The sequence below is a fragment of the Polymorphobacter megasporae genome, assembly GCF_018982885.2.
In the GTDB taxonomy this organism is placed as follows: domain Bacteria; phylum Pseudomonadota; class Alphaproteobacteria; order Sphingomonadales; family Sphingomonadaceae; genus Polymorphobacter_B; species Polymorphobacter_B megasporae.
The window spans coordinates 571,674-683,120 of sequence record NZ_CP081848.1 but is presented as its reverse complement, the minus strand read 5'-3'; the positions used below and the strand labels follow the sequence as shown (position 1 = coordinate 683,120).

Here is a 111,447-nt window from a genome sequence, read left to right as displayed (position 1 = left end):
AGATGCCGGCATATCACCTGACCGCTCCCGGACGCGCAGGCATCACCCTCGTCAACATCGGCGTCGGCCCGGCGAATGCCAAGACGATCACCGACCATCTCGCGGTGCTGCGTCCCGAGGCGTGGCTGATGATCGGGCATTGCGGCGGGTTGCGCCCAAGCCAGGCGATCGGCGACTATGTGCTGGCGCACGCCTATCTTCGCGACGACCATGTCCTCGACGACGTTTTGCCTCCCGAAATTCCCATCCCGCCGATCGCCGAGGTCCAGCAGGCGCTTCAGCAGGCGACCGAGGCGATCACTGGCTTGCATGGGGAGGCGGTCAAGCCGCGGCTGCGGACCGGAACGGTCGTGACGACCGACGACCGTAACTGGGAACTGCGCTTCAGCCGCACCGCGCTGCGCTTCAACCAGTCGCGCGCGGTCGCTGTCGACATGGAATCGGCGACGATCGCGGCGCAGGGCTATCGCTTCCGCGTGCCGTACGGGACGCTGCTGTGCGTGTCGGACAAACCGCTCCACGGCGAGATCAAGCTGCCGGGACAGGCGAACCGCTTCTACGAGGGCGCGATTTCCGAACACCTGCAGATCGGGATCGCGGCGATCGACCGGCTGCGCGCGGCGGGGGACCGGTTGCACTCGCGGAAGCTAAGAGCGTTCGACGAGCCGCCTTTCCGCTGAAGCGCGGCAAGCGATAAGCGGAAAACGCCCTTCGCGTTTGCCGCTTATCGCGCGACTCGCGCGAAGCCGGCCGGCGGGTCGGCGAACCTTCATCGCCGAACCCGACCGACGGCGCGGCTTTGCCGCGACGCCCTCCAAGCTTAAGTTCAAAATAAGTTCACACAAACGCATGTGGTTTTTCGCGCTGCACCGGCTGTTTGATAATTGGAGCCAGCGCTCTCGACGGGACCAACAATGAGAAAGAACGCGGAGTTGCCCGGTGGCGACTCGAGTGTTTGACGGTACGCCCGGTACGGGGGTGTAGGACAGAAGATATCGCGGGCGGGCGCGGGCAAAGCCCGCGCCTTCGTCGGACAGGTTCGGCGGCTTTAGGCCGCCGCCCCGCCGGCCGGGCGCTTTCGCGAGTCCGCGCGCTGCTAACAAACGCGAAGGGCGTCCGCTTCGCTGCGCATGGCCGCTAAAGCTTGACCACCATCTTCCCCGTATTCCCCCCGGTGAATAGCCCCATGAATGCCGCTGGGGCTTGGTCGATGCCCTCCATCACCGTCTCTTCGGACTTGATCCGGCCTTCGGCGATCCACCCGCCCATCTCGGTCATGAACTGGTCGCGCAAGCTGGCAAAGTCGCTGACGATGAAGCCCTGGATCTTGAGCCGCTTGCCGACCACCAGGATCATGTTACGCGGCCCCGGCACGACTTCGGTGGCATTATATTGCGCGATCATCCCGCATTCGGCGAAGCGCGCGAACGGGTTGGCCAATTCGATCGCGACCTCGAGGTGCTCGCCGCCGACGTTGTCGAAATAGACATCGATGCCCTTCGGAGCTGCCGATCGGACGGCGTCGAGCAAATTGCCGGTCTTGTAATTGATCGCGTGGTCGACGCCGACCGACCGCAGCCAGTCGCACTTCTCCGCGCTGCCCGCAGTGGCGATCACCGTGCAGCCCTTGAGCTTGGCGATCTGCGCGACGACCGAGCCGACCGCGCCCGCACCCCCGCTGACGAACACTGTCTCACCCGGCTTCGGCGCACCGATCTGAAGCAGCCCGGCGTACGCTGTCATCCCCGGCATACCGAGGACGCCGAGGAACGCGCTGGGGCTGATCCCGGCCAACGTCGGTAATTTATCGAACATTCCCGGCATGGCGGCAAAGACCGTCGGGTCGACGACGAATTCCTCGCGCCAGCCGAGCATCGACGTTACCATATCGCCGACCGCGTAGCCGTCGGCGTGGCTCTCGACGATTTCGCCGATCGCGTGGCCCTGGAGCGGCTGGCCGATCTGGAACGGCGGGACATAGCTCGGGCGGTCGTACATCCGTCCGCGCATATACGGATCGACCGACATGAAGCGGTTGCGAACGCGGATCTGCCCGGCGGTCGGTGCGGCGAGATCGACGGTGGCGACCTCGAAATTATCGGCGACAGGCATCCCCTCGGGACGGCTCATCAAGCGAATTTCACGGCTCGTCGTCATGCTCGAACTCCCCACGGTGCATTTGGTTGACGTATCGGGCAACCGGGCGGCGCTGTCGAGGCGTCGTCGGTCCGCCCGTCAGATTTGGAAGGGAATTTCGCCCAGTGCGTCGGGGACGAACACCGATCCGGGGCGGAACAGCTTGTCGAGCCCGGACATCTGATCGCCGCTGCACAATTGCTCCTCGAGCCGCTCGGCGTCGCGGCGGCGGAACTCGGCTTCGATCGCGACGATCGTCTCGGGATCGGTGTCGAGCAGCGCCAGCGCTTCGCGGCCGAGCGCGATCGACCCATCGAAGACCTCGCGCACCGTCGCATCGACATTCGCCCGGGTCAGCGCGAGCAGGTGGATCCGGTCGAAGGCGCGCGCGAGGATCTTCAAGTGCGGGAACGCCGCGCGGATCGGTTCGAGCGTGGCTTCGGGCGGCCACGCGCCGTCATTCGCCAACACGAGCAGTTGCGCTCCCTCTGCCCCCGCGGCGCGAAGGACGTCGACCCGCCGACCGTCGCCGAAATAGACGCGATTACCGAACAGGTTGCTGACGTCGATCAATTCGGGGTCGAGGTCGATCGCGATGACCTCGACGCCGCGCGCGAGCAGCATCTGGGCGACGCCCTGCCCGAACCGCCCCGCGCCGACGAGCATGACCCGCGCGTCGGCGTCGCGGTGGACGACCTTGTCGGGGCCGTCGAGATCGGTACGCTTCGGCGCGGCGCGGTTGAACACCGCGGCGAACTTCGCGGCGAACGGGGTCAGCACCATCGACACCGTCACCACCGCGCCGAACAGGTTCGCCGCCGAGGCATCGATCAGCAGCCCGCGCTGCGCCTGCGCAAAGAGGACGAAGCCGAACTCGCCGCCCTGCGCGAGCAGCAGGCCCATCTGCAGCGCACGGATCCAGCCGGTGCCGAACAGCCGCGCGAGCCCGCCGATGACGACGGTCTTGGTCGCCATCAGCGCCGCGACGAGGAGCACGACCATGACCGGATTGTCGCGCAGCACCGTCAGGTCGAGCGTCATCCCGACCGAGACGAAGAACAGCCCGAGGAGCAGCCCGCGGAACGGCTCGATGTCGGCCTCGAGCGCGTGGCGGTACGGCGATTCGCTGAGCATCACCCCGGCGACGAACGCGCCGAGCGCCATCGACAGGCCAAGGCTTTGCATCAGCAGCGCCGCGCCGAGGACGGTGAACAAAGCGGCGGCGGCGAATGCCTCGCGCGCGCCGAGCCGCCCGATCAGCTTGAACAGCGGGTTCATCAAATAGCGCCCGGCGAGCACCAGCCCGGCGAGCGCGGCGACGGTCAGCGCGGCTGTCTGCCAGCCGGGCCGAGCGGTCGGGTCAGGCAGCCGCGACAGCGCGCCGACGACGGTCAGGAGCGGGACGATGGCGATGTCCTGGAACAGCAGGATGGCGAAGATGCGCTCGCCGAACGGGGTGTCGGTCAGCTGGCGTTCGGCGAGGAGCTGCATGACGAGCGCGGTCGACGACAGACCGAGCGGCAGCCCGACGACGAGCGCCGCCTGCCACGACAGGCCGGTGACCCCGAGCAGGACGCCGGTCAGCGCCAGCCCGCACAGCGTCACCTGCAGGAAACCAAGTCCGAAGATGTCGCGCCGTAACGCCCACAGCCGCGACGGCTTGAGTTCGAGGCCGATGACGAACAGCAGCAGGACGATGCCGTATTCAGCGATCTGGCCGATACCATTGGTGTCGGTGACGAGGCCGAGGAGTCCGGGGCCGATCAGGATGCCGGCGGCGAGATAACCGAGGACCGCGCCGAGCTTGAGCTTGGCGAACAGCGGCACGAGGATGACGACCGCAGCGAGATAGACGACCGCGTCGCGGAGCGCGGACGTATCGTGCATCACGCGGGGGTCAGCGCGATGGTGCCGACTGCGGCCTGATCCGCCGCCTGTGCCGCCGCCTGAAAGGCCAGCAGGATCGATCCGTGACGCGCCTTGTGCGGCCGCGCCGGGGCGAACAGCTCGAGACCGGGCCATTCGCCCGGCGCCTCCGCGTCACCTTTGAGATATGCAGCGAGCGCATCGCGCGCGGTGGCGATCTCGGCGCGGGTTCGCCCGGTGATGTGCGTCCCGAGCAGCGACGCCGAGGCCTGCCCCAGCGCGCACGCCCGGACCTCCTGCCCGAAGCGCACGACGCGGCCGGCATCGTCGAGGTCGAGGTCGACGGTCACCCGGCTGCCGCAGATCGGCGACACCCGGACGACGCTCGCCTGCGGTGCGTCGAGGCGCACGGCATGCGGGATCGATGCGGCGAGGCGCAGAATTTGCGTGTTGTACAGGGTCTCGCTCATGCCAGCCGATATAGGCGATGGCATCGCCGCCGCCAAACCCGCGGCCGCGCGATTGCTGTGTTTTACAGTGCCGCCTTCCAGCGCAGGCGGCGAGTGCCCGGCCCAAATTGCGACCGCTTGATCCTGCCCCGACCGGCAGTGGCGTTTGTACGGTTTCGCCTTTAGCTTGCATTGACATACCCACCCGTCTTCGCTTAAGGTGTGTCGGTAGACTGATGACAAGGAGCGCGATTAGCGCTTCGCCAGGTTCGACGCGGGGGGAGAAGCAAATGCGGTTACTTTATACGGTCTCGATGCTCGCTATCGGTGCAGCGGCGCTTGCCTCGTCACCGTTGGCCGCGCAGGTAGCGACCGCAGGTCCAGCCGTCGTACCCGAAAGTGAAGCGCTCGAAACGATCGTTGTGACCGCACAAAAGCGCGAAGAGAATGTCCAGAAGGCTGCATTGTCGATTACCGCGCTTTCAGGCGCAAATATCGACAAGCAAAAAATCTTGTCACTGGCCGATCTTGCCAGTAGCATTACAGGCATTTCATTTACATCGAATTCACCGCAGTCGAACGAAATCAATATTCGCGGTGTCGTCAATACGCGCCTGAGCTCGCCGACTGCCGATCAATCGGTTTCAACCTTCGTCGACGATGTCTATGTCAGCCGTTCGGGCAACCTCAACACGTCGTTCTATGACCTCGCGCGGATCGAAGTCTTGCGCGGGCCGCAGGGCGTGCTGCTCGGCAAGAATGTCGCCGGCGGCGCGATCAATATTCTGTCGGCGCCTGCATCGTTCGATACATCGGCGCGGATTTCGCTGACCTACGGCAATTACGATTTGAAGCAGACCAGCGGTTATGCAACCGGCGCGATCACCGACGCGCTCGCCGCGCGCTTCTCGTTTCAGACGATCAACCATTCGGGCTATGCCCGCGACGTCATCCATAATGTCGACCTCGAAAACCTCGATTCGGTCCAGTTCCGCGGTCAGCTGTTGTATAAGCCGAAGGACTCCGACTTCACCGCGTCGCTCATCGTCGACTATTCGAAAGACACCAGCGACGGCATCAACCGCGTCGGCGTCCCCGACCCGGTCCTGACGGGTGTCCGGCCGTGGTCGACCGGGCGTGCGCTGATCGCCGCGCTGCGCCCGGGCGGACTATCGGTCCGCCAGAGCCTGCCCGACTGGCCGACCTTCGCCGGCGATGCCTCGCCGAGCCCGCAATATGTCCGGCACAAGAATGCGAGCTATATCCTCCGCCTCGAAAAGGATGTCGCCGAAGACATCCGCCTGACGAGCATCAGCGGCTTTCGCGATGGCCGCGCGTATACGCTCTACGATCAGACCGGCCTCGGGCCGACGAATCCGTACAACGTCATCACCACGTTGCTGTTCGCCGAACCGGTCAACTTCATCGAGGACGACCATCAGTTTTCGCAGGAATTCCGCCTGACGTCGAACTATGCCGATAGCCGCTTCGACTGGATCGTCGGGGCCTATTACCTCCACAACAAGGTTCACGTCTTCGCGCGCTTCTGGGGCGAGACGCCGTTCCAGCCGGGTGGACGCCCGCCGTTCGCGCTCGCCTCGCTGTCGGGTGAATCGCATTGGGACGACGCCGCGCTCAACCAGGACATCGCCGGTTTCGCGCAGGTCGGGTTCAAGATCACGCCGCGGCTCAAGCTCGAGGCGGGGGTTCGCTACACGTACGACAAGAAGGACGGTACCCAGACCGGTACCGTCATCGCGACCGGCGACCGCTTCGTGCCGACCGACCCGACGCCGCTGACCCCGCTGACCGCAAACCCGGGCTTCACCACGCCGTACGGCAAGCATTGGCAGCGGACGACGCCGCAGGCGACGCTGACGTGGACCCCGGCCGACGGCATCCTCGCGTATGCGACGATCTCGACCGGCTTCAAGGGCGGTGGCTTCCAGAACGACGCGCCGAATGCCTTCGCCGCGCGGACGCCGTACGACCCCGAGACGGTGACCAACTACGAGGCCGGGTTCAAGACCGAATTCTGGCAGCATCGCGTCCGCGTCAACGCCGCGTTCTTCTATGAAAAGTACAAGAACCTGCAGGTCCAGCAGACCAGCGCAGCGTGCCTGTGCAACATCATAAACAATGCATCGTCGGCGACGATCAAGGGCATCGAAGGTGAAATCCAGGTTGCGCCGGTGTCGTGGTTCCGCATCTTCGGCACCGGCGACGTGCTCGACTCGCGCTACGACCAGTTCGTCGACACCAACGGCGTCAACAACACCGGGCACTTCCTCCAGCGGACGCCGACGTGGCAGGCTTCGCTCGGCGTCGAGGCGACGACCTCGCTCGGCAGCTGGGACCGGGCGCTGTCGGGGCGGGTGACGTACCGCTATCAGGGCAAGATGTACTGGGCTCCCGACAATTTTAACTGGGAAAATCCGTACGGCCTGATCGATGCGCGGGTGTCGCTCAAGCTGCCCCATCGCGACTGGACGGTCTCGGTCTATGGCCGGAACATCGCCGACAAGCTGTATCGGACGAACATCATCGCGTTCTTCGGTGACCAGGTCTCGACCTACGCCCCGCCGCGGACCTACGGAATCGAGCTGAGCGCAGGCTTCTAGGGGGGCAGCGCGCTACGGCTTGGCCTGCGCCACCCACGGTGATCCGGGGGTGGCGTAGTCGCTGCGGAACCAGCGCGGGTAGCCGTGGATCGTCTGGCCGCCGTCGACGAGGATCTCGGCCCCGGTGATATATCCGGCGGCATCGCTCAGCAGGAACGCGGCGAGCGCGGCGACGTCACCGGGCGCGCCGAGCCGCCCCGCTGGGGTTTCCGCCAGGACATCGGCGCGGGTCGCCGCATCGTCGAGCAGCGATCGCGTCATCGACGTCTCGATCACCCCCGGCAACACCGTGTTGACCCGGATGCGGTGGACGCCAAGTTCGGACGCAAGCGATCGCGCGAGCATCGCCAGCCCCGCCTTCGACGCGGCATAGGCACCGAGCAAGTCGCAGACATAGTTCGCCGCGGTCGAGGCGTTGATGACGATCGCGCCGCCGCTGCAGCCTGCGATCATCGCCCGCGCCGCACCCGTCGCGATCAGGAATCCGCCATTGAGGTTGACGTCGACGTGCCGCCGCCACTGGGCGTAGTCCATCTCGACGAGCGCGCCGTAGCGGCCAAACCCGGCGTTGACGAAGGCGCCGTCGAGGCGGCCCCAATCGGCGATCGCCGCGAAAAGCGCCGCGACCGCGTCGGGATCGGTCTGGTCACACGCGTGCGCGAGGACGTCGCTGCCGATCGTCGCCGCGACCGCGTCGAGTTCATCGGCGCGGCGGTCGGTGACGACGACGCGCGCTCCCTCGGCGGCGAAGTGGCGCGCAGCGGCGGCGCCGATATCACCCGCGGCGCCGGTGACGAGGATCGTCCGGCCGTGGAGGATCGCGGTCATCGCGCGGCCGGATTGAGCGACTTGGCCATCGCCTTGGCAAGCCCCGACGGATCGCGCGCGAGGTGGGCGCGGACCGAGACCGCATGGACGTCGGTATCGTGCTCGGGGATATTGTGGCGCGCGGCGAGCAGCCCGGCCTTGCCGATGTCGCGCGGACTGGTCTTTTCGACCCAGGTGACGTGCGCCGCCATGCGGGTGTCGACCGAGCCGACGATCAGCGCCGCGACATGCGTGCCCTGCGGCGCGAGTTCGGCGCGCAGGCAGTCCGATGCGGCCCGCGCGGCAAACTTCGACGGGCTGTAGCCGCCCATATTCGGCACCGCGACGATGCCGCCCGCCGACAGCACGTTGATCACCGCGCCGCCGCCGTTCACCTTGAGGATCGGCGCAAACGCGCGGACCATCGCGACCATGCCGAGATAGTTGGTCGCGATCTCGGCGCGCATCGCGGTCATGTCGGGGGCGCTGAGCAGGGTGGTCATGCCGAACGCGCCGGCGTTGTTGATTAGCAGGTCGACGTCGGGGCACGCCGCCGCCGCCGCTGCGACCGCGGCATCGTCGGTGACGTCGAGCTCGATCGCGACCAGCCGCGGGTCGCGCGCCGCCGCCGCCTGTGCGTCAGCGAGCGAGCGCGCGGCGACATAGACGCGGCGCGCGTTCTGCGCGAGCAGCTCGTCGACGAAGCCCTCGCCGATACCGCGGTTGCCGCCGGTGACGATCGCAGTACAGCCGTCGATGTTCATGGGATCAGGCTTCCTTGGTCAGGTGGGAGTAGAAATCGGTGAAGGCCGCCTCGCCGCCGTCGAAGCCCGGGGCGGGCGGGGGTGGCGGTGCGGCGGCGAGGGCTTCGGGGGTCGCGGCGTCGGCCATCGCGCCCTCGATGGCCAGGGCACGGCGAACGAGATTGCCGCCGGTCACCCAGATTTCGCCGGTCGCTGTGCAGGCGCTGCTCGTGAGCCAGACGGCTGCGGCGGCGGCTTTATCAGGGGCGAGGCGCGGATCGACGGTGACCCCGGGTGCCGCGGTCATCGCCGTTGCGGCGTACGGGCACAGGACATTGACTCCGATCCCGGCGCGACGCTGCTCGTGCGCGAGACTGAGCGCATAGGCGGTGATCGCGCCCTTCGATGCGGCATACGCCGACCGCCCGCGGACCCCATACAGGCCGCCGGTCGACGAGACGAACAGGATGCGCCCCGATGGCGACGCCGCGATATGCGGGAGCGCGGCGTCGATTAGCGCGGTATTGGCGAAAAAGTTGATCGCCATGACCTCCGCCAGCGCGTCGGCTGGCAGGGCAGGGATCTTTGCGGCCGGGCCGGTGATTCCCGCATTGAGGATTAGCGCGTCGATCCGCCCGAACGCCGCGAGCGCGGCCGCGACGATCACCGCCGCCGCCCCCGGTGCATCGACAGCGTGGAGATCGGCGACCGCGTCGCCGCCATCGGCACGCAACGCCGCTGCAAGCGTCTTGGCAGATGATGCGCGATTGCCGTGATGACGGTTGTTGACGACAACCCGCGCGCCGCGTGCCGCCCACCCTCGCGCGAAGGCCGCACCGAGGCCCTTCCCAGCACCGGTGACGACGACCACCCGTCCGGTATCGCCGTTGAAATCGGTGCTGGAAGATGCCGCCATGCCGCGACACTAAACCTGTCGGTATGGTAGTGAAAGTCTAAACCGTCGCCTCGACCGCGATGTCGGCGGCCCGACGCGTCACGGTAAAGGTCACGTCGTGCGCGACGACCGGCTCGTGGCACGCGGAGCAAGTGACGACGGTGCCGAGTTCATGGCCGCACGGCTTATGGGTCAGCCGCACCGGCGGACCCTCGGGCGAGCAATAATATTTGTCGCCCCACTGGAGGAGCAGCAGCAGCGCCGGGTAATAATCGACGCCCTTGCGGGTAACGCGATATTCCGACCGCGCCGGACCGGCGGCATATTGGTGCTGGCGGATGATCCCCGCGCTGGTCAGCCATGCGAGTCGTTCGGCGAGGATGTTGGTGGCGATCGCGGTGTCGCGGCGGATCTCGTCGAAGCGGTGGATGCCGGTGAAGATCGACCGCATGATCAGGCTCGCCCAACGGTCGCCCATCAGCTGCGCGGCGTCCTCGAGGAGCGAGGTCGCGACGCCGCTGCTCGCGCGCTGCTGACGGCGGCGGCTGTAGATCGGGGCCATCCAGCCGACACCGGGGCCTTTGATCCAGTCGACATCGGGGGCGGCGACCTCGGCATGACAATGCTTGCAGCTCGGCACCGGCTGGAACACCGCGCCGCATTTGCTGTGGGTCAGCTCGACGCGGATCTTGTCGGTATCGGACCGCCACAGGCTTTCCCAGCGCAGCAGCATCAGCGCGGTCGGATACAGGTCGTGACCCTTGGCGGTCAGGGTGTAGTCGAAGCGCGGCGGGCTCGTCGAATACGGCGTCTTGGTGAAGATGCCCGCCTCGATCAGCCGCTTGAGCCGATCGCTGAGCAGCGCCTTGAGCAGCCCGGTCATCCGCCAGAAATCGTCGAAGCGCCGCGCCCCGAGCCAGCTCGCCTCGATGATCAGCAGCGACGGTGTGTCGCCGACGGTCTCGAGCGCGCGCCAGATCGAGCAGGTGCGGATAAGGTTGGTCGCTTGCATTGTCGCAGCGACCATAGCCTATGGCAGGGCGGTGCGTCGAGACGCGTAACCCTCAGTGCGTCGTCGGCGCCGGGTGGAAATCTTTATCGAGACCCATCGCCGCGACGAGTTCGGCGCGGTCGTAATATTCGCGCCACGCCTTGATCTTGTCGCCCTCGACTTCGAGGACGCCGACAACCGGAACCTTGCCGGCATTGCCATTGAAGACGAACTCGTCGGTCCGCTCGATGAAGACCGTGTTGCCGGTGACCGCGATGTTATGAATGTTGAGGGTAATCGACTCGGTCCCGGCACCGAGCAGGTCGATCCGCTTGCCGATCGCTTCCTTGCCGACGATAGGTTCGAGCATCATCGAATGGAGGACGCCGTCGTCGGTGAACAGGTCGGTCACCTTCTTCCAGTCGCGGTGATCCCACGCATCGATCATCGTCTGGACGACAGTCTTCGGGTCGCTGTGCATCATGGGCTCCTTCGCGGCGAGAGAGGCGGCGGGGAGCACGAGCGCAAGCGCGATCAGCAACGAACGTAACATCGATCGATCCCCCCAAAGGTATGTTTATGAAAGAACCTATGAGCGACTCGGTGACGCGCCGTCAAGACTAACTTGCACAATCGAACCGGTTGAATTACGCCTGTTCACATGCAGATCGAACGCCTCCCGCCCGTCGTGGCGTCGCTCCGGCCGAGCAATCATCCGTATTTGAACGGCGCGTGGACGCCGCAGCACGAGGAGGTCACCGCAGTCGACCTTGACGTCATTTCGGGCGCGATCCCGACCGACATCGACGGCATCTATCTGCGCAATACGGAGAACCAGCTCCACCAACCGCTCGGCCGCTACCATCCGTTCGACGGCGACGGGATGATCCACGCGATCGACTTCAGCAACGGTTCGGCAACGTACCGCAATCGTTGGGTGCGGACGCGGTGTTTCGCCGCCGAGCAGGACGCGGGCGGGTCGCTGTGGGGAGGGCTGATGGACGGGACCGGCGTCTCGCTCCGCCCGGGCTTCGGCGCGCACGGCCGCCTCAAGGATTCGTCGAGCACCGACATCATCGTCCACGCCGGCAAGGCGATCTCGACCTTCTACCAGTGCGGCGAGGGCTATGTCCTCGATCCCGAGACGCTCGACCAGTCGGGCCTTGCACCGTGGGTACCGCTCGACGGCATCTCGGCGCATCCCAAGGTCGACGACCGCACCGGCGAGCTGATGTTCTTCAACTACTCGAAGCATGCGCCGTACATGCATTACGGTGTCGTCGACGCGCAGGGCCAGCTGACGACGTACCAGCCGGTGCCGTTGCCCGGGCCGCGCTTGCCGCACGACATGATCTTTTCCGAACACTGGTCGATCCTCAACGACCTGCCGGTGTTCTGGGATGCCGAATTGCTCAAGCGCGATGTCCATGCGGTCCGCTTCCACCGCGATATTCCGGCACGCTTTGCGCTAGTCCCGCGCCATGGCGGCGAGGTCCGCTGGTTCGAAGCCGCGCCGACCTACGTCCTCCATTTCCTCAACGCCTACGAGGAGGGGGACGATGTCATCGTCGACGGCTATTTCCAGGAGAATCCGACCCCCGGACCGGTCGCCAACGACGACGGCTATGGTCACCTGATGGCGCACGTCGACGAGCATAGCTTCAAGCCGACGCTCCATCGCTGGCGCTTCAACCTCGCCGATGGCTCGACCCGCGAGGAGCGCCTCGACGAGCGCCTGCTCGAATTCGGCACGATCAACCAGGCGTACGCCGGGCATAAGTACCGCTATGCGTACAGCACGACGACCAAGCCCGGCTGGTTCCTGTTCAACGGCTTCGTCAAGCACGACATGCTGACGGGCGAGTCGACGGTGTTGCAGCTCGACGAGGGTCGCTACGCGAGCGAGGCACCGTTCGCCCCGCGCGTCGGCGCGATCGACGAGGACGACGGTTATCTCGTCAGCTTCATCATCGACGAGAATCGCGGCACGTCGGAGTGCATCTTGATCGATTGCAAGGACTTCGCTGCCGGTCCGGTCTGCCGGATCGCGCTGCCGCACAAGATTTCAAGCGGCACCCACGCGCATTGGGCCGACCGCCGGGTCCTCCGCCAAGCCTAGAGCCAGGCGAGGACGAGCGAGCGCAAGTCGCTCCGGACGACCTTGTTCATCGCGTTGCGCGGCAGCCGGTCGACGACAACGATGCGCTCAGGGCGCTTAAACACCGCGACATCGTGCGCGCGCGCCATCCACGCGACGACGTCGGCGAGGGTCGGGGTTTCGCTGCCCTTCGGCACGACCGCCACCGCGACGCGCTCGCCGAGCCGGTCGTCGGGGATGCCGACCGTCGCGGCTTCGGCGAGCAACGGCATGCCGACGAGCAGGTCGTCGAGTTCGGCGGGCGATATATTGACGCCGCCACGGACGATGATCTCCTTCGACCGCCCGACGAAGCGGTAGAACCGCGCAAGCGCTCCGTCGCCGGCGATCTCGAACAGGTCGCCGGTGCGGAAGTCACCGTGTTCGTCGAACGCCGCTGCGGTCAGCTCGGGCGCGCGCCAATAGCCGCCGAAGACATTGCCGCCGCCGATCCTTAGCTCCCCGGGCAGCCCGGGCGTCGTGATCGTTGCGCCCGTCGCCGGATCGGCGAGCCGTGTCCGCATCACGCTCGGCGTCAGCCCCGGCCACTCGACGTCTTCGGCGCCGTAACGCGGAAAATAGCGCGCGCGTTCGGTCGTGTCGGGCACGTCGACGTGGCTCGAAAACAGCGACGCGCCCTCGTTCGAACCGAAGATGTTGCAGATCTGGATATTGTGCCGGGTCAGCCAGCCGTCGATCAGCCATGGCGACAGCGGCGCCGACCCCGACCCGATCGCGCGCAGCGAGGCGATCGCCCCGCCGGTTATCAGCCCCGGCTGATTCAGCAGCGCGGTCAGCACCGCTGGCGGCGCGATCGTGTAGGTCACGCCCTCGCTCGCGATCTGGCCGAGGAAAATACCGAGGTCGAACGGGTGGTGGAGCACCAGACGCCCGCCGAGCAGCAGCCACGGCAGCACCAGCCCGCCGATCGAGCCGATGTTGACCAGCGGGAATGGGTTGAGGAGGACGTCGCCCGCGACCATTCCGGTCGCCTCGGCGACGACGCGTGCGTTGAGCAGCCAGTGATTATGGTCGCGCGGGACGCCCTTCGGCCGCGACTCGGTTCCCGAGGTCCAGCAGATCGTCAGGACTTCGGCGGCGTCGGTCGGGTGATCCTCGACGTATGACGCGACCGTTGCATGATCGGCGGCCGCCGCGAGTGCGCCGATGTCGGTGACGACGCGCATGTCCAGAACGTCGGCCGCCAGCCGCGCCGCCAGCCCCGCATGATCGTATCCGGCGAAGGTCGTTACGGTAATGAAAGCGCGCGGGGTGGTCTGGGCGAGGATGTAGGCAAGCTCGTGTTCGCGATATTGCATCACGACGGGCGTGACGATCAGCCCGAGCCGCGCGCTGGCGAGCAGGACGACGACCGCGTCGACCGTGTTCGGCAACTGGACCGCGATGATGTCGTCCTTGACGAGTTCGAGCGCGAGAAACGCCGCCGCCGTCCGCTCGACGCGCTCGACAACCGCGCTCCACGTCAGCCGCTCGGGCATTTTGCCGTCGAGCGCGGTCCGGTTCGGCGGGTCGATCAGTGCCACCGCATCGCCGTCCAAGGCTGCGGTGCGCTGGAACAAGGCATCCACCGTCGTCCCCTGCCACCAGCCACGGGCAACGTGATCGGCGACCCGTTCAGGCGGTGTCAGGAACATTTTTCTCTCCCCAAGGTCACTTGCATAAAGTAACTGACATGCCCGGACAAGTCGGTTAGACCCGGAGAATGGGGTGGCAGCAAGCATGATCGGCGTCGTTCAATGGGCGACCGGAGCGATGGGGCGGACGTCGCTGCGCCGCATCCTCGACCATCCCGGGCTCGATCTGCGCGGGGTCTACGTCTACAATCCCGCGAAGGCCGGGGTCGATGCAGGAACGCTGGTGAAGCGCCCGCCGACCGGGGTCTTCGCAACCGCCGACCGCGCCGCGATCCTCGCGACCGACGCGACCGTCGTCGTCCACACCCCGCGGATCACCTTGCCGTACGATGCGCTCGTCGACGACGTCGTCGCGTTGCTCGAAAGCGGCAAGAACGTTGTTTCGACCGCTGGCTTCCACTGGCCCGACGCACACGGCACGGCGTATGCCGACCGGCTGCGCGACGCGGCGATCCGGGGCGGCGTGACGCTTGCCGGGGTCGGGGTCAATCCGGGAATGATCGTCGAGCGGATCGCGCTCGCGGCGACGGCGATGTGCGTCGACCTCGACCGGATCATCGTCCGCGAGACCGTCGAGGCGAGCGCGATGGCGTCGCCCGCGTTCGTCTTCGACCTGATGGGGCTCGGCTCCGACCCGGCGGCGGGAGACATCCGCGACGGACCGCTCGGCGACCTGTATTCGACCTTGTTCGGCGAGGTGCTCCATTTTGCGGCGGCGGCGATGGCAACGACGGTCGCGCGGATCGTCCCCGACCATAGGCTAACCCTCGCACCGCACGACATCGTCATCGCCGCCGGGACGATCGCGCAGGGCCGGGTCGCGGCGACCGAGTGGCGCTGGACCGCGGTGATGGCGAACGGGGTCGAATTCGTCCTCGCCATCCTGTGGACTGCCGATCGCGCGCTCCACGACGGGCTCGTTCCCGGGCACTGGACGATCGACATCGCCGGGCGGCCGAACATCGCGATGACGCTTGATATCACCGAGGCCGATCCGACGCGGCCGCCGTCGCGCGCGCTGACCGACGCGACGATGGCAGTGGCGATCCGCGCGATTCCCGACGTCGTCGCGGCGCCCCCCGGGCTGTTCGCGTATCAGCCGACAGCGTGGCGGGCATGACCGTATTTATTCACGACGCCGTCCGTACTCCGCGCGGCCGGGCGCGGCCCGACGGTGGACTCGCGGCGCAAACCCCGCACGGTCTTGTCGCCCACCTCGTCGATGCGCTCGAAGTGCGCGGCCGCGATCCGCGGGCGGCGCGGCTGCTCGTGCTCGGCTGCGTCGGCCAGGTCGCGGCGCAGGGCGGGCATATCGCGATGGTCGCCAAGCTCGCCGCCGGCCTCGATCCGGCGACGGCGGCGCACAGCCTCAACAATTTCTGCGCCTCGGGCCTGTCGGCGATCGGCCATGCTGCCGCCGCGGTGGACGCCGGGACGACCGAATTCGCCCTCGCCGGCGGGGTCGAGATGCTGTCGCGCGTCGCCTTCATGGCCGACGCCGCCGACTATTACAGCGCGACCGACTTCGCCCCGCCGCTCCGCTACATCCCCGTCGCGCTCGCAGCCGATTTACTCGCCGAGGTCGAGGGCATCGATCGCGCGGGGATGGACGCGGTCACGCTCGAGTCGCAGACGCGCGCCGCTGCCGCCGAGGATCGCCCGGCGCTGCTCGCTTCGCGGATCGCGATTGGCGGGCTCGACCGCGATGAAGCAGTTCGCGCGACGACCGCAGCCAAGCTCGCAGGCATGCCGGCGGCGTTCGCCGGGATCGCCGCCGACTATCGCGGCGTCATCGGTAACGCGCCGGTCGACCATCGGCACACGCTGGCGCACGCCCCGCCGATGACCGACGGCGCGGGGCTCGCGCTGATCGGCCCCGCGAGCGGCAACCCGCGCGCGCGCATCGTCGCCTTCGCCGAGGCGGGCGGGGAGGCGCGGGCATCGCTGCTCGCCGGTTTCGCTGCGATGGACCTCGCGCTGGCCCGCGCCGGGCTCGACCTCGCCGACATCGACCGCATCGAATTCATGGAGGCGTTCGCCGTCACCATCGCCAAATTCCACCGCGATCGCCGTCCCGACCCGGCGAAGGTCAACGTCGGCGGCGGCCACATTGCCAAGGGCCACCCGATGGGGGCAACCGGCGCAATCCTGTTGTCGACGCTGCTCGATGCGCTCGACGAATGTGGCGGGCGCTTCGGCCTCGTCGTCGCGACCGGTGCGCAGGGCGTCGGTGTCGCGATGATCGTCGAGCGCCTCGCATGACGCGCTGGCCCGGCCTGCGGCTCCCGGTCGTCGTTGCACCGATGTTCCTCATCTCGGGGCCAGAGATAGTCGTCGCCGCCTGCCGCGCAGGGGTCATCGGTGCGTTCCCGACCCCCAATTGCCGGACGACCGCCGAGGTCGGCGACTGGATGGCACGAATCACCGCGCAACTCGGCCCGGGCGATGCGCCGTGGGCGGTCAACCTCGTCACGCATTCGACCAACGCGCGCCTCGCGGACGACCTCGCGATGGTCGCGAAATTCCAGCCGCCGATCGTCATCACCGCGCTCGGCAGCCCGCGACCTGCGGTCGAGACGGTCCATGCCTATGGCGGTATCGTCCTCGCCGACGTCGTCACCGTCGCGCTCGGGCGCAAGGCGGCTGCGGCGGGAGCCGACGGGCTCGTCTGCGTTTCGGCAGGGGCGGGAGGGCATACCGGCATGCTATCGCCGTTCGCCTTCATCTCCGCGCTCCGCGCCTTCTTCGACGGGTCGATCTGTGTCGGCGGCGGGATTGCCGATGGCGCGGGCATCGCCGGCGCGGTCGCCGCCGGGGCCGACCTCGTTTACATGGGCACGCGCTTCCTCGCCGCCGCCGAAAGCATGGCGGTCCCGGGATATAAGGCGATGGTCGTCGCGTCGGAGCTCGACGACCTCGTCGTCAGCAGCGCGATTACCGGGACGGCGGCGTCGTGGCTGCGGCCGTCGCTCGCGGCAGCGGGCTACGACCCCGACGCGCTCGGCGGGCCGGCACAGCGCGATTATGGCGGCGACCCGGCGAAGAAATGGCGCGACCTGTGGGCTGCGGGGCAAGGCATCGGCGCCGTCGGCGCGGTCGAGCCGATCGCCGCGATCGTCGACCAGCTTGAGGATGAATTCCGCGTCGCTGCCACTCGGCTCGCCGCGTGGCCCGACTCACCAGTTCGATAAACAACCTTGGGAGACGCACCGTGACCGAACAGGAAATCCTCGACTTCGCCGAAAAATTCGTCGGCGCGATCCAGAGCGGCGACGTCGCCACCGTCCGCGCCTGCTACGCGCCCGGCGCCAAGCTGTGGCACAATACCGACCGCGTCGAGCAGACCGTCGACGAGAACATGGCGGTGCTCGACTGGTTCGTCCGGACGCTGCCCGATCGCAACTACCGCGTCGTTCGCCGCGTTGCGCTCGCCGACGGTTTCCTCCAGCAGCACGTCCTCGAGGCGACGCTGCCCGACGGCACCGCGTGGTCGATGGACGCGTGTTGCGTCATCAAGATCGAGGACGGCCTGATCACCCGGCTCGACGAGTATCTCGATTCGGCGCAGGGCAAGGCACTGCGCTCGTTCGGGCGGTAGCGCGGCCGCCGATGCGGGGGCCGCGGTCCCCGCATCACGCCGCCTTGGGAAACCACGGCACGAACGCCGGGGTGCGGCGGACATAATCGTCGTAGCCTGGCTTCTTGCGCTTCATCCGCCCCTCGATCGTCGGGGCGCCCGACCATTTCATCAGCGTCCACGTCAGCAGCACCGGGCCCGGCAGCGCCCAGAGTCCGGTGCCGGTCTCGGCGGCGATCGCGAACAGCCCCCACCACGTCAGCGCATCGCCGAAGTAGTTGGGGTGGCGGGTATAGCGCCACAGGCCGCGGTCCATGACCTGTCCCGCGTTTGCTAGGTTCTTGCGGAAGCGCGTCAGCTGCCAGTCGCCGATGCTCTCGAAGACGATCCCGCACAATGCCATCCCCGCGCCGATCATCCCGAGCGTTCCGACCGGCGGGCCGCCGTCGACCTGCCCGAGCTGGACCGGCAGGCAGACGATGAACAGCATCGGCGCCTGCGTCGCAAAGACGAGGACGAGCGTCGCGCGCGCAAAGCCCCAGCCCTTCGCCTCCTGCGCGCGACCGAGCATGACCTGATAACGGCGGTCGGGGCCGTGATCGCGCCACCGCCACAACATGTACCCGCCGAGCCGCAGCCCCCACAAAGCGCACAGGCCGAACAGCAGCGCCTTGCGCGTCGGATCGCCGTCCGCCTGGATGAACGTCGTCCCCGCCATCGCCACCATGCCGAGCGCCCAGACGCTGTCGACCGGTGTCACGTCGCGCGTCTGGAGGCAGATCGCCCAGAGCAGGAGGAACAACAGGATCAGTATCGCGGCGTTCGTCGCCACCAAGGTCAGCGCGGTCATCATAGTCCCCCTTAGATGACGCCGACGCCGGGTCCCGGCGGCTCGGCGTACAGCGCGGCAACCGCGGGCTGCCGATTGTCGAGTACGGCGCGGCGGTTGATCGTGCCCTTGTCCGAAATCTCGTTGGCGTCGACCGACGGCGGGGTAGCGAGCAGCAGCACCCGGCGCACCGTCGCCGATCCGCCATGCTGCCCGGCATTGTAGCCGCGCAGCCGCTCGACGACCGCGTCGAGGGTCGCCGCCGGAGTCCCCCACGCCAGCACGGTCAAATAATCGCGGCCATCGTCGGCGAGTACGACCTCGCCCACCAGCCCGGCGAGCGCCTTGAGCAGGCCGTCGCGGAGCTGTCCGCCATAGACCCATGTCCCGTTCGACAGTTTGAACTCCTCCGCCAGCCGTCCGGCGAAGGCGAGGCCCGCCTCGGGCACTGCGGAATCGTGGAACACCGCGAGATCGCCGGTGCGGTAGAAGCCCTCGTCGTCGAACGCCGCTGCGGTCTTGGCCGGGTCATCGAGATAGCCGCGCATCACATTCGGCCCGCGTAGCCGCACCTCGAAGCGCTCGTCGTACGGAACCAGCTTGACCTCGAGCCCTGCCGCCGGGAGGCCGATGCCGACCTTGTCGGTCGGGAAATGGATGACCATGCAGCCGGTGACGGTCTCGGTCATGCCGTAGCCGGTGGTCATGTGGATGCGATGCCCGGTCTCGGCGACCGCCATCGCCTGGAGCCGGTCGAGGACGTGCTGAGCAAGCCCCGCGCCGCCATAGAGCATCAGTCGCAGCTTGCTGAAGAACTGGCGGCGGAGGACTGCGTCGGTCTCCATCGCGTCGACGAGCATCGCATAGCCGAGGGGCACGTTATTGAAATACGCGACCGGGAATTCGCGCAGGTTGCGGATCGTCGCGTCGAACAGCCCCGGCGCGGGCTTGCCGGCATCGACGTACAATGTGCCGCCCTCGAGCAAGGTCGCGCGCAGGACCGACGACCCCGCCGCGTGATGCCACGGCAGCCAGTCGAGCATCGTCCCGCCCCAGCCCGCCGCCTTGCCGATCGCAAGCAGACCCTGCTGCGTGCACGCGGCGATATTGTCCTGCGTCGTCGGCACGACCTTCGGCAGGCCGGTCGACCCTGAAGTCAGCATATACGAAGCGAAGGCTTGCGGATCGACCGCGGCAATTGCGGCTTCGACCGCCGGGGTTATGGGGGTGGCGACGACGTCGGCCCACGCCGTCGCACGCCCGCCGAACAGTGCTGGGTCGGGTGTCACCACCGGGATGTCGCCGCCGGCCGCGACGACCGACGCGGCAAGCGCGGGACTGGCGTCGGTATAGATCAGCGCCGGATTTGTCTTGGCGATGACGTGGCGCAGCCGCGCACGGTCGCCGCCCGCCATGCCGTAGGCGAGGCCGACCGGGCAGTGGATCACCCCGGCGGCGTAGGCGGCAAAGGTCAGGACTGCGGCGGGGAGGGTGTTGCCTGCAATGACGATGATCGCCCGGCCGCGCGGGACATGGTCGAGCAGCCATTGTGTCGCCGCGTCGATGTCGTGCTTGAGCGTGGCATAGCTCGTATGCGCCCATTCCCCGTCGGCCCCGCGAAACGCGAGCGCAGTCTTGTCCCCGGCGCGGGCGGCGCTCGCGGCGAAGGCGGCGGGAATGTTCGCCTCATACGCGCCGAGCTCGATCCTTGAGCGGATGACGATGCTGCCGTCGTCGCGGCGATCGACCGCGAGGTCGACCGGCATGAACTCGGCCTCGCGGAACGGGGCCGCGAGCGCTCCCGTCGCGCTCATCGGGCGACGGGGCGGCTTACCAGTTCGGTGACCTGGACCGGGACCGGCTTCCCCGCCTTCTGGTCGTCGATCACGCTGCGGTCGACGTAGTCGCGCCAGCCGCTGATCTTGTCGCCGCGAAATTCGATGACGCCGCAATACGGCGCGATGATCGTCTTGCCCTCGGGCGTGTCGTATTCGTCGACGCCTTCGACGAACAGGCGGTCGGCGGTTTCGGCGTGGGTGAAGATCCGCCACCGCACCGCGCCGACTCCCGGCCCGAACGCCGCGAGGAACTTGCGCGCTTCGTCCTTGCCGTGCGCCGCCGGGGCGACCGCGGCAGCGTAATGCCAGACGATGTCGTCGGTCATCGCGGCGAAGATGAAGTCGGTGTCCTTGCGCTTCCACGCGTCGATGACCGCGCTGAATTGCTTAAAACGAGTGTCCATCTTTTTCTCCCCTGCTGACGCCGCCGCGGGTCCGAGCAGCAGCCCGGCCGCGGTCGCCGCGACAAATTCACGTCGATCGATCATGCCGCCGCGCGGTCGACGATGAAGCTCACCGTCGTCGTCGTCGAACCGCCGATATTGAGCGTCTGGACGGTCTTCGCGCCCTCGACCTGATAATCCCCGGCGGTCCCCGTCACTTGCTTGAACGCGTCGAGCGCCATGCGAATGCCGGTCGCGCCGACCGGGTGGCCGGTGCCGATTAGTCCGCCCGACGGGTTGATCGGCAGCGCGCCGCCGCGCTCGATCGTGCCGTCCTCGATCGCCTTCCAGCTTTCGCCGGGGGCAGTGATGCCGAGATGATCGATCGCCATATATTCGGTCGCGGTGAAGCAGTCGTGGGTCTCGATCAGGTCGATCGCGTCGAGGTCGATCCCGGCGCGGGCGCGCGCATCGACGATCGCGCGGCGGACCTGCGGGAAGACATAGGCATCATCGCGGCTGTTGCGGATCTTCTGCGAATAGCTGATCGGCGCCGAGCGGTGCCCCCAGCCGGCAATCCGCGGCAGGCTGTCGAGGGCGATGCCGCGCTTGGCGGCGTATTCGGCGGCACGCTTCGGCGAGGCGAGGAAGACGACCGCGGTGCCGTCGGTGACCTGCCCGCAATCCATCTTGCGCGTCCGCCCTTCGACCACCGGGTTCGCGGCGTCGTCGGCGGTGAAGCTTTCGGGCGTGAATTTCCACGCGCGCGTCTGCGAATTCGGGTTGTGCTTGGCGTTGCCGAAATTGATCTCGGCGATCCGCATCAGGTGCGCGTAGTCGAGGCCGTAGCGCCTTTCATATTCGTCGGCGAGATCGGAAAAGGCGCGCGGCCAGACGAACTTGGCGTCACCGAATTCGTGGCCGTTCCACGCCGCCGCGCCGAGGTTTTCGGCTGCGGTCTGGCCCGGCACGTTGCGCATCTGCTCGAGCCCGACGACGCAGGCGAGGTCGTAGCGCCCGGCTTCGATCTCGGCGGTGGCGGCGAGCATGGCGACGCTGCCCGACGCGCATGCCGCCTCGTGACGCGCCGTCGGCAGGCCGTCGAACACTGGGTCGACGAGGCCGAAGAAGCCGCCGAGCAGCCCCTGGCCGGCGAACAGGTCGCCGACGAAATTACCGACGTGGCCGGTGTCGATCTCGGCCGGATCGAGCTTCGCCGACGCCATGCCCTCGTTGATCACCTCGGCGAACGCCCCCGCCATGTCGATCCCGCGTCGATCCCAGTTATGCGAGAAATCGCTCTGCCACCCGCCGAGGATATATGTCATCTAGCGCGTCCTGTCCCAAGTGGGTTCGGTTATACAAGTGTCGCGGCGAGGCGCAAACGCTTTGTTGCGGCGGAAGGATGGGCGGATTGCTCGATCGCGGGTGCAAACGGTCATCCCCGAAAAAGCAGGGCCCATCTCCTAGGGTCGGTTGATGAAACCCCGCGCTCACGAGGATCAGCGTCATTGTATCAGCGAAATATCATCCGCCGGAGAAACTGCCGTGAGACGTAGCGTCAGGCGCGCCGCCACGTCGTGCCGCCGGGGCCGTCTTCGAGAATGATGCCCTGCGCCACGAGATCGTCGCGGATGCGATCGGATTCGGCGAAATTCTTGCCGGTGCGCGCAGCGGTGCGGGCGGCAACGAGGTCGTCGATAGTCGTGGCGACCGGCGTCGCATCCGAGGTCGCCAGAACAAGTTGCTCGGCATGCTCGGGGATCGGCTCGAGCAATCCCATCAGCCCCATCGCCGCGCGCATCCCGCCGACGTCGTCGAGGCGCGACAGGCGCGCGATCGCCGCCACCACGGCGGGTGTGTTGAGGTCGTCGGCCAGCGCGGCAATCACGCGCTCGGGCACCTCGGTCGCGGCGACGTCCGAGCGTCGAACGAAACCCTGCCAGCGGTCGAGCGTCGCCTTGCTCTGCGTGAGCAAGTCCTCCGTCCACGCCAGCGGCTGCCGGTAATGCGCGCTCAGCAGCGCCAGCCGCAGGACTTCGCCGCTCCACCCCTGCTCTAACAGTGCATCGACCGTGACCACATTCCCCAGCGACTTCGACATCTTCGTGTCGCCCATGCTGAGAAAGCCGTTGTGCATCCATACCCGCGCCAGCGGCGCACCGTCGTGGGCGCAGCTCGACTGGGCGAGTTCGTTCTCGTGGTGGGGGAAGATCAGGTCGAGCCCGCCGCCGTGGATGTCGATCGTGTGTCCAAGATGCGCGGCGATCATCGCCGAGCATTCGATGTGCCACCCCGGACGCCCGCGGCCCCACGGCGATTCCCAGCCGGGCTGTTCGTCCGCCGAAGGCTTCCACAGGACGAAGTCGGCGGGGTTGCGCTTGTACGGCGCGACCTCGACGCGAGCCCCGGCGATCATCTCGTCCAATGGGCGGCGCGACAGCCTGCCGTAATCGCCCGGCGCGGCAACGTCGAACAGGACGTGGCCCTCGGCTTCATACGCGGCCCCCTTGGCGATCAGGTCGCCGATCATCGCGACCATCTGCGGGACATGATCGGTCGCGTGCGGCGCGAGGTCGGGCGGCTGGACGCCGAGTGCGCCCATGTCGGCGAGGTAGTGCGCCTCGTAGCGGTCGGTAATGACCTTCGGGTCGACGCCTTCCGCGACCGCCGCCGCCATGATCTTGTCGTCGATGTCGGTGATGTTGCGCGCGTAGATGACGTTTTTCGCGCCGTAGGTGTGGCGCAGCAGGCGCTGGAGCACGTCGAACACCACCGCGGGCCGGGCGTTGCCGATGTGCGCGCGCCCGTAGACCGTCGGGCCGCAGACGTACATCGTGACGCGCTTCGGATCTGCAGGTTCGAAGTCGACCTTCGCCCGGCGCATCGTGTCGTAGAGGCGGATCGGGCTCACAGAGGGGTCTTGCTGCCGCTGTCGAGCAACCGGTCGAGTGCGCCGCGATCGTCCTTGTCATAGCCCTTGGCGGCAGGGTGCCCGCGGCTTGGCCGGTCGTGCCCGGCGCGGTCGCTGCTCACCGGCTCGTCGACCGTTGCCGCCGGGGCCGGGTGGCGGCGCTTCTCGACGAAATCGACCATCGCCTTTGACGTCACTTCGAGCAGCGGCGCGGTCCGCGATGCGGTCAGCCACAACGGGCGCGGCGCGCCGTCCTCCATCGTGTCGTAGCCGAACTGGACGATCAGGAACAGGATCGATGCCCCGATCAGCCCCTTGAACGCGCCAAAGCCGAGGCCGAGGACGCGGTCGACCGGGCCGACAACCGATGACTTTGTGCGGTCGCCGAGCTCGCCCGCGATCATCCGGAAAACGATGAACGTCGTCAGGAAGATCGACGCGAAGGCGAGGATGGCCGCGCCAGAATCGGTGCCGGTGATGTGGAGCGCGACGGTCTTGCCGACCGGATACAGGAACCGCACCGCCATGATCGCCGCGACCCACGCGAGCAGCGACAGCACCTCGGTCACGAACCCGCGCGCGAGGCCGGCGAGGCCCCCCAGGAGGATGAGCAGGAGGACGACGATGTCGAGGGCGGTGAGACTGGCCATGTTGCGGGGGTGTTAGCGGGTCCCGCCCATGCCGTCATCCCCGCCTTCGCGAGGATGACGGCCAACATTTTGGTCAGGTCTTCACACCCAAATGATCGACCAGCCCGGCGAGCGTGCGGAACTTCGCCGTGCGCATGCCGCCGCTCGCGTCGGTGCTCCCCGGCACCAGCGCCGCGGCGAAGCCGAGCTTCGCCGCCTCCTTGAGGCGCAGCCCGGCGTGGCCCACCCCGCGGACCTCGCCCGACAGCGCGATTTCGCCGAACGCGACGGTGTCGTGCCCGACCGGGGTCTCGGTCAGCGCCGAGACGAGCGCGGCGGCGACCGCGAGGTCGGCGGCGGGATCGTTGATCCGCAGCCCGCCGGCGACGTTCAAATAGACCTCGCAATTCGAGAAGCTCAGGCCGCAGCGCGCTTCGAGGACCGCGAGGATCATCGCCAGCCGCGCGGTGTCCCAGCCGACGACGGCGCGGCGCGGGGTCGCCCCCGACGGCAGGCGGACGACGAGCGCCTGGATTTCGACGAGGACCGGGCGGGTGCCCTCCAAGGCCGGGAACACCACCGCGCCGCTGACCGCGTGCTCGCGGTCGGTGAGGAACAGGCTCGACGGGTTGGCGACCTCCTCGAGCCCGTCGGCCCCCATCGCGAAGACGCCGATCTCGTCGGTGCCGCCGAAGCGGTTCTTGACCGCGCGGAGGATGCGGTACTGGTGGCTGCGCTCGCCTTCGAAATACAGCACGGTGTCGACCATGTGTTCGAGCACGCGCGGCCCGGCGATCTGCCCGTCCTTGGTGACGTGGCCGACGAGGACGAGCGCGGCTCCCGATGTCTTGGCATAGCGGATCAGCTCGTGCGCGGCGGCGCGGACCTGGCTGACGGTGCCCGGGGCGCCTTCGAGCGTGTCGCTGTGCATCGTCTGGATCGAATCGATGACGACGAGCCCCGGCGTCGTTCCCTGCCCGAGCGTCGTCAGGATATCGCGGACCGAGGTCGCCGCGGCGAGCGCGACCGGAGCCTTGGCGAGTCCCAGCCGCCGCGCGCGCAGGCGGACCTGATCGGCGGCCTCCTCCCCCGAGATATACGCAACGCGGGTGCCGTCGAGCGCCATCCGCCCGGCGGCCTGCAACAATAGCGTAGACTTGCCGATCCCAGGGTCGCCACCGATCAGCACCGCCGACCCCGCAACCAGCCCGCCGCCGAGCGCGCGGTCGAGTTCGGCGATCCCGGTCGAGGTGCGCGGCGGGATGGCGACGTCGTCGTCGAGCCCGGTCAGCCCGATGCCGCGACCGCCGCTGCTCAGCGAGTGCTTGGCGCTGAAGGCGGTAACGACCGGGGCCGCCTCCTGCTGGATCGTGTTCCACTCGTTGCAGTCGCCGCATTGCCCCGCCCAGCGCGGACTCGTTGTCCCGCACGATTGGCAGACGTAGCGAACGGCGGCACGGGCCATGCGATCTCCGGTGAACGAAACAGGAACATAAGCGCGCGGGCGACGGCACGCAACCGGATTACTTGCGGGTGTGCCGTCGGTAATCAAGCCAATCTTAATGGATTATGGTTATTGAACCGTAACGACTTGGGTGCCGGGGATTCGGGCGCGCACAAGATTGGCGATGGGGATGGGTATGACACGACTTTTCAAGCGCTTGGCGATTGCCGCGATTTTGGTGCTCCCGGCCGCCGCTGACGCCAGCGTGTGGAAGATCAATGGCGTGTTCAGCGATGGCACCGCGCTGGCCGGACGCTTCTCGTTCAACGTCTACGGCTTCCTCGACACCGCGCACCTGACGACGCAGGCGCAGGGCGTGTTTACCGGCGCGACCTATGCGGTCCCCAGCGACTCGGCGTCGAACACCGCGTTCGGGCTCGACGTGAACCAGCACGATTACACCGCCGACCTTCATCTCGGCTTCGCGTCGGACATCACGACGGCGACCGGCAGCGTCGCGCTGCTGACGTCATCGTATGAATGCCGCGGGTCGGGAAACTGCTACAACGCGAGCGGCGGCGACGTCCGCTATCTGGTCTCAGGGATCGCGACGGTCCCCGAGACGGCGACGTGGGTGATGCTCGTCGCCGGGCTGGGCTTTGCCGGTGCCGCACTCCGCTACCGCCGCTTAACGCGCGCCTGATCCGCCTTCGCCTTGCGGCTGACCGGTGGCGACGGTCAGGCTGGCATCGCGGTCAATAGAGCTGCCAGAGGAGCGCGACCGCCACGGTCAGCAGGCCGATGCCGGCAAAGAAGGTCGCTTCGGCAATCCGCTCGATCCACTGCCTCGGCCTCTCGCTGCGGATCACGACGTACGACAGGAACGTGCTGCAGAGCAGGCACAGCGCCGCCACCCACGCCACCTCGTCGGCATAAGTGATCGCCGTCGAATGCGTCAGCCGCAGTCCGGTGAGGATGAAAAAGCACACGCCGAGCAGGTTGGTCGCGGCATTGAGGATATTGGGGTGGCGATCCATCCCCCTGCTTGGCACTTCGCCGCGTGGCTGTCACCGCTCGCGCCGCGCGCCTAGACCGCTTTCGGTTTGCGGTTGACCAGCGCGGTGATGATCGGGCTGCTCAGCAGCGGGATCAGCGCAAGGTGCGGCGAGACCATCGCAAAGCCGAACGCGAGGACGCCGACGATGATGGGGGCCCAGCCCGCACGCGCCCAGCGACGCAGGTCGTCGAGCCCGCCCGGCGCGGCGAGCGGCCCCTTCATCGCATAGCGTTCGAGAAGCAGGTTGAGGACGCCCGCGAGCGTCAGCCATCCAGCATAGACGCCGACCGCAACCCGCGTGCTGACATAATGGCTGACGAGCGCGGTCGGGAACGGCATGAACGCGATCGTCATCAGGAACAACATATTGCGCCAGATCAGCCCGTCGTCGACGCTCTGCAGCCGCCCGAAGACACGGTGATGGCCGATCCAGAAGCGCCCGATGACGAAGAAGCTGACGAAGAAGCCGATATATTGCGGGATGAGATCGGCGAGACCCTGGGCGATGCCCTGCTCGGTCTCAGGCGTCGTCACCGGCAGATGGACCTCGATAATCAGCAGCGTGATCGCGATCGCGAACACCGCGTCGCTGAAGAACGCCAGCCGCTCGAGCTGGAAACGGTCGTGGCTCTTGTCGGTCATGTCGCCCCCTGAGCGGTGAAACTATTCGGGGTTCCGGCCGAATGATAGCGTAGATGGACGGCAGGGAGGCGTGACGATGCGCGAGAAGGAATTGCGGCTCGCGCTCGTCTGCTACGGCGGGGTCAGCCTCGCGATCTACATGCACGGCATCACCAAGGAGGTGTGGAAGCTGCTCCGCGCGTCGGCGGCGCGGACGCACGGCGAGGCACCGTCGGGCGATACCGAGATCGTCTACGCGGCGCTGCTTGATGAACTCGAGCCGCATCTCAACCTCCGCGTCCTCGTCGACATCGTTGCAGGGGCGTCGGCGGGAGGCATCAATGGCATATTGCTGTCGCACGCGATCGCCGGCGGGCACGACATGGAGCCGCTCCGCGACCTGTGGCTGGCGGGGGCCGACGTCGACCGGCTGCTCGATCCGCAGGCGGTCGCGCACGGGCGGATGAGCAAGTGGTGGGCGACGCCGCTCGTCTGGTATGCGCGGTCGAAGGGCTATGGCATGGCCGACGACGTCGTCGATCCGGCGGCGCGGGTCGAGGTTCGCGCCAAGCTGTCGCGCTTCATGCGCTCGCGCTGGTTCCGCCCGCCGTTTTCCGGCGTCGGCTTCACTGCGATGCTGTACGACGCGCTCAAGGCGATGGAGACCCATGCGCCTGCGCCGCCGCTGATCCCGGAAGGGCTGCCGCTCGACCTCTTCGTCACGGTGACCGATTTTCACGGGCGCCCCGAGGCGCTCGCGCTGCACTCGCCGCCGCAGATCATCGAGACCGAGCATCGGCTGGTGATCGACTTCCATAGCAGTGGTGAACACGCCGGGCCGCGCAGCATTGGCGACCCCGCCGAACTCGCCTTCGCCGCGCGCGCAACGGCGTCGTTTCCGGGGGCCTTCCCGCCGGCGCAGGTCGGCGAGATCGACGCGGTGCTGGCGGAGCGCAACGCCGCGTGGCTGGGGCGGACGGCGTTCCTCAAGCGGATCTTCCCGCGCCGCGCGGCGATGGGGCAGGTCTATGAGCAGGCCTCGCTGATCGATGGCAGCGTGCTCAACAACCGTCCGTTCGGCCCGGCGATCGAGGCGCTGCGTCACCGCCCGGCGCACCGTGAGGTCGACCGCCGCTTCGTCTATATCGACCCCAAGCCCGGCGCGCACGGCGGCAAGAGCACGCCCGGGGAGCCGCCGGGGTTCTTCACGACGATCCTCCGCGCGCTCGCCGACATTCCGCGCGAGCAGCCGATCCGCGACAATCTCGAGGCGATCGCGGCGCTGTCGGTGCGGGTCCGGCGGCTGCGGCAGGTCGTCGACGGCATGGCGGGGCAGGTCGACACGGCGATCGAGGGGGCAATCGGCGCGCGCTTCTTCTTCCTGCCGCTGTCGGCGGCGCGGCTGTCGGACTGGCGGTCGCGGGCGCAGACGGTCGCGGCGCAGCGTGCGGGCTTTGCCTATTCGGCATACGGCCAGCTCAAGCTCGCGCAGGTCGTCGACGGCATTGCTGCGCGGATCGCCGCACTCGGCGGGTCGGGCCCGGGCGTCACTGCTTATGTTGCCAGCCAGGCGCTCGTCGTCGAGGATGCCGCCGAGCGCGGCGGGGCGGGGTCGGCGTATGTCGGCTTTCTGCGGCGTTTCGATCTCGACTTCCGCATCCGGCGGCTTCGCTTCCTGCTGCGGCGGTTGAACCGGCTCGCAGTGGCGCAGATCGACTTGGCCGACCGCCATGCGATCGAGGCGCTCAAGGCATCGATGTACGCGTTGCTCGCCCCGTATCTCGACCGGCGGCGCGACGAGTTCTACGGCGATGACGTCCGCGCCGGCGTGGCGGGCGAACCGGCGGCGGCGATGGCGGCGTTCGAGGCGGCGCTCGACCTGCGCGCGCTCGACACCGCGACCGACGCGCGGCTGGTCGAGCTGTTCGCGATGGACCTGACCAAGGATGTCCGCCGTGCGCTGCTCCGCGCCTATCTCGGCTTTCCGTTCTACGACATCGCGATGCTGCCGCTGCTCCAGGGCGACGGGCTCGACGAATTCGATGAGATCAAGGTCGACCGGATCGCGCCGGAGGACGCGACGACGATTCGCGGCGGCGGCTATATGGCGACGCTCAAAGGGACGCAGTTCAACTCGTTCGGCGCGTTCTTCAGCCGCGCCTACCGCGAGAACGATTATCTGTGGGGCCGCCTCCACGCCGCCGACCGGCTGATCGACATCGTCGTGTCGACGGTCGACGATGCGATCGACCCGGTACGGATCGCCGCGCTCAAGAAAAAGGCGTTCGACGCGATACTCGACGCCGAACGCCCGTTCCTGACGGCAATTCCCGACCTGTTCGCGACACTGCGCCGCGAGATCGACGCGGCTTAGGCGGCCGCTGCGACTGCCCGGCGTGACCGCATTCCGGCACCGACAAAGCCGAAGCCGCTGATCATCAACGCCCATGCCGCCGGCTCGGGAACCGAACCGATTGCGACGCTGGCGCCCGGGGTGGTCTCGACGCGATACCCGTGGAGGTTCGACCCGGTGAAGTCGGCATAACCATATTGGGTGCCACTGCCGCTATCGAAGCGGAAGCCGAGAATGCTTTCCGAGCCCGAATACTGGATTGTCGTCGGGGTCGCGAACGACGAGAAGCCGGTGAACGTCGTCGGCCCGATGTCACCGCCGCGATTGGCGAAGAATACCGATGGCTGCGGGCTCGAGTAGAAGGGGAAGCCGAGGCTCGTGACCTCGAGCCCGCCGCCGGTCGAGACCGCCTCGGGGCTGAACGAATACGCGCTCTTGTCGATCGTGCTCAGCGTCAGGCTGTTCCCGCCGCCGGTTTCGATCGTGTACGGCGTATTGTAGGTGCTTGCGTTGACGATCGTCGTCACGACCTTGGCATTCGCCATCGCGGCGACACCGATCGCCATTATCCCGATGCTGCCCGTTATCCAGAATCGCATGCTCGTCTCCATCGCCATCTCAAAGTCCCCCGCGGCACTACGGGGCTGGAGGACGGGCGGACGCGCGTTTGATTAACTATGAGCCTGTATTTGCGATGAACCGAAGCGGTACGGATCGCTCGATCAAGATGGTTAATAACCCTTCGACATTCATCCACCGAAACGAGGTGTCGCCGACGTGAAAACGGCGCAGCGGGATTCCCGCCGCGCCGTTTCGAAGTTCGGTGCTTGCTGGCTTACTGTGCCTTGATCGCCCCCGACGACATGCCCTTGATCATGTCGAGGTGCTTCTCGACGACCGGGACGATCATGCCGGCAGTGGCCTTGAGCTGCGGCTTGTCGCCCGACATCGCGAACTGCTTTTGGAACATCAACGTGTCGCGGTGCGCCTGGATCTGCTGCTTCTTATACAGCGTGTCGCGCGCTGTGCCCGACGTCCGCTTCAGGCTGTCGATCATCGATTCCTGCTTGGGGGTCATCTTGGGGGTCATCGCGGGCAGGCCATCGGCGGCAGCCGCCGCCATGACATCGCTCGTCGACTTGCTGTGGTCGGCGATCATCATCTGGGCGAAGCTGGCAACCTGCGGATCGGCGCTGCCGGTTTCGAGCTTGGCCGATTCGATTTCGAACATGTCGGACGCGCCCGCCTTCATCACATAGGTCTTGGCGGGGAGCGCAATTGCCGATGCAGCAACCGGAACAAGCGCGACGGCAGCAGCAGCGAGCAAGGTAAATCTCTTCATGGGAAACTCCTGTTTTCGATCGTGCCGGTCAATGCCGCTCCCGTGGCGAGGTTCCCGCCGGGTTGCACCCGCCGGGACCCCATGCTAACGCCCCGCTCGCCTAACGCCGGGGGTCCGCCCTGCGGTTCCGCGTGGGGCATCCGGGGCAAATCTGCTCATTGGCTTCCTGTTTTGGGCGAGTTTCGTGGAAACATCGGGCGGCATCGTTGCTGGACTATCGGGGCGTTATGCCACAGCCCTGTTCGACCTCGCGCGTGACGCGAAGGCGGTCGACGCGGTTGCGGCGAGCCTATCGTCGGTCACCGCCGGCCTCGCCGAATCGGCTGACCTGCGGATGCTGACGACGAGCCCGATGATCGACCGCGCGACCGCGACCCGGACGATCGAGGCGGTTGCGACCGCGATGCAGCTCGACCCGCTGACCGCGAAATTCCTCGGTGTCCTCGCACATAACCGGCGGCTGTCGGCGCTGCCGGCGATTATCCGCGACTTTTCCAAGCTGACTGCGAGCCAGCGCGGCGAGATCACTGCCGAGGTCACGAGCGCGCACCCGCTCGACGCCGACCAGCAGGTCCAGCTCAAGGCCAAGCTTCGCGCCGGGCTCGGCGCCGATGCCGCCCTTATTCTCAACGTCGATCCCGAAATCCTCGGCGGGCTGATCGTCCGCGTCGGATCGCGGATGGTCGATAGCTCGATCCGCACGAAATTGAACACGCTCGCCACGGCGATGAAAGGCTGACGATGGACATCCGCGCCGCAGAAATCTCGAAAGTCATCCGCGACCAGATCGCGTCGTTCGGCACCGAAGCGCAGGTCAGCGAAGTCGGCCAAGTCCTATCGGTCGGCGACGGTATCGCCCGCGTCTTCGGCCTCGACAACGTCCAGGCGGGCGAGATGGTCGAATTCCCCGGCGGCGTCCAGGGCATGGCCTTGAACCTCGAAGCCGATAACGTCGGCATCGTCATCTTCGGCTCGGATTCGGGCATCAAGGAAGGCGACACCGTCAAGCGCACCGGCACGATCGTCGACGTGCCGATCGGCAAGGGCCTGCTCGGGCGTGTCGTCGACGGCCTCGGCAATCCGATCGACGGCAAGGGTCCGATCGAAAACGTCACGCGCAGCCGCGTCGAGGTCAAGGCCCCCGGCATCATCCCGCGTAAGTCGGTCAACGAGCCGATGCAGACCGGCCTCAAGGCATTGGACGCGCTCGTTCCCGTCGGCCGCGGCCAGCGCGAGCTGATCATCGGCGACCGCCAGACCGGCAAGACCGCCGTCGCGATCGACACCTTCATCAACCAGAAGGCGCCGAACGCCGCCGCCGGTGACGACGACAGCAAGAAGCTGTTCTGCATCTATGTCGCGATCGGCCAGAAGCGTTCGACCGTCGCCCAGATCGTCCGCGCGCTCGAAGAAAACGGCGCGATGGAATACACCATCGTCGTGGCTGCTACAGCAAGTGAACCAGCCCCGCTCCAGTTCCTCGCCCCGTACACCGGCTGCACGATGGGCGAATATTTCCGTGATAACGGCATGCACGCGGTCATCGTCTACGACGACCTGTCGAAGCAGGCGGTCGCGTATCGCCAGATGTCGCTGCTGCTCCGCCGCCCGCCGGGCCGCGAAGCCTATCCCGGCGACGTCTTCTATCTCCACTCACGCCTGCTCGAGCGCGCCGCGAAGATGTCCGACGCGCACGGCAACGGCTCGCTGACCGCGCTGCCGATCATCGAGACGCAGGCGGGCGACGTGTCGGCGTACATCCCGACCAACGTCATCTCGATCACCGACGGCCAGATCTTCCTCGAGACTGAGTTGTTCTTCCAGGGCATCCGCCCCGCGATCAACGTCGGGCTTTCGGTCAGCCGCGTCGGTTCGGCGGCGCAGACCAAGGCGATGAAGAAGGTCGCCGGGACGATCAAGCTCGAGCTCGCCCAGTATCGCGAGATGGCGGCGTTCTCGCAGTTCGGCTCCGACCTCGACGCCTCGACGCAGAAGCTGCTCAACCGCGGCGCCCGCCTGACCGAGCTGCTCAAGCAGGGCCAGTACAAGCCGATGCCGTTCGAGGAGCAGGTCGTCAGCATCTTCGCGGGCGTGAACGGTTATCTCGACAAGGTCCCGACCAAGGACGTCACGCGCTACGAAGCCGGCCTGCTGGCGGAGGCGCGGAGCAACCACGCCGACGTCCTCACCGCGATCCGCACGTCGAAGGACATCAGCGACGACACGAAGAAGGCGCTGAACGCGATGCTGACCGAATTCGGGCGGACGTTCGCGTAAGCGGGCGGCTGGGGAAAGCTAGATGGCATCGCTCAAAGCGCTCAAGCTGCGGATCTCGTCGATCAAGTCGACGCAGAAGATCACCAAGGCGATGAAGATGGTCGCCGCGGCGAAGCTGCGCCGGTCGCAGGAAGCCGCCGAAGCCGCGCGCCCGTATTCGGAGCGCATGGCGGCGGTGATGGCGTCGCTCGGCTCGCGGATCACCGTCGGACCTGAATCACCGAAGCTGCTCGCCGGGACCGGGGCCGACCAGACGTATCTGCTCGTCGTTGTCACCTCGGAGCGCGGGCTCGCGGGCGGGTTCAACACCAACATCGTCCGCATGGCGCGCAAGCGTGCCGACGAGCTGATCGCGCAGGGCAAGACCGTCAAGCTGCTCCTCGCCGGGCGCAAGGGCCGCGCCGCGTTCATCCGCACCCACCGCGACATGATCCTCGACACGCTCGACCTCGTCCACGGCAAGGCGCAGCTGTTCGCCGACGCGCAGGTCATTGCGCAGCAGGTCATCGACCGCTTCGCGCACGGTGAGTTCGACATCGCCGAGCTGTTCTTCTCGCGCTTCCGCTCGGCACTCGTGCAGGAGCCGACCACGGTCCAGCTCATCCCTGCAGCGCTGCCGGTCGCCAAGACCGCCGAGCCGGTGGTTGCCGCCGGAGGCCCGCCGCCCGCCGCGATCGAGTATGAGCCCGACGAGGAATCGATCCTTGCTGACCTGCTCCCGCGTAACCTTGCGGTGCAGATCTTCCGCGCGATGCTCGAGAACCAGGCGAGCTTCTTCGGGGCGCAGATGACCGCAATGGACAACGCCACGCGCAACGCCGGCGACATCATCACCCGCCTGACGATCGTCTATAACCGCACCCGCCAGGCGGCGATCACGACCGAACTGATCGAGATCATCGCGGGCGCCGAATCGCTTTGATAGCGCGCGCTCTTCTCGCGCTCGGAGCGCTGGCGATCGTCGCTGCCGCGCCCGTCGGGCCGAGCGCGGCGGAGTTTAGCGCGCTGCGGACCGCCAAGGGCGAGACGTGTCCGCCGATGCGCAAGCTGTCGTGCGCCGCACTCGGCGACCCGAGCGAGCTGAAGTGTTCGTATCAGGAGCGCTTCACCCGCGCGAAGTGGACGCCGACGACCGCGCTCGTCGCGAAAAACGGCACCGGCTGGGATTGGCTCGACGGCGGCCCGCGCTGCTCGTCGCTGCCGCAGCACTAGGATCGAAACGATGGCGTACACGACCACGGCAACGACCAAGGGCGGACGCGAAGGCCGCGCCATCCTCGACACCGGCGCGCTCGCGCTGGCGATGGCCCCGCCGAAGGAAATGGGCGGCGCGGGCGACGGGCATAACCCCGAGCAGCTGTTCGCGCTCGGCTATTCGTCGTGCTTCGGCTCGGCGCTGATGCTCGTCGCGCGCAAGCACGGTGTCGACGGCCAGAAGGCGCGGGTCTCTGCGGCGGTCACGCTCGGCCAGAGCGACACCGGCTACGACCTGTCGGTCGAAATAACGGTGTCGGTGCCCGGCGAGGACCGCGCCAAGGTCGAGGCGATGGTCGCCGAAGCCCATCAGATCTGCCCCTATTCGAAAGCGACACGCGACAATATCACCGTGACGCTGACCGTCGTCTGACCGATTTCTAAGGACCGCATCATGGCCACCACTCTCACCACCAACAACATCGGCCGCGTGTCGCAGGTCATCGGCGCCGTCGTCGACGTCCAGTTCGACACCGAGCTTCCCGCGATCCTGTCGGCGCTCGAAACCCGCGTCGAAGACCGCCGCCTCGTCCTCGAGGTCGCCCAGCACCTCGGCGAGAACACCGTCCGCACGATCGCGATGGACGCGACCGACGGCCTCGTCCGCGGCCAGCCCGTCACCGACACCGGTTCGCAAATCCGCGTCCCCGTCGGTCCGATGACGCTCGGGCGCATTCTCAACGTCATCGGCGAGCCGATCGACGAGCGCGGCCCGGTCAATGCCGAGATCACGATGCCGATCCACGCCGAAGCGCCGCTGTTCATCGACCAGTCGACCGAAAGCGCGATCCTCGTCACCGGCATCAAGGTCATCGACCTCATCGCCCCCTACGCCAAGGGCGGCAAGATCGGGCTGTTCGGCGGCGCCGGCGTCGGCAAGACCGTGCTGATCCAGGAGCTGATCAACAACATCGCCAAGGGGCACGGCGGCACGTCGGTGTTCGCCGGCGTCGGCGAGCGGACCCGCGAGGGCAACGACCTGTATCACGAATTCCTCGAAGCGGGCGTCATCGCCAGCGACGCCGACGGCAACGCGATCAGCGCCGGATCGAAGGTGTCGCTGTTCTACGGCCAGATGAACGAGCCCCCGGGAGCCCGCGCCCGCGTCGCGCTGAGCGGCCTGACCAACGCCGAATATTTCCGCGACGTCGAGGGGCAGGACGTTCTGTTCTTCGTCGACAACATCTTCCGCTTCACCCAGGCGGGCTCCGAAGTGTCGGCGCTGCTCGGGCGCATCCCGTCGGCGGTCGGCTACCAGCCGACGCTCGCGACCGACATGGGCCAGCTGCAGGAGCGGATCACCTCGACCAACAAGGGGTCGATCACCTCGATCCAGGCGATCTACGTCCCCGCCGACGACCTGACCGACCCGGCCCCGGCGACGTCGTTCGCCCACTTGGACGCGACGACGACGCTCAGCCGCTCGATCGCCGAGCTCGGCATCTACCCCGCCGTCGACCCGCTCGATTCGACCAGCCGCGTGCTCGAGCCGCGCACCGTCGGCGACGAGCATTATGCCGTCGCGCGCTCGGTCCAGGAGGTGCTGCAGAAGTACAAGTCGCTCCAGGACATCATCGCGATTCTCGGCATGGACGAGCTGTCGGAAGAAGATAAGCTGACAGTCGCCCGCGCCCGCAAGGTCCAGCGCTTTCTCAGCCAGCCGTTCCACGTCGCCGAAATCTTCACCGGCACCCCGGGCGTCTTCGTCGCCATCGAAGACACGATCAAGGGCTTCAAGGCGATCGTCGCGGGCGAATACGACCACCTTCCCGAAGCGGCCTTCTACCTCGTCGGCACGATCGAAGACGCGGTCAAGAAGGGCGAGCGGCTGGCGCAGGACGCGGCATAATGGCCGAAACGCTCCACTTCGAGCTCGTCAGCCCCGAGAAGCTCCTGCGCTCGGGTGAGGTGTACATGGTCGTCGTTCCCGGCACCGAGGGCGACTTCGGCGTGCTGCCGGGCCATGCACCGCTCGTGTCGACAATCCGCCCCGGCGCGATCCAGGTGTTTCCGACGAGCATGAACGACGTGCCCGAGCGCATCTTCATCGACGGCGGCTTCGCCGAAGTCGGTCCCGACGGGCTGACGATCCTTGCCGAAAGCGCGATCCCGGTCGGCGAGCTCGACGTCGAGGGTGCAGCGCGCGATCTCGCCGCCGCGCGCGAGGCGCTCCGCTCCGCGAGCGGCGAACCCGAGATCGCGGCGGCCGAAGTCCGCATCGCCAAGCTCGAAGCGATGCAGGCAGTCGCGGTCAACTAAGCCACGTGAATCGCTCGAAAGTCGTAACCTTCGGGTTAATGGCAACTTTCGCGCGACTTTGGTATTGATCGCGTAATGACCGGCTGGACCCCTGACGAAATACCGTGGGCGCGCTTCGAGCGCGCTGCGGTCGACGCCGACCTGCTCGCGGTGATCAAGACCGCCGCGCTCGTCGAGGCGAACGCCGCCGACTATGTCGCATACCTCAGCGGCGTGTTCGCGGGTGACGCGGCGTTCCTCGGCGAAATCGAGCGCTGGGGGGTCGAGGAGCAGCAGCACGGCGCAATCCTTGGGCGCTGGGCCGAGCTCGCCGACCCGGGCTTCGACTTTGCCCGCGCGCTCGAGGATTTTCGCGCCGGGTTCCAGATTCCGCAGGGCGTCGACCAGTCAATCCGGGGATCGCGCTGCGGCGAACTCGTTGCCCGGCAAGTCGTCGAGACCGGCACCTCGTCCTTTTACTCGGCGATACGCGACGCAACGCCCGAGCCGGTGCTGCAGGCGATCGCCGGGCGCATCGCCGCAGACGAATTCGCCCACTATCGCCTGTTCCAGACGCATTTCACCCGTTACCACGCCGCCGCGCCGGTCCCGTTGCGCACCCGGCTAGTCGTCGCCGTCACGCGCTTCAGCGAGGCGGGCGACGACGAACTCGGCTGGGCATGGTTCGCCGCGAATGTCCTGCCGTACGACCGCACCGCGCAATATCATCGCCGCTACACCCGCGAATACGGCATCCGTGCACTCCGGCTGTACCGCCGCCGCCACGTCGATAATGGCGTGCGGATGCTGCTTCGCGCGGTGGCCTTGCGCCCCAATGGCACGCTGTTCCGCATGGCGTCGGCGGCAATGTGGGGCCTCCTCCGCCTGCGGGTCGCTACCGCCGCAGGATGACGTACCACGCGCCGCCGCCGCCGTGGCGCGGGTGGGCGGGGCGAAGCGCGGCGATATAGGGACGCAGGTCGGACGACTGGAGCCAGTCGCGGAGCGAGGCGCGGATCACCCCGCGCGGACGCCCAAAGTTATTGGCAATGTCGTCGCTGTCGCGTGCGCCCTTGCCGGTAATGACAAGCATGATCCGCGCGCCGCCGGTCGCCGCTTCGACAATCATCCGCGTCAGCAGTGCGTGGGCGCGGTCGCGCGTATAGCCGTGCAGGTCGACCGTCAGGTCGGGGGCGAGCCGCCCGCTCCGCATCTTGCGGTCCCAGCCGCCGTCGAGCGTCGCCGCGTCGACGGCGATCCGGTTCGCCGCGGGGGCGCGCTTGGGCGGCGGGGGTGCAGGCGGCGGCTGGTCGACTATGACGCGCGGGGCGGGGCCGACGATCGGGCGGACGCGTCCCGGCAGCGGCCGGACCGACGCCGCGACCTGCGCCCATAATGCGCTTTCGTCAGGGTGCAGGCGGCGCGCCATGGACCAGCCTTTCGGCGGCGGCGGCAGGCAGGAGCAGGGTGACGCTGCCGGTCGACGACAGCCCGCCGGCGGTCGCGCGCGCCGCTGCTCCGGCTCCCCAGAAAACGTCGAGCCGGTTCGCACCCTTGATCGCGCCGCCGGTGTCCTGCGCGACGACAAGGTTGCGGAACGGCGCGCCGTCGACCGTCGTGTCGAGCCACACGGGGCCGCCGAGGACGACGAACTTCGGGTCGGCGGCGACGCTGACGCGTGGGGTGAGCGGGACGCCGATCGCGCCGGTCGGGCCAAGGTCGGCGGGGGTCGTCAGGACGCGGAAGAAGACGTAGCTGCGGTTGGCGCGCATCAGTTGGCGCCCGTCGGCGGGGTGGCTGCGCATCCAGCCGATGATGCCGTCCATCGTCGCCTGCCCGGGCGCGAGGACGCCGCGATCGCGGAGCAGCTTGCCGATCGCGGTGTAGGCGTGGCCGTTCTGGCCGTCGTAGCCGACGCGAAGGATCGTGCCGTCGGGCAGCCGCAATCGTCCCGATCCCTGGATCTCGAGGAAGAACGCCTCGTACGGATCCGCCGCCCACGCGAGTTCGAGGCTGCGACCGGTGAGCGCGCCGTCGTCGATCGCGGCACGATCGAAATAAGGAACGAAGGTCTTGCCCGCGATCCGCCCGCGGACGTGCTTTCCGTTCAGGCTGGTGTCGAATGTACCGAGGTCGAGGTCGATAAGGTCGAGCGGGCGGCGGTAGAGCGGCACCGCGAAGCCCGGCGCTGCGGTGCGCGACCCGGCGAGTTCGGGCTCGAAATAGCCGGTATCGAGGCCGCGACCGTCACCGGCGACCACGGGGCGGAGCGCGGTGGCGAAGAATGCGCGCGGGTCGGTCGCGGTCGCGGCGGCGGCACAGGCGGCGGTCCAGTCGCCGGGCAGCGTCAGCCCGCTTGCGTCGGTCCGCTTGAGTAACGCTGGGCATGACCGGCGAAATGCGGTCAGCGCCGGGCCGAAGTCGGCGGTCGCAAACCCCGGACGGCTGGCGAGCGGCGCAGCAAAGGCAATCGTGGGGCGCGGTGTCTCGGCCTTTACGGCGACGCGAGAAGGAGCGGGCGGGACCGTCGCAACCTTAACGCCGCCCGCGCAACCCGCGAGCACCAGACCAGCGGCGACGGCGAGCGCCCGCAACGGGGCGAGCCGGAACGTCACCGCTTACGCGTGAACGTCGGTGGCGATCAGGAGCCAAGCCGGATCGTAGGTGCCGACATGGCGGCTGAACGTCCAGACGTCGTGGGTCTCGGCATCTGCGGTCGATCCCTCGGCGACGATATCGGCGTCGAAGCGAACGGTGACTTCGGCCATCTGCCCGATCATCTGCGCCGCGGTGATCGCCGCCGCGTCGATGCGAACGAGCTTGTTCGCCAGGGCGGTGCCGCCCCGCTGCTCGATCGCGCGCTGGAAGTGCGTCGCGACCTCGTCCGAGACGAGCTTGTCCATCGCTGCCGCGTCGCCCGACCAATAGGCTTCGAGGATCATGCGGTACGCGGCCTGCGCGCCTGTGACGAACTTCTCCGGCTCGAAGCTCGGGTCGGCGTCGGCAACCGCCTGCAGTGCGGGGGCAAGGTCGGCGGCGGTGCCGGTAGGAACGGTGATGAGGCGGCGCGCCGGGGCCTCGACGCGGGTCGCGGCGACGGACACCACCGCGGGGTTGCCCGGGCGAAACGCATCACCGACCGGCTTCTCGCTGCCCGTCCGCTTGCCGAGGACGCTGACGAGGCGCAGCCCGATGAAGCCAGCGAGCATCGCCAGCAGCACGATCTCGATCCAGGTTCCGCTGTCCGACATTGGTCTTCGCCTCTGGTAACGTACCGAACCATAGCAACGCACGGCGCGCCGGTCCATCGGTGTGACATAGGTGCACGCACCTGCGGTACAACCGACCCCTCCAACGCTTGCGCGCCCGGTTGGTGCCTGATAGCGGGTCGGTCCGGCATTTTCCCAGATGAGAGACAAGACATGGTCGACGAGACCGACGACTTCATGGGCGCAACCGATGGCGTGATGGGCGGTGGCAACGGCCTCGACGCCGCCGCGTCGACGCAGCCGCAGGTCAGCATCCTGACCCAGTACACCAAGGACATGTCGTTCGAGAACCCGAACGCGCCCGCGTCGCTCCAGATGGAGACCCAGCCGCGAATCGAGATCAACGTCAACGTCAACGCCCGCCGCGCCGGTGACGACCTGTACGAGGTCGAGCTCAAGATCGAGGCGCGCGCGTACAACAATGACCAGACTGCGTTCGTCGTCGACCTGCTGTACGGCGGGCTGTTCGCGATCCGCAACCTGCCCGAGGAAGCGCTCGAGCCGTTCCTCGTCGTCGAGGCGCCGCGCATCCTGTTCCCGTTCGCGCGCCGCATCGTCGCCGACGCGACCCGCGACGGCGGCTTCCCGCCGCTGCTGCTCGAGCCGATCGACTTCGGTTCGCTGTATATGGCGCAGCAGGCGCAGTTGGCCGAGGGCGCGGGCGCCCCGGCGATGGGGAATGCCTAAGCAAGGCGCGGCCGTCCGGCAGTGAAGCGAACGCCCTTGCGTTCCTTAGCAGCCGGCGGACGCGCGCCGAGCCGGACGGCGGGGCGGCGGGTTAGTCCCGCCGAACCCGTCCGACGGCGCGGCTTTGCCGCGACCTTCTTGTTTCTCTCGTTCTGCCCTCTTCCCGCCCCGCGTAGCCGGAGAGTGGGATGAATCTCGTCCGCGCCACCGGCACGATCGGCGGCCTTACCCTGATCAGCCGCGTCCTTGGTTTCGCCCGCGACGTCCTATTCGCGCGCTTCGTCGGCGCGGGACTTGCGTCCGACTGCTTCCTCATCGCCTTCCGCCTGCCCAACCTGTTCCGCGCCTTGTTCGCCGAGGGCGCGTTCTCCGCCGCGTTCGTGCCGATGTTCAGCCGGACGCTCGGGCCGGGGCGCGGCGACGGGACGGGGGGCGACCTTGCCGCCGGGCGGGTGTTCGCTGAGCAGGTGCTGTCGGTCCTCCTCCCGGTCCTCGCCGGGTTCACCATTCTGATGGTCGCGCTCGCCGGGCCGGTGGTGTGGGCGATGACCGGCGGCTTCCCCGACGCGTCCCCTGAGAAATACCGCCTCGCGGTCGAGTTCACCCGGATCACCTTTCCGTATCTGCTATTGATCAGCCTCGTCTCGCTCCTGGGAGGCATCCTCAATTCGATCGGGCGCTTCTGGGTCAACGCCGCCGCGCCGATCCTGCTCAACCTCGCGCTGATCGCCGGGCTGACGCTGTTCCATGGCGCGACGCCGGTCGAAAGCGCGCGGGTCCAGTCGGCGGCGGTGACGGTCGCGGGCATCCTCCAGTTCGTCTGGCTGCTGTGGGCGTGCCACCGCGCGGGCATCAACCTGCGGCTGACGTGGCCGCGGCTGACCCCGCCGGTCCGCGCCTTGCTGCGGGTAATCGGCCCCGCCGCGCTCGGCTCGGGAGCGGTCCAATTCAACCTGCTGATCTCGACCGCGCTCGCCGCGCGCTTCCTCGGCGAGGGCGCGATCAGCTATCTCTATTACGCCGACCGCCTCAACCAGCTGCCGCTCGGGCTGATCGGCATCGGCATCGGCACCGTCCTGCTGCCGACGCTGTCGCGCCAGCTTGCGGGCGGGCTCGAAGCTCAGGCGATGCACACGCAGAACCGCGCGATCGAACTCGTTTTACTGCTGACCCTCCCCTCCGCCGCCGCGCTCGTCGTCAGCGCCGGGCCGATCATCCACACACTGCTCGAACACGGCCGCTTCACCGCCACCGCTTCGGTCGCGACCGCCGGAGCGCTCGCGACCTTCTCGCTCGGGCTCCCGGCGTATGTGCTAATCAAGGTGCTGACCCCGGGCTTCTACGCGCGGTCGGACACCAAGACGCCGGTGCGGATCGCGGTCGCATCGATGCTCGTCAACCTCGTCGGCAACATCGCCCTGATCTGGCCGCTCGGAATCCTCGGCATCGCACTGTCGACCGCGATAGCGGCGTGGGTCAATGCCGGGCTGCTTTACCTCACCCTCCACCGCCGCCGCCATTTCAGCGTCGACCACCGTCTGCGCAAGAATGCATGGCGGCTCGTCGCGGCGAGCGCGGTCATGGCGGCGGTGCTGCTCTTCGCTGACCGCCTCGTCGCGCCGTGGATGACCGGCAGCCTCGTCGAACGCGGCGTCGCGCTCGCGCTGTTGATCGCGGGCGGCGGGATCGCCTATGTCGTGGCGGCGTATCTCCTCCGCGCCTTCTCGCTCGCCGACCTCAAGAGCCAGCTCCGCAGGGCCCCCAAATGAACCGCGTTTTCTCCGGCATCCAGCCGACCGGCAACCTCCACCTCGGCAACTACCTCGGCGCGCTGCGCAACTGGGTGGCGATGCAGGACGGGACCGGCGGGCATCCGGCCTACGAGTGCATCTATTGCATCGTCGACCTCCACGCGATCACGATGCCGCACGACGCGGGCGGGCTGGCGAATGCGACGCGGTCGATGGCGGCGGGCATTCTCGCCGCCGGGATCGACCCCGCGCGGACGATCCTGTTTGCCCAGAGCGCGGTCGCGGTCCACGCCGAGCTCGCGTGGGTGCTGATGAGCATCGCCCGCACCGGCTGGCTCGACCGCATGATCCAGTTCAAGGAGAAGCGCGGGAAGGACGCCGAAGGGCCGAGCGTCGGGCTGTACGTCTACCCCGTCCTCCAGGCCGCCGACATCCTCGGCTACCGCGCGAGCCACGTCCCCGTCGGCGACGACCAGAAGCAGCACCTCGAACTCGCCCGCGACATCGCGATCAAGTTCAACGCGACCTACGGCGAGGGGCTGCTCGTGCCGCCGCAGCCGGTGATCGGCGGGGCGAAGGGGGAGGCGGCGCGGATCATGTCGTTGCGCGACGGCGCGGCGAAGATGTCGAAGTCCGACCCGTCCGACGCGAGCCGGATCGACCTGACCGACACCGCCGAGGCGATCGTCGCCAAGATCAAGCGCGCCAAGTCCGACGCCGACGTGCTTCCCGACACCGCTGCCGGACTCGAGGGCCGCCCCGAGGCGCGCAATCTCGTCGGCATCTATGCCGCGCTGGCTGGAATGACCGTCGACGCGGTGCTGGCCGAGTATGGCGGCAAGGGTTTCGGCGCATTCAAGCCGGCGCTCGCGGAGCTGACGGTGGCGAAGCTCGCGCCGATCAATGCGGAATACGTCCGCCTGATCGCCGATCCGGGGCACATCGACACTGTCCTGCGCGATGGTGCCATGCGCGCTCGCACGATCGCCGAACCGGTGCTGGCAAAGGTCTACGACGCGGTTGGATTCCTGCGATGACCGGGACAGGTTGCATGCGTTCGCGGAAATCCTGAACCGTTACGCTGCCACCGGCCGTCGACGACGCAGCGCGGTGCCGACGAGTCCGAAGCCGCCGATCATCAACGTCCAGCCCGCCGGTTCCGGAACAGCACCACCTTCGAGCGAAAAGGCGAGATCGGTTGGCAGAGCCGTACTCTCACCGAAAAAGACCTGATATGCCGTGCCGTTGCCGCCGTTGCCTGCCGCCCAGCCCCATGACGGCGGGTAAGTCAGGTCCGGAACGATCGACAGCCAGTACTTCGTCCCGCCGGTCGCGGCGAAATCGACCGCCGCCGAATACGAACCAACGACGCCGGTAAGGCTTTCGCCGGCATTGCCCGCGATCTTCGTGCTGTAGAGAGTCGCACCGGGCGCCGAGGCGGAGTCGGCGGAGAACGTCAGTGTAAAGGCGGTGATGGTGCTAGGCGCGCCGACGAAATACGCTCCAACGAAGTCGACCGTGGTAATTCTGGCCGAGCTTCCGAGCGTAAAGTCATCCGATGCGACGGCGAAATAGCCATACGTCCCGGAGGTGTCGTTCTGGCTGGCGTAAGCGGCGCCGCCCGACGTCGCCGACTGCGAATAAAGCGTCGAGGCACCCGCCGATGCAGCACTGACCAGTAGCATCGACACGAAGAGGATTTTCATAATCAATTGACCTAGCAGTGCATTGCCGTTCAGTAATTTTAGCAAGAAGCGTGCCAAAACGTTAACCAATTGAAATCTTTGTCGGGCGACGGTGTGATCGGAATCAGACTGTAAACGTGCCCGACAATCTACGGCTTTCGACCAGCGGGGCGAAGGAGCGCTGCTGTTTTCCGACCGTCGATCGCCCTAATCGTCCGGCTGGCTTGAACCGTCGCGCCCGGACGCCATATTCGAGGGACAGGAACCCTCTGCCGCGTATTCGGGTTCACACCTTATTCACCGCCAGGTCGATAAGGCGGTTCATCATTCGTTTCGAGGGTAGCCACATGCGTTTTGCCACTATTGCTCCGCTGGTCGCGCTGACCCTCGTTGGTGCCTGCGCCGAGCCGTTCGAGGCGCGGGTCGCGCGCTTCCAGCAGCTTCCCGCCCCCTCCGGCCAGACCTTCACGATCCAGTCGCGTGACGCGCGCAAGGCGGGCGGGCTCGAGTTCGCGACCTACGCCAACCTGGTCACGCAGCGCCTCGAGGCGGTCGGCTATCGCCCCGCCGCCGATCCGCGCGCAGCGACGCTCGTCGTCAACTTCGACTATGCGGTCGGCATGCCGCGCGAGCGGATCGAATCGACCCCGGGCTTCGGCTATGGCTACGGCGGCTTCGGCCCGTACGGCGGGTTCGGCTACGGCGGGTTCGGTCGTCGCGGGTTCGGCTATGGCGGCTTCGGTTACGGCGGCGGTTTCGGCGGGTTCGGTTATGGCGGCTTCGGCGGCTATGGCTACGGCCCCGAGATTTATTCGGTGACCCAGTACAACAGCTACGTCGACATGCGGATCAACCGCGTCGCCGACAATCTCAGCGTCTTCGAGGGCCGCGCCGAGACCGTCGCGACGACGAATGACCTGACAAAGTTGGTCCCGAACTTGATCGCCGCGATGTTCACCAACTTTCCCGGCAATTCGGGTCAGACGGTCAAGGTTCGCGTCGATACGTCGAAGCACCCCGGATAAATCCGGCGTTCCGGATGCGCGCCAATCCGGCGGCGCGGTTCGGGACGGGGTGCGGTCGATGTGCGGGGTGTGTGCGGCAGGCCGGATCAGGCCTCGCCGCGCATCATCTTGCGGTAACCGTCGGCGATCACGTTGTGACAATGCAGCGCCAGCGCTTTGCGGTCGGCGAAGTCGCCAACTTTGACGGCCGGGAAAAATCGTAACTCTGCCCGTACCTTACCGAGCGACATGAAGCTGAGCATATGCGGCGCGAGCGCGGTGTCGCCGATCCACGCGATGTCGGGCAGGCGTTCCCGTGTGATCGGGATGCCATTGAGCCGCGTATAGGCGATCGCGACCGGCTGGATGATAAAGTCCTCGCAGCCCGGCCCCTCGATCGCGGCAAATAAAGCCGACTTGAAGGGCAGCACCGAGACGCCATCGCTATTGGTTCCTTCGGGGAACAGGATGACATTCTCGCCCGCCGCGAGACGCTCGACTATCGCATTGCGCGCTTCACCAGTCTTCTGCCGGCGGTCGCGTTCGACATAGACTGTCCGGCTCAACGTCGATAGCCAGCCGACCGGGCCGTAATTGGCAACTTCAGACTTGGCTACGAACGCCGCAAGGATATTGCTCCCCATCACGGGAATATCGGCCCAGCTGACATGGTTGGCGACAAACAGCACCCCCCCGCGCCGCTCCTGCCGCCCGTGAACGACGACATGGATGCCGAGCGACCGGGTCAAGGCGCGATGGAAAAGCCACGGAATTCGCGGGCGATTCTTGGGGGAGATCCGCCGCATCGCCAGTTCGATCGGCACCAGCGCCGCCGCCGCCGCGCCGATCCCGGCAAACGCCCGTGTCCGCCCGAAGCCACGCCCGCGCACCGGACGCATCCGTGCCACGCGCGTCGCCGGGCTGGTCACGTCGGCGTGGCTACCGGGGACTTCGCGACCGCGGGTTCGTCCGCCGAGGACTTCACGATCGGCACGCCGTATAATTCCATGCGATGATCCACGAGCCGGAAGCCGAGGCGCTCGGCGATCTTGCGCTGAAGTTCCTCGAGCTCGGCGTCATGAAATTCAATGACTTGACCGCTCTCGATGTCGATCAGATGGTCGTGATGTTCCTCGCCCGCCGCTTCGTAGCGCGAGCGCCCGTTGCGGAAGTCGTGGCGCTCGAGGATGCCGTATTCTTCGAACAGGCGGACGGTGCGGTAGACCGTCGCAATCGAAATGCCCGGGTCGATCGCCGCCGAGCGACGGTGCAGCTCCTCGACATCGGGATGATCGACCGCATCCGACAGGACGCGCGCAATCGTCCGGCGCTGCTCGGTGATCCGCAGACCCTTCGCCGCGCACAACGTCTCGATATCGATCCTGCCGCTCATCGGGTCACGTCCTGCTGCCGCCGCACCCTAGAAAGGCCGGGGCGCAGCGGCAAGCCGTGGCTTAGCGCGAGCGCGCAACGTTGCGCTTGGTGCCGAGGCCGATCTTCTTCGCGAGCGTCCGGCGCTGCGCGGCATAGTCGGGGGCGACCATGGGATAATCGGCGGGCAGCGACCATTTGGCGCGATAGGCGTCGGGGGTCATGCCGTAGCGCGTCATCAGGTGGCGCTTGAGCATTTTCAGCTTCTTGCCGTCTTCGAGGCAGACGATGTGATCGGGCTTGATCGAAGCGCGGATCGAGACGGCGGGCTCGAGCTTCGGCGTCTCGATCGGCTCCGGGCCACCCAGGCCTGCAAGCGAAGCATAGACGCTGCTGATCGCAGTCGCGAGATCGGAAACGGCGACGATATTGTTGGCGACGTGCGACGAGACGATGTCGGCGGTCAACGTGAGCAACTCGGCGTGCGCCGCGCGAGGGTCGGTCATGGTAAGCCCTTAACTATTTGTGGAGGATGATTATCGCGTCATATGCAGTGAGCATCCTTTTTTGACAAGCGACTAGGCGACTATATGTGAGTTAATTTATCGGGCCAGATCGCAACGCAATGTGATGGCGTCGAACTTGACGTCGCCGGGGCCGCGGTAATAGTCACGCCGCCTGCCGATAGCGATAAATCCGCCACGTCGATACAGTCCGAGAGCGGGACTATTGTCTTCCCGTACTTCAAGGAATAGTGCGTCGGCCCCGCGGATTTGTGCATCGTGTCGTGCGGCACTGAGTAATTCGCCGCCATAGCCTTTGCCGCGACATAAAGGCGGGACGCCGATGAGTAACAGTTCGGCCTCGGGCCCGACACGGCGACAGAGTGTGAAGCCGACCGGTTCACCATGATCTTCGGCAAGGCGGGCCCAGGCGATCCCGGTGCCGAACGAGCCGAGAACCTGCGGCGCCGACCACGCCTCGCCGTAACGCGGGTCGAACGCCGCGGTCATCACCGTCATGATCGGCGCGATGTCGCGACCGTCGGCGAGGCGCAGCGCCGCGGTCATGCCGCGACCGCGTCGGGCGCGCGGAGGTAGAGTGGCACTGGGGGCAGCGACCAGGCGGAGCGCGGCAGGTGCCGGAGGCTCGCTGCGCGCGGGGGTGCAGGGTCGAGGCATTGCGCGCCGGGGATAAGGGCCGCTCCCGGTCCGGCGCAGGTCGTGCTCGGCGGGAGGGCGATCGTTCCCAAAGCTCCGGCAGCCGCCTCGCCCGTCTCGGCGAAGTCGCGGTCGGACGATTGCCAGTAGACTTGTCCGCGACCGGCATCGGCGACTGCGGTGACTGCGGCCAGTGACGGGTCGGCAGCGAACGCGGCGGCGGCGATCAGGCTCAGCGATCCGACGCCGGTAACGGGTACGCCCCACGCCAGTCCGAGCGCGCGGGCGGCGGCGATGCCGATGCGCAGGCCGGTGAAGCTGCCGGGGCCGATGTCGACGACGATCTCCGTCACCCGGGAGTTGCCGACGACGGCGGCGACGGCAGGCATCAGCGCCTCGGCATGGCCGCGGCCGACTTCGCGATGCTCCTCGGCGACGATGCGGTCATCGTCGAGCAACGCCACCGAGAGCGCGAACGCGGTTTCGATGACGAGGAGCATCAGCTGATTTGTGCCGCCTCGTCGAAGTCCAGCCGCGGCGAGCGGGGGAATAGTTTCTCGGTCGTGCCGTGCCCGATCGAGCAGATGAAATTGGCCTCGACCGTGGTGCCGGCGAAGAACGCGGCGTCGACCTTGGCCTTGTCGAACCCCGACATCGGACCGCAGTCGAGCCCAAGCGACCGCGCCGCAAGGATCAAATACGCGCCCTGCAGGCTTGAATTGCGGAACGCCGTCTCGTGGATCGCGTCGGGCTTGCCGGCGAACCACGACCGCGCGTCGGCGTGCGGAAACAGGTGCGGCAGCTTCTCGTAGAACTCCATGTCCATGCCGACGATCGCGGTCACCGGCGCGGTGCGGACCTTATGGGCATTGGCCGCGCTGACGCACCCGGCCAATTTCTCGCGCGCCTCGACCGAACGGCAGAAGACGAACCGCGCGGGCGACGAATTAGCCGCCGTCGGCCCGAGCTTTGCCAGCTCGTACAGCGTATGCAGCGTTGCGTCGGAAACCGGGGTGTCGGCCCAGCTGTAATAAGTCCGGGCGGTGCGAAACAGTGTGTCGAGCGCCGCGTCGTCGAGCATCATACCGCGCGGACTTCGACGACTTCGGGGACGTAATATTTGAGCAGCGACTCGATCCCGCCCTTGAGCGTCGCGGTCGACGACGGGCAGCCCGAGCACGCGCCCTGCATCTGGAGCGAGACGATGCCGCGGTTGAAGCCGCGATAAATGATGTCGCCGCCGTCGTTCGCGACCTGCGGGCGGATCCGGGTGTCGAGCAGGTCAATGATCTGCGCGACGATGTCGGCATCCTCGGGGTCGTCGTCGATCGCCGCGGCGGGAGCGGCTTCGCCCGCCATGATCGGCGCACCGCTGCTGAAGTGGTCGACGAGGATGCCGAGCACCTGCGTCTTCAGCGACGACCAGTCGGCCGATCCTTCCGCCTTGTTGACCGAGACGAAGTCCGACCCGAAGAATACGCCTTCGACATCGCCGAGGCCGAACAATGCGGCGGCGAGCGGCGATGCTGCGGCGTCCTCCGGCGTGGTGAAGCCGATCGTCCCCGACGGCATGACGGGGCGTCCCGGCAGGAACTTGAGCGTCTGCGGGTTCGGCGTGCGCTCGGTCTCGATGTACATGGTCAGTCTCCGGGGTCACCGCGCATGTGGCGCGCCACGCCCGTCAGATCAAGTCGGGGCCGGCCGCTCACGCCAGTTCGGCAAGGCGCGCGTCGTTGAGGCTGCCGGGCACGATCATCACGAGGCACGGCAGCGTCCCCGCCCGCTCGCCCGAAAAAAACGCCACCAACGGACCCGGCGCACCCTTCGGTGCCGCGCCGAGCACCAGCGCGCGGATCGACGGATCGGCGGCGACGGTCTCGAGCACCGCCGCGGTCGGCTCGCCCTGCCGCACGATCATCCCCGGACGCTGCCCCGACAAGGTGAACAGCTCGTCGGCGACGCCCGCGAGCAAAGCTTCGGCATTCGCCTTGGCCTCGGCCTCGATCAGCTCCTGAACCCCGCCCCATTGCATGAACTCGGTGACCGGCATCGTGTGGAGCAGGGTGACACGGCCATCGACGTGCGCCGCGCGCAGCGCCGCGAAGCGCATCGCCACCCGGCTCTCGGGGGTGTCGTCGACGACGACGAGGAAGGTCCGAACGTTGTCCACGGTGCGCAGTCTAGGCGCTTGCCGCCCCCGGACAAGCCCGGCAAATTAACCCTATTCCATCAGCTTTTTCTGCAGATACGTCATCGTCAGCGCGGTCGTATGCGCCGCCTGCTTGAGGTCCGCCCCCGCGCCGTGCCCGCCCTCGGTGTTCTCGTAATAATAGAAATGATAGCCCATCTCCTCCATCCGCGCAGCGAACTTGCGCGCGTGCTGCGGGCCGACGCGGTCGTCCTTGGTCGTGGTGAAGATGAACGGCTCGGGGTATTTCACCCCCGCGCGCAGGTTCGCGTACGGCGAGGTCTTCTGCCAGAATGCCATCACCGCCGGGTCGGTGTCGACGTTGCCGTACTCGCCCTGCCAAGATGCCCCGGCGGCGATCTGGCCGATGCGGATCATGTCGAGCAGCGGCACCTGGATGACGACCGCGTTCCACAATTCGGGGTGCTGGGTGAACTCGACCCCCATCAACAGCCCGCCGTTCGACCCGCCCTCGATGCCGAGGCGGCGCGGCGAGGTGATCTTTTTGGCGATCAGGTCGCGAGCGACGCTGGCGAAGTCGTCGTAGACGATCTGGCGCTTCACGCCCAAGCCAGCTTCGTGCCACGCCGGGCCGAACTCGCCGCCGCCGCGGATATTGGCGAGGACGTACGCGCCGCCGCGCTCGAGCCACAGCTTGCCCATTGCGCCGCTGTAATCGGGGGTCTCACTAACCTGGAACCCGCCGTACGCATACAGCAAGGTCGGGGTCGAGCCGTCGTACTTCAGGTCCTTCCGGTGGACGACGAAGTACGGGATTTTCGTTCCGTCGGTCGACGTCGCCTCGAACTGCTCGACAACGTCGCGCGACGCATCGAACTTCGCAGGCAGCGTCTTGACCGTTGCCAGCGAGCCCGTCGCGGCGTCGGCGAGCGCGAGCGACGATGGCGTCAGGAAGCCGCTCATCCGCACGAACGCGCGGTTCGAGCGGCGGTCGGCGTCGCCGAGGTCGACCGCGAGATTATCGGGAACATCGAGTTTCGCCCGGGTCCACCGCCCGCCCGCCGCCGGGGTAAACACCCACGCCCGCCCGCGGACGTTGTCGAGCGTGGTGACGACGAGCGTATCGCGCGTCGCGGCGACGTCGCCCAATGCATCGCGCGGCCCGGGCGCCCAAATCAGGCTCGGCTTGAGCGCATCGGGCGCGGCCTCGACCGCGGCGAGATCGAGCTGGGCAAGCGACCCCGACGGCAATGTCGTGCCGGCGGCCGTCCACGCCTCGTCGAGCCTGACGACGACGCGTCCGGCGACGAGGTCGGCGACGCTCGCCTTCGCCGGGATTGCGAGGCGCTTCGTCCCCTTCGGCGTTACGACGAAGGTCTCGTAGTGGAAGAAGTCGATCGCACGCTGGATGATCGTCAGCTGGCGGCCCTGCGCGTCATGCAGGACGACCGGGTTGACCTCGACGTCGGCCTTGGTGCCGCGATAGACCTCGACTGCGGACGACAATGGCTGGCCGCGTGTCAGCCGCTTGACGATGTATGGGTAGCCCGAGCTGGTCAGGTCGCCGGGGGTCCATTCGCTCGCGACGAGCAAATGGTCGGCGTCTTCCCACGCGACGGCGTGCTTGGCGCGCGGCAGGTCGAAGCCGCCCGCAACGAACTTGCCGGTGTCGAGGTCGATTTCACGGACGACGACCGCGTCCTCGCCGCCGTCGGACAGCGAGATCAAGCAGCGCCGCTCGTCGGGTTCGAGGCAGTGCGCGCCGTGCCACACCCAGCTCTTCCCCTCGGCCTTGCCGAGCGCGTCGATGTCGAGGACGGTCTTCCAGTCGGGGGCGTCGGTGCGGTAGCTGGCGAGGGTCGTTGTCCGCCAGATGCCGCGGAGATGGTCGGGGTCCTGCCAGAAGTTATAGATCGCGCCGTGGGTGAAGGTCGGCTGCGGAATCCGGTCCTTCGCCCCAGCGATCGCGAGCGCCTCCTCGTACAGCGTCTTGTAACGCGGGTCGGCCTCGAGCACCCCGGTGCTGTACGCATTGCGCGCATTGACCCACGCCATCGCGCGCGGCGAGTCGACGCTTTCGAGCCAGAGATAGGGGTCGGCGGCAGTAGTGGCGGGGGTCGCGGTTGCGGCAGGGGGGGCGGCGGCTGTCGGTGCGGCGGCACCGCCGAGGGTGGCGATCGTCGAGGCGGCGAGCAGGGTTCGGATCACGGGGTTCCTATCGGACTCAAAGGCGCAAGCAACCTAGGCGACCGCGACGGCGAACGACAATCCCTGCGGCGACACGATCAGCGGCGCGGCGCTGTCCTACAGGGTTGGCGATGCGGTATGATCGCGGGTTCGAGTCGGCGCGTACTTGCCGGCACCGCGTTCTTTCTCATTGTTGGAGTCGTTGTCTTATGCGGCTCGGGAGGGCTGTCACCGAAACATGCAATTCGTCGTGATTTCTCCGCAGAGCTTGCATGCTCAAAGCTCGAAAGCTGGTCGTTTCGTGGACTTGTGTAACCTTTGGGCACGGTCGGCCGCGGGTGGCATTGGCAAGATGCTGAGACGTCTGCCTGAATTGTCATCGCCGCGAAGGCGGGGACCCATCACCACTGAACGTTGGGACGATGGGTCCCCGCCTTCGCGGCGATGACGGCGGAGTGGGCGATCGCTGCCTACGCGGCAATCACAGCGCGCGTGGATGTGAAAAAGCTGGTCGTTCAGTGGACTTGTGTAACCTTCCGGCCCGGCCGCGCCACTAGAACGACGCGCGGACGCCCCCGAAGAATGCCCGCCGGGCGCCATACTGCGGAGCCCCCACGCCGACCCCCGACCCGTCGCGGATCGCATAGCTATGGTCGAAGGCGTTGGTCACGTCGAAGCGGATCGACAGGCCCCTGAGCGCGTCGATCGACTGGCTGACGCCGAAATTGACCTGAACGTACGACGGCAGCTTGCCGCCGTTGGGGACGATCCCCGCCGGATCGCCCGCGCGCAGACCATCGCCGTAGATGAAGTCGGCCGACGGGGTGAGCTTGCCGATGCCGTCGCCGAACGCATACGAGCCGCCACCCGACGCACTCCAGTTCTGCGAATGGTCGGTGTAGATATAGTGGTTCTGGATGTACGCGAGCTCGGCCGGGGCAAAGAAGAACTGGCTGGACACAATGTTCTTGCCCTTCTCCTGCCCGCGCGTCGCATTGCCGTACAGCGACAATGCGCCGCGCCGGTACGTCGTCGTCAGCTCGATGCCCCAGGCATAGCCTTTTTCGTAGTTGAATGGTGACAGGACGAGCGATTCGCCGAACTGGCCCTCGTCGAGCAGGTCCTTCTTGATCTTGTAATAGCCGTCGAGGCCGACCGTCAGCCCGGGGAGGACGGTCTGGAGGACGCCGGCGTCGAAGTAATGCTCGCGCTCGGATTTGACCGCGGACGAGAAGGGGACCTCGGGCTGCTTGGTCGTGCCGTTGAACTGGGCGACTGTCGTCGTCCCGATCAGCTCCTGCGGCGGCGGGGTGAAGTTGCGGGCATAGCCGGCATGGAAGGTCGTTCCCGTCGTCGGCGTGTAGACGAGATTGATCCGCGGACTGAGCTGGTTCTCGCTGGTGTAGGCGTCGACCGCGTCGAAGCGTGCCCCGACGTTGAGCGTGAGTTCGGGCGTCAGGCTCCATTCGTCCTGGAGATAGACGCCGTAAAGCTGGCCGGTCTTGCTGCCGGCGACGGTGATCGGAAAGGCGGTGTCGCTCGTCTGGTTGCCCTCGCTGTCGGTCGGCAGGACCCGTGACGTTACGTTCGACCGCGTCCGCTCGTTCTGGAAGAAGACGCCGCCGCGGAGCGTATGCGCCTCGGACAGCTTGTAGCTGGCGTCGGCCTGGACGCCGTAGACGAGGCTCGACAGCCGCGACTGGTCGGAGAAGCCGTTGAAGATGATGTCGCCGCCCGCCGGATCGGGCAGGAAGCTGGTCCGCGAATAACGGACGAACGGTGCAACGAGGACGTTGAGCGCGTCGCCTGAATATTGATACGAGACGACGCCGTAGTGGGTGACCTCGCGCTGGTTCTGGTCGAGCAGCGACGAATCGAAGGTCGTCTGGCGGTTGAGCTGATACGCGCCGACCTGCCCCGGATTGTTGGGTATCTGGAACTTGCCGATGGCCGTCCCGCCGAACGCGCTGATCCGGCTGGTGTCGGACAGGATCTGCGACAGATAGACGAAGCCGCGATACTGCTCGGTGCGGTCATGGATCGCGCTCCGCGACCGTGTCGGATTCTCGATACCGAGGTCGTCACGGAGGTAGCTTCCCGAGACGAAATAGTTGAGGCCGCCGGTCGAGTTCTGCAGCGTGAAGCTCGGCTCGACCCGCCCGTTCGACCCGCCATACAGGTCGACGTTACCGGCAAGGTCGAACGCCCCCGACTGGGTCGCGATGTTGACCACCCCGGCGGTGCGGTAGCCGTATTGCGCGGGCAGGGTGCCGGTGAGCAGATTGACCGACTTGGCGATTCGCGTGTCGATCGTCTGGCCGAACCCGGCGATGCTTTCGGGGATGATGACGCCGTTGAGCCGGTATTGGACGTTGCCGTGCTCGTTGCGGACGTGGATTTCGTCATCGCTGTCCTGGCTGACGCCGGGGGCCTGCTGGAGCAGCTGCGAGATCCCGCGGTCCTGCCCGCCGGGCTGGGAGTCGATCGTCGCGCGGTCGAAGCTGTAGTCGCTTGCGCCGAGGCTCGGCAGGATTGCGTCGCGCGCCGCATCGAGCTTGCGCGCGGTGACGACGATCTCGTCGGATGGCGGGGGTGGTGCCGTCGGCTTGACCTGGGCGGCGGCGGCAATGGGGAGCAGGCAGGTCGCGGCGAGCAATGACGCGGTCGGCAGGGTAGGGCGCACGAGCAACTCCATGTAACGATATAGTATCACATCTACCCGAGCGAGCGACCGCTGCCTAAACCATTTATCGTTCATCAAGGCTACCGCCATCGGTCATCTCAAGCCTGCCGTTGCCGGTCCCGCTGCGTGCGCCTATGTCCGCAGCAACAGTGAACGGGCGCTGAAGCGCCTGCATCCGGCCGGGAGAGACATCGATGGCAACGACCACGACCGACAATTTCATGGGCCTCGACGGCTTCGAGTTCGTCGAGTTCACCGGCCCCGACCCCCAGGCGCTCGCTGCCCTGTTCGAGGCGATGGGCTTCACCCACGTCGCCACCCACCGGTCGAAGGACGTGCGCCGATATGCGCAGGGGGCGATCAACTTCCTGCTCAACATGGACACCGCGGGACAGGCGGCCGAGTTCCGCAACGCCCACGGCCCCTCCGCCAATGCGATGGCGTTCCGGGTCGGCGACGCGGCGCAGGCCTTCGCCGAGGCGGTGTCGCGCGGCGCGACCCCGGTGACCGGCCCGGTCGGGCCGATGGAGCTAGCCATCCCGGCGATCGAGGGGATCGGCGGGTCGAACCTGTACCTCGTCGACCGGACCGGGGAGCACGAGATCTACGATGTCGACTTTAAGCCGGTGCCGGGGGCCGGGGTCGACGATAACTCGGTCGGGCTGCACACGCTCGATCACCTCACCCACAACGTCAACCGCGGGCGGATGGCGCACTGGGCCGAGTTCTACGAGCGCATCTTCGGCTTCCGCCAGATCCGCTATTTCGACATCGAGGGCCAGTCGACCGGGCTGTTCTCCAAGGCGATGACCGCCCCCGACGACAAGATCCGCATCCCGTTGAACGAGAGCCAGGACGAGCACAGCCAGATCGAGGAGTTCCTGCGCGCCTACAAGGGCGAGGGCATCCAGCACCTCGCGCTCGCCACCGACGATATCTTCGCAACGGTCGACAAGCTCCGCGCCAACGGCATCCGCTTCCAGGAGTCGCCTGACACCTACTTCGACATGATCGACCAGCGGCTCCCCGGGCACAACCACTCGGTCGAGGAGATGCGGTCGCGCAGCATCCTGATCGACGGCGCGCCGGAGACCGGCGGCGGCCTCCTCCTCCAGATCTTCACCGAGAACATGGTCGGGCCGATCTTCTTCGAGATCATCCAGCGCAAGGGTAACGACGGCTTCGGCGAGGGCAACTTCAAGGCGTTGTTCGAAAGCCTCGAGCTCGACCAGCTCCGCCGCGGGGTCATCCCGGGGAAGGTCGAAGCCTGATGGCGACCGACCCGGCCGACCTGCAGGCGCAGCTTCTCGCCGCCGCCCCAGACCTCGACCTGTCGTTCCGCAAGATGTTCGGCGGCATAATGGGCTATGCCGCCGGGGTCGTCTTCGCCTCGCTGTCCGACGTCGGCCTCGCGCTCAAGCTGTCTGGCACCGAGCGTGACCGGGCATTGGCGCTGCCGGGCGCTCTGCCGCTCAGTTATGAACCCGACGCCCCGCCGAGCAAGTCCTACGTCGTCCTGCCGTCCGAGGTCGTCGCCGACTCCGCCGCGCTCCATGATTGGGCCGTCGCCAGCGTGGCCGGGCTCAAGCCAAAGCCGGTCAAGAAGGCGAAGGGCTGATGCTGACCGGCTTCGGCAACCACTTCGCCACCGAGGCGGTCCACGGTGCGCTCCCCGTCGGGCGCAACTCGCCCCAGCGCCCCGCCTTCGGCCTCTACGCCGAGCAGCTGAGCGGCACTGCCTTCACCGCGCCCCGGCACGAGAACCGGCGGTCGTGGCTCTACCGGCTCCGTCCCAGCGCCTCGCATCCCCCGTTCGTCCGCTACACCGGCGCCCCCGACTTTGCCCCCGGCACGGTCGACGACCCGCTCGCGCCGAACCGGCTGCGCTGGGACCCGCTGGCGATGCCCGATGCCACGCTCGACCTAATCGACTCGATGACGACGATGGTCGCCAACCGCGACCCCGCCAGCCTCGAGGGGGTCGCCGTCCACCTTTACCGCGCGGCCAAGGACATGGACGTCCGCGCCTTCGTCGATGCCGATGGCGAGCTGCTGTTCATCCCCCAGGCCGGGCGGCTGACGCTGCTGACCGAGCTCGGCCGGATCGACGTTGCGCCCGGCGAGATCGCCCTCGTCCCGCGCGGCGTCCGCTTCCGCGCCCTCCTCCCCGGCGGCACCGCGCAGGGCTATGTCGCGGAGAACCACGGCAGCCTGTTCCGCCTCCCCGACCTCGGCCCGATCGGGGCGAACGGCCTCGCCAACCCGCGCGATTTCGAGACGCCTGAGGCGTGGTTCGAGGACCGCGACGAGCCGTTCGAGCTGATTCAGAAGTCGCTCGGCAGCCTGTGGACGACGCAGCTCGACCATAGCCCGCTCGACGTCGTCGCCTGGCACGGCAACCTCGCGCCGTGGCGGTATGACCTGTCGCGCTTCAACACGATGGGCAGCGTCAGCTTCGACCATCCCGACCCGTCGATCTACACCGTCCTGACCTCGCCGTCGGGGGTTCCGGGGCGCGCCAACGCCGACTTCGTCCTGTTCCCGCCGCGCTGGCTCGTCGCCGAGGACACCTTCCGCCCGCCGTGGTTCCACCGCAACATCATGAGTGAGTGCATGGGGCTGATCCACGGGGCATACGACGCCAAGGCCGAGGGCTTCGCGCCCGGCGGCCTGTCGCTTCACAACCTGATGGCGGGCCACGGCCCCGACCTGTCGACGTGGCAGGCCGCGAGCAACGCCCAACTCGCCCCGCGCAAGCTCGACGCGACGATGGCGTTCATGGTCGAGAGCTGCTGGCCGTTCCTCCCGACCCGCTTCGCCCTCGACCGCGCCCAGCCCGACTATGACGCCGCCTGGGCCGGCTTTCCAAAGGCCAAACTGCCATGAAGCTCGCCAGTCTGAAGCACGGTCGTGACGGGCGGCTGGTCGTGGTGTCCGACGACCTCGCGTGGTGCGCCGCGCCGCCACCGGCATGGCCAACGCTCCAGTCGGCGCTCGACGACTGGCACCATGCCGAGCCGGTGCTGCGCGGGGTGGCCGAGAGCCTGTCGCACGACGCCGTCCCGCACAGCCGCTTCCATGAGCGCGAGGCCGCCGCGCCGCTGCCTCGGGCGTACCAATGGGCCGACGGCTCGGCGTATGTGAACCACGTCGCGCTGGTCCGGCAGGCACGCGGCGCCGAGATGCCCGCGACCTTCTGGACCGACCCGCTGATGTACCAGGGAGGTTCGGATCAGTTCATCGCGCCGCGCGACCCGATCCCGTTCGTCGACGACGCGTGGGGGCTCGACCTCGAGGCCGAGGTCGTCGTCGTCACCGGCGACGTCCCGCGCGGAGCGAGCCGCGACGAGGCGCTCGCGGCGATCCGCCTCGTCGGGCTGGTCAACGACGTCTCGCTCCGCGGGCTGATCGCCCCCGAACTCGCCAAGGGCTTCGGCTTCGTCCAGTCGAAGCCGGCGAGCGCGCTGTCGCCGGTGTTCGTCACCCCCGACGCGCTCGGCGACCGCTGGCGCGATGGCAAGCTCCACGGCGTCTTGTCGGTCGATCTCGACGGCCAGCCGTTCGGCCGCGCCGACGCGGGGGAGGACATGACCTTCGATTTCGGCACGCTGATCGCGCATCTGGCGAAGACCCGGGCGATCGGCGCGGGGAGCATCATCGGCTCGGGCACCGTCAGCAACCGCGGCAGCGACGGCGGTCCCGGGCGCCCGGTCGCGGCGGGCGGGCGCGGCTATAGCTGCATCGCCGAAGTCCGCGTCGTCGAGACGATCACCGGCGGCGCGGCGACGACACCGTTCCTGCGCCCCGGCAATGTCGTCCGGATCGAGATGCTCGACGCGCGCCACCACTCGATCTTCGGGGCGATCGAGCAGGCGGTTGTCGCGGACTGAACCCTCCGCCAGTTCGGTTAAGTTGACAGAGTTGACGAAATCGGACGTTTTCGTTCGAGGAGAAGGCTCGCCGAAGTCGCGGCCCGGACGGTTACTTTTACCGCCGCTCCTAGGACGGAAATTTCGCTGCGCCGCTCGGACAAGCGGCTTAAGTTGACAGAGTTGACATAATCTACCGTTTTTCAGCGAACCGCGCGTTACCGCAGGTGGCGGATTCGCCGGTAGGGCGGTCGACGGCGGCTTCCGCCCAACCCAAAACTTGCCGCACCGAACGATCGAGCGGGAGCACTGTAGCGGATGACAATGAGAAAGCGCACGTCCCGCCGCCCGGTGGCGACTCGAAGCCCCTGCGATACCCCCGCAAACCGGGTGTAGGACAGCGAATTCAGTGCGCTGGCGGAGCTGGCGTCGCCGCCGCGGCAATGCCGTCGAGCGTCGCCATAGCGTCGTCGGGCAGGTCGAACGCCGCAACCGCGAGGTTCTCATGCAGCTGCGGCCACCGACAACGTTGTCGGGATCAGCAGGATGCCCGGCGACCGCCACAGCAGCCAAGCGAGCGCGATCTGCATCGGCGTGACGCCAAGATCGGCCGCGACGCCGTCGGGCGCGGTCAATCGCCAGGGTTCGGCGGTCTACGCCGCTATTTAAGTGCGCGCTCACTCGCGCTCACAGCGCGCAACGGTGCATACTCGCCGCCGGGATTCCAGCCCGGCCACGCCGCGCTGTTAGCGACCTCGGTCCCGAGCGCGAAGGCGACGCTCGCCTCCTGCGCGGTCCCGGCGAAGGTCCATTTGGGGTCGAATTCGTCGCTCGGCTGGTGGTAGCGCCTCGCATTATAGTCGGCGACGATCGGCACGCCCGCGGCGAGGCCGCCGTCCACCAGGTCGCGACCGGCGCGGAAGGTGATCGCCGGGACGCCGCGCTTGGCGAACGAATATTGGTCGGAGCGGAAGTACCAGCCGGCCTCGACCGCGGGCTCGTCGTCGACCCGCAACCCTTGCGCGGCGGCGATCCGGCGGACGTCGGCCTCGACCGGGGTGCGCCCGCCGCCGATCAGCTCGATGTCGCGCGCCGCCGGGAGGACGACGTGCGGGTCGAGGTTGATCATGAGCGCGGTCGTCGCCAGCGGGTACAGCGGATGCCCGGCGTAATAGTCCGATCCAAGCAGTCCCTTCTCCTCGGCGGTCCACGCGGCGAAGACGACAGTCCGCGCCGGCCGCGCGCCATGCGCGAAGGCGCGGGCGATCTCGAGCACCTCGGCGGTGCCGGTGGCGTTATCGACCGCGCCGTTGCGGATCGTGTCGCCGGTCGCATCGGGACCGTTCATGCCATTGGCGTCCCAGTGCGCGCCGTACAGGACGACCTCGGTGGGGCGCGACGCGCCGGGTAGCTTGGCGATGACGTTGTGGCTGACGACCGGAGTCGCGGTCAGGGTGCCGCCGACCGAGACCGTGCTGCCGTCGAGCGCGAAGGCGCGGAAGCCGGGATCGCGCGAACGGGTCTTGAGCTCGTCAAGCATCAGGCCGTGGCGGCGGAGCAGGTCGACCGCGACGTCGCGCGTCAGCCAGCCGCTGAATTTGAACGGCGACGGGCTGAGCGGGGCGAAGGCGAACGCGGGCAATGCGTCGCCGCTGCCGACCTGCGAGAAGGGGTAGCTCGCCGCCGCGTCCTCGTGGATGACGAGCGCGCCGATCGCCCCCGCCTTCGCTGCCGCCTCGAGCTTGGCGCCGACGCGCCCGGCATAGACCATCCGGCGGCCTTCGAAGCCGAGGTCGCGCCCGCCCTCGAAATCGGGGTCGTTGGCGAGGACGACCGCGATCTTGCCGGTCATGTCGACCCCGGCATACGCGTCCCACCCCTTCGCGCGGTCGACGATGCCGAAGCCGGCGAAGACCAGTGGCGCGGCGGTGACCGTCGTCGCGCCGGCATTGCGCAGCGACAACGCAACATCGCGGCCGAGGACGAGCGATCGCGCGCTCCCCTTGGCGTCGAGCATTATCGTTGCGCCGGGAACGCGGTCGAGCCGGACCAGCGGGACATCCTGATACCAGCCGCCGTTCTCGCCGCCGGGTTGCAGCCCGGCGGCGGCGAATTGTTTGGCAAGATAGTCGATCGTCTTCGCTTCCCCCGCCTCGCCGGGCCCGCGCCCGCCGAAGGCATCGGAGGACAACACGCGGACGTCGGCCTTGATGTGGTCGGCGGAAATCGGCGACGCGGCGGCGAGGGCCGCGGCGAGTGCGATGGCGATCATGCGGGTCCTCTAATCGAACGGGCGGTCGAGCGACGGCGGCGGGGTCGAGAACCAGCGCGGCCCGTCGGCGGTCATGTGGAAGCAGTCCTCGAGCCGGACGCCGAACTGTCCCGGCAGATACAGTCCCGGTTCGTTCGAGAAGCACATGCCGGGAGTCAGCGGCGTCGTCTCGCCGTGGACGAGGTTGACCGGCTCGTGACCGTCGAGGCCGATGCCGTGGCCGGTGCGGTGCGACAGGCCGGGCAGGCGGTAGCCGGGGCCGAAGCCCTGCGCGGTGTAATAAGCCCGGACCGCATCGTCGACGCTCCCCGCCGCCGCGCCGACCTTCGCCGCGGCGAAGGCGACCTGCTGCCCGCGCGCGACGGTATCCCACACGCGGCGGACCGCGTCGGGGGCGCGGCCGGGGACGAAGGTCCGCGAGATGTCCGACTGATAGCCATCGACGGTGCAGCCGCAGTCCATCAGCACGACCTCGCCCTCGCGGACGCGCTGCGGCTTGCTCGACCCGTGCGGGTAGGCCGCCGCCTCGCCGAGCAGGACGAGCGCGAATTCGGGGATGCCGCCTAGCTTGACCGTGGCGGCGTCCATCAGCGCGCCGATCTCGCCGGGGGTCATCCCGTCGCGAACCCGCGGCCATGTCCAGCGATACGCGGCGATCGTGATGTCGCTCGCCTTCTGCATCAGCGCGAGTTCGGCGGGCGTCTTGAGCATCCGGCAGCCGCGCACGACCGGGTTCGCCGACACGATCCGCGCTTGCGGCAGCGCCTTGGCGAGCCCGTCGCTGGCGAAGAAGCGCACCGTCTCCTCGACGCCGACCGCGCCGCGTGCGGCACCGCGCTCGCCGATGATCTTCGCGGCGAGCGCGACCGGGCTTTCGTCTTCCTGCCAGACGCGGACGTCGGCGGGGATGCCGAGGCTCTGGCGGACCGAGGGCTCCTCGAAGAACGGCGTGACGATCACCGGGTCGCCGGTCGCGAACAGCAGGGCGAGCGTCAACCGTTCGCTCCGACGCCATTTCACCCCGGTGAAATAGACCATCGATGCGCCGGGCTCGATCACCACTGCGGCGATGCCGTGCGCCGCCATCAACGCGCGCCACGCGTCGAGCCGCGCTGCGCGTTCGGCGGGGCCGATCGGGCGGACGTCGCCGGTCATCGACGCGAGCCCCGCGGTGTCGATCTCGGCGGCGGCGGTTCCCGAGGGGAGGATCGCGAGCGCGCCGAGCACCGCCCCCGAAACGAGGAGCGAGCGGCGGTCGAGTCCGGCTTGGATCATGGCTGCATCATCGAGTCGCCGCGCGCGAAAGACAAGGGCCGGCGTGCCAGCGGTTTGAGCGGGGATACCCACCCACATTGTCGTCATCCCCGAGGAGGCAGGGACCCATCACCCCAACTGTCCGTGGTTATGGGTCCCCGCCTTCGCAGGGATGACGGTCGGATATTTTTCCCTACGCCGCGCCGAACACCCGAGCGAAGATCGTATCGACGTGCTTGAGGTGGTAGCCGAGGTCGAACAGCGGCTCGATCTCCGCCGTCGGCAGCCAGCGTGTCACGTCGGGGTCGGCGACGAGCAGGTCGAGCAGCTGGAGCTTCCCGTCCGCCTGCCACACCTGCATCGCGTTGCGCTGGACGAGGCCGTACGCCTCCTCGCGGCTCGCCCCCGCCTGCGTCAGCGCAAGCAGCACGCGCTGCGAATGGATCAGCCCGCCCATCTTGTTGAGGTTGGCGAGCATCCGCTCGGGATAGACAAGCAGTTTGTCGATCATGCCCGTCAGGCGGACCAGCGCGAAGTCGAGCGTCACCGTCGCGTCGGGGCCGATCATCCGCTCGACGCTCGAATGGCTGATGTCGCGCTCGTGCCACAGCGCGACATTCTCGAGCGCCGGGGTGACATAACCGCGGACCAGCCGTGCGAGGCCGGTTAGGTTCTCCGACAGCACCGGGTTGCGCTTGTGCGGCATCGCGCTCGACCCCTTCTGCCCCGGCGCGAAATACTCCTCGGCCTCGAGGACCTCGGTGCGCTGGAGGTGGCGGACCTCGGTCGCGAGCCGCTCGACGCAGCCGGCGACGACGCCGAGCGTGGCGAAGTACATCGCGTGGCGGTCGCGCGGGATGACCTGCGTCGACACCGGCTCGACCGTCAGCCCCATCGCCTTGGCGACATGCGCCTCGACGAACGGGTCGACGTTGGCGAAGGTTCCGACCGCGCCCGAAATCGCGCATGTCGCGACCTCGGCACGCGCGGCGACGAGCCGGTCGCGGCAGCGGTCGAACTCGGCGTACGCCTGCGCCAGCTTGAGCCCGAAGGTCGTCGGCTCGGCATGGATGCCGTGGCTTCGGCCGATCGTCGGGGTCATCCTGAACTCGAACGCGCGGCGCCGGAGCACGACGAGCAGCGCGTCGATGTCGGCGATCATCAGGTCGGCGGCGCGGGCGAGCTGGACCCCGAGGCAGGTGTCGAGGACGTCCGAACTCGTCATCCCCTGGTGGACGAAGCGCGCGGGCTCGCCGACATGCTCGGCAAGGTTGGTCAGGAAAGCGATGACGTCGTGGCGCGTCTCGCGCTCGATCTCGTCGATCCGTTCGACCTCAAACTTGCCCTTCGCCCACATCGTCGCCGCAGCGTCCTTTGGGATCACGCCGAGTTCGGCGAGGGCGTCCATCGCGTGCGCCTCGATCTCGAACCAGATGCGGAAACGCGTCTCGGGCTCCCAGATCGTGACCATCTCGGGGCGGGAATAGCGGGGGATCATGCGACGGCTCCAGTGCGGGGTGCGGCAATTAGCACGGGGCGGGCCGAGCCGCCAACGCGACGGACGGTGAAACCGACGCCGCCGCCGTCCGTTAACCAGTACACGACAGGAGGTCTTTATGATCAAACACTTAGCTCTTGCGGCGAGTGCGGCAACGTTCGTGTTCTCAGGTGCGGCGAATGCCCAGACTGCCGCTGGCGGCATCGTCGGCGGGTCAGCTTCACCGGCCCCGGGAGCGTATTCGCCGGCAGGTGTGCGGGCGCCGGGAACGACCCCGTCCGGCCTCGGCAGTGCGATGTCGCCGGGTTCGATGAATTCGCCTGGCCTGCCGCAGCCGTCGACCGGCGTGACGCCGCCGATCGGGGCTTCGACTGCCGGGACGATCGGTGATGGCCGGGTCGGGACACTCGCTCCCGGATCGACCACCAGCCCCGCGGTCAACGGCACGACCGGCGCGATGCCGACGACGAGCGGGACCACGCCGACAACATCGACGACCAATCCGCCGCCGCGCTGAACTTAAACTCGACAAAACCTTGGGAGATTGACCATGAAACTGATGATCGCACTTGCCGCTACGGCACTCGTTGCAACGACGGCTTCGGCCCAGATGGCGCCCTCGTCACCGAGCGGGTCGGCTGGATCCAGCTCGATGGGGACGACCGGCACCAGCCCGACCGACACGATGTCGTCGACGGGCAGCTCGACCGACAGCATGTCGTCGAGCAGCACGTCGCCGGGGACGTCGTCATCGACCACGACGAAGCATCACAACCGCCGGTCGTCGACCGGTATGAGCCATGGTTCGATGTCGCCCAACAGTTCGACCACGCCGGGCACTGCGGCGACGACACCGCAGTAGGCCGGCAACCGATGCCCGCTCGAGGCGTTCATTGCGCGAGCGGGTGTTGGCCAAATGGCCTGCCAAGGAGATTATAGATGAAGACCAAGATTATTCTTGCCGCGATCGCCGCTGCCGCGATTACGTCGACTGCGGTGGCAAAGCCGATGCATCACCGCATGGCATCCCACGCGTCGAGCGGGTCGGAAGCGACCAAGGCGCTCAACGAAAAGTCGCTTGCCCAGGCATCCGGCGGTGGATCGATGGGTGCCCCGATGGCACCGCGCAATGGCGCAATGTCTGACTCGGGTGCGGCTGCGCCGATGGCGACGCCCGATGCCGCGCCGATGGGTTCGCCCGCCGGCAACGCGATGACGCCGCCGGCGACGCCTGCTCCGCAGCAGTAAGATCGCGCTGCGATCGAACTGATCGCAGTTTAGTCGGATGAATGGGACGGTGTGCGAGCGCCGTCCCATTTTCCGTTGTAGCGTGACCTCGCGGTAAATCGCGGATGCATGTCGGGCATGCAGTGGGAGCGATGAGCGGACGGATGAACGAAAACCACTTCATTACCCGGATCGGTTGGCTTCGCGCCGCGGTGCTCGGCGCGAACGACGGCGTCCTGTCGACCGCGAGCGTCATCGCCGGTGTCGCGGCGGCAAATCCGCAGGGGCGGCAAGTGCTGCTCGCCGGGATCGCCGCGCTCGTTGCCGGGGCCATGTCGATGGCCGCGGGCGAATATGTCTCCGTCAGCAGCCAGGCCGATACCGAAGCCGCCGATCTTGCCCGCGAAGAGCAGGAGCAAATGCACGACCCGCGCGGCGAAACCCGTGAATTGGCGGCGATCTACATCAAGCGCGGGCTAAGCGCCGATCTGGCGAAGCAGGTCGCGGCGCAGTTGATGGCGAAGGACGCGCTCGCTGCCCACGCTCGCGACGAATTGGGTATCACCGAGGTGTCGATCGCGAACCCGGTGCAGGCCGCGCTGGCGTCGGCGACGACGTTCACCGCGGGGGGCATCTGGCCGGTGCTGACCGTCCTGCTCGCACCGCCGCCGGTGCTGCTCCATGCGACATTCGCGGTGGCGCTTGTCGTGCTCGCGGTGCTCGGCGCGGCGGGCGCGCGGGCAGGGGGTGCGAAGGTGGTCCCGGCGACGGTGCGCGTCGTATTCTGGGGCGCGCTGGCGATGGCGGTGACTGCCGGAGTCGGGCACTTGTTCGGGACGGCGGTGGGTTAGATCAGGCGCAGCGCCACCGTCCGCCCGGGAGGGAGCGATGGCGGCGCCGCCCCGATGATCCGGTCGGCATCGCGCCGGGCACGGTCGAGGATTGCGGGCGGAACATCAGCTGGGTGATAAATCGTGTCGGCCTGATTGAGCAGGCGGAGCTGGCGTAGCGTCAGGTCGTCGGGGTCGCGGGAGGTCAGGACGATCTCAACAAGCGCGGCTGTGGCTTCGGCATCTCCGATCCCCGCAACCGCTGCGCCGGGGTCGCCGTGATCTGCGAGCGGATCGAGCACGCCGCCCGGCGCGAGCGCGGTGTCCCAGAGGCGGCGGCGAGCGTCGATCGTCGGATGCGTCGCCGCAACAGCTGCGCGGGCGGCGAAGATCGCGTCTGCGAGTCCGCCCAGCCGTGCCGGGAGCATTGCCTCGAAGCGCTCGCGCAACGCCTTGGCGAGACTGGCCGACGCGCCGCCGGTACCGACCGCGACGATGACCGGCGAGCGATCGACGATCGCGGGGACGGTGAAGTCACACAAGGCGGGGCGGTCGACGACGTTGACGAGCAGGCCGTGGGCGCGGAGGCGGGTTGCTTCGGCCTCGGCCTCGGCGGCATCGTCCAGAGCGACGAAGGCGATTCGCGCGGGCAGGTCGCGGACGACGACCCCGCCCGCCCCCTCGATCAGCCGCGCCTTGGCCTCGGCAGCGGGGCCGTTGCCGATGAGGAGGACGCGCATGCCGGTGAGGCGGACGAAGATGGGGAGCGCGTCCATTCGCTCAGGCCGTGATCCCCAGCCCCGCGATATACGCCCGCACTGCCGGCCCGACATCGTCGCGGTCGAGCGCCAGCGCGATGTTCGCCATGATGTGCCCGGCCTTGTCGCCGCAGTCGAAGCGCACGCCGTCGAATGCGAGGCCGTGGAACGGCTGTTTACCGATCAATTGCGCCATCGCGTCCGTCAGCTGGATCTCGTTGCCCGCGCCGCGCTTTCCCTCCGCCAGGATCGTCATCACCTCGGGCTGGAGGATGTAGCGGCCGATCACCGCGAGCGTCGATGGTGCGACGTCGGGCTTGGGCTTTTCGACGAGGCCGAGGACTTCGGTGAGGTTGCCCTGCGTCGCGCCGGGGGTGACGATGCCATAGCTGCCGGTGCGCTCGCGCGCGACCTGCTCGACCGCGATGACATTGCCGCCGACGCGATGATACGCGTCAACCATCTGCTTGAGGCACGACGGGCCGTAGACGAGGTCGTCGGGGAGCAGCACCGCGAACGGCTCGTCGCCGGTGATCAGCCGCGCGCACCACACCGCGTGGCCGAGCCCGGCGGGCTCCTGCTGGCGGACGTAGGCGACGCGGCCAGGCTCGAGCTGGGTGGACTCGAGGACCGCGAGTTCGGCGGTCTTGCCCTTCGCCTTGAGCTCGGCGACGAGTTCGGCGGCCACGTCGAAATACTCCTCGAGCGCCGCCTTGCCGCGCGCGGTGACGAAGATCATCTGCTCGATCCCGGCGGCGATCGCCTCCTCGACGGCATATTGCAGCAGCGGCCGGTCGACGACGGGGAGCATTTCCTTCGGGACTGCCTTGGTCGCGGGCAGGAAGCGTGTGCCGCGCCCTCCGACGGGAAAGATCGCCTTGCGAACCGGCTTGATCATCGTTGGTTTACTCCCCTTTTGCTGCACCGCACCCTAAAGACACGAAGTTGCCTAATGGTTGCTTAACCAAGGTGCGATCCGGTCGCGCGCAAGCTGCGCGGCAATGTCCTCGCGCGGGCGGACGATCGCCCAATCTGCGCCGTCGACGAGCACTTCGGGGACCAGCGGCCGCGAATTATACGTCGACGCCATCGTCGCGCCGTACGCGCCAGCGGTCATGAACGCGATTAGGTCGCCGGCGTCGACCCGGTCGATCGTCCGGTCCTCGGCAAAGGTGTCGCCGGTCTCGCACACCGGGCCGACGATCGTCGCGACCATCGTCCCGCCGCGCGGGGTGACCGCGCGGATATCGTGCCATGCGCCGTAGAGCGCCGGGCGGAGCAGGTCATTCATCGCCGCGTCGACGACGACGAAGCTCCGCGCCTCGCCCGGCTTGATGGTGACGACGCGCGTCACGAGCACGCCCGCGTTGCCGACGATCATCCGCCCGGGCTCGAACATCAGCCGCACGTCCCACCTGGCGGTCGCGCGGGCGACGAGTGCGCCATAATCGGCGGGGGTCGGCGGGGCGGCGTCGCCGGTGCGATACGGGATGCCGAGGCCGCCGCCGAGGTCGACCCGCTCGACCGCCAGCCCGGCGGTGCGGAGACGCGCGACGAGGTCGCCGAGCAGCGCGAAGGTCGCTTCGAGCGGAGCGAGATCGGTCAGCTGGCTGCCGATATGCGCGCCGACTCCGACCGCGCGCAGCCCCGGGAGCGACGCCGCGAGGGCGTAGGCGTGGGGGACGCGGTCGATCGCGATGCCGAATTTGTTCTCGGCGCGCCCGGTCGAGATTTTCGCATGGGTCTTGGCGTCGACCCCGGGATTGACCCGGAGCGCGACGGCGGCGGTTTGGCCGAGCGCGACCGCGACGTCGCTGAGGACGTGGAGTTCGGCCTCGCCCTCGACGTTGAACTGGTAGATGCCCGCCGCGAGCGCCGCCGCCATCTCGCCGCGGGTCTTGCCGACGCCCGAGAACACGATTCGCCCCGGTGGCACCCCGGCAGCGAGCGCGCGGCGCATTTCTCCCTCCGACACGACGTCGGCCCCCGCGCCGAGCCGCGCGAGCGTCGCGATCACCGACAGATTGGGGTTGGCCTTGACCGCATAGGCGATCAGCGGGTCGTTCAGGCCCGCCAGCGCCTCGGCGAAAACGCGGTAGTGGCGTTCGATCGTCGCGGTCGAATAGACGTACAGCGGGGTGCCGACTTCGTCCGCGAGCGCGGTGAGGTCGACATCCTCGGCAAACAACGCGCCCCCGCGATCGGCAAAGTGATCCATCAGCCCGGCGGCGGCAGGTTGAAGCGGTCGTCGCGGCGCTCCTGCGAGCGGCTGAGCGGGTCGTCGATCCGCGCTGGCTCGGCCTGCGTCGGGCGGATCAGCAGCGTCGACGGCAGCGGCTTCGTCGGGTCGACCTTCGGCGTCTCCCCCGGCGGTGCCTTGGGCATCAGCTCGCCCTGCTTGCCGCACGCCGCCAGCAGGAGAAGGAGAGCAACCGCGCGCTTCACAACGCCGCCTTCGCCGCGGCGATCGCCTCGTGGACGCGGACCGGCGCGGTGCCGCCGAAACTGACCCGGCTTGCGACCGACTTCTCGACCGACAGCACATCGAACACCTGCGCGGTGATCCGCGGGTCGATCGCCTGAAGCTCGACGAGCGGCACGTCGGCAAGCCCGATGCCTGCCGCTTCGGCAGCGCGGACCGCGCGCCCGGTGATGTGATGCGCTTCGCGGAACGGCACCTTCGCCTCGCGCACCAACCAGTCGGCGAGGTCGGTCGCGGTCGAGAAGCCCGCGCCTGCCGCCGCCGCCATCGGGCCGGGGTTGAACGTCAGTGTCTCGACCATCCCGGTCATCGCCGCTAGGCTGAGCGCGAGCAGGTCGAACGCCTCGAACACCGGCGGCTTGTCGTCCTGCATGTCCTTCGAATAAGCGAGCGGCAGCCCCTTCATCGTCACCTGCAGCGCGGTCAGGCAGCCGATCAGCCGCCCCGAATGGCCGCGAACAAGTTCGGCGGCGTCGGGGTTGCGCTTTTGCGGCATGATCGACGATCCGGTCGAGAAGGCGTCGGGCAGCGTGACGAAGCCGTACGGCTGCGACGCCCAGATGACGATCTCCTCCGCCAGCCGCGACAGATGCAGCCCGGTCATCGTCGCGCAGCTGAGGAATTCGATCGCGAAATCGCGGTCGGAGACGCTGTCGAGCGAATTCGCCGTCGGCCGGTCGAAACCAAGCGCCTTCGCCGTCGCGTCGCGGTCGATCGGAAACCCGGTTCCCGCCAGCGCCGCCGCGCCGAGCGGACACTCGTTCATCCGCGCCCGCGCATCGGCGAAGCGCGAGCGGTCGCGCGCCGCCATCGCGACATACGCCATCAGGTGATGCCCGAGCGTCACCGGCTGGGCGATCTGGAGATGGGTGAACCCCGGCATGATCGTCTCGGCATGCTCGGCGGCGCGACTGAGCAATGCGGCGGAAAATGCCGCGAGCCCGTCGTCGACCGCGTCGATCGCATCGCGGACCCACAGGCGGAAGCTCGTCGCGACCTGGTCGTTGCGCGACCGCGCAGTGTGGAGCCGCCCCGCCGCCGGGCCGATCAGCTCGGCGAGCCGCGTCTCGACGTGCATGTGAATGTCCTCGAGGTCGAGGTTCTCGACGACCCCAACGGTGTCGTATTCGTGCGCGATCGTCGTCAGTCCCGCCGCGATCGCGTCGGCATCGGCAGCGTCGATGATCCCCTGCGTGCCGAGCATCGCGACGTGCGCCTGCGACCCGGCGATGTCCTGACGCCACAGCCGCTTGTCGAACGGGATCGAGGCGTTAATGTCGCGCATCACCGCCGTCGGGCCATCCCCGAAGCGGCCGCCCCATAGCGAATTGGAAGTGATGTTGCGCGTCGTAATCGGAACGCTCCTGTTGGCCGGCCTCGCGAGCGGTGGCCTTGCCTTGGCGACTAAGGGAAACGCGAAGGCGTCGCAACCGGCGAAGCTCGGCCAGATCGACCGCAGCCACGCCGGGGAGGCCGCTCCGTCGATTTCGATCGAGGCGAAGGGCGGCAAGACGACGACGGTCGCCGCGTTCGTCGCCGCCGCGCACAAGCCGGTGCTGGTCAATCTGTGGGCGACATGGTGCGTCCCGTGCCGCGCCGAAATGCCCGCGCTTGACGCGCTGGCGAAGGCGCAGGGGGCGAAGCTGACCGTGCTGCCGATCAGCGAGGACCTCGAAGGCTGGCGCGGTGTCGACAAGTTCTTCACCCCCGGCAAGTTCACCAATTTGACGACATGGCTCGACCAGCCGGGCAATTACGCGGTCAAGATGGGCGCGACCGGCCTGCCGCTGTCGATCCTGTACGGGGCCGACGGGCGCGAGAAGTGGCGCGTCAACGGACCGCTCAAGTGGGGCTCGCCCGAGGTCGCGGCGGCGCTGGGTTAGGATCGCAAGCGCACGCATGGTGCAACTGGTCATCTAGTCAGGAAGCGCGATGACGATCCAGACCCGTGTTGAATCCGCCGACCCCGTGTGGAAGCTCGAAGACGCTAAGGCGCGCTTCAGCGAGGTCGTCCGCCTCGCGCGCGACGTCGGTCCGCAGCGCGTGACGGTGCGTGGCCGTCCTGCGGTCGTCGTCGTCGCCGCCGATGAGTACGACCGCCTGTCGCCGCCGGTGAAGCCGCGTTCGCTCTTCGATATGCTGCAAGGACTGACCGAGCTCGGCGAACTCGAGATCGAGCGCGATCGCGACACCGGCCGGGACATCGAGTTTTGATCGGCTGGCTGCTCGATACCACGTCGCGCAGGAAATCATCAAACCAAACGGTAATCGGCGAGTGCAGTCGTGGTCGAAGGCGCAGGCGGGGCCGACGGTCTACATCAGCGTCCTGTCACTGGCAGAGTTCGACAAGGGGATCGCCAACCTGTCCGACGAGGATTTTCGCCGCGCAATCATCGCAACACAATGCGCCAACCTCGCCGCCAATTTTGCCGGCCGCATTCTGCCTGTCTCAGACGAAGTCGCGTGCCGCTGGGGCACGATCAGCGGGCGGATCAAGCGTGACACCGGCCATCCGCCGCCGGTAATCGACATGCTTCTCGCGGCGACCGCGATCGAGCACGACCTCTATCTCGTCACGCGCAATGTCCGCGACGTCCGGCTGAGCGGGGCGGCGGTGTTCAATCCGTGGGACGACGATCCGGCGAGCATGGTCCTGTCGGCACGGCGGCGCCGCTAGTCGCGCAACAGGTCGTTGATCGCGGTCTTTGCCCGGGTCTGGGCGTCGACGCGCTTGACGATCACCGCGCAATACAGGTTCGGCCCCGGCTCGCCATTCGGCAGTGGCTTGCCGGGCAACGTTCCCGGCACAACGACGGCGTACGGCGGGACCCGCCCGATGAAGACCTCGCCGGTCGCGCGGTCGACGATCTTGGTCGATGCGCCGAGATAGACGCCCATCGACAGCACCGCGCCGGTGCCGACGACGACCCCTTCAGCGACCTCGGCGCGCGCGCCGATGAAGGCACCGTCCTCGATGATCACCGGTCCGGCCTGGAGCGGTTCGAGGACCCCGCCGATCCCCGCGCCGCCCGAAATGTGGACCCCCTTGCCGATCTGCGCGCACGATCCGACCGTCGCCCACGCGTCGATCATGCTGCCCTCGCCGACGTACGCGCCGATGTTGACGAAGCTCGGCATCAGGACGACGCCCGGGGCGATGTGCGCGCCGCGGCGAACAATGCTGCCGGGGACGGCGCGGAAGCCGGCGCTGCGGAAGCGGTTTTCGCCCCAGCCGTCGAACTTCGACGGGACTTTGTCCCACCAGCTCGACTTGCCGGGAGCCCCGGGGATCAGCGTGTTGTCGCTCAGTCGGAACGACAACAGCACTGCCTGCTTGAGCCACTGATTGACCCGCCACTCACCGTCGACCTGCTCGGCGACGCGGAAGTCGCCGTTGTCGAGGCCTGCGATCGCCGCCTCGACCGCCGCACGCACTGCGCCGTCGGTAGCGGGGGTGATCGACGCGCGGGCTTCCCAGCCCGCCTCGATCGGGGCGATGAGGTTGTTGGGCAGGTCGGTCATGCGGCCTCCAGTTCGGTGACGACGCCCGCGAGCCAGTCGGATACGTCGGTGATTCGGTAATCGATGAAGTCGGGGGCGGGGTGGCGCGGCCCCTGTTCGGAGCCGTTGTCGACCCACACCGTCGCCATGCCGATCGCCTTGGCGGGGGCGAGATTCCGCTCCATGTCGTCGGCGAACAGCGCGCGTGCGGGGTCGATATCGTGCGTTTCGCACAGGCCTCGATACGCTCGGATGTCGGGCTTTGGCAGATACGCCATCGCGTGGACGTCGTAGATCGCCTCGAACGCGCCCTCGAGCCCGAGCCGGTCGAGCACCTTCGCGGCGTACGGCGTGTCGGCGTTGGTGAAGATCAGCTTGCGCCCCGGCAGGCGCGCGATCGATTCGACGAGGAGCGGCGCGTGGGCGACGACGCTCAGGTCGATGTCGTGGACGTCGTCGAGGAAATGGTGCGGGTCGACGCCGTGCTCGTCCATCAACCCGCGCAGCGTCGTGCCGTGCTGGTGGAAGAACCCCTTCTGGACCCGATGCGCCTCGACCGCGTCGACCCCGAGCAGGCGCGCGACATACGCCCCCATTCGTGCATCGATCTGCGCGAACAGGTTGGTCTTCGCCGGGTACAGCGTGTTGTCGAGATCGAAGATCCAGGCGTCGATGTGGCTCAGCGGGTGCGGCATGGCGGGGTGTGTAGCGGGTGGGCCGGTAACGTGGAAAATATTTCTCATCCACACGGTTCAGGCACGGTTTCCCACCGAGTTATCCCCTGCAGAATTTGTCCCGATGATGGGATTGCGCGACAAGCGATCGATGCAGCTTCCAACACCCTACACACCCGCCGCCGCCACGCCGATCGCGCTCGTTCCCGCAGCGGCGCTGCCGCATAATGTCGAGGCCGAGGCGGCGTTGCTCGGGGCGATGATGATCGACAACCGGCTCGTCGAGGACGTCCAGCTAAAGCTCGGCAGCCAGCATTTCTTCGAGCCGCTCCATGGACGGGTGTACGACGCGATCCTGATGCTGATCGACCGGCGGATGGTCGCGACGCCGGTGACGCTCAAGCCGCTGTTCGACGCCGATCCCGATATGATGGCGATCGGCGGCACTGCATATCTCGCGAGCCTGACCGAGCAGTCCGCTGCGCTGATCGCGGCGCGCGACTTCGCCCAGCAGATCTACGACCTCGCGCTGCTTCGCGAAATGATCCGCGTCGGGCGCGACATGGCGACCAATGCCTTCGACACCGGTGCCGGTGTCGAGCCGTTGAAGCAGATCGAGGCCGCCGAACTCGCGCTCTACAAGGTCGCCGAGCAGGGCGAGGTGTCGGGATCGGTCAAGACCTTCGGCCAGGCGACGCGGCTTGCGGTCGAGATGGCCGACCGCGCGATGAAGTCGGGCGGGCATCTGTCGGGCTACACGACCGGGCTCGACGCGATCAACGCCAAGATCGGCGGGCTGCACAAGTCCGACCTGATCATCCTCGCGTCGCGTCCGGCGATGGGAAAGACCAGCCTTGCGACCAACATGGCGTTCTCGGCGGCGGCGCGGTTCCTACGCGACAAGGCCGACGGCGTCGAGCCGGGCCAGTCGAGCGGGGCGGGGGTCGCGTTCTTCAGCCTCGAAATGTCTGCCGACCAGCTCGCGACGCGCGTCCTCGCCGAACAGTCGGGGGTCAATTCGGAAAATCTGCGGATGGGCAAGATCAGCCAGTCCGAATTCAACAGCCTCGCGCGCGCCGCGGGGCAGTTGAGCGAGCTGCCGCTCTACATTGACGACACGCCGGCGCTGTCGATCGCGGCGCTGCGGACGCGGGCGCGGCGGTTGAAGCGCCAGAAGGGGGTCGGGATCATCGTCGTCGACTATCTCCAGCTCCTCCAGGGGTCGGCGAAGTCGGCGAACGAGAATCGCGTCCAGGAAATCTCCGAGATCACCCGCGGATTGAAGACGCTGGCGAAAGAGCTCGAGGTGCCGGTGCTCGCGCTGTCGCAGCTCAGCCGTGCGGTCGAGAACCGCGAGGACAAGCGGCCGCAGCTCGCCGACTTGCGTGAATCGGGGACGATCGAGCAGGACGCCGACATCGTCCTGTTTATCTATCGCGAAGAATATTATCACGCGATGAAGCAGCCTGACGAAGAAGACATCGAGAAATACGCCAAGTGGAAAGAGCGCGCCGAGAAGCTTCACGGACTTGCCGAAGTCATCGTTGCCAAGCAGCGCCACGGCTCGACCGGTACTGTGCCACTTACATTCCACAAGACGACGACAAAATTCAGCGACCGGGCTAACGATGCGTATCTGCCCGAGCGGTACGACTGACCCGCGCAACGCGCGACTACTCATGACTGGCAGCTGACGATCGCTTCTGCGGTCACGTTGCGTACACTTGTCGTACGCTGATCGCTCTCGCCCGCTGAGCGTCCCTTAACAGACGATTACTTGATGACGGCGGACGCGGCGTGGGGCGCTGCGTCGCTAGGACAGTCATGTCTCTGATATACGCAACATCGGATGCGATCTGTGAGTCGGGTACGACCCTCTCTGCAGCTCGTAAACATATTATCAACGCATCCGTCGGCACAGCAAAGTACAGAATTTATTCGTACTGCAAATCACAGAGTCTAAATGACAAGATTGAATACTAATTTGGATAAACCACTTTTCTACTCTGTGAATCGTGCAACCAATCTCGTAGCTGGGGGTACGGACAGTTGGGCCTCATAGTAACAGGGAAGCAGTTCGAAGAGCATACGGTCGGAGAGTTGTTTATAAAATAGTAACGTGTGTATTTGTGGAGTTGCGTATTATGATTAAGCTTATTAAGCATTTTGCTCTTGTCTGTGCCGTCGGCGTGTCGATTCCGGCAGACGCAAAAATCCTCTATGCGACATCTTCGACCATAATGAGCATCTGGAAGACGGCGGTGAGCGGCGACACCATCCGGCTGTCGGGGACGTTTGCCGGCACCACGTCGCTCCAGAATAAGACCGCCACGAAGGCGATCACGATCGATGCAACGAAAGCGACCTTCATCGGGACGCTCAAGTTTCAGTCGGTCAATAATATCAAGGTCGTTGGTGGACGGTACGACTCGACGGGCGGTCCGACGGCGTACGGCCGAGGGATTGTCGTCTACAAAAGCAGCAACCTTTCCTTTGACAAGCTCACCGTGGTGGCAAGCGGCACCGACGGCGAAACCGGAGTCGGGCTGGAGGGTGTCACCAATGCAAGTGTGACGAACTCGACCTTCACCAACGTCGGCGTCGGAGTCGGCGTCACCGGATCGAGCTACATCACGCTGACCGGTAACAAGGTCGTCGGCGCGACGAAGGACGGCTACGATGCGTACAACGACCATAATGTGGTCATCGCCAACAATAGCTGCAGCGGCAGCAAGCCGCAGGCGGGCGCGCACCCTGATTGCGTCCAGCTTGCCAGCACCGGCGGACTGCCTGTCCAGTCGGACATCAAGGTCATCGATAATATCGCGACCGGCATGACCCAGGGATTCACCTCATTCCTGGGGTCCGCGACGGGTAGCCTGCGCATCACCATGACGGGGAACATCATCAACGGCCTGATGTCGCAGGGCGTCGCCTGCTATGGCTGCGTCGATAGCTTCATCACCAACAACTTCCTGTCGTCGCAGCCCGGTGCGCCCCACTTCGTCAACTTGAATGTCATTGGCGGGTCGAACAACGTCGTGTCCGGCAATACCTTTGGCTCGCTGAACACGTCGTCGGTCCTGCCGACCGACTATGCTTCGGCTTACTTCCGGCTGACTGGCACGACCTACAAGCCGACCTTCGCCGACTTTTCGTCGATCGGCGCGACGGCGAGCATTGAGCGGATCGCCGCGACGATCCCGGAACCGGGCGAGTGGGCGCTGCTGCTCGCCGGCTTCGGCCTCGTCGGGCTCGCCACCCGCCGCCCGATGGCGCGCGTCGTCGCCGCTTGATGTTGCCGCCGCCGTCCCCGCGGGGACGGCGGCCACGGCCACCGCGGCACCGCCGCGTCGACATCGGACATCGCAGACGCGCGCGGGAGGTTTGCCTTCCGCGCGCGTCGTCGCGTAAGCGCGGGGGCGAAAATGGATACCGCCAATCTCCGCCTGACGATCGATCTCGGCGCGCTCGCCGATAACTGGCGGCACCTTGCGCACGCGTCGGGCGCGGCCACGTGCGGGGCGGCGGTCAAGGCCGATGCGTACGGACTCGGCGCGGTCGAGATCGTGTCCGCGCTCGCCCGCGCCGGGTGCCGCGATTTCTTCGTCGCATCGTGGGCCGAGGTGGCGGCGCTCGGGGCAATGCCCGACGGCGCGCGGCTCGCGGTCCTCCACGGCGTCCAGCACGATGAGCTGGCGACCGCGCTCGAGTCCGCCGCGGTCCCGGTGCTGTGCACGCCGGCGCAGGTCGCCGCCTGGCGCAGCGCGACGACCCGGCCGTGCGACGTCATGGTCGATACCGGCATCAACCGGCTCGGCCTCGCGCGCGCCGATCTCGGGCTGCTAGACGGGCTGGCGATCGACACGCTCCACAGCCACCTCGCGTGCGCCGAATCCCCCGCTGATCCGATGAACGCGCGCCAGCTCGCCGCCTTCCGCGAGGTCGTCGCCGCAGTCCCCGCTCGTCGCACCAGCCTCGCGAATTCGTCGGGGATCATGCTCGGCCCCGACTATGCGTTCGGACTGACCCGCCCCGGCATCGGGCTGTACGGCGGCACCGCCGGAGCTGCCCCGGTCGCGGGGCTGGCCGCGCGGGTGGTCCAGGTCCGCGACATCGCTCCCGGCGACAGCGTCGGCTATGGGGCAACGTGGATCGCGGCGCGTCCGACTCGCGTCGCCGTGCTCAACATCGGTTACGCCGACGGCTACCCGAGGGCGATGTCGAACATCGGCCAAGCCTTTGCCGGCGACGTTGCGTGTCCGGTGATCGGACGTGTGTCGATGGACCTCGTTGCGGTCGACGTCACCGGCGCGGATGTGACCGAGGGCGGATGGCTGCGCGTCGATTTCGACCTCGTCCGCGCGGCGGCGGCTTCGGGGCGGTCGCGGTATGAGTTGCTAACCGGCCTCGGCCACCGCTATGCGCGTGCATACCAATGACCGGCGTTCCCCACGATATCCTCGGTGTGCTCCGCGCGATCGGACGCTTCGTCCTTGGCGGCCTTGCGTCGGTCGGGCGGGTCGTGATGTTCGCGTGGGAGGCGATCACCCGCGCGCTGCTGCCGCCATATTATCCGGCGCGGCTCGCCGAGCAGATGATCGTCATCGGCTATTTCTCGCTGCCCGTCGTCGGCATGACCGCGCTGTTTACCGGTTCGGCGCTGGCGCAGCAGATTTTCATCGGCGGCAGCCGCTTCAACGCTTCGTCGACGGTGCCGGCGGTGACGGTGATCGGTATCGTCCGTGAGTTGGGCCCGGTGCTCGGCGGATTGATGGTCGCGGGGCGGGTGTCGTCGGCGATGGCGGCCGAGCTCGGGACGATGCGGGTGACCGAACAGATCGACGCCCTGACGACCCTGCGGACCGATCCGTATCGCTACCTGATCGCGCCGCGCGTCGTTGCCGCGGTCGTGGTCATGCCGCTGCTCGTGCTGGTGTCGAACATCATCGGTGTCCTTGGCGGGTATCTGCTGGCGACGTACCGGCTCAACTTCAACGGCGCGGGCTATATCCGGACGACGGTCTCGTTCCTCAAGACCGACGACGTCGTCTCGTCGATGGTCAAGGCGGCGGTGTTCGGCTTCATCATCGCGCTGATGGGCTGCTACCACGGCTTTCATTCGAACGGCGGCGCGGCCGGGGTCGGCAAGGCGACGACCAACGCCGTCGTCAGCGCGTTCATCCTGATCCTGATGTCGAACCTGATCATCACCGTCATCGTCTTTGGCGGCGGCTGATGAACAAGATCGAGCTCAGCGGCGTCCACAAGCGCTTCGGGTCGAAAATCGTCCTCGCCGGGGTCGATCTCGAGATTGCGGCGGGCACCTCGATGGTCGTCATCGGCGGGTCGGGGACCGGCAAGTCGGTGCTGATAAAATCGATCCTTGGGCTGCTCAAGGTCGATTCGGGAAGCATCAAGGTCGACGGGGTCGAGGTCACCAATCTCCAAGGTCGTGCGCTCGCCGACCACCGTGCGAAGTTCGGGATGCTGTTTCAGGGCGGCGCGCTCTTCGATTCGCTCCCCGTCTGGCGCAACGTCAGCTTCGCACTGCCGCGCGGGCGCGGCGCGGCGTCGCTCAGGGCGGCGGCGATCGACAATCTCGCACAGGTCGGGCTCGGTGCCGACATCGCCGATTTGCGGCCGTCGGAGCTGTCGGGGGGTATGCAGAAGCGCGTCGCGCTGGCGCGTGCGATTGCGGTGCGGCCTGAAATAATCTTTTTCGACGAGCCGACCACCGGGCTCGATCCGATCATGGCCGACGTCATCAACGACCTGATCGTCGACCTCGTCCGTGACCTCAAGATCACCGCGCTGACGATCACCCACGACATGGCGAGCGCGCGCAAGATTGCCGACCGGATCGCCATGCTTTATTCTGGACGGATGATCTGGAACGGCCCCGTCGCAAAAATCGATGCCAGCGGGAACGAATACGTCGATCAATTCGTAAATGGCCGTGCAGAGGGGCCGATCAAAATGCAGATAAAGACCGCGTGAGCGGCACGGCGGGGCTGGTGTCGATGCTCGACCGCATCGGCGCGGGAGACCGCAATGCATTAAAGATGCTTTACGAAGCGACGTCGGCGAAGCTGTTTGGTGTTATCCTCCGTATCTTGCTCGAAAGGGGCGAGGCGGAAGACGTGCTCCAGGAAGTTTACATCACAGTTTGGCGCAAGGCGGCGGAGTTCGACGCGACGCGTGCCAGCCCGATCACATGGATGGTCACGATCGCGCGCAACCGTGCGATCGACCGCCTGCGCGCGCGCGGCAGCCGCCCGACGACGACGCTCGATGACGCTGCGGAGGTGCGCGACACCGCGCCCGGTGCCGATGTCGTGATCGACGCTCACAATGATGCGAAGCGCGTCAATGCGGCGCTTGCGACACTCGATCCCAAGCACGCCGCGATCATTCGGAGTGCTTACTTCGAGGGCCTGACGTATGAGGCGATGTCCGATCGCGAGGGTGTGCCGATCGGGACTTTGAAAAGCTGGGTCCGGCGTGGGCTGATGCGGATGCGGACGGCGCTCGAGGCATGACCGACGAGATTCCCGAAGGCTCCGAAGCGGCCTTGGCGCTCGACTTCGCGTTGGGCGCGCTCGACGGTCAAACGATGCGGCGTGCCGAGCTGCGCCTGCGGAGCGATCCGGCATTCGCGCGCGAAGTTTCCGACTGGCAGGCACGACTTGCTCCGCTGGCCGATGCAATCGCGCCGGTCGAAGCCCCGCGTGCGGTCTGGGATGCGGTCGATCACGAGCTGTTCCGCGTTGCCGCCTCGCGCACCCCGGCGGCATCGAAATCGCTATGGGCGCCGCTGGCGGTCTGGCGTGCGGTTGCGTTCGGCGCGAGCGGCGTTGCGGCAATCGCGATCGCGCTGCTCGTCAGCCGCCCTGGCCCGGCACCGGTGCCGGCTCTGGTGGTGCAGCCGCCGGGCGCGTTGCTCGCGGCGTCGATGGCAGCGACCGACAGTAGCAAGGCAGTGCTGATCACGGCGACCTACGATCCGGCGCGTGGCGCGGTGATCCTGACTCCGGCCGCTGCCGATTCGAGCCGGGGCCTGACCCCTGAGCTCTGGATCATCGTCGGCAAGGACGCACCGCGATCGCTCGGCGTGATCGACCTCAAGGATCCGCAAGCGCACCGTATTCCGGCCGCGTTGCGCGCCGAGATGAGTAGCGGCGCGACGTTGGCGATCAGCCTCGAGCCCCCCGGCGGATCGCGTACGGGCGCGCCGACGGGACCTGTCGTCGCAGCCGGCAAGCTCGCGCCGATCTGAATCGTTCGGACGCAACCGATACGATCGGTCGAACGTAGCTCGCGGTGTCCACCAACGGACGATATCCCGAGGGAGCTTTTCATGAAGATCACCAACGGCGCTTTCCGCGCTGCCTTGTTCGCGGTCGCCGCCAGCGGCCTCGCGATCTCGGCGAATGCCGAGATGATGCACACCAAGAGCGTGATGGTTGGCGGTGCGGCGATGTTGCCGTCGCGGAACATCGTCGAGAACGCTGCGAATTCGAAGGATCACACGACGCTCGTCGCCGCGGTCAAGGCCGCCGGCCTCGTCCCGACGCTTTCGGGCCCGGGTCCGTTCACCGTCTTCGCGCCCACCAACGCTGCCTTCAACAAGCTGCCTGCCGGCACGGTCGACACGCTGGTCAAGCCTGAGAACAAGGACACGCTGACCAAGATCCTGACGTACCACGTCATTTCGGGATCGATGGACTCGAAGGCAATCGCCGCAGCGATCAAGGCGGGTCACGGCACCGCGACGCTGACCACCGTTCAGGGCGAGCCGCTGACCGCGAAGATGATGGGCAAGAAGCTCATGCTGACCGACGCGAAGGGCGGCATGGCGACCGTCACGATCGCCGACGTTTATCAGTCGAATGGCGTGATCCACGTCATCGATACCGTGTTGATGCCGTAATCATCAAGACGATTATGATGAGGGGGCGGGCCGTAAGGTCCGCCCCTTTTTATTTGGAGCTGCACGATCGTTTTTGACTAGCGATGTATCGTTGACAAAAATCAAGAATGGCAATTCTACTATTCCGTTCCCGAGATGCACGAAATAGTGTGTAACAGTCTGATTTTGTTCAAATTAATCGCTTTTCCGCGCAATAATTGCGAGCACGCCGTTTCGGCAAAAACACGATTAATTCCGCAATTGAACTAGACAGTACGATAACGCACAAAAAAGTTGACGTGCTTATTTGGGGCGGCCCGAATATCCAGCCGCGGTCCTGAGCGCATCGGCGTTGAGCAATTTACCGTCGAGCATCACCAGCCGGGTCTGACGCAGATCGCCGATCCGGACCGAGGGGTCGCCTTCGACCAGCGCGAGATCGGCAGTCTTGCCGACCTTGATCGAGCCGGTGTGCTTGTCCTGCCCGACCAGTCGCGCGGGGACGATCGTCGCCGCCGCGAGCGCTTCGGCGGGGGTAAAACCCGCCTGTTGGTAAATCTCGAGCTCGCGGATGATCTCGATCCCCGACCCGTCGGTTCCGGCGACGATCGGCACCCCCGCCTTGTGCATCTTGCCGAGCAGCGTCACCATCTTCGCCCAGCTCGCACGGTAGTCGGCGCGCGTCAGGTCTTTCGGCACCGCGAAGCCGCCGCTGCGGAAGCCCCGCTCGGTCGTCGGCGGGAGCGTTCCCGCAAAGGGCGCGTAGGCCGGCGACAGGTCGCCGTTGTCGGGGACGTACAACGCTTCGAAGGTCACCATCGTCGGGTCCGAATAAATGTGCTTCGCCGCCATCGTCGCAATCAGCCCCGTCATCGCCGGGCTGTCGAGGTTCATGTCCTTGGCATAGCGCCCGGGCGCTTCGAAGCGGCCGATGCCGTTGTCGGTGGCCAGCGCGCTTTCGGGGACGCCCTCCATCACGATCCAGTTGATGTGGGTGACTTCGTCGTAACCGTCGGCGATCGCGACAGAGGTGCGAATCCCATGCGGGATGTGGCCGTGGACGTGGAGGCCGAGCTTGTGCGCCTCGGCGATCGTCGCGGGCAGCCACGCCGGGTCGAAGGTGCCGTAGAACTTGACCCCGGTGAAGGCGTTATCGTGCGCCCGATCGACGAGCTTGATCGCCTCCGCCTCGCTCGTCGCGACGTTTGCCACCTGCGCGGTGTACGGCCCCTTGCCGTCGATCAGCGACGACGGATAGACATGCGGGAACAGCAGTACGCCCTTGGCGGCGCGCTCGCGCCGGTCGATCGTCTTGAGATCGTCGTTGCCCGGATCGCGGACCGAAGTGACGCCGAGCGAGAGCTCCTGCGGCCCGGTATAATCGTCGCCGACGTGCATGTGGCAATCCCACAGGCCGGGCACGAGTGTCAGGCCGTGGCCCTCGATCACCTGCGCCCCGCTCGGGACCTTGACCGACGCCGCCGGGCCGACCGCGACGATCAGCCCCTTGTCGACGACGACGGTCTGGTTGGTGAGGAAGCGCACCCGGTCGGCGTCGAACATCTTGACGTTGACGAACGCGACAGGCGCCGGCGGGATCGTCACCAGCGACTTCGCCAGCGCCGGGGCCTGTTCGGCGAGCGCGGCGGCCTGTGCCTTTTCGAGCTTCGCCTGCTCGCCCGCATACGCCTCGGGCAGCCAGCCGATGCCGAAGGTCGTCGCGAAGACATGATCCTTGGCGTCCGCCCAGAACGGGAAGGGCGAGGTCGATAGCCCCGACACCGCCCATAAAGTGACGGTCTGCTTCGCCTTGCCCTCGCCGACCTCGACGCTCGTCAGCTTCGCCGCGTGCGCCTTGCCGCCGGGTAGCAAGTCGAGCGACTTGTCGGGACTCGCGAGAAGCTGCTCGAGCAACCACAGGTTGGTCGCCGCCGGCCCGCCCTGCGACGCGTAGAACGCGTGGCCCGAGAACGGCGCTTGGCCCTTGTCGATTGGGCTGGTCCATGTCGCGGTGCCGTCGGCGACGGCGAAGGTCTCGGCGACATCGCCGGTCGGGGCGACGCCGCGGATCGTCATCGTCGCGGGGAAGCCGTCGGCGCCCGGCTTGCCCGACATGTCGGTTTCCCACACCTGTCCGCGCAGGTTCATGCTCTCGCGCCCCATCCGGGTGCCGTCGGCGGTCGTCCAGACGTACGAATCGCCATGCTTGCCGCCGGTCGATTCAATGATGAAGTGCGTGGCCGTCGCGGGCGGCTTGGCGAGGTCTGCGGCGGGGACCTGAGCCGCGGCAGTAGTGGCGAGCAGGACGGCAACGCCGCCGAAATAGACCGAACGCTTCATGCCAAAATCCCCCGAAGTCAGGGTGCGACAATGCGTCGGGCTTCGAAGCCGCGCAAGGATGCGCGGCTGGCGGTCTATTCCGCCGCCTGCAGCTGCCCCGCGTCCTCGTCCTCGGCCTGCTGGAGCGCCCACATCTCGGCGTAGATGCCGTTCTGCACCAGCAGCGCGCCGTGCGTCCCGCGCTCGGCAATCCGGCCCTCGGCCATGACGAGAATCTGGTCCGAATCGACAATCGTCGACAGGCGGTGGGCGATGACGAGCGTCGTCCGGCTTCGCGACACCGCGCGTAACGAGTCCTGGATTTCCGCTTCGGTGCCCGAATCGAGCGCGCTCGTCGCCTCGTCGAGGATCAGGATCGCGGGATCCTTGAGGATAGTCCGCGCGATCGCGACACGCTGCTTCTCGCCCCCCGACAGCTTCAGGCCGCGCTCGCCGACGGTCGACTTATAGCCATCGGGCAGCCCCATGATGAAGTCGTGGATCGCCGCCTCGCGCGCCGCCGCCTCGATCTGCGCCTGCGTCGCATCGGGGCGGCCGTAGCCGATGTTGTAGCCGATCGTGTCGTTGAACAGCACGGTATCCTGCGGGACGATGCCGATTGCACGGCGCAAGGAGTCCTGCGTCACACTGCGGAGGTCCTGCCCGTCTATCGTTACGCTGCCGCGCTCGATGTCGTAGAAGCGGTACAGGATGCGGCTGAGCGTCGACTTGCCCGCCCCCGAATGGCCGACGACCGCGACCTTGTGCCCCGGCGGGATGTCGAAGCTGACGTCGTGGAGGATCTGGCGGCGGCTCTCATAGGCGAAGTCGACGTGGTCGAAGGCGACATGCCCGCCGGTGACGTGGAGCGGTTGCGCGCCGGGGGCGTCGGCGATCTCGGCCTGTGTGTCGACCAGCTTGAACATCGCCTCCATGTCGATCAGCCCCTGCTTGATCTCGCGGTAGACCATGCCGAGCATGTCCAATGGCCGGAACAGCTGTGCCAGCAGCGTCTGGATCAGGAAGACATCGCCGACGCTGAAGCGCCCGCGGCTCCAGCCCCAGACGCAATATGCCAGCGCCCCGCCCATCAGCGCGTTGGTGATCAACGACTGGCCGATATTGAGCCACGACAGCGAATTCTGGTTCTTGATCGCCGCCTCGGTCCATTTGTTCATCGCGGCGCCGTAGCCCTGCGCCTCGTGCGCCTCGGCGTTGAAATACTTGACGGTTTCGTAGTTGAGCAGCGCATCGACCGCGCGCGCCGTCGCCCGGTTGTCGGTCTCGACCATCTCGCGCCGCAGCGCATTGCGCCAGCTCGTCACCTTCTGGGTGAAGATGATGTAGATCACCGCCATCACGATCGTCGCGCTGGCGAGCCCCCAGCCGAAGCTCAGCCAGAAGATCGTCGTCGTGACGATCAGCTCTACGATCGTCGGGAAGATGTTGAACAGGATGAAATACAGCATCGTGTCGATGCTCTTGGTCCCGCGCTCGACGATCCGCGTCAGCGCACCGGTCCGCCGCTCGAGGTGGTAGCGCAGCGACAGGCGGTGGATGTGGACGAAGACGTCCTGGCTCAAGTGGCGCGCCGCGGTCTGACCGACGCGCTCGAAAATCGCATTGCGAATATTGTCGAACAGGACCCCGGCGAAGCGCGCGACGGCATAGGCAGCGACCAGTGCGACCGCGAGCGCCACCGCGCCGTGCGACCCTTCGCTCATCCGGTCGATCGCGCCCTTGAGCGAATACGGCATAACGTAGCCGACCGACTTGCCGGCCGCGACGAGCAGCAGCGATGCCACGACGCGGCGACGCAGGCCCTGGCTATCGGCGGGCCACAGATACGGCAGGAAGCGGCGGAGCGTCTTGACGTCGGGATTGGTATCGATGACGGCGGCGGAGTCTCTCATGCCCCTCTAAATGGGACGAAACGCGCCGTGCTGCAACGCCGTGCGGCAGCCTGCACCGCTCGCATCGCGAGCGGTGCAGGCTGCGATGCACGGCCTAAGCGAAAGTCAGTTCCTGACCTCGGGGCGCAGGATGTAACGCCCGCCCTCGAAGGCCGCGAACATCTGCGTCACCGCGGGATGCTGAACCGGTTCAGGCAGGTCATCGTGGATAAGGTTCTGCTGGCTGACATAGGCGACGTACGCGCTATCGTCATTCTCGGCGAGCAGGTGGTAGTAAGGCTGGTCCTTGCGCGGACGAACATTCTCGGGGATCGCCTCCCACCATTCCTCGGAGTTCGAAAATTCCGGGTCGACGTCGAAGATGACGCCGCGAAACGGGAACAGCTTGTGGCGGACGACCTCGCCGATTCCGAACCGGGCGATCGCCGCCGGGTCAGGGACCGACGCGTGCTGCACCGTATCCGCCGCTGGTATGCCCGCACCGGAGTTGGCGGATTCCGGAGCGCCCGGCGAGGTGAAATCGATCACTGTCATGGTTGACCTCAGCGGGCCGAAGCCCTGTTACGCAAAGATAACATATAATAGGTGCCCGGGTTTCGTGAAGGGCATTGGCAAACCACGACGTGCTCGTCTATACGCCCGCGTTCGACCGGGCCAACGCCCTTGACGCTGCCTCGCGGAGAGGTGCCAGAGTGGTCGATCGGGACGGTCTCGAAAACCGTTGTGGGTGCAAGCTCACCGTGGGTTCGAATCCCACCCTCTCCGCCATTCACATGTCCAGCATAGTCCGAGGACGTCCGGCTGTTTCCAAGGACGTCCGAAAGACCTTGGATTTCCCTGCGATTGGTCACAGAAGCGACCGCGCGGCGTCCGAGGAAGACCGAGGACAGCCGGGTAACCCAGGGGGCATTCCTCGGGGCATTCTCGAATTGGCTGGGGGCATCGATGCTGACGGTGATTGAGGTCAAAGGCGCGCAGCCCCGCGCCAAGGACTACAAGCTCGCCGACTCGGGTGGGCTGTATCTCTTCATCACGACGAAGGGCCATCGTTCGTGGCGCTTGAAATACCGGTTCGGTGGGAAGGAGCACCGCATGCTACTCGGTCCGTACCCGTCGGTCGGCCTGGCGGAAGCTCGTCAGAAGAGGGACGAATTTAAGGCGGCGCTGAAAAACGGACGCGATCCGAAGCTGGAGCAGGAACGTGTGAAGAGCGCCGCCGCCGCCGCCGCAACGCACACTTTCGAAAAGGTGGCCCGAGACTGGTTTGCAGTGCAGAGCACGGGTTGGCGTGCGGTCCACGCGAGCGATGTGCTTACAAGTCTCGAACGCGATCTCTTTCCGGGTCTCGGTGCAGTGCCGATTGGGGATATAGATGAACGAATGCTTCTAACGGCGCTCAGGGCTGTGGAGAAGAGGGGGGCGGTGGAAACCGCAAGACGGCTCCGTCAACGAGCGGACGCGATATTCCGCTACGCCCGTTCGGAAGGCATCCCGAACGGGAACCCGGCAGCTGTCGTCGATCAGGCATTGGCTCCCCTTCCACCGAAGAAGCGCTGGCCCGCGATCGTCGTGATCGAGGATCTGCGGACCTTGATCCGCGATGTCGACGGCGCCGGAGCTTCGCCTGTCACGCGGCTCGCTTCGCGCTTTCTCGCCCTCACCGCCCAGCGGCCGGGCATGGTTCGGGGCTCGGCATGGACCGAGTTCGAAGGCATCGACTGGAACGATGCCACCCGACCGGAAGGCGAAGCATCGTGGCGCGTTCCAGCGGCCCGCATGAAACTCGAATTCAACCTCGCCGAAAACGACACCTACGATCATCCGGTGCCGCTATCCCGTCAGGCGGTCGACGTTCTTAGGGCTGTGAGGCTGCTTACCGGGCGGGGCTCTCTCGCCTTTTGCTCGAGCCGCGACGTGCATGTCCCGATGAGCGAAAACTCGATTGGCTATCTCTATCACAGATGCGGGTACAAGGGCCGGCACGTACCACATGGCTGGCGTTCCAGCTTTTCGACGATCATGAACGGGCTGAATGAGCGCATGCTTCCGGGCTCCGACCGGTCGGCTGTCGATCGGCACGTCATCGACCTAATGCTGGCGCATACACCATCCGGGATTTCGGCCAGCGAACTTCGCTACAACCGCGCCGCCTTCATGCCCCGTCGACGCGAAATCGCCGAGCTGTGGGCCGATCTCCTGATGCAAGGTATCGGACCGGCTGCGCAATTGATGTCTGGACGCCGGCGGGGGGTCGGAGCGTAATGCAATCGGTCATGTTGGATTGCGGATCCACGACTGGACGTGCTCATCCTGCCACCCGGACGTTCGCGATCCCAACAAGATCTGTGCCGGAAATGTGCGATTGGCTATCTTGGCATAGATAGTGCTCTTGGACAGTCCAGTTCTTTTCACAACCTCAGGCAACCGCAGAATCGTCGATCGCGGGTGGTCGATGGCCGCGGCGAAGTTGTTCACCGCTAGCTGGTCCGTGACCGGATCGTCGGCAAAAATGACGGGTTTGCACCATTCCTTCCAGAACGCTTCGTAACCGGCCTCGTCGACGAACACCCAGTGGGTGCCCCTTTCGGCTGGCCCCCACCAGTCGTGTGGGTTCACCGCCGAAGTAGCAAAGCGTGCTTCGAAGTCATCCAATTCCCAAGACGAGCTCGGCATCGAGATCGGGACGCCGCCACCGAACGGCCGTGCAAAGCTCGCGATCTCACCGCGTTGTAGGACACTCCCCAGAAAATGGATGGTCGAGAGGATCGCAGCGCGTTCGGTGTCGGTTCCGTCCGGATCCGGCTTAAGCATACGCTCTTGGATCTCATCGACGGTGACGCCGAACTGAGCGAAGTAAAACTCCCGCAGCATGTCGCCGAGCAGCATTCGTCCATGGGACATCGGCACTTTCGTCGCAGTGTACAGCGACCATGGCTCTAACCCGACCAACTCAATCCCCGATTGTCACGTCCTCGATCGTGGGTGTTTAGGATGGCTGTGATCCGAAGGGTAGTCTATCCCGCTTAAGACTTCGTGACGCGCGCGCCTTCGGCAAATGATCCGATGTTCGTGTGATATCCGACATCGTCCTGATCGATACGGCTGATCCGAACTGTTGAGCCGGAATCGGACAACATCTTTTCAAGAAGAAGATGTGGAACTCCGGTCCTTATAAACACCGATCAACGGGCGATCGGCCTCTGGTCTGCGCTTAACCCCACCTCCCGTGCATCGCCGCGATGCTGATCCCGATGCCGTGGAAGCCAAGGCGCGACGTGGATACGGGTCTTCCATCGTTGCCTCGTGATGCACGCTAGGGAGATCGGTTGGTACACTCGGTGCGAAGCAGATCGTCGCGTCGTCGCAGCAGCGCTTAAAAAGCAGGATCGTCCGGAAAAACACGCCACATGTACAATCGTGGGAAGACGGGCGTCACGGGTTCGTTGCCGAAGTCGGAAAAACCGTGACGCCTGAGGATCTTCATCGACGCCTCGTTCGAGGGTTCGACCCAAGCGAACGTGGGCATACGCGGGTAAACGGCGAGCAGTTGGGCAACCGCCTCGTCTGCGTATCCGTTTCTCCGATGCTGCCTTGCGATCGCGTAGGTAAGTTGCACTTCGTTGCTCTGCGGTTCCCTAATGCACGCCACCCACCCGACGAATTCGCCGGTGTCCCGCAGTTCGATCGCCCGCGTGCCGAATCCCGTTCTGCGCAATCGCTGCGAGCACCTCGCGATCCACTTCGCCACGGACGTCCTGGAACCCTCGTCTCCGTCGCCCATATATCTCACGACGTGCGGATCCGACTGAACTGCATTCAGGTCCTCGAGATCACTCTTCCGCAATCCCCGCATTCGCAGGCGCTCAGTCAATATGATCGGTGATTTCGGCAAGGTTCCTCTCCAGGACTTCGTTGATAGGATGAGGCGAAAGGATCGTCGCGCAAGTATTGGACTGATATGCACCGGTGAGGATCGCGCGCCAGCTGCCCCGCCATCGTCCCTATCGGATGAGCGTCGACACATTCGACGAAGGCATCCGGCCGCCTGATCTGTTGCCGGCATTTTTCGAGCAATAATGGGGCTTGGCACCGTCTGCAGGCCGCGTTCGCGGTAATCGGCATTCAACGTAGCGCCCGTATGCCGTCGAGAAGCACGGCTGTCGCGCGGCAGTCGTCCTCGTTGTAGTCGAGGATCCTCTGCCGGATCGCGGCGTCGCCAGTCTCGACCCAACGGTGATACCATTCGATCGACGCCGCACCCGACGGGTCGGTGTCGCGCCAAGCGAAGCCTAAGGACTTGGCGAGCGTCTTGATCGAATGGTTGCGCGTCGGCCACTCGGTGGCCTTCATGACGACATCGCAATACAGGTCGATTGACCGCGGTGGCGTGAAGAGCGCTTCGACCACCTCGACCGTGCAGACATCCGGGTAACGGGTCTGGAGCTTGCGGTACATCGTGCGCTCGTATTTCGAATAGTAGTAGATCGCCGCATCCGGACGGTCGAGCATGTACCCGACCGCGGCGGCGAAGGCCCTTCGTTCGGCGTCCGCAGTCGACGACTCCGCATAGAACGCTGTGAACCGTTCGGTCGACGCATCTCGGTCGACGCGTTCGACGAAGCCATGCAGATAGGTCAGATCGCGCATGGGATCGGCCTCGATGTCGAAGAAGATTTCGACCCGCGTCGTTGGCAGCTCGATCGGATTACGCAGGTAGGCCGTCGCTCCCGGCGTGGCCAGCAAAGTCGCACGCGCATGGTAGAGGCGCAGCCGGTCCGGTCCGACACCGGGAAAGACGGTCTTGCGGCCGACGACGAATGTTTCGGGATCCATCGCGGCGAAGCCGGCTACGCCGGGGATGACGTCCGCCATGCCGTCGCGTGCCGCTCGGCCCAACGATGGAATGAGGGTAAGGTCGTCCGCCGCCTCCAGTTCGATGACGCACAACTCGCGCCAATGGCAAAGGCCGCACGCCGCCGACAGGGCGCCTCGGGTAGAGTGAGGGGACGCTAGGATCGTACGTACCGAGTCGCGGGTACTAGCATACAGATCCCAAAGGCTGGATGGCGTGCGCGGCCCCCGCGGCGCGTCAAGGTCGTAGGGGACTCGATCTCCGCGCACGTCCCAGATTTCCGGCTGACGTCCCGCCGAGAGACCGAGGCGCTCCAAGACGTCCGTGTAGAGCGCGATCTGAACTGCGTAGTGGACCTTGGCTCGCCCGCGAGACTCGGGCTCGTCACCACCGTCTTCTTCGGCGCGGCCGGATTTGATGTCCGCCGCCACATAGCCGGTGCCACGTCGAACCAGCAGATCGGGGTCGCCGAGTAGATCGTCGGCAGCGATCCTGCCACCATGAATCAGGTCAACACCGGACATCATCGCATCCGCCGTACGCGCCGCACGATCTTCGCCGCCGAGACCGATCAGTCGAACCGTCTCCGGCGGCAAGGTCGCGACGACGTCGGCCTCGTGAGCAGCGCCGCGCCTCCACAGCATCCGGACGAACGGGCTGATCTCGGTACGCGTCGCATGATCACCATGGGCGTCGAGGTCGACCCGCCGGGGGCAGGTCACGTGGTCGTAAAGTTGGGCGGCGGTGACGGCTTTCATCGTTCGGTCCTCGTGGCACGCATCCTGACACGTCGTCGGGACATCCAGGCAACGAGATCGACGTAATCGCCGAGAGCAGTACTTGTAAGTACCATAGATCGAATTACCTTCTTTTTATCAGATGCGATGGATCGGAACTTGGATGAGACATGTCGAAGCAACCCTTCGCCGCGCTATGGCGTGGCGGCCCACGGCCGGTTCCCGGCTGATGGATCGTCCGCCATCGTTCGAACGTCTGATGCTGGCGGAACAGACGCACCGCATCGCCAACGACCTGACCGTGGTGAGATCGTTGCTATCGCTTCTTTCCTCGCGTTATGGCGAGGATGCCGAGCAACTCGTCAGAGCTGCGCTCGAACGGGTAGACGCCGTCGCCGACCTCCAAAGGCTGCTTCTTCCGCCGTTGATGGAAGGGCCGAGGGAATTGAGCCTGAAACTGGAAGAGGTCTGCCGTCGGATAGCAGAAGTACGTTTGGCCAAGAGAAACGTCCTTCTGGACTATGCGGTCGATCGATGCGAACTCGATGCCAGGACGTGCTGGGCCATCTGCGCCATCGTTGCCGAGCTCGTCACGAACGCCTCGAAGCACGCGTTCACCGCGGCCGGTGGCACTGTCGCCGTCACGGGCAGGTGCCATGGGCGCATCGTCGTCATGTCGGTGGCAGACGACGGCAATGGCTCGACGGCGAGCAGCCGGCGAACCGAGCCGGCTTCCGGAGGCGGTGCGGGCTCGGTGATAGTCGAGCAGCTCGTGGCGGCGTTGGGCGGCGAGCTGTATTATCCTGAAACATCCGTCGGTACGGCAGTCGAGTTCTGGATCGGTCTCGATGGTACGGCCGTCGGCCGCGCCACGCGATGATGAAGCCGATGACGGAGAACGCTGGGTCATCCGGGTGGCACCCGTTGCTCAGGCGAAGGGAGAAAGAAGTTAGTTTCGTTGGATCCAACGTCAGGGGGTCCGCTGCTTCCGGAACGTGATGAGGTCGTGAGATGTGAGGAAAATGAATTCCAGAGCAGCGTCGATGATCCGGAACAGAAGGTAGAAAGCGATGCAATTCCACCAGGGCGATCGGCAAGTCGGCGAGACGCGTGAAGCACGCCGAGCCAGGATTTCGAACAGAGTCGGTCATCCGGGCGTCGCCGAAAACATCTCGCGCGATGTCGGTGCCTTCGAAATCCTGCTGAAGGGAAAGTGCTGCGGCAGCCGAACGCACGACGAACCCATAGTCCTCGATTGCCTTGCGATGGACGACGCAAAGCGCGAGACGTTGATGGGAGCAGCTTCGGTCATGGACTCGGATCACATCGTCCTCGGGTTCGCGCACGACGATCCAATGGGGCCTCCGGTGAGCATAATCGTTGTCTGGAAAGTCGGCGACACCATGGAGGTCGACGCCGGTTGCGGCCTGTGGTGCCCACCGGCGAGGGACGTGCATAGCTGACATCGCGCAGCCGGTCGGCACCGAGGTACTTTCAGCTGAAGCCGCGGCGAGGTCTAGCCGTGATGGACGGAATGCCGTCGATAGCCATCGAGGCAGGTTGCTGTCGCGCAGGTGAACGGCTCATGCGTATCGCACGGTCGCCGGAGGTCGGTGTCGCGATCGGCGCTTCCATCCACGTCAAGTTGCGCGGTGCAGGTGCCGGATTGTTCGAAACCGAAGCGAAACGAATGGCAACATGAGACGCCGATGGTCGAGGTGGCTGCGTTAGATGCCAGCTCGTGGCCGTCATCAGATTCGGCGCACACATGATGCCTATCAGCATAACCATGCGAAGTTGGAGCCGCATGATCTATAGGCTCCCGAACAAGGACGAGAATCCGAATGATCACTCGAAACTACGAACAGCTCGATAGAAGTCTAGGGCCGCACTTGGTGCCTCCGACAAACACCAGTTGTCGGCGGTCAGCCGTCCTCGATGAGGTCGCTGCAACGGCCAATTACGCGATCAGCGGCACGTTGCTTGAGAAGTTCGGTCCACTTACGCTAGCCGTCTCGCGCGAGGAGCCGGATTTCAGCTACTTCGGACAGATCAAATCCAAGCCTCTTTCTGCATTCGGAGATTGCGAATTCCGTTTCGACATACCAGCCGGCGACTCCGAGGCCTATGGCACGCATCCCCTGGTCGAAGCACTGCTGACGGAGCTGGGCGCCTTTCATCGAGCCCGCCCCGCCGTTCGGAAGCGCGCCGCAGCGGCCAGAAAACTTGCGGAGAAGCTGCTCTCGCGGGCATCGAACGGGCGCTCAGACATCCGCCTCCTTGCGATCGGATTGAAAACGGTCGGCGACGACGACTTTTCCATCATCGCCGATGTCAGAACCTTAGGCTACGATCTGCAGCTCGGCGTCGACCGGATACGCAGTCGTAACCTAGCCGATTTCGAGACGGACTTAGCCGCTATGGTTGACGTTCATCTGCTTCGCGAACGGGAGTTCGCGTCTGCCGAAGCCGCAGGCGTCTCGTACTGGATCGACGAGGCTGCGTTGCTCATCCTCGACGCCTCGGGCTTCAGTCGAGCCGAGGTCTTCGCCGAAATGCGCGATCGGCGCGTTATGGAGTTTTACTTCGGCGGCGACGCCGGCTGGGACCTGTCCGCCGCCCTCTACTGGGAGAACGGCACGCTGGTCGGCGATGTCGAAAATCGCCGGGACGGATGGCGCTTGGAGGCGGACGTGTTCACTTTGAAGGGCGCCTGCTTTCCCGAGACCGTGATTAGCACGCTGATCGGGCGCCGAATGAGGGACGTCATCGACTTCCCCTTCGTACCCCGCGAAGCGATTATAACCGATCTGCCCGATTGGTCCGAGGGATGGCTCTACCTGAAGCTGGCGAACGGGAAACGTGGGGTGAATGTCGACGGAGACGTGCAGGAGCCGAGTTGATGTGGTGGCGCAACGGTTCGAAGCCCACGCCTGCAATCTACTGTAGCCAGTAGCATCCGGCCTATTTGCTTTTAATTCCTGCAGGTTCCGTCAGCTGCTTCTGGCTCAACCCCCCGCCCTGACGCGCGACGCGGATAGCGCGCCCATGGCACGATGGGACGTTCACCGAAGACCCCCGCACAATGGTGCCTATCCCCTCGGTCGCGGTTGCAGACTGGACCACGTCCCGAAGCCGAAGCTTCCCACTTCATCGGCCTTCTTGTCTCCTGCGGCCGCAAGAAGGCCGAGCGGCCGCTGCCGTGGGACGCGATCTGCCGATGCAACTTGTGATGAAACCAACGGCCTGCAAGCCGAGATGCTGGCTTCGTTGCGTGCACACGTCAGCCGCGCTCGGCGCCGATGCGGAAGGTCGTGCCGGGCCGAACCGCCAAAGCGATCGAATTCCGTGCCAGCTCGGCCGCGATTAGAGCCACCAAGGCCAACCGGCGAACGCCGCTGTTGCGATCTCAATTCAAAGGACATAGAATTATGGCCCATCCTATCGAGGAGAACGACGTGCAGGCGCTATCGCCGCCCGGCGGCGAACAAATCGCCAGTCGGGCCGAAACGACGTCGGCCGGCAGGGTTGGTCACATCCGCGATCGGTATGCCGTCGGCACGCTTCTGGAATTCGAACCCGACGCGGATCGCAAGAATCACAACGTCTTCCGATACCCCGCAAAGTTTCATCCTCCGATCGCCAGACGTCTGATCGAACTGTTCAGTTCGTCCGGTGAGACCATCCTCGATCCCTTCTGCGGAAGCGGCACCCTGCTCGTCGAAGCAGCGTCGTTGGGTAGAAACTCGGTCGGAACCGACGTCGATCCCCTGGCCATCCTCATCGCGCGCGCAAAGACCGTCGGTGTCAATCGGACTTCGCTCGACGCGACTGTCGCAGTTTTCGTTGAATGGTGCGAAGAGCAACGCCGGGACGATCTCGATCGGTTCGGCCCATTCGATCTCGATATCGGTAGCGAGATCCTGGATGGGCTCCGCCCCGAAATTGCGGCCTTCATCCCAGAACTGCCCCGCATCGGCCACTGGTTCAGAAATCGCGTCGTTCTGCAGCTCGCGACCCTTCGTCGTCGCGTGGCCGACATTCAGGACGAACACTCGCGCAGAATACTGACCCTTTGCTTCGCCTCGATCATTCGAAATTCGTCGAATGCAGACCCGGTCCCGGTCTCAGGGCTCGAGGTGACCAGTCACATGCTCGCGCGCGAAGCCAAGGGCAGGACGATTGATCCATGGCTGCTCATGAAGCGGGCGACCGCGAAGACCGTCGCCGCGACGGTCGCCTTCGCGCAGGTGCGGGACCCGGAAGCGCGTTGCGTCGTTAGGGAAGCCGACGCGCGGCATCTCGACCGGACCACCATCGGAGCGGTCGATGCGATCATCACCTCGCCACCTTATCTGACGGCCGTCGACTACTATCGTAGGCATACGCTAGAGATGTACTGGCTCGGATTGACCGAGCGGCGTGAGCAGCGGCTGGACGTAATGACCCGTTACATCGGCAGGGATCGCGTCGGTTTGCGTCATTTTCCGGTTGAAGACCCTCAGGCCGCGGCCGTGGCGGACCGCTGGATAGGACGCTTTCCGAGCGCCGCACCTGCACGACAGCGCGCTTTCCGCCATTACTGCGACGGCATGTTCCGAGCGTTGGTCGGAATGAGCGAGATCGTCGCCGGGAACGGCGCCATAGTCGTAGTGGCTGGCGATGTCCGCTTCTGCGGTATGCCAGTGTCGATGCTCGAGCTGATCAAGGATCTCGCAGCAGACAAGCTTAAGATCGCGGATCACCTATGGTACCCGATCATCAACCGGTACATGTCGTACAAGCGGAACAACGAAGCCAACATTGCGGTCGATCACGTGATCGTACTCCGTCGCCCCTAAACACCTGGGGACGGACGGTTCGGAACGAACGAAAACGGTCCACTCGGTTCTGCCGGTAAAAGGAGGAAGCGAGGGGAGACTAGCCAGCTATCTTTTCTTTGTGCAGTCATACCGATACGCATGATGCAGGATGCAACAAACCGATCGGCTTATACTCCACCCTACAATATTTCGGACTTCGACGACTACATTGAGATGGTCTTCGACCCGACGGTCGCGTAATTCCTGGTGTTCAGCCAATGTCAGTACAGGATGCTTGAAATAGGCTTTTACACTACACCGGGCAATAGTCAGTTCAAATTTGGAATGTTTGCCGTTGTCGAACGGGCGACAAACCGCTTTTTAAGTCAGACTGGCATCGCTGATTTTCATTGAGTTTTGGGAAGAGACTTCAATGGGATGGGTGAAGCGGTAATAGTTTTACTTCAAGATCCCAAGGGCGCGTTTTCGCCTATGAAGCAGCGATTGCTGCCCTAAAGTGGTATAACAGCAGTGAGGGTCGACAACGTACTGTCTGGATGATCGCACCTAACAATCGGGCATCTTTGATTCTTGTGGAAAAGCTGGTTCATTCCGTATGAAAACGTCGTTAACAGCGGTGGTCCGTTCCTAACGCTGGACGGCATCTCGACCCGTGGCTGACCCCTCACTTCATGCAGAATGTGCAGGCAGGTTGGCCTTCTTGTTTGGAAAAGGCGATTGGAAAACGGGGATATGATGGTCGTGTTGTCGTCGCGAAAATAGGCGATTTCAGATTTAATCCCTCCTGTTCTTCTCCCCAATCCTATAGTCATGCACGTCGGGGCCGATCCGCATTGGTCGCGGTTGCTTCCTGCTCCGACCGATTGTGGACGACGGGTTCAACGAGTAATCAGGTCATCATCGGTCGATGACGCCGCTCGTGATTCAAGGACCATCGCAAGATCGCACCGACCCCTCGCGCGCCCACGCGAACGAGCGGCCGTCGATGAAACGGTATCTGTAGGTTGTGCATCGCCGCCGCCCAGGGCTGTAGCAGGTCGATCCCCGCCTCCATCATCAAGCGCGTCGCCGGCGCGGTGCTCGGGATCGGGGTCGGGGCGGTGAGGAGAATGCGGGCGATCTCGCGACTGCGAGCGGTCGCCTCGAGCTGTGGGCGGACGGCCTGGAAATAGGCTGCGACTCCGCGGCGATCGAGCGGCACATCGGTAGCGCCCAAGGCCCGGGCAACGGCGGCGGTTTCGGCGAAATAGCGATCCTGCGCCGCGCCCGGCATCGCCGGATCGCGATATCGGATGTACGCGCGTAGGAAGGCGTCCGCGCCGGCGACATGAACCCATGTCAGGACGGCCGGATCGTTCGCGGAATAGGGCGTGCCGTCGGTCAGCGTGCCGCCCACATGGTCGTGGATGCGCCGGACCCGATCGATCATCATTCCGGCGGTGGTATGCGAACCATAGGTCGTCCCCGCGATGAACTGGGCCGTCCGTTTGAGCCGACCGATCAGGTCCCGGCGGAAATTGCTATGGTCCCAGACACCAGCCGCCGCCACCGGATGCAGCATCTGCGTCAACAGGGCGACGACCCCACCGATCATCATAGCGGTGAAGTCGCCATGCACCGTCCACGCCGCACCGCCATAGGGTACGAGGCCCGGCTCGGCCGCCACGCGGACGAACCCTGGCGTATCGGACTTCGAGCCGATGAGGTCGTGAACGTATCCGGCTATCAGGGTGCGTGGATCGGCCATATCGCTAACATAGGTCGGGAATTCCCCGACGCGAGGCATTGCGTGCAAACAATGCGCGTCGTCGTTTTCAGCGGTTGGCAGGTGGCGCGCTGAGCGACGAGCCTTCGCGCGACGGCTCGGTTCTAGCCGATCGCATCGACCGCAAACAGGGCGAGGTAAACCCGGCAACCTGCGCAATCTACAGGTCCTCTCCGGTCTATCGTCTTTTCGGTTTCGCAGGTTGAAGCGCATCCCGACTGGCCGGGCGTGACCCGGCGTATCTGATCCCGTCGCCCCGCGCTGTGCGATCCCGGCTCGCATTACATTCGGTCATGCTGCCCGTCGCATGGAAGTCGCCGAGTATCAGGCGCCGGATCCGGTTGCGATCGTCGGAGGATCACCGTCGGCTGAAGATGATCCATCTTTCGAAAGCGGAATGTCCGGCTGCGATTTGCGATGCCGACTGAGCCGAAGGCCACCCGGCTATTGGATCCGGAGCCGGATTCACGGTGCCTGCCGTGATGTCGGGGGGTTCCACGGTCACAAGCGTTCCTGAAGGCAGTCGGACGCTGATCGGAGAAATGCGAAATCAAAAAGAACGAGAGGAAAACGATGAAGGCGCTTACGATACTGATATACGCTCTGACCCGTCGCTGGATGACGAGCCGGGCTGGACGACGGGAGGGCACAGCGCTACCGAGTGATCGAGATTTGCATCCGAAGGGGGAGCGACGAGTGGCGGACCTGTTCGACGTGTCGGCATACATCCTGTCTCAGACCGGGCCGATCACGTCGATGAAGCTGCAAAAGCTCGTTTACTATTCGCAGGCGTGGTCACTGGTTTGGGACGAGCGGCCTTTGTTCGCCAACCGAATAGAGGCGTGGGCCAACGGCCCGGTGGTGCCAGACCTCTTCCAGGCTCATCGCGGTGAATTCATCATCGCTTCCGAGCCGACTGGTCGGCTCGAGCGTCTCTCGAAGGACGATAGAGAGACCGTCGATGGCGTTCTGGCGACCTACGGTGATAAATCGGCCACTTGGCTCAGCGCCCTGACGCATAACGAGCAGCCCTGGATCGAGGCCCGCATTGGTCTTCCCGATGGTGAGCGCGGCTGTCGTCCGATATCGCATGGAGCGCTGACAGACTACTACGGCAACCTCTGAGCGCACTTTGAAGAACGCCAGATTTCGTGCCGAACCGGATACTACGAAGCTCGCGAAGCTGGTTTCGCCTGAAATCGCGAATGGCCGGGTTTCCTGGCGCTTCTGCGCTTGCGACCGGAAGGGTCCCTTCGCCTGGGGGGCGGGAACCGACGGAGAGTTCCGCGATCTCGTCGATCAGCTGCACAGCTTCGAGCACCTGAACTGGAACGATCTGATGAAGGGCGGGTCGCACCCGGTCAAGGTCAACGACCTGAGCAAGGCGGCCCGCGATCAATTGCGCGTCATCAATCGCGACGACATCGACGAACTGGTCAGTCTGCGTATGAGCGCGAAAGGCCGCCTATGGTGCGTCCGCATTCCAAATACTATAATAATGGAAGTGCTCTGGTGGGATGCAAAGCATCAAGTCTATCCTGTGTATAAGGACAAGGCCGATCAGATAAAGAAGAGGCGTCAAGCGAGCTGATAGGCCTGATAGCTACGTATCACTGCGGAGTTTGCACGATTCTGGTGATGAGTTGTGCTTGACTGGCAGTTTCGGTCTTACGGAAAACACGGTTGAGATGAAAGCGTATGGCGTTGATACTGACGCTGTTGCGGGCGGCATACTCCTGAGGGCTTTGTCCGTCGACCAGAGCGCCCACGACGCGTGCCTCTGTCGGAGTCAAAACGAACTACTGCGCCCAGTCGGTCGGTGCCCAAAGACGGTGCTTCACAGACACCGCTGCCAATGGTGATGATCATTGCAGCGTCAGCAAAGGCGGCGCCAATAGTCGGAAAGGTCTTTGGCGTGACCAAAGCGGCCAGAACCGGCTGTTCACGACCTGATCTATCGGCCGCCTGGAAAGCGAGGTCCTCGCGCGACGCGGTCAGGCTCAGCTTCGTCAGTCTCTGCTGACTGATCGGGTCGACGAACGCCAATTTCCCCCAGCGGTCGTAATCAGACCGGCTACCTCAAAGTGCACAGCACGGCCGGTGATCGACAGAATATGGCGATGCTTATCGAGCGTGATAAGCGCGTAGCGTGACCGGTTCGCCGCGGCTCTAGCTGCGCTTGCAGCCACCTCGACGCTGGCGATGCGGTGGCTGATCCGCCCAGCTCGTTGGATGTGCGGGCCAAGCACCCGCAGGCCTCGCCGTAGTAGGGTCAGGTCGCGATCCCCAGGACCGAAAAGCATCAGCCCCAAACGTTCGCCGTCGCGCCGATCGAGCATCAGGCAAAACGTCCGATCGAAGCTCAATGCTGCGAGAAAATTCTTGTAAAGGCTCGTCGCGCGCAGCTCTTCACGCGACAGGAATTCGTCGGTGTCGATGAGCGTTCCGTTCGGTGCCGGCCATGCCCGCTGCGACCAGGATTTATTAAAGGCGAAGACCGAAGTATAGAGCGCTTCGATGTCAGGCCCGACGTTCGTCGTCGCGATAAATTTGGCGCTTGGCGGATTTCGGCGTTCGAGCATGACGAGCACGGTCCGCTAATCGGTTGGACAAAGTGCCAGTCTGATCTGCTCGAGCATAGCATCCTATGAGCAGTTGGCCACGATCAAGCGTCGTTGGCATGATTATCGTGAGCTGACCCGCCCGGTTCGCGCGGCGCTCGCCGCGGATTTGCTGAACGACGCAATCGGTCTGATCGACGGCCGCGTCCTAATCGATCGGCTTGTCTCCAAACTGCGGGCCGAGCGTATCGTTATTCCTGGCATCACCGTGATCGAGCATATGGCGGCCGAGGCAATGCACGCCGCCAGTCTCATGGTGATCGACGATATCGCCGTCCGCCTTTCGAGCGAACAGCGCAGCGGTCTCGACGCCCTCCTGTCGGAAAAGGAGAAGCCCCGCAAAAGCCGTCTGTCGTGGCTGCGCGAGCGTCGGCACGGGTCGGGAGCGTGTGCTAGGTCGGCGAAGCCGATACCCGATCGGTGATCATCACCAGCGTTTCTGCCGTGTATGGCTTCCCGTCATCACTGGAACCACTGACCACGTCCGCGACCGCCTCGAGCATCGTCACGAAGTGAGGCAATGCCATGTGATCTGCCTGCGCTTGCTTGCTCTCCCACCCCTCGTAGAGCACGAACTGCGCAACATCGTCCTCGCGGCGGTGCAGATCATAGTTCACGCATCCCGGCTCGGCGCGGGTCGGCGCGATCATAGCCGCGAGGATGGCGTGGAGGTCGTCCTCGCGGCCCGGCCTGGCCTGGAAGCGAACGATGAAGTTGACGGGGGTGATGCTCACCGCTCCACCTCAGACATCAGGGAGAAACCGACAACGAGCCGAGCGTCATTGCGCCAAGACTGATGCGTAGTGAACAAGTTGTCCTCCTTTTCATCGGCGGTCGGTAGCGCGCGACAATCGAGTGCGTGCCGATACTGGACTAGCCGAAACCCGGCGGCCAGCCTCGGAAAATTACGATGCTGCTGCGGGTCTGGCTGACGTCCAGCGGGCACATGTTAATTCGACGCGTCGGTGTGCCACCTTCGCAAAGAGCCCACGCCGAAGCTCAGTAAAGTCCGAGGCTTTCCCGCCGCTTCGACGCACTAGGCTCGTGCGGTGAAGCTTGACCAGCCCCTCCGCAGGGGGTGACTAATCGAAAAGATAACCCATGACCGTCGAGTTCAACGCAGTACGGCAGGCATAGCGGAGTCGGCGCAACACACAGGCCCGTCACTGTCAGAAGGCTACCTTGTGTAGTAGACTTCGGCCTCGATCAAAGCGCTTGGATGCCGGAGTCGATCCAGCTAGGCCAAGAGTGAAATTATACCTTCGACGCCTGAAAGCGACATTATCACAGGTCCGATCGCCGAACGACAGTCACCACATTCGTCCCAATCGAATTATGTTGTTGGAGGACTTTGTCCAAACCAACGATGGGCGATCAGTGTCGTACAAATCCTGTCCGTCCGATGGCAATCTAACTGTTTCTACATAGGCTTGGACTTATCCTGTTGCATCTTCATCATCTTTTTGTGTTGAGCAATCTCCGCCTTGGTCGCCATGCGGTCGCCCATCATCATCCTGCCATCCTTCATCGTCATACCGTCTGTGGACGTCGTTGACGAGTTCGGCATCGCGTCCGGCTTAATGATGCTATCGCCACCGGTCATTGGCGACGTCGAATCGGGTCTGCTGGTGCTATCGCCTTGCATCTGCGCCGACGCTACTGTGGCGACCAATGCCACCGCAACTGTCAAAATAATCGTCTTCATAGGAGATCTCCGGTTTGTTACAACTGGCGTACAGTAAGCAACACGTCCGACATTGATCGAAATCAGTGTTGAGATCTAATAATCATTTTCCCAGATGAATGGGTGTCCGATCCCCGAAGCGGGGATGGGCAACCGGGGCAAGCGTGAGTTTATCCAGGTTCTGCGCCTGCTGGAGACGCTGCCGCTCGACATCGTCACGGATGCCATGACCCAGGCGATCCAGATCAATGCAACCGGGTTCGATGCAGTCAAGCTGATCGCTCTAGCTCGCATCGAACGGCCCGGCTCAACCTGGCAGCGTATCCGCACCTGCCGCGAACGGCTGTGAAGACAACGTCTGCTGCTGACTATGTGGTGCTGGCGGCAAGAGCGGCGCACCGACACGATGCCGGTCGGTACGATGAGCGGCACGCCGCAGGTGCTGCCGGCCCATCACCTCAAGCAGTTGAAGCTGCCCACCGTGCTGCGCGAGTATGACAAGGCGGCGCGCGACGGTACCGATCATCCGCGCTACCTGCTGCGGCTCATCGAGCTCGAGGTGATCGATCGCGAACGGCGCACGATCGACGGCGTATCCGGGCGGCGTGGTTACCGGCGGTGAAGAGCTTCGACGCGTTCGACTTCACCGCGATCTCTGGCCTCAACAAGATGCACTTCCTGGAGCTTGCCCGCTGCTAGTATGACTTGCGACGGGAGAACGTCATTGCACTGGGCAACAGCGGCACGGGCAAGACGCATGTCGCGCTAGCTCTTGGTCTCGCGGCCTGCCAGAAGAGCTTCACGGTCGCGTTCACCACCGTCGCCGCGCTGGTCAGCCAGCTGCTGGAAGCGCGAGACGAAGGCTTCGGCAGCCGCCCGTCCAATGCCGCCGGCGGCGCCCACGACGAGGACGCGCTGCCCGTTCAGATCAATCGACATGGCTGTAACTCCGGATAAGAGGGCATGAAAGTGTCTTTAACGATACGCCGTCCCAACATGTATGACTTGGCGACGATGGTTCGAAAGCCGGTCAGGGTCATGCGTTTCCTTCCCGCACATCCGCGATTGCGTATCGCCCCGCTGCGCCCGCGCCTGGGATGTGTTGTGGACCGTCGCCCGGCTTCAGCGAGCCAGCTGTATTCGCGTAGGTAGGCCGTGCCGACATTGTTGACGAGAATGTCCGCGTCGGGCGAATGAGCGACCGGCGTCGCGATTTCTGAGTAAGCGCTGTGCTGACCCCGCCTTGCTCATGACGGCGTAACCCGCGAGTCCTGCTTGTCCCAGGGGCTGGCGGTGCTGATGCTATGATGATGTCATGTGACGATGCTGGCTCGATGGGCGGTCGTGCGGCGCGGATCGAGGTTTTCACCGGCACGAGGCGGCGTCGGCCATGGTCCGATGATGAGAAGGCGCAGATCGTTGCCGAGAGCTATGCCGGCAACGGCATCACCGTCTGTGACGTGGCGCGTCGGAACGACATCTGCCCCAGCCAGCTGTTCACGTGGCGGCGGCAGCTGCGCCGCCCGGTGGAGCCCGCCGAAGCGCCATTGTTCGTGCCGGCGATCGTCGAGCCTGAAGAGGTTCCATCGCCGCTACCCGCAACATCGGCGGCCAGATCTCCGCGACGACGTCGGTCTGCCCGTCGCGGCAGTATCCCAGCCCCGATCGAGGTGAGCATGGACGGCATTTCGGTGCGGATCGGCCGCGGTGCCGATGCGACCCTGATCGCGGCGGTACTGGATGCGCTGAAGGGCAGCCGTTGACGGCGCCGGGGCCAAGCGGTGCCACCCGCGTGCTGGTCGCCACGCGGCCGGTAGATTTCCGCAAGGGGATGGACGGCCTGGCGGCGCTGGTGACGGCCCAGCTCGGCGGCGATCCCTTCTCCGGCGTCGTCTATGTGTTTCGGGCCAAGAAGGCCGACCGGGTCAAGCTGGTTTGGTGGGACGGCACCGGCCTGTGCCTGATGGCCAAGAAGCTGGAAGCCGGCGCCTTTAGCTGGCCGTCTGTTCATGACGGCGTGATGCGGTTGTCCGCCGCCCAGCTCGCCGCACTCGTGGAAGGTCTGGACTGGCGCCGGGTGCATCAGGCCAGACGCACGAGAGTGCCGCAGATCGCCGGCTAAGCCACTGTGCCTGCGGTAGATTGACTCATATCGGCGGTAGCCCTCGACGCGCGTGCGCGCGCGTGATTCACTACCGCTATCATGCTCGCCGTAGCTGATCTTCCCGACGATCCCAAGGTGCTCCGCGCCATGATCGTCGCCGCCCACGCCGAGACGGCGCGGCTCATGGCGAAGGTGGAGCACGCGACGGCGGAGGTCGCGCGCATTAGCGCCGAAGCTGAGCAGAACGCCGTCGTCCAGGCTGAAGCCGATGCCGAGATCGCTCGGCTGAACAGCATCATTGCCGCCTTCATGCGTCACCGGTTCGGTCCCCGCTCGGAGAAGCTTGACGACGACCAGCTCGAGCTGGTGCTCGAGGATCTCGGCATCGCCCTCGCCAAGGTGGAAGCGAAGCTGGATACGATCAGTTCACCCAACGCGCGCGCCGAGAAGCAGCGCTGTACCAACCGCGGCCAGCTGCCGGCGCATCTTGAACGCGTCGAGCAACTGATCGACGTCGACAGCAAGCAGTGTGCCTGCTGCGGCGGTGATCTCCATGCCATCGGCGAGGATGTGGCCGAACGCCTCGACGTGGTGCCGGCAGCTTTCCGGGTGCTGGTGACCCGCCGTCCGCGTTATGCGTGCCGTGCCTGCGACGGCCAGGTCGTGCAGGCGCCGGCACCGCCGCGGATCGTCGAAGGCGGGCTGCCGACCGACGCGCTGGTCGCGCAGGTGCTGGTCTCCAAGTACGCCGATCATCTGCCGCTCTACCGCCAGGCCCAGATCTACGCCCGTCAGGGCGTCAACCTTGACCGTTCGACATTGGCAGACTGGACCGGCCGCGCCGCCTGGTGGCTGACGCCGCTGCGGGATCACCTGCTTGCTGTCCTGAAGCGGGGACCAAGGCTGTTCGCCGACGAGACGACGGCACCGGTGCTCGATCCAGGACGACGACGCACCAAGACCGGGCAGATCTGGGCCTATGCCCGCGATGATCGACCATGGGGCGGCACCGATCCGCCGGCGGTGGCCTTCATCTACGCGCCCGACCGCAAGTCCGAGCGGCCACTGGCACATCTCGCCGGGTTTAGCGGCATCCTGCAGGTCGATGGCTATGCCGGTTACAACAAGCTCGGCCGCCGCAATGACGTGGCGCTCGCGTTCTGCTGGGCCCATGCGCGCCGCAAGTTCTTCGAGCTCGCCAGGGCCGACGCCTCACCAACGGCCACCGAGGCACTACAGCTGATCAAGGCGCTCTACGCCATCGAGGACGAGATCCGCGGGAAGGACGCCGAAGCCCGTCGCGCTTTGCGGCAAGAGAAGAGCGAGCCGATCGTCGACGCGCTGTTCCGACTGCTCACCGCCCGGCTCCCCCTGGTCAGCGCCAAGAGCAAGCTGGCCGAAGCGATCCGCTACGCTACCTCGCGACGGACCGGCCTGACGCTGTTCGTCGAAGACGGCCGCGTTGAGATGGACAGCAACACCGTCGAGCGGACCATCAGGCCCATTGCCCTTAACCGCAAGAACGCCCTGTTCGCCGGCTCCGACGACGGCGGCGACAACTGGGCCGTCATCGCCAGCCTCATCGAGACCGCCAAGCTCAACGCCGTCGATCCACTCGCCTGGCTCACCGACACCCTCGAGCGCCTTGCCCGCGGACACTCCAGCCAGAACCTCAATCAGCTCATGCCGTGGAACTTCCAAGCCTGAAGGGCCTCGGCACATCGCTTACATTTCTGACTTGCTGACGATGCGCTCGGCTGTGACGCAAGTTTCTTTGGAGATCGATAGGGCATCGGCAGTTATCGCTGCTTCGGTGTCGAGTGTCGCGTCCAGGCGATCGGCCTCGGCCGCTTCGGCGGCTTGTAAGGAGATCCGTCGCCAAGCCTTAATCTGTCGACGGTATAGCGCTACAGGCAACAGTCGCTCGCGACAGAACTGCTCGATTTGCTCTACGTCTGCTTCAGCGAGTTCGGTCTGCCCATCTTTCGCTTGTCGCATATTCTCGACTGTCACTATCGAAAAGGGCATGCCGACAATAGATCGCGATGGCGAGCATCGGCAATGCCGAGATGGTTCGTAGTCGCGGTTGCTGCGCGCTCAGTGGGAGTTCCAGCACAATATTACCCTCTATCCTCATCACTTGCAGTCAGACGGTTGCTGTTGTCCGTACGATTAGCCGCAATGCGCTGCAGGAGCCCAAAGAAATTGTCCATGTGTTGATTTTCGACGATCCGATTGTCGGTAGACATGAATTGAGCTCAGGACATAACCAGCACCGCGCTCGAGGCGAGCATGGTCACCCCAGTGGCACCATGAATACCGAGAGCGATGGTCATGCTCGCGCCACTCCGTAAAGCGATTAACGCATCGGACAAAGGGATCATGCTAGCCGCGGCTAAGGCGCCGCCAAGTAGGTGCGGCGCGCCATTAGCCAGCAGGATCAACAGGAAAATGCCTGAAGCGATATCCCGCACCCCCTTTACATCAAGCCATGGATTAGGGCTTCCCTCTGCAGTTTGTGCTACGGTGGGTGCGACTGGAAGGCCAAAACCAGCTGCCGCAGCCTTGGGTGCCAGTAGAAAGCGCGCGCCGATCAGGATAATGAGGACAGCGATCACGCCGGAAATGGTTGTAGCGACAGTCGTGAGTATCACGTATCCCCTCCTACGCCTGCGGGCGAAAACTCACGTTCGGATTTATTAGATAGCCTATCCGTGAAGGTCACAAGAAATTGTCCAAAACGTTCACTCCGCTCGGTTAGCTATCAAGCCTAGCGCATGACAGAATGCCAAGGTGTGATCGAAATCAATCAAGTCATGATTTGCGCCGAGTTATGTCGATACCGCGGCCATTCGGCCCGAGATACCGCTACCCGATACGGCACAGCACGACACCGTCTTGACGTCCCCTCGTTTTCTTCCTCCGGTTTAAGAGTGAGTTTTCCGGCTGTGTGATCACCCGCGAGGAGGAGCAAGCCGTGAAGAAGAGCAGGTACACCGAGGTGCAGATTTCGTACGCGCTGCGGCAGGCCGAGACGGGGACGCCGGTTGCCGAGCAGATCCGCCGGATGCGGATTTCCAAGCAGGCGTTCTACCGATGGAAGAAGTTGTATGCCGGGCTCGGCATCGGCGAGCTGCGTCGTCTGAAGCTGCTCGAGGAGGAGAACCGCAAGCTCAAGCAGCTGGTGGCAGACCTCAGTCTCGACCAGAATATCCTGCAGGACGTGCTGTCAAAAAAGCTCTGACGCCTGGACGGCATCGCGAGCTCGTCGCGTCCGTCCAGGGGTCCCACGGTGTCAGCCAGCGGCGCAGCTGTCTCGCGCTCGACATCGATCGCTCGCTGGTCCGCTATGTCTCGGTCAAGCCGGACCAGGCACCGCTGCGGCTGCGCATCCACGACCTGGCGCGGACGCGGATGCGATTTGGCTATTTTCGGATCTACATCATGCTTCGCCGCGAGGGCTGGCTAGTGAACCACAAGCGGGTTTATCGCCTATATCGACAGGATGGACTGAGCCTTCGGCTCAAGAAGCCGAGGCGCAACGTCAGCGCTGCCGACCGCGTCCGGCAGCCGGCGGCGGCGGCACCGAACGAGATGTGGTCGATGGACTTTGTGTCGGATGCGCTGTTCGATGGCCGCCGCCTGAGGGCGCTGACCGTCGTCGACACCTACACCCGCGAGGCGCTGGCGATCGATGTCGATCAGGGCATCAAGGGCGAGCAGGTTGTCGAAGCGATGACACGGATCGCGGGCACCCGCGGGTCGCCCAAGAGCATCCGTGTCGACAACGGCCCCGATTTCATCTCGAAGGCCCTCGACCGCTGGGCCTATGAGAACGGCGTCACGCTCGACTTCTCGCGGCCGGGCAAGCCGACCGACAATGCTTTCGTCGAATCGTTCAACGGTCGCTTGCGCGACGAATGCCTCAACGCACACTGGTTCCTGTCGTTGGCCGACGCCCGGGCCAAGATCGAGGCATGGCGCAGCTTCTACAACGAGAGCCGGCCTCACGCGTCGCTTGGCTGGCTGACGCCGAACGGATATGCTGCTACCGCGACCCTTAGGGCCGCCAAATGAAGTCCGGATGCTCACCTTCAGATTGGAGGAAAATCCGGGGGACCCTCAAACAACAACCGGTCTCTGGTTGCCGCTGGATGAAAGCCGGGGGTCACGTCAGGTCTATTTTTGTCTCCCTCGGCAGATCGGCGAGCAAGCGCCGTGAGAGGTTCCCGAGAGCATCGGCCGATCTCGGGCGATGTGCGCGAGCCAGGCAATCGCTGAGTGGGCAGATCCGTGGCGATCCTATTGTTTCCCCTTCAATGGCCGCCTGATCAGTCCGACCGAAGCGGAGATCGCCGTGATCACGCCGGCGAAGCTACACCACGCGGTGGGACACTATCGTACTATCAGCTGCCGGTTCGCTCCAGGCCCATTTCCGGGTAACGGCAGAAGTGGCTTGAACGTCCACTTCTGAGTCTGCTTCAGCTATCAGTCGATTTGCTACCAAAAGCGAACATAGCTTTATCTGGCAAACCACGTACTTTGGATCGAAGCGACCGTCAGCCGCTTAGATATACCGGCGCACGGTCGACCCGGCGCGCGGTCGACCCGGCGCATGGCCGACCCGGCGCATCAGCGCATCACCATATTCCAATCAACTTCGTAGCCGGCAGCCTGAAGTTCTTTTCCAAGAGCGGTCTTCCAGGCGCCAGCGGTGTCCCAATCCGTCCAGACGACTCCGGCGAAGTCGCTCGGAATAACTACGTCGCCTCGCTTTAGTGCGCATACTCGATCGCGCCCGAGCTTCGCGATGAAATAGCCTAGCTCCAGAAGCACATTCTGTCGGGCGCGCGGCTCCAAATCCGCCCCGTCCCTGGCCCGCCCCAGATCGTCGGGGGTGAGCAGCACGATCGCGAAGCCCACATCACTGTTGGCCTCCACCTTCTCAATGACTGTCCTACCTCGATTAGCTTGTTCGTGCAGAATGACGGGTTCGAAGCCAATATTCCCCAAGAAGCGGGCCGCAGTTTCTCGGGCCTCAGCATCATGGCCGTGGACGATGAAAACGCGCTTAGAATGGGGCATCACGAGCTTCGCCTGAGCTTGCCCGCCCGATAGCACATGGGCCTTATAGTCACGCACAAAAGGGATGATCAGCTGGCGAGTCATCGCGTTAATGCTCGACATTATTTTCGAGCTACTGCCCGCGAAAAACGTATGGCTAAACTGAAAAGCGAAGTCCGGATCATCACCCGCTTTTCTCACGAGTAGAAATCTGAGCGCCAGATCCTCCCGCGGGTCCTCGGGCCAGAGGAGCTCCGCGCTGCCGACCATGCCACCCTGCGTCGCCTCGCTGGAATGGAGGAACGCTTCCAGGTCGACCCCTGCAGTGAGCGCCTCATTTGCAACCCTGAGATCATCATGGGCCAGCAATCGGCCGAGTTGGCGCAGCGGTCGCAGGTAACTCTGGTAATCCGACCCTTGAAGGTCGAGGACTGCGTTGTTGATCTGGGCGAAGAGATCATTCGACATCAGTCGGCATCACCCCCGAGACGAGCTTCCGCTGCCTTGTCGAGGATGGCCTGGCGGTAACTTTCCTTCATCTCACTGATCATCGGGACGACAAATGGATTTTCGGAGTACCGACGCACGCGATCATCGACCATCTTCTCGACCGACGCGATCGCTACCTCAATGCTTTCTGGGTTTTCCGGATCAAAGTTGGCTGTCCCGAGTTCACCGTCCAGTTCCGCGAACGCCCGCTGCGCCGCCTTTAGGTCGCTATCAAGCTTGTCCAAGCCTCTGATCTCAAACATGTCGCTCTCCTCTGTGCGATCTAGCATGGTTGCGGATTAGAACAAACCCGGAACCGTTGGCAAATTATCCTGCCTGAACCAACGTCTTAAATGAGGAAGGATTTTGAGAGCGCCGAATGGCAGGAATAGGGTCTTATCAGCGTACCGCAGTGCCTGAACCAAGGTCCGCTTTGCCGGATTCGCCGGCCGGAAGCTGCCGGGCGGCTATCGGCCTCCCCGAGTAGGCCAAAACAACGCGATCAGAGCATGGAGCATTTCCACACCTGTCTGTCTCAGCGGTCGGGTAGCGTCAGCTAAGCATGGGCGGCGGCGACGTCGCTGATCTGGCTGGGCTGTTGTCGAGCGTAGGCTTGGCGCTAGCCGAATAGTGATGCAATGGACAGCGACAACACTACCATCGTGCTCAGAGCCTGAACGAAAAGTAGTTGAGCGATACCAGTAGGTTGTGATTCACCGTCGTTGTCGAGACGATAGGAGAAGAACTTGCCTTGGACTGATACCGCTCGCCGTCAGCATATGCGCAAGGGGGGGCGCTATCCAAGCGATTTACGGGATGCGGAATGGGCGTTGATCGAGCCGCTGTTTCCGGCAGCCCGCAGCGGCGGGCGTCGTCGCACGACCTGCCTTCGGGCGGTGATGGATGCGATCATGTATATTGCGTCGAGCGGTTGCGCCTGGCGGATGCTGCCCAAATGCTTTCCGGCGACGTCGACAGTGCGCGGCTATTTCTACAGCTGGCGGGATAGTGGGCTGCTGACGACAATCAACCACTTGCTGGTAATGGCAGCACGCGAACAGGCCGGCCGCGAGGCCTCACCCAGTGCTGGCGTTATCGACAGCCAATCGGTCAAAACAACGGAAAGCGGCGGAATTTGCGGCTATGACGCCGGCAAGAAGGTGAAGGGCCGCAAACGCCATATCATCACCGATACCTGCGGCTTTCTGGTGTTTATCCTGGTCCATGCCGCCGACATTCAGGACCGCGACGGCGCTGTCGATGTCCTCAAAGCCATCCGTTTCCGTTTCCCGTTCCTGCGCCATGTGTTTGCCGATGGTGGCTATGCCGGTGACAAACTCAAGGCCGCGCTTGAAGGCCATGGCAGCTGGACCCTCGAAATCATCAAGCGCTCCGATACCGCCAAGGGCTTTGTGCTTTTGCCCCGCCGTTGGGTTGTCGAGCGGACCTTCGCGTGGCTGGGCCGCTGCCGACGTCTCGCCAAAGACTGGGAGCGATCCATCGAAAGCGCCACGGCATGGGCAACCATCGCCAGCATCCGAATGCTCACACGCAGAATCGCAAGGCTCTCAACTCATTGATGTACTTTTGAATCGGGCTCTCAGAGGCGTGGGGCCGAGCTATAGACGCTCGACCGCGGCGTCGATCGGTAACGCTCCGGCGGGTACCTAGCAGGATCGGCCAGCGCTCGATCTTATCCGCAACCGGTTTCGCCGGCGAAGCGCTAAACCGGTCGCACATGCGCCGACGACGAGGAGCGACCAAGTTGCAGGTTCCGGTACCGGCGCTGCCGCACTG

114 protein-coding genes, 1 tRNA gene and 2 pseudogenes (2 of these 117 running past the window's edge) are annotated in these 111,447 nt (G+C 65.8%); 56 read left to right on the top strand and 61 right to left on the bottom strand.

The window, feature by feature from the left end; translation table 11 throughout:
- On the top strand, positions 1-680 hold the final stretch of the coding sequence (locus KTC28_RS03220) for an AMP nucleosidase (protein WP_439650111.1). Its footprint begins 757 nt before the window's first position; the window shows 680 of its 1,437 coding nt (coding positions 758-1,437); its start codon lies beyond the left edge, outside the window; it ends in the stop codon at positions 678-680.
- Positions 681-1,137: 457 nt separating this feature from the next.
- Here the strand turns inward: KTC28_RS03220 and KTC28_RS03215 are convergent, their stop codons facing one another.
- The 3 genes from KTC28_RS03215 to KTC28_RS03205 all read right to left on the bottom strand — a co-directional run bounded on the left by KTC28_RS03215 (position 1,138) and on the right by KTC28_RS03205 (position 4,472).
- On the bottom strand, positions 1,138-2,157 hold the full coding sequence (locus tag KTC28_RS03215) for an NADP-dependent oxidoreductase (protein WP_216709701.1): 1,020 nt from the start codon (positions 2,155-2,157) through the stop codon (positions 1,138-1,140).
- Between the two features lie 78 nt (positions 2,158-2,235).
- The gene (locus KTC28_RS03210) at positions 2,236-4,023 is read right to left on the bottom strand and encodes a monovalent cation:proton antiporter-2 (CPA2) family protein (RefSeq protein WP_216709700.1); all 1,788 of its coding nucleotides are present in this window, start codon (positions 4,021-4,023) and stop codon (positions 2,236-2,238) included.
- Positions 4,023-4,472, bottom strand: coding sequence for an iron-sulfur cluster assembly scaffold protein (locus KTC28_RS03205; protein WP_216709699.1), 450 nt, complete (start codon positions 4,470-4,472; stop codon positions 4,023-4,025). The genes KTC28_RS03210 and KTC28_RS03205 overlap by 1 nt, the downstream gene beginning before the upstream one ends.
- A gap of 269 nt (positions 4,473-4,741) precedes the next feature.
- Between KTC28_RS03205 and KTC28_RS03200 the strand changes: the two genes are divergently transcribed.
- The gene (locus tag KTC28_RS03200; protein WP_216709698.1) at positions 4,742-7,072 is read left to right on the top strand and encodes a TonB-dependent receptor; all 2,331 of its coding nucleotides are present in this window, start codon (positions 4,742-4,744) and stop codon (positions 7,070-7,072) included.
- A 12-nt stretch (positions 7,073-7,084) separates the two neighbouring features.
- Here KTC28_RS03200 and KTC28_RS03195 read toward each other — a convergent pair whose 3' ends face one another.
- Genes KTC28_RS03195 through KTC28_RS03175 form a run of 5 tightly spaced genes read right to left on the bottom strand, consistent with a single transcriptional unit; the run spans position 7,085 to position 11,061 of the window.
- The gene (locus KTC28_RS03195; RefSeq protein WP_216709697.1) at positions 7,085-7,900 is read right to left on the bottom strand and encodes an SDR family NAD(P)-dependent oxidoreductase; all 816 of its coding nucleotides are present in this window, start codon (positions 7,898-7,900) and stop codon (positions 7,085-7,087) included.
- Positions 7,897-8,643, bottom strand: coding sequence for an SDR family NAD(P)-dependent oxidoreductase (locus tag KTC28_RS03190; RefSeq protein ID WP_216709696.1), 747 nt, complete (start codon positions 8,641-8,643; stop codon positions 7,897-7,899). Before KTC28_RS03190 ends, KTC28_RS03195 begins: the two co-directional genes overlap by 4 nt.
- 4 nt (positions 8,644-8,647) lie before the next feature.
- A complete protein-coding gene (locus KTC28_RS03185) occupies positions 8,648-9,538 on the bottom strand; it encodes an SDR family NAD(P)-dependent oxidoreductase (protein ID WP_216709695.1) in 891 nt (296 codons plus the stop codon).
- A gap of 37 nt (positions 9,539-9,575) precedes the next feature.
- The gene (locus KTC28_RS03180; RefSeq protein WP_216709694.1) at positions 9,576-10,529 is read right to left on the bottom strand and encodes a winged helix-turn-helix transcriptional regulator; all 954 of its coding nucleotides are present in this window, start codon (positions 10,527-10,529) and stop codon (positions 9,576-9,578) included.
- Between the two features lie 52 nt (positions 10,530-10,581).
- The gene (locus tag KTC28_RS03175; RefSeq protein WP_216709693.1) at positions 10,582-11,061 is read right to left on the bottom strand and encodes a nuclear transport factor 2 family protein; all 480 of its coding nucleotides are present in this window, start codon (positions 11,059-11,061) and stop codon (positions 10,582-10,584) included.
- Positions 11,062-11,169: 108 nt separating this feature from the next.
- Between KTC28_RS03175 and KTC28_RS03170 the strand changes: the two genes are divergently transcribed.
- Positions 11,170-12,627 carry a carotenoid oxygenase family protein gene (locus tag KTC28_RS03170; protein ID WP_216709692.1) on the top strand — a complete coding sequence of 486 codons (1,458 nt, stop codon included), beginning with the start codon at positions 11,170-11,172 and terminating at the stop codon, positions 12,625-12,627.
- On the opposite strand, the gene KTC28_RS03165 is transcribed toward KTC28_RS03170, so the two are convergent.
- Complete coding sequence (locus KTC28_RS03165; protein WP_216709691.1) at positions 12,624-14,300, bottom strand: class I adenylate-forming enzyme family protein; 1,677 nt, start codon at positions 14,298-14,300, stop codon at positions 12,624-12,626. The two genes, KTC28_RS03170 and KTC28_RS03165, sit on opposite strands and share 4 nt — an antisense overlap.
- Before the next feature lie 73 nt (positions 14,301-14,373).
- Between KTC28_RS03165 and KTC28_RS03160 the strand changes: the two genes are divergently transcribed.
- Genes KTC28_RS03160 through KTC28_RS03145 form a run of 4 tightly spaced genes read left to right on the top strand, consistent with a single transcriptional unit; the run spans position 14,374 to position 17,898 of the window.
- A complete protein-coding gene (locus tag KTC28_RS03160; protein ID WP_216709690.1) occupies positions 14,374-15,420 on the top strand; it encodes an NAD(P)H-dependent amine dehydrogenase family protein in 1,047 nt (348 codons plus the stop codon).
- Positions 15,417-16,562 carry a thiolase family protein gene (locus KTC28_RS03155; RefSeq protein ID WP_216709689.1) on the top strand — a complete coding sequence of 382 codons (1,146 nt, stop codon included), beginning with the start codon at positions 15,417-15,419 and terminating at the stop codon, positions 16,560-16,562. Before KTC28_RS03160 ends, KTC28_RS03155 begins: the two co-directional genes overlap by 4 nt.
- Positions 16,559-17,491, top strand: a complete 933-nt coding sequence (locus KTC28_RS03150; protein WP_216709688.1) for an NAD(P)H-dependent flavin oxidoreductase — start codon at positions 16,559-16,561, stop codon at positions 17,489-17,491. The genes KTC28_RS03155 and KTC28_RS03150 overlap by 4 nt, the downstream gene beginning before the upstream one ends.
- 20 nt (positions 17,492-17,511) lie before the next feature.
- A complete protein-coding gene (locus KTC28_RS03145; RefSeq protein ID WP_216709687.1) occupies positions 17,512-17,898 on the top strand; it encodes a nuclear transport factor 2 family protein in 387 nt (128 codons plus the stop codon).
- Positions 17,899-17,932: 34 nt separating this feature from the next.
- On the opposite strand, the gene KTC28_RS03140 is transcribed toward KTC28_RS03145, so the two are convergent.
- From KTC28_RS03140 to radA, 7 genes are all read right to left on the bottom strand, one after another.
- Positions 17,933-18,727 (bottom strand): DUF1295 domain-containing protein, encoded by a 795-nt coding sequence (locus tag KTC28_RS03140; protein WP_255602225.1) that lies wholly within the window; start codon positions 18,725-18,727, stop codon positions 17,933-17,935.
- Positions 18,728-18,738: 11 nt separating this feature from the next.
- Positions 18,739-20,520 (bottom strand): AMP-binding protein, encoded by a 1,782-nt coding sequence (locus KTC28_RS03135; protein WP_216709685.1) that lies wholly within the window; start codon positions 20,518-20,520, stop codon positions 18,739-18,741.
- Entirely contained in the window at positions 20,517-20,948 is a 432-nt protein-coding gene (locus tag KTC28_RS03130; RefSeq protein ID WP_216709684.1) for a nuclear transport factor 2 family protein, read from the bottom strand. The genes KTC28_RS03135 and KTC28_RS03130 overlap by 4 nt, the downstream gene beginning before the upstream one ends.
- A gap of 80 nt (positions 20,949-21,028) precedes the next feature.
- Positions 21,029-22,255, bottom strand: coding sequence for an acetyl-CoA acetyltransferase (locus tag KTC28_RS03125; RefSeq protein ID WP_216709683.1), 1,227 nt, complete (start codon positions 22,253-22,255; stop codon positions 21,029-21,031).
- Positions 22,256-22,488: 233 nt separating this feature from the next.
- A complete protein-coding gene (gene cysS / locus KTC28_RS03120; RefSeq protein WP_255602224.1) occupies positions 22,489-23,841 on the bottom strand; it encodes a cysteine--tRNA ligase in 1,353 nt (450 codons plus the stop codon).
- Positions 23,838-24,491 (bottom strand): CvpA family protein, encoded by a 654-nt coding sequence (locus KTC28_RS03115; RefSeq protein WP_216709682.1) that lies wholly within the window; start codon positions 24,489-24,491, stop codon positions 23,838-23,840. The genes cysS and KTC28_RS03115 overlap by 4 nt, the downstream gene beginning before the upstream one ends.
- Positions 24,492-24,564: 73 nt before the next feature.
- Entirely contained in the window at positions 24,565-25,935 is a 1,371-nt protein-coding gene (gene radA / locus KTC28_RS03110) for a DNA repair protein RadA (RefSeq protein WP_216709681.1), read from the bottom strand.
- Positions 25,936-26,110: 175 nt separating this feature from the next.
- On the opposite strand from radA, the gene KTC28_RS03105 reads away from it, so the two are divergent.
- Entirely contained in the window at positions 26,111-26,617 is a 507-nt protein-coding gene (locus KTC28_RS03105) for a PEP-CTERM sorting domain-containing protein (RefSeq protein ID WP_216709680.1), read from the top strand.
- Between the two features lie 52 nt (positions 26,618-26,669).
- Here the strand turns inward: KTC28_RS03105 and KTC28_RS03100 are convergent, their stop codons facing one another.
- Complete coding sequence (locus tag KTC28_RS03100) at positions 26,670-26,951, bottom strand: hypothetical protein (protein WP_216709679.1); 282 nt, start codon at positions 26,949-26,951, stop codon at positions 26,670-26,672.
- A 50-nt stretch (positions 26,952-27,001) separates the two neighbouring features.
- Positions 27,002-27,613: a TMEM175 family protein gene (locus KTC28_RS03095; protein WP_216709678.1), complete on the bottom strand. Its 612-nt coding sequence runs from the start codon at positions 27,611-27,613 to the stop codon at positions 27,002-27,004.
- A 76-nt stretch (positions 27,614-27,689) separates the two neighbouring features.
- On the opposite strand from KTC28_RS03095, the gene KTC28_RS03090 reads away from it, so the two are divergent.
- Positions 27,690-29,966 (top strand): patatin-like protein, encoded by a 2,277-nt coding sequence (locus tag KTC28_RS03090; RefSeq protein ID WP_216709677.1) that lies wholly within the window; start codon positions 27,690-27,692, stop codon positions 29,964-29,966.
- Here KTC28_RS03090 and KTC28_RS03085 read toward each other — a convergent pair.
- Together KTC28_RS03085 and KTC28_RS03080 are read right to left on the bottom strand one after the other, a co-directional pair.
- Entirely contained in the window at positions 29,963-30,544 is a 582-nt protein-coding gene (locus tag KTC28_RS03085; RefSeq protein ID WP_255602222.1) for a PEPxxWA-CTERM sorting domain-containing protein, read from the bottom strand. The two genes, KTC28_RS03090 and KTC28_RS03085, sit on opposite strands and share 4 nt — an antisense overlap.
- A 236-nt stretch (positions 30,545-30,780) precedes the next feature.
- Positions 30,781-31,287: a DUF4142 domain-containing protein gene (locus KTC28_RS03080; protein ID WP_216709676.1), complete on the bottom strand. Its 507-nt coding sequence runs from the start codon at positions 31,285-31,287 to the stop codon at positions 30,781-30,783.
- A gap of 184 nt (positions 31,288-31,471) precedes the next feature.
- Here KTC28_RS03080 and KTC28_RS03075 point away from each other — a divergent pair, with 184 nt between their 5' ends.
- The 8 genes from KTC28_RS03075 to KTC28_RS03040 all read left to right on the top strand — a co-directional run bounded on the left by KTC28_RS03075 (position 31,472) and on the right by KTC28_RS03040 (position 37,968).
- A complete protein-coding gene (locus KTC28_RS03075) occupies positions 31,472-32,026 on the top strand; it encodes a F0F1 ATP synthase subunit delta (RefSeq protein ID WP_216709675.1) in 555 nt (184 codons plus the stop codon).
- Positions 32,027-32,028: 2 nt separating this feature from the next.
- On the top strand, positions 32,029-33,564 hold the full coding sequence (gene atpA, locus KTC28_RS03070; RefSeq protein ID WP_216709674.1) for a F0F1 ATP synthase subunit alpha: 1,536 nt from the start codon (positions 32,029-32,031) through the stop codon (positions 33,562-33,564).
- A 22-nt stretch (positions 33,565-33,586) separates the two neighbouring features.
- On the top strand, positions 33,587-34,486 hold the full coding sequence (locus KTC28_RS03065) for a F0F1 ATP synthase subunit gamma (RefSeq protein ID WP_216709673.1): 900 nt from the start codon (positions 33,587-33,589) through the stop codon (positions 34,484-34,486).
- On the top strand, positions 34,483-34,776 hold the full coding sequence (locus tag KTC28_RS03060; protein WP_216709672.1) for a hypothetical protein: 294 nt from the start codon (positions 34,483-34,485) through the stop codon (positions 34,774-34,776). Before KTC28_RS03065 ends, KTC28_RS03060 begins: the two co-directional genes overlap by 4 nt.
- A gap of 10 nt (positions 34,777-34,786) precedes the next feature.
- Positions 34,787-35,191 carry an organic hydroperoxide resistance protein gene (locus KTC28_RS03055; protein ID WP_216709671.1) on the top strand — a complete coding sequence of 135 codons (405 nt, stop codon included), beginning with the start codon at positions 34,787-34,789 and terminating at the stop codon, positions 35,189-35,191.
- Between the two features lie 21 nt (positions 35,192-35,212).
- On the top strand, positions 35,213-36,667 hold the full coding sequence (atpD, locus tag KTC28_RS03050; RefSeq protein WP_216709670.1) for a F0F1 ATP synthase subunit beta: 1,455 nt from the start codon (positions 35,213-35,215) through the stop codon (positions 36,665-36,667).
- A complete protein-coding gene (locus KTC28_RS03045) occupies positions 36,667-37,077 on the top strand; it encodes a F0F1 ATP synthase subunit epsilon (protein ID WP_216709669.1) in 411 nt (136 codons plus the stop codon). Before atpD ends, KTC28_RS03045 begins: the two co-directional genes overlap by 1 nt.
- 75 nt (positions 37,078-37,152) lie before the next feature.
- Positions 37,153-37,968, top strand: a complete 816-nt coding sequence (locus tag KTC28_RS03040) for a ferritin-like domain-containing protein (protein WP_216709668.1) — start codon at positions 37,153-37,155, stop codon at positions 37,966-37,968.
- Here the strand turns inward: KTC28_RS03040 and KTC28_RS03035 are convergent.
- The 3 genes from KTC28_RS03035 to KTC28_RS03025 are packed head-to-tail and all read right to left on the bottom strand — an operon-like array spanning position 37,952 to position 40,307.
- On the bottom strand, positions 37,952-38,485 hold the full coding sequence (locus KTC28_RS03035; protein ID WP_216709667.1) for a Smr/MutS family protein: 534 nt from the start codon (positions 38,483-38,485) through the stop codon (positions 37,952-37,954). The two genes, KTC28_RS03040 and KTC28_RS03035, sit on opposite strands and share 17 nt — an antisense overlap.
- The gene (mltA, locus tag KTC28_RS03030) at positions 38,463-39,671 is read right to left on the bottom strand and encodes a murein transglycosylase A (RefSeq protein WP_255602220.1); all 1,209 of its coding nucleotides are present in this window, start codon (positions 39,669-39,671) and stop codon (positions 38,463-38,465) included. The genes KTC28_RS03035 and mltA overlap by 23 nt, the downstream gene beginning before the upstream one ends.
- A 3-nt stretch (positions 39,672-39,674) precedes the next feature.
- A complete protein-coding gene (locus KTC28_RS03025) occupies positions 39,675-40,307 on the bottom strand; it encodes a Tim44/TimA family putative adaptor protein (RefSeq protein ID WP_216709666.1) in 633 nt (210 codons plus the stop codon).
- Positions 40,308-40,502: 195 nt separating this feature from the next.
- Between KTC28_RS03025 and secB the strand changes: the two genes are divergently transcribed.
- From secB to trpS, 3 genes are all read left to right on the top strand, one after another.
- Positions 40,503-41,012: a protein-export chaperone SecB gene (secB, locus tag KTC28_RS03020; protein ID WP_439650119.1), complete on the top strand. Its 510-nt coding sequence runs from the start codon at positions 40,503-40,505 to the stop codon at positions 41,010-41,012.
- Between the two features lie 188 nt (positions 41,013-41,200).
- The gene (murJ, locus tag KTC28_RS03015) at positions 41,201-42,781 is read left to right on the top strand and encodes a murein biosynthesis integral membrane protein MurJ (protein WP_216709664.1); all 1,581 of its coding nucleotides are present in this window, start codon (positions 41,201-41,203) and stop codon (positions 42,779-42,781) included.
- On the top strand, positions 42,778-43,800 hold the full coding sequence (gene trpS, locus KTC28_RS03010) for a tryptophan--tRNA ligase (protein WP_216709663.1): 1,023 nt from the start codon (positions 42,778-42,780) through the stop codon (positions 43,798-43,800). Before murJ ends, trpS begins: the two co-directional genes overlap by 4 nt.
- Positions 43,801-43,839: 39 nt before the next feature.
- Here the strand turns inward: trpS and KTC28_RS03005 are convergent, their stop codons facing one another.
- Positions 43,840-44,469 carry a PEPxxWA-CTERM sorting domain-containing protein gene (locus KTC28_RS03005; RefSeq protein ID WP_255602219.1) on the bottom strand — a complete coding sequence of 210 codons (630 nt, stop codon included), beginning with the start codon at positions 44,467-44,469 and terminating at the stop codon, positions 43,840-43,842.
- A gap of 326 nt (positions 44,470-44,795) precedes the next feature.
- Here KTC28_RS03005 and KTC28_RS03000 point away from each other — a divergent pair, with 326 nt between their 5' ends.
- Positions 44,796-45,473 (top strand): DUF4136 domain-containing protein, encoded by a 678-nt coding sequence (locus tag KTC28_RS03000; RefSeq protein WP_216709662.1) that lies wholly within the window; start codon positions 44,796-44,798, stop codon positions 45,471-45,473.
- A gap of 86 nt (positions 45,474-45,559) precedes the next feature.
- Here KTC28_RS03000 and KTC28_RS02995 read toward each other — a convergent pair whose 3' ends face one another.
- The 10 genes from KTC28_RS02995 to KTC28_RS02950 form a co-directional block, all read right to left on the bottom strand.
- Positions 45,560-46,351 carry a lysophospholipid acyltransferase family protein gene (locus tag KTC28_RS02995; RefSeq protein WP_255602402.1) on the bottom strand — a complete coding sequence of 264 codons (792 nt, stop codon included), beginning with the start codon at positions 46,349-46,351 and terminating at the stop codon, positions 45,560-45,562.
- Between the two features lie 26 nt (positions 46,352-46,377).
- The gene (locus KTC28_RS02990; protein WP_216709660.1) at positions 46,378-46,845 is read right to left on the bottom strand and encodes a Fur family transcriptional regulator; all 468 of its coding nucleotides are present in this window, start codon (positions 46,843-46,845) and stop codon (positions 46,378-46,380) included.
- A gap of 61 nt (positions 46,846-46,906) precedes the next feature.
- Positions 46,907-47,329, bottom strand: coding sequence for a Ros/MucR family transcriptional regulator (locus tag KTC28_RS02985; RefSeq protein WP_216709659.1), 423 nt, complete (start codon positions 47,327-47,329; stop codon positions 46,907-46,909).
- Between the two features lie 96 nt (positions 47,330-47,425).
- Positions 47,426-47,893 (bottom strand): GNAT family N-acetyltransferase, encoded by a 468-nt coding sequence (locus tag KTC28_RS02980; RefSeq protein WP_216709658.1) that lies wholly within the window; start codon positions 47,891-47,893, stop codon positions 47,426-47,428.
- Entirely contained in the window at positions 47,890-48,483 is a 594-nt protein-coding gene (gene tsaB / locus KTC28_RS02975; RefSeq protein WP_369426572.1) for a tRNA (adenosine(37)-N6)-threonylcarbamoyltransferase complex dimerization subunit type 1 TsaB, read from the bottom strand. The genes KTC28_RS02980 and tsaB overlap by 4 nt, the downstream gene beginning before the upstream one ends.
- Complete coding sequence (locus KTC28_RS02970) at positions 48,483-49,067, bottom strand: malonic semialdehyde reductase (protein ID WP_216709657.1); 585 nt, start codon at positions 49,065-49,067, stop codon at positions 48,483-48,485. Before KTC28_RS02970 ends, tsaB begins: the two co-directional genes overlap by 1 nt.
- A complete protein-coding gene (locus KTC28_RS02965) occupies positions 49,064-49,621 on the bottom strand; it encodes a NifU family protein (protein ID WP_216709656.1) in 558 nt (185 codons plus the stop codon). The genes KTC28_RS02970 and KTC28_RS02965 overlap by 4 nt, the downstream gene beginning before the upstream one ends.
- A gap of 67 nt (positions 49,622-49,688) precedes the next feature.
- The gene (locus KTC28_RS02960) at positions 49,689-50,153 is read right to left on the bottom strand and encodes a universal stress protein (protein WP_216709655.1); all 465 of its coding nucleotides are present in this window, start codon (positions 50,151-50,153) and stop codon (positions 49,689-49,691) included.
- Positions 50,154-50,204: 51 nt separating this feature from the next.
- Complete coding sequence (locus KTC28_RS02955) at positions 50,205-52,310, bottom strand: prolyl oligopeptidase family serine peptidase (protein WP_255602399.1); 2,106 nt, start codon at positions 52,308-52,310, stop codon at positions 50,205-50,207.
- 562 nt (positions 52,311-52,872) lie between these two features.
- A complete protein-coding gene (locus KTC28_RS02950) occupies positions 52,873-55,002 on the bottom strand; it encodes a TonB-dependent receptor (RefSeq protein ID WP_216709654.1) in 2,130 nt (709 codons plus the stop codon).
- A gap of 194 nt (positions 55,003-55,196) precedes the next feature.
- Between KTC28_RS02950 and hppD the strand changes: the two genes are divergently transcribed.
- From hppD to KTC28_RS02930, 4 genes are read left to right on the top strand one after another with little or no spacing between them, the layout of a single operon-like run.
- Complete coding sequence (gene hppD, locus KTC28_RS02945) at positions 55,197-56,273, top strand: 4-hydroxyphenylpyruvate dioxygenase (RefSeq protein ID WP_255602218.1); 1,077 nt, start codon at positions 55,197-55,199, stop codon at positions 56,271-56,273.
- Positions 56,273-56,620, top strand: a complete 348-nt coding sequence (locus KTC28_RS02940; protein ID WP_216709653.1) for a TfoX/Sxy family protein — start codon at positions 56,273-56,275, stop codon at positions 56,618-56,620. Before hppD ends, KTC28_RS02940 begins: the two co-directional genes overlap by 1 nt.
- On the top strand, positions 56,620-57,888 hold the full coding sequence (hmgA, locus tag KTC28_RS02935; RefSeq protein WP_216709652.1) for a homogentisate 1,2-dioxygenase: 1,269 nt from the start codon (positions 56,620-56,622) through the stop codon (positions 57,886-57,888). Before KTC28_RS02940 ends, hmgA begins: the two co-directional genes overlap by 1 nt.
- On the top strand, positions 57,885-58,892 hold the full coding sequence (locus tag KTC28_RS02930; RefSeq protein ID WP_216709651.1) for a fumarylacetoacetate hydrolase family protein: 1,008 nt from the start codon (positions 57,885-57,887) through the stop codon (positions 58,890-58,892). Before hmgA ends, KTC28_RS02930 begins: the two co-directional genes overlap by 4 nt.
- 482 nt (positions 58,893-59,374) lie before the next feature.
- Here KTC28_RS02930 and KTC28_RS23240 read toward each other — a convergent pair whose 3' ends face one another.
- From KTC28_RS23240 to purB, 4 genes are all read right to left on the bottom strand, one after another.
- Positions 59,375-59,506, bottom strand: a complete 132-nt coding sequence (locus KTC28_RS23240; protein WP_369426571.1) for a hypothetical protein — start codon at positions 59,504-59,506, stop codon at positions 59,375-59,377.
- Positions 59,507-59,532: 26 nt separating this feature from the next.
- Positions 59,533-61,143 (bottom strand): M28 family peptidase, encoded by a 1,611-nt coding sequence (locus KTC28_RS02920; RefSeq protein WP_216709650.1) that lies wholly within the window; start codon positions 61,141-61,143, stop codon positions 59,533-59,535.
- Between the two features lie 9 nt (positions 61,144-61,152).
- Positions 61,153-62,418 (bottom strand): M24 family metallopeptidase, encoded by a 1,266-nt coding sequence (locus KTC28_RS02915; protein WP_216709649.1) that lies wholly within the window; start codon positions 62,416-62,418, stop codon positions 61,153-61,155.
- Between the two features lie 172 nt (positions 62,419-62,590).
- Positions 62,591-63,895, bottom strand: coding sequence for an adenylosuccinate lyase (purB, locus tag KTC28_RS02910; RefSeq protein ID WP_216709648.1), 1,305 nt, complete (start codon positions 63,893-63,895; stop codon positions 62,591-62,593).
- A 118-nt stretch (positions 63,896-64,013) separates the two neighbouring features.
- On the opposite strand from purB, the gene KTC28_RS02905 reads away from it, so the two are divergent.
- The 4 genes from KTC28_RS02905 (at position 64,014) to KTC28_RS02890 (ending at position 65,973) form a co-directional block, all read left to right on the top strand.
- The gene (locus KTC28_RS02905; RefSeq protein WP_216709647.1) at positions 64,014-64,412 is read left to right on the top strand and encodes a hypothetical protein; all 399 of its coding nucleotides are present in this window, start codon (positions 64,014-64,016) and stop codon (positions 64,410-64,412) included.
- Between the two features lie 33 nt (positions 64,413-64,445).
- Positions 64,446-64,757, top strand: a complete 312-nt coding sequence (locus tag KTC28_RS02900; RefSeq protein ID WP_223132282.1) for a hypothetical protein — start codon at positions 64,446-64,448, stop codon at positions 64,755-64,757.
- A 77-nt stretch (positions 64,758-64,834) separates the two neighbouring features.
- Positions 64,835-65,143, top strand: coding sequence for a hypothetical protein (locus tag KTC28_RS02895; protein ID WP_216709645.1), 309 nt, complete (start codon positions 64,835-64,837; stop codon positions 65,141-65,143).
- Positions 65,144-65,286: 143 nt separating this feature from the next.
- Positions 65,287-65,973: a VIT1/CCC1 transporter family protein gene (locus KTC28_RS02890; protein ID WP_255602216.1), complete on the top strand. Its 687-nt coding sequence runs from the start codon at positions 65,287-65,289 to the stop codon at positions 65,971-65,973.
- Here the strand turns inward: KTC28_RS02890 and KTC28_RS02885 are convergent.
- From KTC28_RS02885 to argH, 5 genes are read right to left on the bottom strand one after another with little or no spacing between them, the layout of a single operon-like run.
- Positions 65,970-66,728, bottom strand: coding sequence for a precorrin-2 dehydrogenase/sirohydrochlorin ferrochelatase family protein (locus tag KTC28_RS02885; RefSeq protein ID WP_216709643.1), 759 nt, complete (start codon positions 66,726-66,728; stop codon positions 65,970-65,972). The two genes, KTC28_RS02890 and KTC28_RS02885, sit on opposite strands and share 4 nt — an antisense overlap.
- Before the next feature lie 4 nt (positions 66,729-66,732).
- Positions 66,733-67,605 carry a UTP--glucose-1-phosphate uridylyltransferase gene (locus KTC28_RS02880; RefSeq protein ID WP_216709802.1) on the bottom strand — a complete coding sequence of 291 codons (873 nt, stop codon included), beginning with the start codon at positions 67,603-67,605 and terminating at the stop codon, positions 66,733-66,735.
- Between the two features lie 54 nt (positions 67,606-67,659).
- The gene (gene lysA / locus KTC28_RS02875) at positions 67,660-68,928 is read right to left on the bottom strand and encodes a diaminopimelate decarboxylase (RefSeq protein WP_216709642.1); all 1,269 of its coding nucleotides are present in this window, start codon (positions 68,926-68,928) and stop codon (positions 67,660-67,662) included.
- Entirely contained in the window at positions 68,928-69,155 is a 228-nt protein-coding gene (locus KTC28_RS02870) for a hypothetical protein (RefSeq protein ID WP_216709641.1), read from the bottom strand. The genes lysA and KTC28_RS02870 overlap by 1 nt, the downstream gene beginning before the upstream one ends.
- Positions 69,152-70,477 (bottom strand): argininosuccinate lyase, encoded by a 1,326-nt coding sequence (argH, locus tag KTC28_RS02865; RefSeq protein ID WP_216709640.1) that lies wholly within the window; start codon positions 70,475-70,477, stop codon positions 69,152-69,154. Before argH ends, KTC28_RS02870 begins: the two co-directional genes overlap by 4 nt.
- A gap of 52 nt (positions 70,478-70,529) precedes the next feature.
- Here argH and KTC28_RS02860 point away from each other — a divergent pair, with 52 nt between their 5' ends.
- The 3 genes from KTC28_RS02860 (at position 70,530) to KTC28_RS02850 (ending at position 71,869) form a co-directional block, all read left to right on the top strand.
- Positions 70,530-71,075, top strand: a complete 546-nt coding sequence (locus tag KTC28_RS02860; RefSeq protein WP_255602214.1) for a TlpA family protein disulfide reductase — start codon at positions 70,530-70,532, stop codon at positions 71,073-71,075.
- Between the two features lie 49 nt (positions 71,076-71,124).
- Positions 71,125-71,406: a type II toxin-antitoxin system Phd/YefM family antitoxin gene (locus tag KTC28_RS02855; RefSeq protein ID WP_216709638.1), complete on the top strand. Its 282-nt coding sequence runs from the start codon at positions 71,125-71,127 to the stop codon at positions 71,404-71,406.
- Positions 71,407-71,467: 61 nt separating this feature from the next.
- Positions 71,468-71,869, top strand: coding sequence for a PIN domain-containing protein (locus KTC28_RS02850; RefSeq protein WP_255602213.1), 402 nt, complete (start codon positions 71,468-71,470; stop codon positions 71,867-71,869).
- On the opposite strand, the gene dapD is transcribed toward KTC28_RS02850, so the two are convergent.
- Together dapD and KTC28_RS02840 are read right to left on the bottom strand one after the other, a co-directional pair.
- Complete coding sequence (dapD, locus tag KTC28_RS02845) at positions 71,866-72,714, bottom strand: 2,3,4,5-tetrahydropyridine-2,6-dicarboxylate N-succinyltransferase (protein WP_216709637.1); 849 nt, start codon at positions 72,712-72,714, stop codon at positions 71,866-71,868. The two genes, KTC28_RS02850 and dapD, sit on opposite strands and share 4 nt — an antisense overlap.
- Positions 72,711-73,388 carry a pyrimidine 5'-nucleotidase gene (locus KTC28_RS02840; protein WP_216709636.1) on the bottom strand — a complete coding sequence of 226 codons (678 nt, stop codon included), beginning with the start codon at positions 73,386-73,388 and terminating at the stop codon, positions 72,711-72,713. Before KTC28_RS02840 ends, dapD begins: the two co-directional genes overlap by 4 nt.
- Positions 73,389-73,518: 130 nt before the next feature.
- On the opposite strand from KTC28_RS02840, the gene KTC28_RS02835 reads away from it, so the two are divergent.
- The 8 genes from KTC28_RS02835 to KTC28_RS02800 all read left to right on the top strand — a co-directional run bounded on the left by KTC28_RS02835 (position 73,519) and on the right by KTC28_RS02800 (position 81,300).
- Positions 73,519-75,024 (top strand): replicative DNA helicase, encoded by a 1,506-nt coding sequence (locus KTC28_RS02835; protein WP_216709801.1) that lies wholly within the window; start codon positions 73,519-73,521, stop codon positions 75,022-75,024.
- Positions 75,025-75,628: 604 nt separating this feature from the next.
- Complete coding sequence (locus tag KTC28_RS02830; protein WP_216709635.1) at positions 75,629-76,663, top strand: right-handed parallel beta-helix repeat-containing protein; 1,035 nt, start codon at positions 75,629-75,631, stop codon at positions 76,661-76,663.
- Between the two features lie 132 nt (positions 76,664-76,795).
- Positions 76,796-77,809, top strand: a complete 1,014-nt coding sequence (alr, locus tag KTC28_RS02825) for an alanine racemase (RefSeq protein ID WP_216709634.1) — start codon at positions 76,796-76,798, stop codon at positions 77,807-77,809.
- Positions 77,806-78,606 (top strand): MlaE family ABC transporter permease, encoded by an 801-nt coding sequence (locus KTC28_RS02820; RefSeq protein WP_216709633.1) that lies wholly within the window; start codon positions 77,806-77,808, stop codon positions 78,604-78,606. Before alr ends, KTC28_RS02820 begins: the two co-directional genes overlap by 4 nt.
- Entirely contained in the window at positions 78,606-79,367 is a 762-nt protein-coding gene (locus KTC28_RS02815; protein WP_216709632.1) for an ABC transporter ATP-binding protein, read from the top strand. Before KTC28_RS02820 ends, KTC28_RS02815 begins: the two co-directional genes overlap by 1 nt.
- The gene (locus KTC28_RS02810; protein ID WP_226896184.1) at positions 79,364-79,909 is read left to right on the top strand and encodes a sigma-70 family RNA polymerase sigma factor; all 546 of its coding nucleotides are present in this window, start codon (positions 79,364-79,366) and stop codon (positions 79,907-79,909) included. The genes KTC28_RS02815 and KTC28_RS02810 overlap by 4 nt, the downstream gene beginning before the upstream one ends.
- The gene (locus KTC28_RS02805) at positions 79,906-80,646 is read left to right on the top strand and encodes an anti-sigma factor (RefSeq protein WP_216709631.1); all 741 of its coding nucleotides are present in this window, start codon (positions 79,906-79,908) and stop codon (positions 80,644-80,646) included. The genes KTC28_RS02810 and KTC28_RS02805 overlap by 4 nt, the downstream gene beginning before the upstream one ends.
- Positions 80,647-80,727: 81 nt before the next feature.
- Positions 80,728-81,300, top strand: coding sequence for a fasciclin domain-containing protein (locus KTC28_RS02800; protein ID WP_216709630.1), 573 nt, complete (start codon positions 80,728-80,730; stop codon positions 81,298-81,300).
- 282 nt (positions 81,301-81,582) lie between these two features.
- Here the strand turns inward: KTC28_RS02800 and KTC28_RS02795 are convergent, their stop codons facing one another.
- From KTC28_RS02795 to hspQ, 3 genes are all read right to left on the bottom strand, one after another.
- A complete protein-coding gene (locus tag KTC28_RS02795) occupies positions 81,583-83,619 on the bottom strand; it encodes an amidohydrolase family protein (protein WP_216709629.1) in 2,037 nt (678 codons plus the stop codon).
- 74 nt (positions 83,620-83,693) lie between these two features.
- The gene (locus KTC28_RS02790; protein ID WP_216709628.1) at positions 83,694-85,511 is read right to left on the bottom strand and encodes an ABCB family ABC transporter ATP-binding protein/permease; all 1,818 of its coding nucleotides are present in this window, start codon (positions 85,509-85,511) and stop codon (positions 83,694-83,696) included.
- Positions 85,512-85,616: 105 nt separating this feature from the next.
- The gene (hspQ, locus tag KTC28_RS02785) at positions 85,617-86,045 is read right to left on the bottom strand and encodes a heat shock protein HspQ (RefSeq protein ID WP_216709627.1); all 429 of its coding nucleotides are present in this window, start codon (positions 86,043-86,045) and stop codon (positions 85,617-85,619) included.
- Positions 86,046-86,189: 144 nt separating this feature from the next.
- On the opposite strand from hspQ, the gene KTC28_RS02780 reads away from it, so the two are divergent.
- Both KTC28_RS02780 and KTC28_RS02775 read left to right on the top strand, forming a co-directional pair.
- A tRNA-Ser gene (locus KTC28_RS02780) sits at positions 86,190-86,279 on the top strand.
- A gap of 177 nt (positions 86,280-86,456) precedes the next feature.
- Positions 86,457-87,773, top strand: a complete 1,317-nt coding sequence (locus KTC28_RS02775) for a tyrosine-type recombinase/integrase (RefSeq protein WP_216709626.1) — start codon at positions 86,457-86,459, stop codon at positions 87,771-87,773.
- Between the two features lie 9 nt (positions 87,774-87,782).
- Here the strand turns inward: KTC28_RS02775 and KTC28_RS02770 are convergent, their stop codons facing one another.
- From KTC28_RS02770 to KTC28_RS02760, 3 genes are all read right to left on the bottom strand, one after another.
- A complete protein-coding gene (locus KTC28_RS02770; protein WP_255602210.1) occupies positions 87,783-88,397 on the bottom strand; it encodes a helix-turn-helix transcriptional regulator in 615 nt (204 codons plus the stop codon).
- 487 nt (positions 88,398-88,884) lie between these two features.
- A complete protein-coding gene (locus KTC28_RS23235; protein ID WP_369426585.1) occupies positions 88,885-89,364 on the bottom strand; it encodes a GNAT family N-acetyltransferase in 480 nt (159 codons plus the stop codon).
- A gap of 269 nt (positions 89,365-89,633) precedes the next feature.
- Positions 89,634-91,121, bottom strand: coding sequence for a TM0106 family RecB-like putative nuclease (locus KTC28_RS02760; RefSeq protein ID WP_216709624.1), 1,488 nt, complete (start codon positions 91,119-91,121; stop codon positions 89,634-89,636).
- A gap of 142 nt (positions 91,122-91,263) precedes the next feature.
- Between KTC28_RS02760 and KTC28_RS02755 the strand changes: the two genes are divergently transcribed.
- The 4 genes from KTC28_RS02755 to KTC28_RS02740 all read left to right on the top strand — a co-directional run bounded on the left by KTC28_RS02755 (position 91,264) and on the right by KTC28_RS02740 (position 95,941).
- Complete coding sequence (locus tag KTC28_RS02755; RefSeq protein ID WP_216709623.1) at positions 91,264-91,980, top strand: ATP-binding protein; 717 nt, start codon at positions 91,264-91,266, stop codon at positions 91,978-91,980.
- Between the two features lie 190 nt (positions 91,981-92,170).
- A complete protein-coding gene (locus KTC28_RS02750; RefSeq protein WP_216709622.1) occupies positions 92,171-92,563 on the top strand; it encodes a hypothetical protein in 393 nt (130 codons plus the stop codon).
- A 381-nt stretch (positions 92,564-92,944) separates the two neighbouring features.
- On the top strand, positions 92,945-94,003 hold the full coding sequence (locus KTC28_RS02745; RefSeq protein ID WP_216709621.1) for a hypothetical protein: 1,059 nt from the start codon (positions 92,945-92,947) through the stop codon (positions 94,001-94,003).
- 528 nt (positions 94,004-94,531) lie between these two features.
- Positions 94,532-95,941 carry a TRM11 family SAM-dependent methyltransferase gene (locus KTC28_RS02740; protein WP_216709620.1) on the top strand — a complete coding sequence of 470 codons (1,410 nt, stop codon included), beginning with the start codon at positions 94,532-94,534 and terminating at the stop codon, positions 95,939-95,941.
- Positions 95,942-96,812: 871 nt separating this feature from the next.
- Here KTC28_RS02740 and KTC28_RS02730 read toward each other — a convergent pair.
- Entirely contained in the window at positions 96,813-97,901 is a 1,089-nt protein-coding gene (locus KTC28_RS02730) for an oxygenase MpaB family protein (protein WP_255602208.1), read from the bottom strand.
- A gap of 483 nt (positions 97,902-98,384) precedes the next feature.
- Between KTC28_RS02730 and KTC28_RS02725 the strand changes: the two genes are divergently transcribed.
- Both KTC28_RS02725 and KTC28_RS02720 read left to right on the top strand, forming a co-directional pair.
- On the top strand, positions 98,385-98,813 hold the full coding sequence (locus tag KTC28_RS02725; RefSeq protein WP_216709619.1) for a Panacea domain-containing protein: 429 nt from the start codon (positions 98,385-98,387) through the stop codon (positions 98,811-98,813).
- A gap of 7 nt (positions 98,814-98,820) precedes the next feature.
- Positions 98,821-99,279 carry a hypothetical protein gene (locus KTC28_RS02720; RefSeq protein ID WP_216709618.1) on the top strand — a complete coding sequence of 153 codons (459 nt, stop codon included), beginning with the start codon at positions 98,821-98,823 and terminating at the stop codon, positions 99,277-99,279.
- 19 nt (positions 99,280-99,298) lie between these two features.
- Here the strand turns inward: KTC28_RS02720 and KTC28_RS23230 are convergent, their stop codons facing one another.
- Both KTC28_RS23230 and KTC28_RS02710 read right to left on the bottom strand, forming a co-directional pair.
- A complete protein-coding gene (locus KTC28_RS23230; protein ID WP_216709617.1) occupies positions 99,299-99,457 on the bottom strand; it encodes a helix-turn-helix transcriptional regulator in 159 nt (52 codons plus the stop codon).
- Between the two features lie 240 nt (positions 99,458-99,697).
- Positions 99,698-100,279 (bottom strand): hypothetical protein, encoded by a 582-nt coding sequence (locus tag KTC28_RS02710; protein WP_216709616.1) that lies wholly within the window; start codon positions 100,277-100,279, stop codon positions 99,698-99,700.
- A 64-nt stretch (positions 100,280-100,343) separates the two neighbouring features.
- On the opposite strand from KTC28_RS02710, the gene KTC28_RS02705 reads away from it, so the two are divergent.
- Positions 100,344-100,733: a DUF4158 domain-containing protein gene (locus KTC28_RS02705; protein ID WP_216709615.1), complete on the top strand. Its 390-nt coding sequence runs from the start codon at positions 100,344-100,346 to the stop codon at positions 100,731-100,733.
- Here KTC28_RS02705 and KTC28_RS02700 read toward each other — a convergent pair.
- Together KTC28_RS02700 and KTC28_RS02695 are read right to left on the bottom strand one after the other, a co-directional pair.
- Positions 100,702-101,043, bottom strand: coding sequence for a putative quinol monooxygenase (locus KTC28_RS02700; protein ID WP_216709614.1), 342 nt, complete (start codon positions 101,041-101,043; stop codon positions 100,702-100,704). The genes KTC28_RS02705 and KTC28_RS02700 overlap by 32 nt on opposite strands.
- Positions 101,044-101,729: 686 nt before the next feature.
- Positions 101,730-102,014, bottom strand: coding sequence for a hypothetical protein (locus tag KTC28_RS02695; protein WP_216709613.1), 285 nt, complete (start codon positions 102,012-102,014; stop codon positions 101,730-101,732).
- A gap of 115 nt (positions 102,015-102,129) precedes the next feature.
- On the opposite strand from KTC28_RS02695, the pseudogene KTC28_RS02690 reads away from it, so the two are divergent.
- From KTC28_RS02690 to tnpC, 5 genes and pseudogenes are all read left to right on the top strand, one after another.
- Positions 102,130-102,389: pseudogene (locus tag KTC28_RS02690) on the top strand (IS21 family transposase); the annotation flags it as partial.
- Positions 102,390-102,399: 10 nt separating this feature from the next.
- A pseudogene (locus KTC28_RS02685) lies at positions 102,400-102,854 on the top strand (ATP-binding protein); the annotation flags it as partial.
- 443 nt (positions 102,855-103,297) lie between these two features.
- Positions 103,298-103,756, top strand: coding sequence for an IS66-like element accessory protein TnpA (gene tnpA, locus KTC28_RS02680; RefSeq protein WP_216711671.1), 459 nt, complete (start codon positions 103,298-103,300; stop codon positions 103,754-103,756).
- A 29-nt stretch (positions 103,757-103,785) separates the two neighbouring features.
- The gene (gene tnpB, locus KTC28_RS02675; RefSeq protein ID WP_226895846.1) at positions 103,786-104,115 is read left to right on the top strand and encodes an IS66 family insertion sequence element accessory protein TnpB; all 330 of its coding nucleotides are present in this window, start codon (positions 103,786-103,788) and stop codon (positions 104,113-104,115) included.
- 81 nt (positions 104,116-104,196) lie between these two features.
- Positions 104,197-105,804, top strand: coding sequence for an IS66 family transposase (gene tnpC, locus KTC28_RS02670; RefSeq protein ID WP_219773920.1), 1,608 nt, complete (start codon positions 104,197-104,199; stop codon positions 105,802-105,804).
- 18 nt (positions 105,805-105,822) lie between these two features.
- Here tnpC and KTC28_RS02665 read toward each other — a convergent pair whose 3' ends face one another.
- Together KTC28_RS02665 and KTC28_RS02660 are read right to left on the bottom strand one after the other, a co-directional pair.
- Positions 105,823-106,095 carry a hypothetical protein gene (locus KTC28_RS02665; protein WP_216711697.1) on the bottom strand — a complete coding sequence of 91 codons (273 nt, stop codon included), beginning with the start codon at positions 106,093-106,095 and terminating at the stop codon, positions 105,823-105,825.
- A gap of 260 nt (positions 106,096-106,355) precedes the next feature.
- The gene (locus KTC28_RS02660) at positions 106,356-106,751 is read right to left on the bottom strand and encodes a DUF4267 domain-containing protein (RefSeq protein WP_216711696.1); all 396 of its coding nucleotides are present in this window, start codon (positions 106,749-106,751) and stop codon (positions 106,356-106,358) included.
- 323 nt (positions 106,752-107,074) lie between these two features.
- Here KTC28_RS02660 and KTC28_RS02655 point away from each other — a divergent pair.
- A protein-coding gene (locus KTC28_RS02655) for an IS3 family transposase (RefSeq protein ID WP_223132281.1) occupies positions 107,075-108,174 on the top strand; the annotation gives its coding sequence in 2 pieces (ribosomal slippage) (positions 107,075-107,327 and positions 107,327-108,174; 1,101 coding nt in all).
- A gap of 555 nt (positions 108,175-108,729) precedes the next feature.
- On the opposite strand, the gene KTC28_RS02650 is transcribed toward KTC28_RS02655, so the two are convergent.
- Positions 108,730-109,629: a TIR domain-containing protein gene (locus tag KTC28_RS02650; RefSeq protein ID WP_216711674.1), complete on the bottom strand. Its 900-nt coding sequence runs from the start codon at positions 109,627-109,629 to the stop codon at positions 108,730-108,732.
- Positions 109,629-109,913 carry a YuaX family protein gene (locus KTC28_RS02645; RefSeq protein ID WP_216711675.1) on the bottom strand — a complete coding sequence of 95 codons (285 nt, stop codon included), beginning with the start codon at positions 109,911-109,913 and terminating at the stop codon, positions 109,629-109,631. The genes KTC28_RS02650 and KTC28_RS02645 overlap by 1 nt, the downstream gene beginning before the upstream one ends.
- Positions 109,914-110,396: 483 nt before the next feature.
- Here KTC28_RS02645 and KTC28_RS02640 point away from each other — a divergent pair, with 483 nt between their 5' ends.
- Positions 110,397-111,230: an IS5 family transposase gene (locus KTC28_RS02640; RefSeq protein WP_216711713.1), complete on the top strand. Its 834-nt coding sequence runs from the start codon at positions 110,397-110,399 to the stop codon at positions 111,228-111,230.
- 87 nt (positions 111,231-111,317) lie between these two features.
- Here KTC28_RS02640 and KTC28_RS02635 read toward each other — a convergent pair whose 3' ends face one another.
- Positions 111,318-111,447, bottom strand: the 3' portion of a protein-coding gene (locus KTC28_RS02635; RefSeq protein ID WP_216711427.1) for a PEP-CTERM sorting domain-containing protein. Its footprint extends 545 nt past the window's final position; 130 of the gene's 675 nt are visible here — the last part of the coding sequence; the start codon falls outside the window, past its right edge; it ends in the stop codon at positions 111,318-111,320.

Coding starts and splice junctions, on each gene's coding strand:
- KTC28_RS03215 (WP_216709701.1), bottom strand. CDS start 2,157: ATGACGACGAGCCGTGAAATTCGCTTGATGAGCCGTCCCGAGGGGATG.
- KTC28_RS03210 (WP_216709700.1), bottom strand. CDS start 4,023: ATGCACGATACGTCCGCGCTCCGCGACGCGGTCGTCTATCTCGCTGCG.
- KTC28_RS03205 (WP_216709699.1), bottom strand. CDS start 4,472: ATGAGCGAGACCCTGTACAACACGCAAATTCTGCGCCTCGCCGCATCG.
- KTC28_RS03200 (WP_216709698.1), top strand. CDS start 4,742: ATGCGGTTACTTTATACGGTCTCGATGCTCGCTATCGGTGCAGCGGCG.
- KTC28_RS03195 (WP_216709697.1), bottom strand. CDS start 7,900: ATGACCGCGATCCTCCACGGCCGGACGATCCTCGTCACCGGCGCCGCG.
- KTC28_RS03190 (WP_216709696.1), bottom strand. CDS start 8,643: ATGAACATCGACGGCTGTACTGCGATCGTCACCGGCGGCAACCGCGGT.
- KTC28_RS03185 (WP_216709695.1), bottom strand. CDS start 9,538: ATGGCGGCATCTTCCAGCACCGATTTCAACGGCGATACCGGACGGGTG.
- KTC28_RS03180 (WP_216709694.1), bottom strand. CDS start 10,529: ATGCAAGCGACCAACCTTATCCGCACCTGCTCGATCTGGCGCGCGCTC.
- KTC28_RS03175 (WP_216709693.1), bottom strand. CDS start 11,061: ATGTTACGTTCGTTGCTGATCGCGCTTGCGCTCGTGCTCCCCGCCGCC.
- KTC28_RS03170 (WP_216709692.1), top strand. CDS start 11,170: ATGCAGATCGAACGCCTCCCGCCCGTCGTGGCGTCGCTCCGGCCGAGC.
- KTC28_RS03165 (WP_216709691.1), bottom strand. CDS start 14,300: ATGTTCCTGACACCGCCTGAACGGGTCGCCGATCACGTTGCCCGTGGC.
- KTC28_RS03155 (WP_216709689.1), top strand. CDS start 15,417: ATGACCGTATTTATTCACGACGCCGTCCGTACTCCGCGCGGCCGGGCG.
- KTC28_RS03150 (WP_216709688.1), top strand. CDS start 16,559: ATGACGCGCTGGCCCGGCCTGCGGCTCCCGGTCGTCGTTGCACCGATG.
- KTC28_RS03140 (WP_255602225.1), bottom strand. CDS start 18,727: ATGACCGCGCTGACCTTGGTGGCGACGAACGCCGCGATACTGATCCTG.
- KTC28_RS03135 (WP_216709685.1), bottom strand. CDS start 20,520: ATGAGCGCGACGGGAGCGCTCGCGGCCCCGTTCCGCGAGGCCGAGTTC.
- KTC28_RS03130 (WP_216709684.1), bottom strand. CDS start 20,948: ATGGACACTCGTTTTAAGCAATTCAGCGCGGTCATCGACGCGTGGAAG.
- KTC28_RS03125 (WP_216709683.1), bottom strand. CDS start 22,255: ATGACATATATCCTCGGCGGGTGGCAGAGCGATTTCTCGCATAACTGG.
- KTC28_RS03115 (WP_216709682.1), bottom strand. CDS start 24,491: ATGGCCAGTCTCACCGCCCTCGACATCGTCGTCCTCCTGCTCATCCTC.
- radA (WP_216709681.1), bottom strand. CDS start 25,935: ATGGCCCGTGCCGCCGTTCGCTACGTCTGCCAATCGTGCGGGACAACG.
- KTC28_RS03105 (WP_216709680.1), top strand. CDS start 26,111: ATGACACGACTTTTCAAGCGCTTGGCGATTGCCGCGATTTTGGTGCTC.
- KTC28_RS03100 (WP_216709679.1), bottom strand. CDS start 26,951: ATGGATCGCCACCCCAATATCCTCAATGCCGCGACCAACCTGCTCGGC.
- KTC28_RS03095 (WP_216709678.1), bottom strand. CDS start 27,613: ATGACCGACAAGAGCCACGACCGTTTCCAGCTCGAGCGGCTGGCGTTC.
- KTC28_RS03090 (WP_216709677.1), top strand. CDS start 27,690: ATGCGCGAGAAGGAATTGCGGCTCGCGCTCGTCTGCTACGGCGGGGTC.
- KTC28_RS03085 (WP_255602222.1), bottom strand. CDS start 30,544: ATGCGATTCTGGATAACGGGCAGCATCGGGATAATGGCGATCGGTGTC.
- KTC28_RS03080 (WP_216709676.1), bottom strand. CDS start 31,287: ATGAAGAGATTTACCTTGCTCGCTGCTGCTGCCGTCGCGCTTGTTCCG.
- atpA (WP_216709674.1), top strand. CDS start 32,029: ATGGACATCCGCGCCGCAGAAATCTCGAAAGTCATCCGCGACCAGATC.
- KTC28_RS03065 (WP_216709673.1), top strand. CDS start 33,587: ATGGCATCGCTCAAAGCGCTCAAGCTGCGGATCTCGTCGATCAAGTCG.
- KTC28_RS03055 (WP_216709671.1), top strand. CDS start 34,787: ATGGCGTACACGACCACGGCAACGACCAAGGGCGGACGCGAAGGCCGC.
- atpD (WP_216709670.1), top strand. CDS start 35,213: ATGGCCACCACTCTCACCACCAACAACATCGGCCGCGTGTCGCAGGTC.
- KTC28_RS03045 (WP_216709669.1), top strand. CDS start 36,667: ATGGCCGAAACGCTCCACTTCGAGCTCGTCAGCCCCGAGAAGCTCCTG.
- KTC28_RS03040 (WP_216709668.1), top strand. CDS start 37,153: ATGACCGGCTGGACCCCTGACGAAATACCGTGGGCGCGCTTCGAGCGC.
- KTC28_RS03035 (WP_216709667.1), bottom strand. CDS start 38,485: ATGGCGCGCCGCCTGCACCCTGACGAAAGCGCATTATGGGCGCAGGTC.
- KTC28_RS03025 (WP_216709666.1), bottom strand. CDS start 40,307: ATGTCGGACAGCGGAACCTGGATCGAGATCGTGCTGCTGGCGATGCTC.
- secB (WP_439650119.1), top strand. CDS start 40,503: ATGGGCGCAACCGATGGCGTGATGGGCGGTGGCAACGGCCTCGACGCC.
- murJ (WP_216709664.1), top strand. CDS start 41,201: ATGAATCTCGTCCGCGCCACCGGCACGATCGGCGGCCTTACCCTGATC.
- trpS (WP_216709663.1), top strand. CDS start 42,778: ATGAACCGCGTTTTCTCCGGCATCCAGCCGACCGGCAACCTCCACCTC.
- KTC28_RS03005 (WP_255602219.1), bottom strand. CDS start 44,469: ATGAAAATCCTCTTCGTGTCGATGCTACTGGTCAGTGCTGCATCGGCG.
- KTC28_RS03000 (WP_216709662.1), top strand. CDS start 44,796: ATGCGTTTTGCCACTATTGCTCCGCTGGTCGCGCTGACCCTCGTTGGT.
- KTC28_RS02995 (WP_255602402.1), bottom strand. CDS start 46,351: ATGCGTCCGGTGCGCGGGCGTGGCTTCGGGCGGACACGGGCGTTTGCC.
- KTC28_RS02990 (WP_216709660.1), bottom strand. CDS start 46,845: ATGAGCGGCAGGATCGATATCGAGACGTTGTGCGCGGCGAAGGGTCTG.
- KTC28_RS02985 (WP_216709659.1), bottom strand. CDS start 47,329: ATGACCGACCCTCGCGCGGCGCACGCCGAGTTGCTCACGTTGACCGCC.
- KTC28_RS02980 (WP_216709658.1), bottom strand. CDS start 47,893: ATGACCGCGGCGCTGCGCCTCGCCGACGGTCGCGACATCGCGCCGATC.
- tsaB (WP_369426572.1), bottom strand. CDS start 48,483: ATGCTCCTCGTCATCGAAACCGCGTTCGCGCTCTCGGTGGCGTTGCTC.
- KTC28_RS02970 (WP_216709657.1), bottom strand. CDS start 49,067: ATGATGCTCGACGACGCGGCGCTCGACACACTGTTTCGCACCGCCCGG.
- KTC28_RS02965 (WP_216709656.1), bottom strand. CDS start 49,621: ATGTACATCGAGACCGAGCGCACGCCGAACCCGCAGACGCTCAAGTTC.
- hppD (WP_255602218.1), top strand. CDS start 55,197: ATGGCAACGACCACGACCGACAATTTCATGGGCCTCGACGGCTTCGAG.
- KTC28_RS02940 (WP_216709653.1), top strand. CDS start 56,273: ATGGCGACCGACCCGGCCGACCTGCAGGCGCAGCTTCTCGCCGCCGCC.
- hmgA (WP_216709652.1), top strand. CDS start 56,620: ATGCTGACCGGCTTCGGCAACCACTTCGCCACCGAGGCGGTCCACGGT.
- KTC28_RS02930 (WP_216709651.1), top strand. CDS start 57,885: ATGAAGCTCGCCAGTCTGAAGCACGGTCGTGACGGGCGGCTGGTCGTG.
- KTC28_RS02920 (WP_216709650.1), bottom strand. CDS start 61,143: ATGATCGCCATCGCACTCGCCGCGGCCCTCGCCGCCGCGTCGCCGATT.
- KTC28_RS02915 (WP_216709649.1), bottom strand. CDS start 62,418: ATGATCCAAGCCGGACTCGACCGCCGCTCGCTCCTCGTTTCGGGGGCG.
- purB (WP_216709648.1), bottom strand. CDS start 63,895: ATGATCCCCCGCTATTCCCGCCCCGAGATGGTCACGATCTGGGAGCCC.
- KTC28_RS02905 (WP_216709647.1), top strand. CDS start 64,014: ATGATCAAACACTTAGCTCTTGCGGCGAGTGCGGCAACGTTCGTGTTC.
- KTC28_RS02900 (WP_223132282.1), top strand. CDS start 64,446: ATGAAACTGATGATCGCACTTGCCGCTACGGCACTCGTTGCAACGACG.
- KTC28_RS02895 (WP_216709645.1), top strand. CDS start 64,835: ATGAAGACCAAGATTATTCTTGCCGCGATCGCCGCTGCCGCGATTACG.
- KTC28_RS02890 (WP_255602216.1), top strand. CDS start 65,287: ATGAACGAAAACCACTTCATTACCCGGATCGGTTGGCTTCGCGCCGCG.
- KTC28_RS02885 (WP_216709643.1), bottom strand. CDS start 66,728: ATGGACGCGCTCCCCATCTTCGTCCGCCTCACCGGCATGCGCGTCCTC.
- lysA (WP_216709642.1), bottom strand. CDS start 68,928: ATGGATCACTTTGCCGATCGCGGGGGCGCGTTGTTTGCCGAGGATGTC.
- argH (WP_216709640.1), bottom strand. CDS start 70,477: ATGCGCGACATTAACGCCTCGATCCCGTTCGACAAGCGGCTGTGGCGT.
- KTC28_RS02860 (WP_255602214.1), top strand. CDS start 70,530: ATGTTGCGCGTCGTAATCGGAACGCTCCTGTTGGCCGGCCTCGCGAGC.
- KTC28_RS02855 (WP_216709638.1), top strand. CDS start 71,125: ATGACGATCCAGACCCGTGTTGAATCCGCCGACCCCGTGTGGAAGCTC.
- dapD (WP_216709637.1), bottom strand. CDS start 72,714: ATGACCGACCTGCCCAACAACCTCATCGCCCCGATCGAGGCGGGCTGG.
- KTC28_RS02840 (WP_216709636.1), bottom strand. CDS start 73,388: ATGCCGCACCCGCTGAGCCACATCGACGCCTGGATCTTCGATCTCGAC.
- KTC28_RS02835 (WP_216709801.1), top strand. CDS start 73,519: ATGCAGCTTCCAACACCCTACACACCCGCCGCCGCCACGCCGATCGCG.
- alr (WP_216709634.1), top strand. CDS start 76,796: ATGGATACCGCCAATCTCCGCCTGACGATCGATCTCGGCGCGCTCGCC.
- KTC28_RS02820 (WP_216709633.1), top strand. CDS start 77,806: ATGACCGGCGTTCCCCACGATATCCTCGGTGTGCTCCGCGCGATCGGA.
- KTC28_RS02815 (WP_216709632.1), top strand. CDS start 78,606: ATGAACAAGATCGAGCTCAGCGGCGTCCACAAGCGCTTCGGGTCGAAA.
- KTC28_RS02805 (WP_216709631.1), top strand. CDS start 79,906: ATGACCGACGAGATTCCCGAAGGCTCCGAAGCGGCCTTGGCGCTCGAC.
- KTC28_RS02800 (WP_216709630.1), top strand. CDS start 80,728: ATGAAGATCACCAACGGCGCTTTCCGCGCTGCCTTGTTCGCGGTCGCC.
- KTC28_RS02795 (WP_216709629.1), bottom strand. CDS start 83,619: ATGAAGCGTTCGGTCTATTTCGGCGGCGTTGCCGTCCTGCTCGCCACT.
- KTC28_RS02790 (WP_216709628.1), bottom strand. CDS start 85,511: ATGAGAGACTCCGCCGCCGTCATCGATACCAATCCCGACGTCAAGACG.
- hspQ (WP_216709627.1), bottom strand. CDS start 86,045: ATGACAGTGATCGATTTCACCTCGCCGGGCGCTCCGGAATCCGCCAAC.
- KTC28_RS02775 (WP_216709626.1), top strand. CDS start 86,457: ATGCTGACGGTGATTGAGGTCAAAGGCGCGCAGCCCCGCGCCAAGGAC.
- KTC28_RS02770 (WP_255602210.1), bottom strand. CDS start 88,397: ATGCTGCTCGGCGACATGCTGCGGGAGTTTTACTTCGCTCAGTTCGGC.
- KTC28_RS23235 (WP_369426585.1), bottom strand. CDS start 89,364: ATGCGGGGATTGCGGAAGAGTGATCTCGAGGACCTGAATGCAGTTCAG.
- KTC28_RS02760 (WP_216709624.1), bottom strand. CDS start 91,121: ATGAAAGCCGTCACCGCCGCCCAACTTTACGACCACGTGACCTGCCCC.
- KTC28_RS02755 (WP_216709623.1), top strand. CDS start 91,264: ATGAGACATGTCGAAGCAACCCTTCGCCGCGCTATGGCGTGGCGGCCC.
- KTC28_RS02750 (WP_216709622.1), top strand. CDS start 92,171: ATGCAATTCCACCAGGGCGATCGGCAAGTCGGCGAGACGCGTGAAGCA.
- KTC28_RS02745 (WP_216709621.1), top strand. CDS start 92,945: ATGATCACTCGAAACTACGAACAGCTCGATAGAAGTCTAGGGCCGCAC.
- KTC28_RS02740 (WP_216709620.1), top strand. CDS start 94,532: ATGGCCCATCCTATCGAGGAGAACGACGTGCAGGCGCTATCGCCGCCC.
- KTC28_RS02730 (WP_255602208.1), bottom strand. CDS start 97,901: ATGCGCTTCAACCTGCGAAACCGAAAAGACGATAGACCGGAGAGGACC.
- KTC28_RS02695 (WP_216709613.1), bottom strand. CDS start 102,014: ATGAAGACGATTATTTTGACAGTTGCGGTGGCATTGGTCGCCACAGTA.
- tnpA (WP_216711671.1), top strand. CDS start 103,298: ATGATGATGTCATGTGACGATGCTGGCTCGATGGGCGGTCGTGCGGCG.
- tnpC (WP_219773920.1), top strand. CDS start 104,197: ATGCTCGCCGTAGCTGATCTTCCCGACGATCCCAAGGTGCTCCGCGCC.
- KTC28_RS02665 (WP_216711697.1), bottom strand. CDS start 106,095: ATGCGACAAGCGAAAGATGGGCAGACCGAACTCGCTGAAGCAGACGTA.
- KTC28_RS02650 (WP_216711674.1), bottom strand. CDS start 109,629: ATGTCGAATGATCTCTTCGCCCAGATCAACAACGCAGTCCTCGACCTT.
- KTC28_RS02645 (WP_216711675.1), bottom strand. CDS start 109,913: ATGTTTGAGATCAGAGGCTTGGACAAGCTTGATAGCGACCTAAAGGCG.